We start from the raw sequence: 100,646 nt of genomic DNA on the forward strand, positions 1-100,646 counted from the left end.
CGGTCGGCCACCAGCGCGGCGAGCCGCGTATCGTCGCTGACGCGGATATAATGACCGTTGAGATGTTCCAGCTTCTTCAGGTCGAACCGGCTTGGCGACTTGCCCACCGCGTCGAGGTCGAACCAGCGGATCGCGTCGTCGCGGCTGATGATCTCGTCGTCGCCATGCCCCCAGCCGAGGCGCAGCAGATAATTATCGAGTGCCTCGGGGAGGATGCCGAGCTCGTCGCGATACGCCTCGATCCCGACCGCGCCGTGGCGCTTGGAGAGCTTGGCGCCGTCGCTGCCGTGGATCAGCGGGATGTGCGCGTAGACCGGATCGGGCCAGCCGCCCTCCACCGCGTCCATCGCGCGATAGATCGGCAGCTGGCGGAAGGCGTTGTTGAGATGGTCGTCGCCGCGGATCACATGGGTGACGCCCATGTCGTGATCGTCGACTACCACCGCGAGCATATAGGTCGGCGTGCCGTCCGAGCGCAGCAGGACGAGATCGTCGAGTATGGCGTTCTGGACCGTCACTTCGCCTTGGACGCGATCGTGGATGGTCGTCGCCCCCTCGGTCGGCGCGCGCAGACGGACGACATAGCTCTGGTCCGCGGGCCAGTCGGTGCGGTCACGCCACGGCGAGCGGATCCGCAGCGGCTGTTTGGCCGCCTGCGCGGCGGCGCGCATCGCCTCCAGCTCGGCATTGGTGAGATAGCAGCGATAAGCGTGTCCCGCCTCGACCATCCGGTGCGCCACCGCGGCGTGGCGATCGGCGCGCGCGAACTGATAGACTTCCTCGCCGTCCCAATCGAGCCCGAGCCAGCGCATCCCGCTCAGGATCGCGTCGATCGCTGGCTGGGTCGAGCGCGCGCGGTCGGTATCCTCGATGCGCAGCCGGAAGGTGCCGCCATGGTGGCGCGCGTAAAGGAGATTGAACAGCGCGGTGCGCGCGCCGCCCAGGTGAAGGAACCCCGTCGGTGACGGAGCGAAACGAGTGACGACCTCGCCCTTGTTGATGTCGGTTGCGCTCAAGCGCGCGTGCTCCCAGGCTGGATGTTCGGATGGCTCGATCGGCCGCGTTCGCCCCTAGCAAAGCCTCTCTTCCGCATCAAATCGCGTGCCGCCTCGGCAACGCTTTGGAACGCTGGCTGGAAGCGGAGCGCGATCAATTATTTCTATGGTTGCCGGTGGCGCTCGGAGGCGGCGCGGCGCTGTGGTTCGTTCTGCCCGAGCGGCGCGAGTGGCTCGCGCTCCTGCTGGTGACGCTCGGGCTGGCGGCGCTGGCGATGGCGGCGTGGCGCGGTGGGCGTGCGGCGCCGTTCGTGGCGACGCTTGCGCTGGCGGTCGCGGCGGGGGATGCGCTGGCGTGGTCGCGGGCGCTGCGGGTGGCGGCGCCGACGCTCGACCGACCAGCGGTGGTGCGGCTGACCGGCACGATCGATAAGATCGAGCCGCTCCCCGCGCGCGGGCTGGTCCGCGTGACGCTGCGCGAACTGCGCTGGGCGCGGCCGCCGCGGCGTGCGCCAGTGCGCGTGCGGGTCAGCCTGCCGCAGACCGCGCTGCCGACGACACTGGGCCCGGGCGCGGTGCTGACGCTGCGGGCACGGTTGATGCCGCCCGCTCCCCCGGCGGTGCCGGGTGCCTATGACGCGGCGCGCGCGGCGTGGTTCGACCAGGTCGGCGCGAGCGGGCGCGGCTTCGTGCCGGTCGCGCTCCATGCTGGCGCCGCTGGCACACCGGGGGTGCGCGATCGCCTTACCACGCATATCACGACCGCGCTGCCGGGCAGCGGGGGCGGGATCGCGGCGGCGCTGGTCACCGGTGACATGGGCGCGATCGACGACGCCGATTCGCTGGCGATGCGTCGTGCCGGACTGGCCCATCTGCTCTCGGTCAGCGGCCTCCATATCACCGCCACGGTCGGGATCGTGATGACCGCGGTCCTGCGGCTGCTGGCCTTGTCGCGTCGGCTCGCGCTCACCGGCCGGCTGCCGCTCGTCGCCGCGGGGGCGGGGGCGATCGCCGCGATCGGCTATACCTGGCTGACCGGCTCGCAGGTGCCGACGATCCGGAGCTGCGTCGCCGCGCTGATGGTTCTCGCCGCCCTCGCGCTGGGGCGCGAGGCGCTGACGCTGCGGCTGGTCGCGATGGGTGCGCTGGTGGTGCTCGCCGCCTGGCCCGAGGCCGTGGTGGGACCGAGCTTCCAGCTGTCGTTCGCGGCGGTGGCGTCGATCGTCGCGCTGCACGAGCACCCGCGCATTCGCACATTGCTGATGGCGCGCGACGAGCCATGGCCGCGCAAGCTGGCGCGCGAGGGCACCTCGCTGCTGCTGACCGGCGCGGTGGTGGAACTGGCGCTGATGCCGATCGCGATCTTTTACTTTCACCAGGCCGGTGCCTATGGCGCGGTCGCCAATATCGTCGCGATCCCGCTGACCACCTTCGCGATCATGCCAGCGGTCGCGCTCGCGCTGCTGCTTGATGCCGTAGCGCTGGGTGCACCGGCCTGGTGGCTGGCCGGTCGCGCGATCGCGGCGCTGCTGTGGATCGCGCACACGGTCGCCGCGCTGCCGGGCGCGGTTCGCGCGGTCCCGGCGATGCCGTTGGGCGCGTTCGCGATGATGGTGACAGGAGGCATATGGCTCGCCTTATGGCGAACGCGGTGGCGCTATCTCGGCGTGGCACCATGGCTGCTCGGCGCCGCCTGGACGCTCGCGACCCCGCCGCCCGACCTGCTCGTCACCGGCGACGGGCGCCATCTCGCGCTACGCCAGGCAGACGGCGGCCTGGCGCTGCTGCGCGATCGCAGCGGCGGCTATGTTCGCGACGTGCTGGCACAGAACGGCGGCCTCGACGGCGTGCCGGGATTGCTCAGCGAGTCCCGGGAGGCCCGCTGCAATCGCGATCTGTGCTGGTGGCAGCGCCGGGTCGGCCCTCGCTGGCGCCGCGTGCTGGCGACCCGCAGCGGCTATTACGTATCCACCGCGCGCCTCGCGCCCCTCTGCGCCAGCGCCGACGTGGTTGTAAGCGAGCGCCGCGTGCCGCGGGCGTGTCGCGCGCGCTGGCTGACGCTCGACCGCGACGCGCTCGCACGGACCGGCGGCGTGGCTGTCACCTTCGCGAACGATCGGGTGGTGACGGTCCGCACCCCCGGCGACACGCACCCTTGGATCACCGCACCCGTCCCGCCACGGTAGCAAGACGTATGACGTTCAGGCGGGGCAGGTCGACGCCACCTCCTGACGCGCCCTGTTCCGGCGATCGCGCGGTCAACTTCTCCAGACGCGCCGAGCGCCGCGCGGAAGCCGTTCGAAGGCGTTACACGAGGCCCGCCGACGAGAACTCCGTCAATCGTAGCGGCGAAGGATCCCCGCCAATTTTCCCTGCACCCGCACCTGGGTTGGCGAATAACGCTGCGGATCGTAGGAGCGGTTCGCCGGATCGAGCCGGATCATTGCCCCCTCGCGCCGGAAATATTTCAGCGTCGCCTCGCTCTCGTCGATCAGCGCGACGACGATCTCGCCGTCGCGGGCCACCTCCTGGCGGCGGATCAGCGCATAGTCGCCGTCCAGGATGGCGGCGTCCACCATCGAGTCACCGGCGACCTCGAGCGCAAAATGCTCGCCGCTGCCGAGCAGCGCAGCGGGAACGGGGAGGGTGGTCGCACCCTCGAATGCCTCGATCGGAACACCCGCCGCGATCCGGCCGTGCAGTGGGATCTCGACGATATCGTTGGCAGGCGCCACCGGCTCGGCAGGGGCACGCCGCGACGGCGTTGCCGCGCGCTTCGGCTCTCCACGCTCGGGCGCCTTGAGCACCTCCAGCGCGCGGGCGCGATTGGGCAGGCGACGCAGGTAGCCGCGCTCTTCCAGCGCGCTGATCAGCCGGTGGACACCCGACTTGCTCTTCAGCTCGAGCGCGTCCTTCATCTCCTCGAACGAGGGCGACACGCCGCTCTCGGCGAGCCGATCCTCGATGAAGCAGATCAGCTCGTGCTGTTTGCGCGTCAGCATGTCCACATTCCTCCATCGCGAACGGATAAGGAACCTTTATGGAACATGTGCAGGTGCGTCAAGCGATCGTGAGGATTTCCGCCGAGTCGCCGGCGTGCGCCGCGGGAGCCTGTGGCGCACGCACAATCAGGCAGGTCGAACGTGCCAACGTGCGCAGCATCGAACTATCCTGGATGGTCGAGGCATAGACGCGGCCGTCGCGCAGCTCGGCGCGCAAATAGTCCGTGCGCTCGCCGTTGACCGGAAGGTCCTCGCCGAGCAGTGCGCTGGTGGCGACGGGGAAGGGCTGCGCCGCGCCGGCGAGGTGGGCGACGAGCGGGCGCACGAACAAGAGCGCGGTGACGAACGCGGACACGGGGTTGCCGGGCAGACCCACAATCGCGAGCCGACCGCGGCGCCCCGCCAGCATCGGCTTGCCCGGCCGCAGCGCGATACGCCAGAAGTCGAGCGTCACCCCTGCCGCGGCAAGCGCGGGGCGGACGAGATCATGGTCGCCGACCGACGCGCCGCCCGTCGTGACGAGCACGTCGGCGTCGACCGCGGTGAAGGCGGCGGTGAGCCGGTCGAGCCGGTCGGGCAGGATACCCAGATCGACGATCTCGACCCCCATGTCGGCGAGCAGGGCGCGCAGCAGCAGGCGGTTGGACTCGGGAAGGGCGTCGCCCGGCGTGCCCGGCTCCACCAGTTCGTCGCCCGTCGCCGCGAGCGCGACGCGCACCGCCCGCGCGACCGTCACGCGACCGACGCCGCCGGTCGCCGCCACCGCGAGCCGCGCCGCGGTGAAGCGTTCGCCGCGCGCGACCAGCTCGTCGCCTTCGGCGAAGTCGAGCCCGCGCGGGCGCACGTTGCGGCCGCGATGTGCCGGGCCCTCACCATGGAGCGTCACGCGCTCGCCGTCGCGGTGCGCCTCTTCCTGGACCAGCACCGTGTCGCTGCCCACCGGCATCACCGCGCCGGTGAAGATCCGCACCGCTTCGCCCTCAGCAAGCGTCCCCGCGAACGGCGCTCCCGCCGCGCTCTCGCCGATCACGTGCAGCGACCCGCCTAGATCGGCGAAGCGCAATGCATAGCCGTCCATCGCCGAGACGTCGTGCGCGGGCTGGGTGCGGCGCGCGCGCACGGGCTCGGCGGCCCAACGGCCGAGCGCCTCGCCGATCGGCACCTCCACCTTTTCGACCGGCGTGCCCAAAGCAAGCACGCGCGCCTGCGCTTCCTCGACCGGCAGCAACCCGGCCATCAGGCGCGCCAATCGCCCGAGCGGCCGCCGCGCTTCTCGATCAGCCGGACGCCGTCGATCATCATCCGTTTGTCGAGCGCCTTGGCCATGTCGTAAACGGTCAGCAGCGCCACCGACACCGCGGTGAGAGCCTCCATTTCCACCCCGGTCTTGCCATCCGTCGCCACGGTGGCGGTGGCGATCACCCCAGTCGCGTCGAGGTCGAGGTCGAGCGCGACGCGGCTGAGCGGGAGCGGGTGGCAAAGCGGCACGAGGTCGCTGGTGCGCTTCGCCGCCATGATCCCCGCCACGCGTGCAACCGCCAGTACGTCGCCTTTGGCGACCGCCCCGGCACGGATCGCGGTGACCGCGGCGTCGCTCATCGTGATCCGGCCGGTCGCCACCGCCTCCCGACGGGTCGGCTGCTTGGCGCTGACGTCGACCATATGCGCGGCGCCGGCGTCGTCGAGGTGAGTCAGCCCGCTCACGTCAGCCGACCAGCAGGCGCGTCGCCGCGGCGACGTCGTGCTGCCGCATCAGCGCCTCACCGATCAGGAAGCAATGCACATCGTGCGCTGCAAGCGAGTCCAGGTCGGCGCGGGTGGTGAGCCCGCTCTCCGCCACCAGCAGCGTCCCCGCTGGCGCGAGGGCGGCGAGTTGCTCGGTTCGGCGGACATCGACCTCGAAGGTGCGCAGGTCGCGGTTGTTGACGCCGATCAGCCGCGAGCGCAGCCGTGCCGCACGCTCGAGCTCGGCGGCGTCATGCACCTCGACCAGCACGTCGAGCCCCTGTTCGAGCGCCGCGGCCTCGCACTCGGCGAGCAGTGAGTCGTCCAGCACGGCGACGATCAGCAGGATCGCGTCGGCGCCGATGCTGCGCGCCTCGAGCGCCTGCCACGGATCGACGGTGAAGTCCTTGCGCAACACCGGGAGATCGCAGGCCGCGCGCGCGGCGATCAGATAGTCTTCGCTCCCTTGGAAATAGGGCGCGTCGGTCAGCACCGAAAGGCAGGCGGCGCCCGCCTCAGCATAAGCGCGTGCATGCGCCGGCGGATCGAAGTCCGGCCGGATCAACCCTTTGGACGGGCTCGCTTTCTTGATCTCGGTGATGAGCGCGTGGCGCCCCGCCATGACGGTCCGCTCAAGCGCGGCGACGAACCCGCGCGGCGCCGACTGAGCCGCGGCGCGCTCGCGAAGCTGGGCATCGCTCACGGCGGCGCGGCGGGCACGCACCTCATCGCGTTTGGTGGCGCAGATGTCGGCGAGGATGGTCATGCGTAGGCGATCCAGCGGTCTAGAAGCGCGTTGGCGTCGCCACGGTCGAGCGCCTCAGCGGCACGCGCGGCACCGTCGGCGAGCGTGGCGGTGCGACCGGCGAGCATCAGCGCAGCGGCCGCGTTGAGCAGCACCGCGTCGCGATAGGGGCCGTGCTCGCCGCCAAGCAGGCGGCGCAGCGCGAGCGCATTATACGCCGGGTCGCCGCCGCGGATCGCGCTGGTCGGATGGCGCGTGACGCCCGCGTCCTCGGGAACGACCCGCGCGGGCAGCGACACCGCGCCGATCGACACGACAGCGGTCGGTCCGGCGCCCGACATCTCGTCCAGCCCTTCCTCGCCGGCGACGACCAGCGCCGCCTCGCTGCCCAGCTCGGTCAGCGCGGCGGCGTAGATCGGGGCGTAATCGGGGCGCGCGATGCCGATGAGCTGGCGCGTGACATGCGCAGGATTGGCGAGTGGCCCCATCAGGTTGAAGATGGTGCGACGGCCGATGCGACGCCGGATCGGGGTGATGCGGCGCATCGCCGGATGATGGTTCCCCGCGAACAGGAAGCCGATGCCGAGCTCCGCAAGCGTCGCCTCGGCCTGTGCACCGGCGCGTTCCATGTCGAGGCCGAGCGCCTCCAGCGTATCGGCCGCACCTGCCTTGGACGAGGCCGCGCGATTGCCATGCTTGGCGACCGGCACGCCGCAGGCGGCGACCACCAGACTTACCGCCGTCGACACGTTGAGCGTGTGCTGCCCATCGCCGCCGGTGCCGCACACGTCGATCGCACCTGCGGGTGCGGTGATCGGGATCAGCCGGTCACGCAGCGCGCGCGCGGCGGCGGCGATTTCGATGCTGGTCTCGCCGCGCAGCGAGAGTTCGAGCAGGAAGTCGGCGATCGCATCCTCGCTCGCTCGCGCGTCGAGGATGTCTGCGAATGCCTGTGCCGCGCTCTCGCGCGACAGCGGCGTGGCCGGATCGGGTAACGCGGCCACGACGGTCATGCCGCCGCCCGGGCAACGTGATCTATCCCCGCCAACCGCAGGAAGTTGGCGATCAGCGCATGACCATGCTCCGTGGCGATGCTCTCCGGGTGGAACTGGACGCCATGGATCGGCAGCTCGCGATGTCGCAGTCCCATCACCGAGGCGTCTGCCGCGGTCGCGTTGACCGCGAGCATATCGGGTACGTCGGTGACGATCAGCGAATGGTAGCGCGTGGCGGTGAAGGGAGAGGGCAGGTTCTCGAAGACGCCGGAGCCGTCATGCTCCACCGGGCAGGTTTTGCCGTGCATCAACCCGCCGCGTACCACCCGTCCGCCGAAATACTGGCCGATCGCCTGGTGCCCGAGGCAGACGCCAAACAGCGGACGCCGCGCCGCAGCGCAAGCGGCGACCAGGTCGAGGCTGATCCCCGCCTCGTTGGGCGTACACGGCCCCGGCGAGATCAGGATCGCCTGCGCGCCGCTCGCCAGCGCTTCCGCCGCGGTCAGCTCGTCGTTGCGCACCACGCGCACCTCGGCCCCCAGCTCCATGACATAATGGACCAGGTTCCAGGTGAAGCTGTCGTAATTGTCGACCACCAGGATCATGCCACCGCCATAGCCGATGCGGGCCGCATCGCAACACGCGGCGTGGTCGCCGCGGCGAAAGGAATCTTGCACGCCGGCAAACATTCGACATAGCGGAGCCATGCCGCACGCGGAGCCAGCGGACGGGGCGTGCGTTGGTCACGCGAGGAGAAGGTCGATGCTGCGTTCGTTGGTCGTGGTTGCCGCCAGTGTCGTGCTGCCGCTCGCGGCGGCGGCTCAGACCCAGGCCGTCGGAGACACCGGACGGACACCGCAGCGCGTCCGCAGCGTCACCCTGTCCGGCAACGAGACCTGCCCGCCCGCGCAGGGCGACGAGGTGGTGGTATGCAGCCACATCAACCCGGGCGACCAGTTCCGCATTCCCAAGGAGCTGCGCAACACCGCCGAACCCGCCGCGAAGAACCAGGCGTGGACGAACCGGGTCGCGGTGGCGGACCGCGCCAGCCGGGTGAACGGTGGTGTGCCGGACAGTTGTTCGCCGGTCGGCAGCGCGGGTCAGTCGGGTTGCGCGCTCTCGATCAACAACGCGTTCGCCGCGGAAAAACGTGCCGCGGAGAAGAACGACTCGATGATCCCCGGCGGACGCTGAGGCCAGCCGACGCTACGTCCGCAATCAAGCAGGTGGGCCGCGTGGTGATCGTGCCCGCACGCGCCTGAACATGTCTCCGCCGCCGGTTTGCCGCACTCGATTGCCGCGTGACAGGCTTCAGTCCCGTTTGCGGGCTGAGCGTAAATCAAGGGACTGAGCGACCGCCCGCGGCGAAACGCCCTGTCTTATTGCCCGAAGCCCGGCTCGCTCGCGTTCCGAAGCGCCTCCCGCGCGGCGGCGAACAACGCGCCCGCCTTCGCCTCGCACTCGCGCTGCTCCGCCGCCGCGTCGCTGTCGGCGACGATCCCGGCGCCCGCCTGGACATGGATCGCGCCGTCCTTCACCACCGCGGTGCGCAGCACGATGCACGAGTCCATCGATCCGTCCGGCGAGAAATAGCCGACCCCGCCGGCATACGCGCCGCGCTTCTCGGACTCGAGCTCGGCGATGATCTGGCAGGCGCGCACCTTCGGCGCGCCGCTCACCGTCCCGGCCGGGAAACCCGCGAACAGCGCGTCGATGGCGTCGTGACTCGGGTCGAGCCGGCCCACGACGTTCGAAACGATGTGCATGACATGGCTGTAGAACTCGATGCCATAGCTGTCGGTCACCTGGACCGTGCCGGGCGCCGCCACGCGGCCGACGTCGTTGCGCCCGAGATCGAGCAGCATCAGATGCTCCGCCCGCTCCTTGGGATCCGCGAGCAGGCTGTCGCGGTTGGCGGCATCCTCCGCTGCGGTGCGGCCGCGCGGCCGCGTGCCCGCAATCGGGCGGATCGTCACCTCACCATCGCGCGCGCGCACGAGGATCTCGGGGCTCGATCCGGTCAGCGCGAAACCGGGCAGGTCGAGATGGTAGAGGAAGGGCGAGGGGTTGATCCGCCGCAGCGCGCGATAGAGTTCGAAGGCGGGGAGCGGGAAGGGGGCGGTGAAGCGCTGCGCCAGCACCACCTGGAAGATGTCGCCCGCCGCGATATAGTCCTTCGCCGCCGCCACCATCGCGCGATAGCGCTCGGCGGGCATAACGGGCGTGAGCGCGAGCTCGGCCGCGTCGCTGCGGATCGGCGGGGGCAGCGACGCGTGCGCCAGCCGCGCCTCGACCACGTCGAGCCGTTCGACCGCGCGCGCCACCGCCGCCTCGGTCGCGCCAGCGTCCGGCCACACCGGGGCGACCAGGAACAAGGCGTCGGTGAGCCGGTCGAACACCAGCATGACGGTGGGGCGAACGAACATCAGGTCGGGAAGTCCGAGCGCATCGCGCGGCGGTGCGGGCAGCTTCTCGACCAGCCCGACCGTCTCGTAACCGAAATAGCCGACCAGGCAGGCGAGTGCGCCGGGCAGCTCGGGCGCGACCTCCATGCGGATGCTGGCCACCAACGTGCGCAGTGCCGCCAGCGTGGTCTCCGCGCACGGAGTGAAGGCGTCGCGGTCGTCGAGCCAGTCGCGGTTGATCTCGGCCACTTCGCCGCGCGCCCGCAGCACGAGGTCGGGCGCGAGCCCGAGCAAGCTATAGCGCCCTCGCACCGCGCCGCCCTCGACCGACTCGAGCAGGAAGTCGCCGCGGCCCGGCTCGATCAGCTTCAGCGCGGCGGCGACCGGCGTCTCGGTGTCGGCGATGCGACGGCGCCACACGAGTGCGGGACGTCCCGCCGCGAGCGCGGCGCGCGCCGCTTCGTCCGTGCTATTGCGCCCCGCCACCGACCAGATCCTTCTTCAGCTGCGCGATCGCGTCGTCGTGACGCTTCGCCCCCTGCAGCTTGGCAACCGCATTGGCGAACTGCTGCGCATATTCCGGCCCGATCGCGCGACCCAGATCCGCCCGCGTCGCCTGGATCAGCGGCGGCTGCTTGCTCGCGTCACCCGGGACGACCTGGTCGAGCTTGAGTACCAGCCAGCCCTTGCCGTCCGGCGACGGCACCGCCCGCGCGGTGCCCGGCGCCATGCTGAACAGCGCGGCGAGGACCGGATTGACCTGGCCGCGCGCGGTGATCTGGCTGCGCGAAGCGGTGATCGGCTGCACCGGGGGCGCCGTGACCCCCGTCGCCGACAGCGCCGCGGGCAGCGTCGCGCCCGACTTTACCTTCGCCACCAGCGTGTTCGCCGCCTGCTGCGCGGCCTTGGCGGCACGATCCGCGGTAAGGTCGGCGACAACGCGCGCGCGCGCGGCGGCAAGCGGCAGCGGGGTGGGTTTTACCACGCGGTCAAGCGCCACCACGGCGAAGCTGCCGTCCTCGCCCAGGTTCACCGTCGTCGGCGTATCGCCCTCCTCGGCGGCGAAGGCCGCGGCGACGACGGGTGCCAGTGCCGGATCCGCAGGGGTTCCCGGCTGATCCGGATTGGTCCCGTTCTGCAGCAGTGCGGGGGTGGTCTGCGCGGTCAGCTTCTGGTCAGCCACGACCTCGTTGATGTTGGCATTGTCGCCAAGCGAGTCGTCAACCTTGTCGCGGATCGCGGTGATCGCGTCCTTGGTCTTGCTCGCGCGGAGCTGCCTGACAAGTTCGTCGCGCGCCTGCGCCAGCGTCTTGCCCGGGTCGTTGGTGATCTTGTCGACGCGCGCGACGATGAAGCCGATCGCGCCGCGCACCGGCCCTACCACCGCACCCCCGGCAGCGCCGGCGATCGCCTGCGCCACCGCGGGTGAAGTCTGCGCGGCCAGCGCGCCTTGATCGACCGCGGTGATCGTGCGCGGCTCGAGTCCCGCGGCGCGCGCCGCGGCGCCCAGCGGCGTTCCCGCCTTCACCTTGGCGGCGAGCGCGGCGGCGGCCTTCTCGTCGAGCACGGTCACCAGCGTGACGTCGCGCAGCTGCTTGGGCGCATAGGTCGCCTTGGCGGCGTTATAGGCCTGCTGCACCTCGGCGTCGGTCGGCGTGACCTGCGTGGCCACCTGCGCGGGGCTCACCGTGGCGTAGCGGATCACGCGCCGCTCGGGCGTGGTGTAGCGCGCGATGTTGCGCTGATACCATTGCTGCACGTCGGCATCGCTCGGGGCCGGGCCGCTCGCGCTCGCCGGGACGAACGCGACCTGGCCGCTGCGCCGCTCGAGCAGCAGCGAGGCATAGTGCAGCGCGAGCTGCTGCGGGACCTGATGCGCCCCGATCGTCGGCTGGGTGAGGAACTGGGCCATGATCTGGCGCGCGAACTGCGCCTGCACCTGCGCGTCGGTGAAGCCGCGCTGCGCGATCAGCCGCTCATAGGCCTGCTGATCGAACTGGCCCGTCGCGCCCGCGAAAGCGGGGATCGCCTTAAGCTCGCTGCCGATCAGCGCCCGGCTGACGCGCATTCCCTGGTCGCGCCCGAACGTCTCGAGCGCGAGCGCGCTGACGTTGCGGTTGATCACCGCGTCGACACCGCCGAGCTGGACAAACTGCGCCATGTCGAGCGTCGGCTGTTCCTGCCGTGCCTGGGTCAGCTCGTCGCGCGCCTGCTGGCGGATGTCCGCCGCGGTGACGCTCTCCCCGCCAACCTCGGCGACCGGATGCCCGACCAGTCCGGTGCTGCTGGCGAGGCCGGTCACGTCACCCGCGGCGAAGGCGAGCGCGATCACGATCAGGATGCCGAAGGTGACGATGACGCCGACCTTGGAATGAATGATGCCGCGGAAGAAGGTGAGCATGAGCGAGCAGGGACCGGACAAAGTGAAGGCCGCGTCCTAGGGGCAAGCCGAGGTGGCATCAAGCCGCGAGGCTGGCTACCACGGTGCCGTAACGAGAGGGGGAGCGGGATGACGCGTCGCAAGCTGGTCGCGGGCAATTGGAAGATGAACGGCAGCCGCGCCGCGCTGGGCGAGCTGGAGGCGATTGCCGCAGCGGCGGCTGGCACGCCCGCCGTCGACGTGATGGTGGCGGTGCCGTTCACGCTGATCGCGCCGGCGGCGGAGCGCGTGCCGGGGTTGATGATCGGCGCCGAGGACGTGCACGAGGCGGACAGCGGTGCGCACACCGGCTGCGTCTCGGCGGCGATGGTACGCGAGGCGGGGGCGCGCTTCTCCATCGTGGGCCATTCCGAGCGCCGGCACGACCAGCACGAAACCAGTCAGGACGCATGGGCCAAGGCGTCCGCCGCGCATCGCCACGGGCTGCAGGTGATCCTGTGCTGTGGCGAGACGGGCGCCGAACGTGACGCCGGACGCGCCGAACGCGTCGTCCAGGCGCAGATCGAGAAATCGCTGCCCGAGAATGCGTCGGGCGACTGGCTGACGCTGGCCTACGAGCCACGCTGGGCGATCGGCACCGGGCGGACGCCGACGCTGGACGATATCGCCGCCATCCACGCCATCGCGCGCGCCAAGATGCGCAAGCTGATCGGCGACGCGGCGAGCGGCGTGCGCATCCTCTACGGCGGTTCGGTAACGGGCGACAATGCGCAGGCGATACTGGCGACACCCGACGTCGATGGCGCGCTGGTCGGCGGCGCGAGCCTCACTGCGGCGAAGTTCGTACCGATCATCGCCGCGGCTGCGGCGGTTTAGCGCGCGACGCGGGAGGAGCGCCGACTCTAGGCCTCAAGGGCGGTGGAACGACGTGGACGAAGCGTCACTGCACGAGGGCGGAGAGCCGCACATATTTACCTCAGCCGAACCGCGCCTTCAGCAGCGCGTAGGCAGCGCGAAGGCCATAAGCTTCGCCGCCGCGGGGGCGAGCCGGCTTGGCGGTCGGGCGCCAGGCGAAGGTGTCAAGATGTGCCCAGGGCAACGTCGCCGGCACGAAGCGGCGCAGGAACAGCGCTGCGGTGATCGCCCCCGCGAAACCGCCCTCGGGCGCGTTCACCAGGTCCGCGACGTCCGACTTGAGCATCTCGTCGTAGCCGCCCCACAGCGGCAGTCGCCATAGCGGGTCGCGCACCGTCTCCGCCGCGGCGAGCAGCTCGGCGGCGAGCGCCTCGTCCTGCACGAAGGTGGCGGGCAGATCGGGACCGAGCGCCACGCGTGCCGCGCCCGTCAGCGTGGCGAAGTCGATCAGCAGCTCGGGCGCGTCCTCCACCGCGCGCGCGATCGCGTCGCCCAGGATCAGCCGGCCCTCGGCGTCGGTGTTGGTGTTCTCCACCGTGAGCCCGAGGCGGGTCGCGAGCACGTCGCCGGGGCGGAAAGCGCTCGCCGAGATCGCATTCTCCACCGCCGGGATCAGCACGTGCAGCCGCACCCTAAGCCGCGCCTGCATCACCAGTCCGGACAGCGCGAGCGCGTGCGCCGCGCCGCCCATGTCCTTCTTCATCAACCGCATGCCCGCGGACGGCTTGATGTCGAGCCCGCCCGAGTCGAAGCACACGCCCTTGCCGACCAGCGCCACCCGTGGATGCGCGGGATCGCCCCACAACAGCTCGATCAGGCGCGGTGCGCGCTCGCGCGACGCCGCCTGACCAACCGCATGGATCATCGGATAACCCGTCGCGAGCGCGTCGCCGCGGGTCACGGTGATGCTCGCGCCGTGCGCGCGGGCGAGCGCCTCCGCCGCCGCCTCGAGCTCGGCGGGGCCGAGATCGCTCGCGCCGGTATCGACCCAGTCGCGGACCTGCGCGGTGGCAGTGGCAAGTCGGACCGTCTCGTCGATCGCGCCGACATCGCTGGTCAGCAGCACGCGCGGCCGCGCCGGCTCGGGCTTGCGGTAGCGCGTGAAACGATGCTGCGCGAGCAGCCAGCCCAGCCCCGCCGCGCCGACGCCTGCATCGCCGGCGAGCCGGTACGTGCCGTCCGGAAGGGTCTCGCCGAGCGAGGCGATCCGCCACGGCGACGACGGCTCCTCATCGCAGACCAGCAGCGCCGCCCAGTCCTCCGCACCGTCGCCCGGCAGGATCGCGCGATCGCCGGCCTTGCCCGTCACCCGGGCGGCCGCCGCGCCGGCGCGCGCGCGCGCCGGCTGGGTGGCAAGCCAGCTCTCGAAGGCGCCGGGGTGGACGACATGGAGCAGCCGGGCGGGCTGGTTGCGGTCGGGCTGGAGGAGCGCGGAGAAGTCAGTCATCGCACGACCAAAGCAGGACTTCGCGCGTCAGGCAACGCGCGGTTCCCTTCGCGTCACCGGCACCTTACATCGCCGCGATGACCACGCACACGACTCGCATGCTGATCCTCGGTTCGGGCCCGGCCGGGCTCTCGGCGGCCATCTACGGCGCGCGCGCCGGCATGGCGCCGATCGTCGTCCAGGGCATCCAGCCCGGCGGCCAGCTCACCACCACCACCGACGTGGAGAATTATCCCGGCTTCCGCGAGGTGATCCAGGGTCCGTGGCTGATGGAGCAGATGCAGGCGCAGGCCGAGCATGTCGGCACGCGGCTGATGTGGGACACGATCGTCGAGGTCGATCTCACGCGTCGCCCGTTCCGGCTGATCGGCGACGGCGGCGACGTCTATGAGGGCGAGGTGCTGGTGATCGCCACCGGCGCGCAGGCCAAGTGGCTCGGGCTCGACAGTGAGGACGCGATGAAGGGCAAGGGCGTGAGCGCCTGCGCCACCTGCGACGGCTTCTTCTACCGCGGCAAGAAGGTGGCGGTGATCGGCGGCGGCAACACTGCCGTCGAGGAGGCGCTGTACCTCACCAACCATTCCGACGACGTGACGCTGATCCATCGCCGCGACTCGCTGCGCGCCGAGCGCATCCTGCAGCAGCGGTTGTTCTCGCACCCGAACATCACGGTGCTGTGGAACAAGGAAGTCCGCGAGTTTGTCGACGGCGGCGGGAATGCCGGGCTGGTGGCGCTCGAACTTGAGGATACGCGCAGCGGCGAGCGCTCGCGGCTGGACGTCGACGGCGGCTTCGTGGCGATCGGCCACCATCCCGCGACCGAGCTGTTCCGCGGCCATCTTGCGCTCGACGAGGACGGCTATATCGCGGTCGAGACCGGCTCCACCCGCACCAGCGTGCCCGGCGTGTTCGCCTGCGGGGACGTCATGGACAAAGTGTATCGCCAGGCGGTCACCGCGGCGGGCACCGGCTGCATGGCCGCGCTCGACGCCGAGCGGTTCCTCGCCGCGGTCGAATTCGAGGCGCTCAGCGAGGCGGCGGAATAATCGGTCAGCTCAATGCCTTGCTTGCGGCAAAGCGGGTCAGCGCGCCGAACGTCTCGAGCATCTCTCCGTCGACCTCATCGTCCTCGATGACGATGCCGAGCCGGTCTTCCAGCTCGGTGAGCACGCCCGCGACCGCCATCGAGTCAAGCTCGGGCAGGGCGCCGAACAGCGGCGTGTCGGCGCGGAACGAGTCGACGCGCTCGGGCGGCAAGGCCAGCGCTTGGGCGAGCACCGCGCGCACCGTCGTCTCCACCTCGCTCATGCCTTCGGGGATCACGTCGCCTCCTCGTTCCTGCCGCGCGACACCGGCGGCAATGCGCGCGGCGTTAGGCGGCGTCGCGGCAGAGCGCAACCGGGCGCCGTGGGTCGCGCCGAGCGGCCGGGAGCTCTGAGCATGTCGGTGGGGGCTGGAAGAATGTCGCAACGATCCATCAAGGGCTGATCCATGGTCCCGCTCGATCCCGTGCCGCTACCGGTCGATCATCTGCTGCGAGGCGAGCCCGACACGCCCGCGCTGGTCGATCGCGCCGGCGCCGTGACCTTCGCGGCGGCCGAGGCGGCGGTCGCTCGGCTCGCCGGCTGGCTCGCGGCACAGCGGCTCGCTCCCGGAGAGCGTGTCGCGTCGTGGCTGCCCAAGACCCGCGAGGCGTGCTGGCTCCCGCTCGCCGCGGCGCGCGCCGGGCTGGTGCACGTGCCGATCAACCCGTCGCTCAAGCGCGTGCAGGTCGCGCACATCCTCGCCGACAGCGGCGCGGCGCTGCTGCTGACGCAAGAGGCCCGCGCCGCGACGCTGGCCGCAGGCGACGTGCCCGCCGGCTGCGCGCTCCACGTCGTTGCCGGCGAGGGCGACGCGCTACCGCCCTCCGCCGCCGCTCCGGACGCGCTCGCCGCGCTGCTCTACACCTCGGGCTCGACCGGACGCCCCAAGGGCGTGATGCTGAGCCACGCCAACCTGTGGCTCGGCGCAATCAGCGTCGCGCATTACCTCGGCCTCGCGCCCGATGATCGCGTCCTCGCCGTGCTGCCGCTGAGCTTCGACTACGGGCAGAACCAGCTGTTCTCGACCTGGGCGGCGGGGGCGAGCGTCGCGCCGCTCGACTATCTCGCGGCGCGCGACATGGTGAAGGCGGTCGAGCGCGTCGGGGCGACCACGCTGGCGGGCGTCCCGCCGCTATGGGTGCAACTGCTCGAGACCGACTGGCCCGACACGGTCGCGCTGCGGTTGCGGCGGCTGACCAATTCGGGCGGGGCGCTGACGCCGACGCTGGTGCGCGGCCTGCGCAAGCGTTTTCCGGCGGCGCGGCTATTTGCCATGTACGGGCTGACCGAGGCGTTCCGCGCGACCTATCTCGATCCTGCGTTGATCGACGACTATCCCGAGTCGATCGGGCGCGCGATCCCCTTCGCTGAGGTCTCGGTGGTGCGACCTGATGGCACGGCGGCCGCGGCGGAGGAGCCGGGCGAGCTGGTGCAGGCGGGACCGCTCGTGGCGCAGGGCTATTGGCGTGACCCGGAGCGTACCGCGGCGCGCTTCCGCCCGGCACCCGCTGGCGCGCGGGGGCGGGCGGTGTGGTCCGGCGACACGGTAGTGCGCGGCGCGGACGGGTTGCTCCGCTTCGTCGGGCGCGACGACGAGATGATCAAGACCGCGGGTAACCGCGTCAGCCCGCAGGAAGTGGAGGAAGCGGTCACCGCCGGCGGCGAGACGAACGAGGCGGTCGCCTTCGGCGTACCCGACGGGCGGCTGGGCCAGGTGATCGTGGTGGTGGCGCGCGGCGACGGAGCCGCGGATGCGGCGCTACGCGAGCGGCTCCGCCGCGACCTGCCAACGTACATGCAGCCGACGCGGGTCGAGTGGCGCGCCGAGCTGCCGCGCAACGCCAACGGCAAGCTCGACCGCGCCGCGCTGAGAGGGGCCATATCGTGAAGCCGATCGGTCCGCTGCCTGCGCGCTTCGCCGCGCAGCAAGGCCCGCTGACGATCGGCGGGCGCGACGCCGCTGCTCTGCTGGCCGAGCACGGCTCGCCGCTGTTCGTCTACGACATGGCGGCGGTCGCGGCGCAGGTGGCCCGGTTTCGCGCGACGATGCCGGATGGGGTGGCGCTGCATTATGCGATCAAGGCCAACCCGTTCGCGCCGCTGGTGGCGGCGATGGCGCCGCTGGTTGACGGGCTCGATGTCGCTTCCGGCGGCGAGCTGGCGCGCGCGCTGGCGGTGAAGCCTGCCGCCGCCGTCAGCTTCGCAGGGCCAGGCAAGCGCGACGACGAACTGGCGGCAGCCATTGCGGCGGGCGCGTCGCTCAACGTCGAATCGACGGGCGAGGCACGGCGCGCGTTGGCGATCGGCGAGCGGCTCGGGATCGCGCCGCGCGCCGCGGTGCGGGTCAATCCCGATGTGGAGCTGCGCGGGTCGGGGATGAAGATGGGCGGCCGCGCCTCGCCTTTCGGGGTGGATGCCGAACATGCTGCGGCGGTGGTCCGGTTGCTGATCGAGGGCGGCGCGGCTTGGCAGGGTTTCCACATCTTCGCGGGCAGTCAGGCGCTCGACGCGGATGCATTGATCGAGACCCAGACGGCGACGCTCGCGCTCGCGGCGCGACTCGCGCGCGAGGTCGGCATGACACCGCCGCTGGTCAATCTCGGCGGCGGGTTCGGCGTGCCCTACTTCGCGGGTGACCAGCCGCTCGACGTCGAGCGGGTCGGCGCCGCACTCGGTGAGGCGCTGGTGCGGCGGCCCGACGTGCTCGCCGGCAGCGAGTTTGCGCTCGAGCTCGGGCGTTGGCTGGTGGCAGAGGCGGGCGTATACCTCACCCGCATCGTCGACCGGAAGGTGAGCCGTGGCGAGACCTTCCTCGTCGTCGATGGCGGGCTGCACCACCAACTCGCCGCCTCGGGCAATTTCGGCACGGTGGTGCGACGCAATTATCCGCTCGCGGTGGCGGGGCAGATGAACGCGGCCCGGGAAGAGGAGGTGAGCGTGGTCGGCTGCCTGTGCACGCCGCTCGACCGGCTGGGCGACCGCGTGTTCCTGCCACGCGCCGAAGAAGGTGACGTAATCGCCGTGTTCCTCGCCGGCGCCTACGGGCTTACTGCCAGTCCTACGGCCTTCCTTGGCCATCCGGCGCCGGTGGAGCTGCTGATCGGTGGCTAGCCGCGCGTTCGCGGCGTGGGCGGGGTAATAGCGTCAGCAGAGCCGGCGGCCGTGCCTCGCCGGGACGCGTCACGCTCACCGGACGTCCGTCACCCTCATCAACGAACCCCCGCCGGATCGCTCCGACGGGGGTTCGTCCGTTCAACGCCGTTCGGCGGCTCAGGCGAACAGCTTTGCCCAGGCGCGCGTCTCACGGTCCTTCCACAGGCCGCGGTGGTAGGCGTCCGAGGCGAGGAGCGGCATCACCGAGCCGGCCTCGGCGAACACCATCTGCTCGATGCCGGTATTGACCTTGCCCCAGCTCGCCGCCTCCTGCAGCGTCGAGGACGAGCAGGCACCGTCGCGCACGTCCGCCACGGTGATCTGCACCGCGTATTTGTGCACCGCGACATCGTCGTGGCCGAGGATCTCGGCGCACACCACCGTGTCCTGGATAAAGTTCTTCGGGACGCCGCCGCCGATCATCAGCAGGCCCGTGGTGCCCGCCTTGATCTTGATCTCGGTGAGCTCGCGGAAGTCCGCCACCGCGTCGATCATCAGATAGGGCTTGCCGGCCTTGGCCGAATCGACCTGGTGCTTGACCAGCCCGAAGCCCGCCGAGGAGTCGACGAACGCCGGGCAGAAGATCGGCACGTCATGCTCATAGGCGAGCTTGACCAGGCTGTTCTCCTTCTTGCCGTGCTCGACGAGATACTTGCCCATCTCGCGGATGAAGGCACGGCTTGAATAGGCCTTGGGCTCCAGCGACTCGGCGATCTCGAAGATCGTGTGGTCGACGTTCTGGAGCGCCTCCTCGTCGATGTACGTGTCGTAGATGCGGTCGATGTAGAGCGAGCGCAGCGTGTCGTCGTCGGGGATCTCGAGCGCCTGATAGTGCTTGTGGCCGAGGCCCTCGAAGAAATCCATGTCGACGATGGTCGCGCCGGTGGCGACGATCACGTCGACCATGTTGTTGCGCACCAGCTCGGCGTACAGGTCCATGCAGCCGCCGGCCGAGGTCGAGCCCGCGATCACCAAACACACCGTGCAGTCCTTGTCGGCCAGCATCTGGTTGTAGATCTTGGTGGCGCGGCCGAGGTCGCGGCTGGTGAAGCTCATGTCGCTCATCGCGTCGACGATCGGGCGCGCGTCGAAGCTCTTGATGTCGACGTGCTTGACCTGCTTTGACAGCAGCTCCGCCTTGCGCGTGTCGTTGATGGCCGCCTTGGTGTCCGAAAGGGCGAGGGTGTCGGTCATGGGGTGCTCCCATTGGGGTACACGTCGTTCACGGGGACGCGGAAACCCATCTGACGGCGGCACGCCTCCGCGCGCCGCCGCCAATTCCTTGAAGTCGTAAGGTTACAGCTTGACGACGTTGTTGGCGACCGCGGGCTCCACCACGGTGTAGAGCGATTCCATCGGCTCGTCGGTCGCGATCACCGTCTCGTCCGAGCCGAAGCCGTTGAACGCGGTGCGCATCGCGGAACCGTAAGCGCCCAGCATGCCGATCTCGACATAATCGCCCACCACGATGTCCGCAGGAAGCGGAAAGGGGCCGGGCATATGGTCGAGGTCGTCGCAGGTCGGACCCCAAAAGCTGAACGGATGGTCGCGGACGGTCGACTCCGGCTCGCGCAGCAGCGCCACCGGGTAGCGCCAGCCGATGTGCGCCGCGTCGAACAGCGCGCCATAGGCGCCGTCGTTGATGTACAGCTCCTCGCCGCGGCGGCGCTCGACGCGCACCACCACCGAGCTGTACTCGGCGCAGAGCGCACGGCCCGGCTCGGCCCAGAGCTCCGCCGAATAGCTGATCGGCAGGCTCTCGAACGCGCGGTGGATCGTCTCGAAATAGCGCTCCAGCGGCGGCGGGGTCATCCCCGGGTAGGCCGAGGGAAAACCGCCGCCGACGTCGATGACGTCGACCGTCACCGCCGCGCCGACGATCGCCTGGCGCACGCGCTCCATCGCATTGCCATAAGCGTCCGGCGTCATCGCCTGCGAGCCGACGTGGAAACAGATGCCGAGCGCGTCCGCCACCTGGCGGGTCGCCAGCAGCAGCTCGCGAGCCTCGTCCGGCGCCACGCCGAACTTCGACGCGAGGCTAAGCTTGGAATGCTCCGACGATACGCGCAGCCGCACGCACAGCGTGAGGTCCGCGGCGCCGCGGGTGGCACGCACGATCTTCGCCAGCTCTTCCATGCTGTCGAGCGAGAAGGTGCGGACGCCGTGCGTGAAATACGCCTCGGCGATGGCCTCCTCGGCCTTCACCGGGTGCATGAAGCACAGCGTCGCCTGCGGCAGCGTCCGCGCGACCAGACGCACCTCGGCGATCGACGCGACGTCGTACGACGTCACGCCGTTGTCATAGAGCGTGCGTAGCAGCTCCGGGCTCGGGTTCGCCTTGACCGCATACATGGTCCGGCCCGGAAACTTCTCCGTAAAGAAGCGGGCGGCCCGTGCCGCGGCGTGCGGACGAACGATCGTCACCGGCTGAACCGGCTGACGGGCGGCAATGTCGATGGCCCCGACGACAGAATCGGCGGGAACGGTCGAAAGGGGCGCTAGCCCCAGCGCGCGATGATGCTGGTGCAATTCAAGGGACCTCCAATTGCCTTGCGGCATACGGTGACAAAAAGCTGCCTTGCGGTTGGAAGTCCCATGGGGCAGCGGAGGCGCGAATTAGGATCGCCGGACCGCCTTGTAAAGTGGTTCGGTGGACGAAAGGTTCAAATGTGACGTTTGTGCGACAACCGACCCGCGCGGGGGTGCGAGACGCCGCCGACAAGATCGCGGCCGTGCTCCCGGCGACACCGGTTTTCGTCAAACAAATCAACGGTGTAGACGTTGCGCTTAAGGCCGAGTCGCTGCAGCCGATCGGCGCCTTCAAGGTGCGCGGCGCGTGGCATCGGCTGACCGCATTGGACGACGAAGCGAGGCGCAGGGGCGTCGTGGCGTTCTCGTCGGGCAATCACGCGCAGGGTATCGCCTGGGCGGCGCGTCGGCTTGGTATCGCCGCGACGATCGTAATGCCGGCGGACGCGCCACGGGCCAAGCGCGAGTCGACGCTCGCGCTCGGCGCCGAGGTGGTCGACTATGACCGCACGACGCAGAGCCGCGAGTCGATCGCCGCCCGGCTTGCGGAGGCGCGCGGCGCCACGCTGGTGCCCAGCTTCGACGATCCCTGGGTGATCGAAGGGCAGGGCAGCGCCGGGCTCGAGGCGGCGCGGCAGGTTGAGGCGCTCGGGCTGGGCGCGGTGCGGCGTGTCGTGGTGCCGTGCGGCGGCGGCGGGCTGGCGGCGGGGCTCGCGCTGGCCTTGCCCGACGCGCGGATCACGGTGGTCGAACCCGCCGGTTGGGACGACATGTGCCGCAGCCTCGAGGCGAGCTGGATCGAGCCGGTCGGCCCCAACCCGCCGCCGACGGCGTGCGACTCGCTCCAGACCCGGCAGGTGTCAACGCTGACCTTCGACGTGCTGTCGCGTCGCGACGCGACCGGCGTGGCGGTGAGCGAGCGCGAGGTGCGCGACGCGCAGCGCTGGGCGGCGGCGCAGCTGCGGTTGGTGATCGAGCCCGGCGGCGCGGTGGCATTGGCGGCGTTGCTGACGGGCCGGGTCGCGCCGGAGCCGGGGACGCTGGCGATCCTGTCGGGCGGCAACGTCGATCTCGATGCTTATGCCGCGGTGCTCGCGGGCGAGCGCGTCGCGGACGGCGCGGTGCGCGAGTCGGTAGAGCCGGTATGACGCCGGCCTTCGGCAGCATCGCCGCGGCAGCGCCGGCGCTGGCCATGCTGGGCGCGGTCGCATGCCTGCTCGGCGGAGGCTACCTGATCGCGACGCGGCGCGATCGCACCAAAGGCGTGCTGATGCTGGTGATGGCCGCGGTACTGGTCGGCAACGTGTTGATCTGGGTGGCGTGAACGCGCGGGCGCTGCGAATGTTGAGAAAGTTGAGGCGCCACGCGTTGGAGCGCGGCGCGAACGTTGGGACGTCGGCGCGTGCGGCGTGCAGGGGGTAGGATCGCCATATCTGGCGATTACGCGCAAGCGCTCCGCGTAGGACACCTCTTTCCGCCTGAAGGGATCGTGGCGACACCGCCCGACTGGCGCGTGTCGTTGCCGTGTTCCGGCGAAAGCCGGAACCCAGGGTCAAGCAGAACAACGCCTTATGGTTCGTGCGCCCCCAGGCTCCTGCCTCCGCAGGAGCACAGGAGAACCTTGCAACCATCAAGGCGAGGCGAGGGGCAGGCCGGAGTGACCTCCGCAAGCCGCATTGTGTGAGGCGAACCCACCCCCGACCTCTCCCGTGCAGGGAGGGGCACCGCTCAAGCGAGGGGTGGCTCGCTCACTTGATCGGCGAGTTCGGGTCCAGCCGCATGTCGAGATAGGTGTCGACCGAGCGCATCAGGTCGGGCATCTCATGCTCGAAGAAGTGGTTGGCGCGCGGGATCACGTCGTGATGGATCGTGATGTGCTTCTGCGTGCGGAGCTTGTCGACCAGCTTCTGCGAGGCGAGCGGGGTCACCACCTCGTCCTCCGCGCCCTGGATGATGATCCCGGACGAGGGGCAGGGCGCGAGGAAGCTGAAGTCGAACATGTTCGCGGGCGGCGCGATGGAGATGAAACCGCGGATTTCGGGCCGGCGCATCAACAATTGCATCCCGATCCAGGCGCCGAAGCCAAAGCCCGCCACCCAGGTGGTCTGCGCCTCGGGATGGAAGCTCTGCACCCAGTCGAGCGCCGAGGCCGCGTCGGACAGCTCGCCGACGCCGTTGTCGAACACGCCCTGGCTCTTGCCGACGCCGCGAAAGTTGAAGCGCAGCGTGGCAAAGCCGCGGCGCTGAAACGTCTTGTAGAGCTCCTGCACGATGCGGTTGTTCATCGTGCCGCCCGCATTGGGATGCGGGTGGAGGATCATGGCGACGGGCGCGCGCGGGCGCGGCGCCGGGGCGAAGCGGCCCTCGATACGGCCATCGGGTCCGGGAAAGATGACTTCGGGCATGGTCACTCGTCTGGAGGCCGGGCGTTGGGCGCGGCGAGAAGCGCGCTATATAGGCGTCGCGCCCGATAATGGAACGATTGGTTGACCGACTCGCTGTCCCTGCCCGACGCGACCGGCCCGAAGGGGCCGGTCTATCTCGATCATGCCGCCACCACGCCGCTGACCGGTCGGGCCCGCGCCGCGATCGTTGAGGGGCTGACGCGCTGGGCCAATCCGTCGTCGCCGCACGCCGCCGGCCGCGCCGCGCGTGCCGCGCTGGAAGACGCGCGCGCGGCGATCGCGAACAGCTATGGCTGGCGCCACGAGCTGTTGTTCACCAGCGGCGCGAGCGAGTCGCTCGCGATCGCGCTGGGACGCTCGACCGCGGCACGGCGCGTCGTGAGCGCGGTGGAACATGACGCCGCGCTGCGCGCCGCGGGCGCGGCCGAGATACTGCCCGTCGACTCGCTCGGCCGCGTCGATCCGGCGCGGATCGGCGACGTCGCGGGTGCGGTGGTCGCGGTGCAATGGTGCAACAGCGAAACCGGGGTGCGCCAGCCGATCGCCGCCATCGCCGACGCGGTACACGCGCGCGGCGGCGTGCTGCTGGTCGACGCCGCGCAGATGCCCGCGTCGGACGAAGTCGCCGCGCATGCTGATCTGGTCGCGCTCTCCGCGCACAAGCGCGGCGGGCCACCGGGTATCGGCGCGCTGCTGGTGCGCGATCTCGCCTTGCTCCACCCGAGCGGCGGGCAGGAGCGCGGCTATCGGCCTGGCACCGAGAATCTGCCCGGCGCGCTCGGCTATGCCGCCGCGCTGGCCGAGCCCGAGCCCGACCGTGCCGAGCTGCGCGCGCACCTCGACGACCTGATCCGCCGCTCGGGCGGCGAGGTGGTCGGCGGCGGCGCCGAGCGCCACCCCGCGATCGGCGCGTATCGCATGCCCGGCGTCGCCGCGGCGGCGCAGCTGATCCGCTTCGATCTCGATCGTATCGCGGTTTCCGCCGGCAGCGCCTGCGCGAGCGGCAGCCTGAAACCGAGCCATGTGCTGCGCGCGATGGGCTGGAGCGAGGATGCCGCGCGCGAGGTGGTGCGGGTGAGCTTCGGCCGCAGCACCACTGCCGCCGAGGTGGAGCGCTTCGCCGCCGCCTGGCGCGCGGTGGCGCGGACGCGGCGCTTCGCGGCATGACCTATCTCGACTATCAGGCGACGACGCCGCTCGCGCCGGAGGCGCTCGACGCGATGCTGCCGTGGCTGCGCGACCAGCACGCCAATCCGCATTCGCCGCATCGCCCCGGCCGTGCCGCGCGCGCCGCGGTGGAGGTGGCGCGCGCGCGCGTCGCCGCGCTGCTGCCGGCGGGTGGGCGGGTCGCGTTCACCGGAGGGGCGACCGAGGCGCTCAACTGGGCGATCAAGGGCGCGCCCGCGGGCCGGGTCGTCACGATCGCCACCGAACATGCCGCGGTGCTCGACAGCGTCGCGGCGCGCGGTGACTCGATCGTGCTGCCGGTCGGCGCGGACGGGCTGGTCGATCTCGCCGCGGCCGAGCGCGCGATCGTGCCCGGCGTCGCGCTGGTCGCGGCGATGCTGGTCAACAACGAGATTGGCGTGATCCAGCCGCTAGAGGCGCTCGCCGCGCTGGCGCAGCGCGCGGGCGCGCTGCTGTTGTGCGACGCAGTGCAGGGCTATGGCCGCGTGCCGATACCCCACGGGATCGATCTGGTCGCGGTGTCGGCGCACAAGGTGTACGGCCCGAAGGGCATCGGCGCGCTGTGGATCCGGGACGGCGTGACGCTCGCGCCGCTGCTGCACGGCGGCGATCAGGAAGGCGGACGATCGGGCACGCTGTCGCCTGCGCTCTGCGCCGGCTTCGGTGCGGCGACGACGCTGCTGACGGCGCGGCGCGAGACGGATGCGGCGCATGTCGAGCGGCTGTGGCACGTGGCGCGCGAGCGGTTGCCGGCCTGGGCGATCAACGGCGCGATCGACGCGCGCTATTACGGCAATCTCAGCCTGCGGCGTGACGGCGTCGACGTGGCGCGGCTGATGAGCGACGTGCGCGACGTGGCGTTCTCCGCCGGCTCGGCCTGCGCGAGCGGCTCGGGGCGGAGCAGCCACGTGCTGCGCGCACTCGGGCTGAGCGAGGCCGAGGCGCGGAGCACGATCCGCGTCGGCTTCGGCCGCTACACGAGCGAGACGGAACTGGGCGACGCGCTCGACCGGCTCGACGCCGCGGCACGCGCGCAGAAGGTGGCGGCGTGAAGGTGCGCTTCACGGATGGCGCCGCGGTGCGCGAGGTCGAGGCGATGCCAGGCGAGCGGCTGCTCGATGTGGCGCGGCGCGACGGCCAGCCGCTCGAGGGGACGTGCAACGGCGAACTCGCCTGCGCCACGTGCCACGTCATCGTCGCCGCCGAAGACTTCCCCCGGCTGCCGCTTGCGAGCGAAGAGGAGGAGGACATGCTCGACCTCGCGCCGGGCGCCCGCCGCACCAGCCGGCTGGCGTGCCAGATCGTGCTGACTCCCGAGCTCGACAAGCTTTCCGTACGCTTACCAGAGGGTTCAGCATAAGTGCAGCGCGACTCCGCGATGGTCCTTGAACAGGGACATGTGAGGAGTGTTGCACATGAGATGGATGACCTTGGGCCTCGCCGGCGTACTCGCGGCGACCTCGCTGGTGCCGGCGGCCGAGGCGCAGCGCTGGCGCGACGACGACCGCGGCTGGCATGACAACGGCCGGCACCGCGGCTGGGATCGCGACGATCGCCGTCGCTGGGAGCGCGAGCGCCGCTGGCGCGACGAACGTCGTTATCGCCGTGATGACCGGCGTTATGGCTGGAACGGCTATGGCCGCGACCGCGGCTGGGGTGGGCGCACCGTCTGTCGCTGGCAGGACGGTTACTATGGTCCGGTGAAGCGCTGTTTCCGCGTCCGCGGCTGACGCGGGGTTGATCGCGCCGCCCGGCTCCGCCATATGGCGCGCGGGAGTCGGGCGGACGTGGTCGTCGCCAACCTGGTCAGGTCCTGACGGAAGCAGCCACAACGATTTCGCCGCGGGTCGTTCCGGCTCCCACCGCGCTTCGCTTTTCGGCAAGACGTGCCAACGCCGTCGGAAGCGGCATCGACGATGCGGCAGCGCCACAGCGTTTCGATCGCGGAGCAACTCTCCTTCAAACGTCACCCTGAACTTGTTTCAGGACGCGCCGCGCGGCAGGAGTCGCCGCGTTGAAGTCCGCGGCGCCGTAGCTCCTGAAACGCGGGCAGGATCACGCCAGTTGGTGAGGCGACCGCGCATCCTTCGACAAGCGCGAGCCCAGGCCCTATATCCGGCGGCGATGGCCGAATCCCTCGATCTCGAGATCCCGCCGCCGCCAGCGGGCGCACAGCCGTATCGCGTGCTCGCGCGCAAATACCGGCCGCAGTCGTTCAAGGCACTGATCGGCCAGGACGCGATGGTGCAGACGCTGGCCAATGCGATCAAGCGTGACCGCATCGCCCACGCTTTCCTGCTCACCGGTGTCCGCGGCGTCGGCAAGACCTCGACGGCGCGGCTGATTGCCAAGGCGCTCAATTGCGTCGGCGCGGACGGGCAGGGTGGCCCGACGATCGATCCGTGCGGCGTGTGCGAGCCGTGCCGCGCGATCGCGGAAGGGCGCCATATCGACGTGATCGAGATGGACGCCGCCAGCCACACCGGCATCGACGACGTGCGCGAGATCATCGAGGCGTCGCGCTACGCCGCGGTCTCGGCGCGCTACAAGATCTATATCGTGGACGAGGTCCACATGCTGTCGAAGGCGGCTTTCAACGGCCTGCTCAAGACGCTCGAGGAGCCGCCGGCGCACGTCAAATTCCTGTTCGCCACCACCGAGGTGAACAAGGTGCCCGTCACCGTGCTGTCGCGCTGCCAGCGCTTCGACCTGCGGCGCATCCCCGCGACCCTCCTGGCCGACCATTTCGCGCGCGTGGTCGAGGCCGAGGGCGCGCGGGCCGAGCCTGAGGCGCTGGCGCTGATCGCGCGCGCCGCGGAAGGCTCCGCGCGCGACGGGCTGTCGATCCTGGACCAGGCGATCGCGCACGCCGACCTGGCCGGCGGCGGCGTCAGCGCCGACGCGGTGCGCGAGATGCTCGGCTTGTCCGATCGCAGCGCGGTGCGCGACCTGCTCGGGCTGGTGCTGGCGGGCGACGCGCCGGGCGCGCTCGCCGCGCTGCGCCGCCAGTATGACCTCGGCGTCGATCCGCTGGGCGTGATCCGCGCGCTGCTCGAGGCGGTGCATGGCGTCACCCAGGTGAAGGTCGGTGCCGCCGACGATGCGGCGCAGCCCGCCGAGGAGCGCGCCGCATATCGCGACTGGGCCGACAAACTGTCATTCCCGCTGCTCCATCGTTTGTGGCAGCTGTTCCTCAAGGGACATGAGGAGGTGCAGCGCGCCGCGCTGCCGATCGAAACCGCGGAGATGGCGCTGCTCCGCGCGATCCACGCCTCGACGCTGCCCGACCCCGGCGAGCTGGCGCGTCGGCTCGCGGGCGGGGCGATGCCCGCGCCTGCCGCCGTAGCAGCGGCGCCGCCGCCCGCGCCGCCGTCCCCGGCTGACCGTGTGCCGAGCGAGTTCGCGGGCGTGCTCGCGCTGCTCGACGAGCTCAACAAGCTCGAGCTGCTGGTCCGGCTCAAGCGCGGCGCCAGCCTGGTCCGCTACGCGCCGCCCGAGATCGTGCTGAGCGGCGCGCGCCCGCTTTCCACCGACACGCTCACCGAGCTCGGCGCGGTGCTGCGCGAAGCGACCGGCATGCCGTGGAAGATCGCGGTGGCCGACGCGCCGGGCGCGCCGACGATGTTCGAGGCGGAACAGGACGCGGTACAGGCGCGCCACGACGCCGCGCGTGCGCATCCGATCGTCGCGGCCGCGTTCGAAGCCTTCCCCGACGCCGAACTGATCGACCCCAAACCAGCCAAGCGGAGTATCACGTGAAGGATCTCAACGACATCCTGGCGATGGCCCAGAACGTCCAGAACGAGCTGCAGAAGGCGCAGGAGAGCCTCGACACGATCGAGGTGGAGGGCGTCGCCGGCGGCGGTCTGGTCAAGGTGCGCGCCTCCGCCAAGGGGCGGATCATCGGCGTCGCGATCGACGATTCGCTGATCGTGCCCTCCGAGAAGCAGATGCTCGAGGACCTCGTCGCCGCCGCGTTCAACGACGCGCGCACCAAGGCCGACGCGGTTTCCTCGACCGAAATGTCCAAGATGACCAGCGGCCTGCCGCTGCCGCCGGGGTTCAAGCTGCCGTTCTGAGGCGGGACAGTCGGACCGTTGCGGGGCGGGAACACGCGCCCGTCGCTCGCATTTCCCCGCTCCCTTCAGTGAGAGGGGGATGCCAGGAGCCGCGACCGCGTGATGCAGGCCCCGCATAGCGTGGTGATCGAGCGCCGCGCCGGCGGTGGTGTGCTGATCGGGCCGGCGATGCTGCTGGCGGTGATCGTCGGCGCTTATCCTCTGCTCGTCGGCAACAACAGCGACGTCGCCAGGAACGACGCGATCACCTCGGCGACGAAAAGCGTGGGCGACACTGCGGACAAGGCGGGCGCCGCAGCGGATCGCCTGCGAAGTAAACGGGTAGGTAAGTTCTAAGGAACTGACCGGCCCCACTTACTGGCGTCATCCTGGACTTGATTCAGGATCCACCGTGCCGCCCAAGCCTTGGACGTCTCAGCGTGCGGCGCGGTGGATCCCGGACCGGGTCCGCGTCGACGGCAGTGACGTGGGGAGATATTGCGCCTGAACCGCCACGCACCGGCTCACCGCAGGCACGCGTCCAGTCCGTTGCGCCTGACCACCCCGACGTAGCGCGCGAGCCGGTCGCCATGGCGCCGGACGAAACCGCGCGGATCGATGGCGGCGCGTTTTTTCGGCAGCGGCAGCACCGCGGCGATCCGCCCCGCCTCGGTGGGGGTAAGAGGGTCGGCATCGTGGTGGAAGTAGCGGATCGATCCGGCCTCGACGCCATAGGTGCCGATCCCCGTCTCGGCGACGTTGAGATAGACCTCCATGATCCGGCGCTTGCCCCAGATCGTCTCGATCAGCAGCGTGAACCACGCCTCCAGCGCCTTGCGGGCATAGCCGCCGCCCTGAAAGAGAAAGACGTTCTTGGCGGTCTGCTGGCTGATCGTCGAGCCGCCGCGCACACGCCCGCCGGCCGCATTGTGCGTCGCGGCGCCCGCGATCGCGCCCCAGTCAAAGCCATGGTGCGAGCAGAACTTGCTGTCCTCTCCCGCGATCGCGGCGCGCGGCATGTCAGGATCGATCGCGGAGAGCGGGCGCCACGCCTTGGTGACGCCTCGCCCGGCGACGAGGTCCCCCGCCATCGTCAGCGTGAACGGCACCGGGACGACGACATAGAGCAGCACCCAGGCGACCGAGATCAGGACGAAGCCGAGCGCAAGCTTGAGCAGGAGCCGGAACAGGCGGAACATGCGTCACGTGGTAGCGGGCGTCAGCGGCGGTGAGAAGCGGGAACGGGGTCACATTCGCGCCCGCGGTTTCCCTAACCTGTTCCGGCGCCTTCCGCGCGCCTCTAAGCTGGTGGAGGGGCCGAGCGGTGGACGGTGGACCTCGAAACCGCCGTTGAGCGGCGCCCTTCAGCGTACCGGAGCGGTCACACCGCGCCCAGGATCGCCCTCGCCGCTGCCATTCCCGTCGCATATGCGCCGTGCGCGGTGGAGAAATCCTGTGTCGAGCAAGCCTCGCCGGCGAAATATAGCCGCGCGTCGACCGGCGTCGCCAGTGCAGCGCGCGCTCCGGCATGGCCGATCGCGGCGTGCGAGTAGCTGCCGCCGATCCACGGCTCGTGGCGCCAGCGCGTCGCCACCACCGGGTGAAGCCGCCGGCGCCAGTCACTACCCAGCAGCGCGACCAGTTCGTCGACGACAAAGGCGGAAGCGGCCTTCGAATCTTCCAGCGCGTCCGCGGTCGGGCCGCCGAGAAAGCTCTCGATCACGGGATAGCCGAACGGCGACAGGCGGTGGCTCGCGGTGTCCGCGGCATAAGGGTTGCCGATCAGGTGCGAGTCCGCCGGCCAATCGGGTCGGTCGACGCGCAGCATCACCTTGTCCGCGACGCCGAGCGGCAGCGCCGCGGCGACATCCACCTTCCCGGGCAGCGGCGGGTCGAATGCAATTTGCCCGCGCGCCAGGACGGGCGTCGGTACCGCGATGATGATCGCGGCGGTGTCGATCGCGCCGGCGGCCGTCTCCACCCGAAGCCGCGCGCCGCGATGGTCGACCCGCGTCACCGCGCAGCCGAGCCGCACCGGCAGCCCGCGCGCGTGCTCTGCGATCAGCGTGCCATAGCCCTCGCGCACCGCCCAATTGTCGTCGCTAGCGGCATCCTCATAGGCGAGCCAGTCGTGCAGCGACACGTCGTCGATCGCGGCGCCATTGGCGAAGCGTGAGATCGCGTCGAGCAGAGGCCGCCATGGCGCGTCGTGCGGCACCACCTCGCCCAGCGCGCGATCGGCCGAGGTCGCCAGTGCGTGCGCCGCCGCGGTCATCCGCTCGCGTGCGGCGTCTGCGGCACGATGCAGATCGCTCGGGAAGCCGAGGTCGCGCCATTGTTCGCCCCAACGCGCGGTGTCGGTCGCCACCGTGAACCCTCGCGCCTGGGCGATCCCGGTCCAGGAATTGCGCTTGGCGGAGTGCAGCCAGCCGCAGCCGAGATCGACCGTTACCCCGTCGAGCGCGACACTGCGCGCGCGCCCACCGAGCCGGTCGCCCGCCTCAAGCAGCAGCACGTCGCGACCGGCGTCATGGAGGTGGCGCGCCGCGGCGATCCCCGCGGCACCGCCGCCGACGACCACCGCGTCCGCGCCGCGCGCCATGTCAGGCGGTCAGCAGACGCTTCTCGCCGGCCAGCCGCATCATCGCGCGCTGCAGCTTCTCGAACGCGCGCACCTCGATCTGACGGACACGCTCGCGGCTGACGCCATAGACCTGGCTCAGCTCCTCCAGCGTCTTGGGATCATCGGTGAGACGCCGCTCGGTGAGGATATGCTTCTCGCGGTCGTTGAGATCGCCCATCGCATTGACCAGCATGTCGTGGCGGACGTCCGCCTCCTGCTGGTCGGCGACGACCTTGTCCTGCAGCGGCGCGTCGTCCTGCAGCCAGTCCTGCCACTGGCCCTCACCATCCTCGCGCATCGAGACGTTCAGCGAGGTGTCGCCGCCCATTGCCATGCGCCGGTTCATGCTGACCACGTCCGCCTCGGTGACGCCGAGATCAGTGGCGATCTTCTGCACGTCCTCCGGGCGCAGGTCGCCATCCTCAAAGGCGTCGAGCCGCGCCTTCATGCGGCGCAGGTTGAAGAAAAGCTTCTTCTGCGCCGCGGTGGTGCCCATCTTGACCAGGCTCCACGAGCGCAGGATGAATTCCTGGATCGAGGCACGGATCCACCACATCGCGTAGGTAGCGAGGCGGAAGCCGCGATCGGGCTCGAACTTCTTCACGCCCTGCATTAGCCCGATGTTGCCCTCGGAGATGAGCTCGCTGACGGGCAGGCCATAGCCGCGATAGCCCATCGCGATCTTGGCGACGAGGCGCAGGTGGCTGGTGACCAGCTGCGCCGCCGCCTCGGTGTCGCCATGCTCCTGGAAGCGCTTGGCCAGCATATATTCCTGCTCGGGCGCCAGGATCGGAAATTTCTTGATCTCGGCGAGATAGCGGTTGAGGCTCTGCTCGCCGCCGAGCGCAGGGATCGTCGCCGGGACGTTGCTGCGTGCTGCCATGATCCTTGATCTCCCTTCCTGGCGGGAAACGCCGCGATGCCCGGACAGGTGCCGGACGGTGTGCGCTTCAAGCCTATACGACGAGGTGACTGAACAGTTCCTGCATGTCCCGCGGCATCGCGCTGTCGAACGACAATGCGTCGCCGGTGATCGGGTGGATGAACCCGAGCCGGGCAGCGTGCAAGGCCTGACGGCGGAAACCGAGCGTTTCGATCACGCCGCGATGTGCATGTTTCGTTCTACCATAGACCGGGTCGCCCAGCAAGGCGTGGCCGAGCGAGGCCATATGGACGCGGACCTGGTGGGTCCGCCCGGTTTCGAGCCGGCATTCGACCAGCGCGGCGTCGCGCAACGGCTGGAGGAGCGTGTAATGGGTCACCGCGCGCTTGCCGCCCGCGACGATCGCGACCTTCTTGCGGTTGGCGGCCGATCGCGCGAGCGGCGCGTCGACACTGCCCGCAGCGGGCATCGGCCGGCCGTTGACGATCGCGCGGTAGCGCCGCTCGATCGTGTGCGCCGCGAACTGCTTGGCCAGCCCCTCGTGCGCGCGATCGGTCTTGGCCGCGACCATCAATCCCGACGTGTCCTTGTCGATGCGGTGGACGATCCCGGGCCGCGCCACGCCGCCGATCCCGGACAGCGAGCCGCCGCAATGATGCAGCAGCGCGTTGACGAGCGTGCCGTCGAGATTGCCCGCGGCCGGATGGACGACCAGCCCGGCGGGCTTGTCCACCACGATCAGATGGTCATCCTCATAGGCGACCACCAGCGGAATGTCCTGCGCCTCGTTGTGCGCCGGGGCGGGGGCGGGGACCGCCACCGCGAACGCCTCGCCGGCGCGCGACTTGCGCGACGGATCGCGCACCGCGGTGCCCGCCTGCGTCACCTGGCCCGCGTTGATCAGCACCTTGAGCCGCTCGCGCGACAGCGTCGGCACCGCCTCGGCGAGGGCGCGATCGAGCCGCCACCCGTCCGAGGATGGCGCGATCGTCGCTGCGATGATGGAAACCCCCCGGTCCATTGCTTCGTGCTAGATAGGAAGGATGATCGAGATTTCAATGCGCCTGCGTGACGGCCTCCGTGCCGCCGCGGCGGCGAGCGACGACGAGGTGTGCGGCCTGCTGCTCGGTCGCGACAGGCGAGTCGAGCGCGCGCTGGCGTGTCGCAACGTCGCCGCCACCCCCGCGACGCGCTTCGAGCTCGACCCCGCCGCGCTGCTCGCCGCGCATCGTGCCTCGCGCGGAGGCGGGTTGGCGGTGCTTGGCCATTATCACTCGCACCCGAGCGGCGACGCGACACCGTCGCCGCGCGATGCCGCCGATGCGGCGCCCGATAACAGCCTCTGGCTCATTGTGGCGGGCGACGCGGTGACCGCGTGGCGCGCGGTGGCGAACGGCGCGCTCCACGGCCGCTTCGAGCCGGTCGAAATGCGGGAGAGCGGTTGCGGAGCGGACGACGACCGGCCACAAGGCAGGATACCCTCCGCGGAGTAGTTCCCCGACATGTCGATCAGCCCGGTGGATTTCGCTTCCCTGCTGTGCTCGCGCCTGTGCCACGACCTGCTGTCGCCGGTCGGTGCGCTCAACAACGGGCTCGAGCTGCTCAACGACGAGACCGATCCCGAGATGCGTGCGCGCTGCCTCGAGCTGCTCAACGAGAGCGCGCGGGTCTCCGCCAACAAGCTCAAGTTCTTTCGCCTGGCGTTCGGCGCGGCGGGTGGCTTCGGCGAGCGCGTCGACGTGCGCGAGGCACGCCAGGCGGTGGAAGGATTGCTCGGCGACAACAAGCGGCTCCAGCTGCAATGGCTGATCGAAGAGCCCGAGCTGCCCAAGGCGGCGGTAAAGGTGCTGCTCAACCTCGCGCTGATCGCGGGCGACACGTTGGTGCGCGGCGGCACAGTGACGATCGGGGTGGAGGAGAATAGCGAGACCACCGAGATCGTGCTGCGCGCCGAGGGCCCTCGGCTGGTGCTCGATCCCGAGCTGCGCGCGACGCTGACCGACGGCGCCGCGGGCGGGGCGATCACCCCGCGCGCTGCGGCGGCGTTCCTGGTCAACACGATCGCGGCGGAGGTCGGCGGCTCGGTGATGGTGAGCGACGCGGTCGACGGCACACTGCTGTTCGGGGCGGCGCTGCCGAACCGGTGAGGCGTGTGGGCTGCCTCATGGTGGCGGCTCTGATCGTCAAATGACTGCGAGGCCGCATTAAGTCTCGTGGCCCGATGTGCCGATCACACGATCGGAACGAACCGAAAACGCCTTAGAATGATCGTGCATCCAATTGCAGGATGTACGACTTTCTACGGGGCTATTCGATGATGCGACGGACGATGACCGCGGTGGCGCTGACGCTGATGCTCAGCGCGTGCGGCGATGACGGCAAGGGGAACAAGACGTCTGCCACTGCTAACAGCAAGACCGCCGCGCCGGCACCGACCCCCTCGCCATCGCCGTCGCCGGCGCGGACCTACACCTACGACAAGATCGACTTCAAAGCCGACCGTAGCTTCATCGGTTATGACCGGTTGAGCGGCACCAAGCAAGGTGACGAGTATAAGAGTTTCGAGTTTTCGTCGTCTGACACCGGGGTGGTATCGTATGCGACGGCGAACGGTAAGGTGACACTCCCCGACAGCGCTGATCTTGCGCACGGTGGCGTGATCGATACGGCGTCGGGTGCGACGGTCTCAGTCGGGACTGGAGTTTACGTCGAGAAGGAAGGTTTCAAGCTAAAATTTGGCAAGCCGGATCATCTGGACGGCTATGACTATTTCGCGACCGCGTTCTACGACGATTCTACGCAGGGTCGTGGATTTCTCTTCGGTTATCCGACGAACCCGGCGGAACTCGGCGGGGCCGACGTACGCACCTACTTGGCGCTGATTGACGAGAGCGAAAACGACCAGCACGGCGTGGAGTTGGCGCCGCTGACGGTCGATTTCTCGAAGAGCACGATCACCGGTACCATCCCGAGGGTCGATGGGAACAAGGCCGTAGGGGTGTATCAGCTATCCGGCGCCATCGATGCGAACAAGCATCTCACCGGCTCCCTGAATAGCCAGAACGGGAAGATCTCGGGCGAGTTCCGCGGTCGTCTTTTCGGCCCAGGTGGTAAGGAGATCGCTCTCGTCGCTTACTTCAAGTCCAGCGACGGTACGACTGAGGTGGGGCTGCTCACCGGTAAGCTCAAGTAATTTCTTCCGCGGCGCCGCTCCTCGAAGCGGCGCCGCGCCTTCCTCAGTAAACACCCTTTTAACCGCCGCCATGCCATTGCTGCGCTCGCCGACAGGAGGCGACGGGGCCGCATGGACGATCTGCTGCAGGAATTCATCGCCGAGACGCGCGAGACGCTGGAGGCGCTCTCGGGTGAGATCGTCGGCTGGGAGGCCGATCCGAGCGATCGCGCGCGGCTCGATTCGATCTTTCGCTTCGTCCACACCATCAAGGGCAGCTGCGGCTTTCTCGACCTGCCGCGGCTCGCCCGGCTGAGCCACGCCGCGGAGGACGCGCTCGCCGCGGTCCGTGGCGGCGACCGCCATCCCGACAGCGCGCTGGTCAGCGCCATCCTCGCGATCATCGACCGGATCGGCGACCTGGTCGAGGCGATCGACGCGGGCGATTCGCTCGACGATGACGGCGAGGCGCTGCTGATCGCCGCACTGGACGCCGCGCCCGCGCCTTCCGCCGCGAGCGTGGCCCCAAGCACCCCCGCGCTGCCCGACTCCGCGACGCTGGCCGCGACGGCGCCGCGCGGCGGGCACAAACGCTCGGTGCGCCTCTCGGTCGACCTGCTCGACCGCATGATGAGCGGCGTGTCGGACATGGTGCTCGCGCGCAACCAGCTCGCGCGCCATCTCCGCCAGATCGAGGATCCGAGGCTCGAGGCGATGCTCGAGCGGCTCAGCCTGTCGGTGGACGAGCTGCGCGACACCGTCACGCGCACGCGCATGCAGCGCGTCGAGGCGCTGTTCTCCGCGCTGCCGCGGCTGGCGCGCGACTCCGCCGCCTCGCTCGGCAAGTCGGTCTCGCTGATGATCGAGGGCGGCGACGTCGAGCTCGATCGCGAGATGATCGAGCTGCTGCGTGACCCGCTCGTCCATATCGTCCGCAACGCGGTCGATCACGGGCTGGAAGATCGCGCCGATCGCATCCTCGCCGGCAAGGCGGGCACCGGCGAGTTGCGCGTCGTCGCACGCCAGGCGGGTAACCTCATCATCATCGACATCATCGACGACGGTCGTGGCGTCGATACCGACCGGCTCGTCGCCAAGATCCTGCGCGACCAGCCGGGCCGCGCCGCCGAACTGCGCGCGCTGGACGAGGATGCGCGGCTGCGGCTGATCTTCGAGCCCGGCCTGTCGTCGCGCGACGAGGTCACCGCGCTGTCGGGGCGCGGCGTCGGAATGGACGTGGTGAAGGCCAACGTCGAGCAGGCCGGCGGGCGCATCTCGCTGCTCAACCGGCCGGGGCAGGGGCTGACGGTGTCGCTCGAGGTGCCGCTGACGCTCGCGATCCTTAACGCGGTGCTGGTCGACGCGGCGGGGACGCGCTTCGCGGTGCCGCGCCAGTCGGTCGACGAGATCGTCGCGGTCGATGGCGGCGCGGTGCGGGTCGACCGGGTCGGCGCCGGCGCAGTGGTGCTGCTGCGCGGGCAGCGGCTGCCGATGGTCGAGCTCGGCGACCTGCTCGATCGCGCACCCGCCGCGCCGCCGCGCTATCTCGCCATCGTGTCTCTGCGTGAGGGTCGCTTTGCGCTTGCGCTCGACGGCGTGCGCGACACGCAGGAGCTGGTGGTGAAGCCTGCGGCGCCCGCGGTGATGCGCGCCGGCATCTACGCGGGTCAGATGCTGCCCGACGACGGCCTGCCCATCCTTCTGCTCGATTGTTCGGGGATCGCCACCAAGGCAGGGCTCACATTCGAGCAGGTCGCCGCGCAAACCACGGCGGTTGCGGAGGTCGAGCCGGTGCGCGCGCTGCTCTTCCTCGACATGGACGGTGAACAGCGTTTGATCGTGTCCGACGCGGTCGACCGGATCGAGAAGGTTGCCCCCGGTGCGGTACGGGCGCTGGCAGGCGGGACGTGGCTGACCGCCGATGACCGCTCGGTCGCAGTCTTCGCCGGCCACCGGCTGGTGGCGGACGAGGTCCCAACCGTGCTGCGGCTCCAAGCCGATGGCCTCGAGATTGCCTATCCGGTACGCGAGGCGATCGAGATCGTGCCGCTGCCTGCCGCGCTCGCGCCATCGGCCGACCCGCACGGCGTGATCGCCGGGCTGGCGGTGATCGGCGGCGAGCCGATCGAGCTGGTCGATCCGCTCGCTCTTTTCGCGACGCTGGCCATTTCCGCCGAGCGCCCGCTGTGTCTGTTGCACGGCAGCGAGGGCGCCTGGATGGAGGCGTTTCTCAAGCCCACGATCGAGCAGGCCGGCTACAAGGTGGTGCGCAGCGTCGCGCCAGGCGAGCGGGTCGGGGTCGCGCTGGCGATCGACGATGAGGCGGACAGCGCACCGATCCCGGCGCTGCGACTCAGCCGCACGCGCGGCCAACCCCTTTATCGCTATGACCGCGGTGCGTTGATCGCCGCGCTGAAGGAGCATCGCGCATGATCGGGTCGCTGCAACTCGTGGCACGGATCGGCGGCTGCGGCGTGCTGTTCGATGCCGAGCGCGTCGATTCGGTCGTCGAGGTCGGCACGGTGGTCGCCGCGCCCGGCGCCGCCCCGGCGGTGATCGGACTGGCGGCGATGCGCAGCCGGGTCGCCACCGTGCTGGACGTCCGTCACCTGCTCGGCGTCGCGGACGCCACCGCCATGCGCCATGATGGCGGGCGGGCGGTAGCGACGATCGTCGACGGGCATCTCTACGCAATCGCGGTCGATTCGCTCGAGGATGTCGCCACCTTCCGGCTTGGCGCCGCGCCCGCCGGGCTCGACACCGCAGGAGAGTGGGATTTCGTCACCGGCATCGCGGAGGGCCAGCAGGAGACGCTGCTCGCGCTCGATGTCGACCGGCTCGTCGCGCGCGCCGGCGCGCTCGCCTGAGCCATCGAGGGACGAACCCGGCGCGTCATCGCGGATCCCATGAAGACCTTGGCTCGGCGCCGTTAACGTCAAACTTACCCACAGCGCGGCACAAGCATGTCACGCTCGCTATTGCAGGATCGCTCCATGAAGACTTGCCTGATCGTCGACGACTCCAAGGTGATCCGCAAGGTCGCCCGGCACATCCTGGAGACGCTCGACTTCACCGTCAGCGAGGCCGGTGACGGACGCGAGGCGCTCACCGCCTGCCGCGCGTCCTGCCCCGACGTCATCCTGCTCGACTGGAACATGCCGGTGATGAGCGGGATGGAATTCCTCCGCGCGCTCGGCGACGAGACGTTGCCGGCGCGTCCCAAGGTGGTGTTTTGCACCACCGAGAACGGCATGGCGCACATCCGCGCGGCGATCGAAGCCGGCGCCGACGAATATGTCATGAAGCCGTTCGATCGCGAGACGTTGCAAAGCAAGCTCCAGATCGTCGGCGTCGCCTGACCGCCGCCGCGCCGGACCGATGACCGCGATGCCGCAGTTCGCGTCCTCTGTCGCCGCGTCGCCGGTGGTGCGCCCGCGCGTGCTGATCGTCGATGATTCGGCGGTCGCTCGCGCGGCGCTTGGCCGCTATGTCGAGGGCAGCGGCCGCTTCGCGCTGGCCGGCGCGGTAAGCGACGCATCGCGCGCGCTGGCGTTCCTCGCCACCACGCGGGTAGAGCTCATTCTGCTTGATCTCGAGATGCCGCGACAGAGCGGGATTGACGCGCTGCCGCAGCTGCTCGTCGCCGGGGCGGGGGCACGCGTGCTGATCGTGTCGAGCGCCGCGGCGGAGGGCGCCGAGGTGACGATGCGCGCGCTCGCGCTGGGCGCCGCTGACACGCTGGTGAAGCCGGTGGCGGGCGCGTTCGCGAGCCGCTTCGGTGAGACGCTGCTCGCGCGCCTCGACGTGCTCGCCGGAGGTGCCGCACCCGTCGACGCGCCGCGCCGTGTCGCCACGCCGATGCCCGCGCCTGCGCCCGCGCCCACGTTCGACGCGATCGCGATCGGCGCGTCGACCGGCGGCATTCACGCGCTCGCCTCACTGCTGGCGGAGGTGCCGCTCGCGGTGACCCAGCCGATCTTCGTCACCCAGCATCTGCCGCCGTCCTTCTCGCCCTATTTCGCGGCGCAGGTCGGCGTCTCGGCGCGGCGACCGAGCCTGATCGCGCGCGATCATGGCCGCGTCCGCGCGGGCGAGGTGGTGATCGCCCCAGGCGATGCGCACCTTCTCGCCTACCCGCTGCCGGACGGCGGCGCGGGGACGCGGCTGTCGCAGGCACCTGCGCCGACCGGCAACCTGCCGTCGGTCGATCCGATGTTCGCCAGCCTGGCGTCGATCCACGGGCCGCGGCTGCTCGCCATCGTGCTTAGCGGCATGGGGCGCGACGGACTGGAGGGCGCGCGCGCGGTGCGCGATGCCGGTGGCACGGTGCTGGTGCAGGATCGCACCACGTCGGTGGTGTGGGGCATGCCCGGCGCGGTGGCGAAGGCGGGTCTGGCATCGGGCGTGATGTCGCCCGCGGAACTCGGCGCCGCGATCACCGCGGGCAACGCGCGATGACCGCGGCGCCGCATGGCCCGGCGATGATCGATGCCGGTTCCGCACACGTGTTCGCCGCGCTGTTGGAGGCGCGCACCGGGCAGCGCATCACGGCCGGGCGGAGCTGGCGCTTCGACGCGGCGCTCAAACCGCTGCTCCAGTCGCTCGGGCTCGACCGGGTCGAGCAACTCACGGCGAGGCTGATGGAACGACACGATCCCGCACTCGCCGATCGAATCGTCGATTCGCTGCTCAATCAGGAGACCTCCTTCTTCCGCGATGCGGGCGTGATCGAGACTGCGGCCAGGCTGGTGCAGGAACAGCCCGCGCCGACGCGCATCTGGTGCGCCGCCTGCGCCACCGGACAGGAGCCGCTGTCGCTCGCGATGCTGTTCGCCGAACAGGGCGGGGCGATGCCCGAGATCATCGCCACCGACGTCTCCGCTGCGGCGATCACGCGCGCGCGTGCGGGCACCTATACGCAGTTCGAGATCCAGCGCGGGCTGCCGATCCGCCGCATGATGCAATGGTTCGAGAGCGCGCCGGATCAGCAATGGAGTGCGCAGCCCAAGCTGTTGTCGACGATCAGCTACCGCCGCCACAATCTCGTCGTCGATCCCGCGCCGGCGGGGACGTTCGACCTGATCCTGTGTCGTAACGTGCTGTTCTATCTCGCGCCGCACCTGCGCGAACAGGTGCTGGAGCGGCTCGCCGCGGCGCTGAAGCCCGGCGGTGTGCTGCTGCTCGGGGCGGGCGAGACGGTGATCGGCCAGTCCGAGAGCCTGCGCCCGTGCCAGCGCGCGCGCGGGTTCTACGAGCGCAGCGTGTCGCCGAACGATCCGGAGCGGGTTTACACCGCGCGCTAAGTCCGCGATCCCGCGACGGGTGAGCACCGCCGCCCCCACCGCCCGCTTCGGCGCGCGCGATCTCGCCGTGGTGGTGGCGATGAACCTGCTGTGGGGGCTCAACATCGTCGCGGTGAAGGAAGCGGTGGCGTTGGTGCCTCCGGTCACCGCCGGCATGCTGCGCCAGCTGATCGTCCTGCTGGTCTGCGCCAGCGCGCTGCGCGTGGTGCCAGGCCGCATGGTCGCGCTGGTGGCGCTGGGCGTGCTCTCGGGCGGCCTGTTTTACGTCTTCATCAATCTGAGCCTCGCGGTGTCGAGCAACATCGGCGCGCTCGCGATCGCGGGGCAGCTCGGCGTGCCCTTTTCGCTGCTGCTCGCGATCGTGGTGCTGCGCGAGCGGATCCATGCGCCGCGCGTGATCGGCATCCTGCTCGCCTTCGCGGGCGTCGGCCTGCTCGTGTTCGATCCCGCCGCGGCGAACGAGTCGCTCGGGCTCGCACTGACCGCGGCGAGCAGCCTGGTTTGGGCGATCTGCTCGCTGATCCAGCGGCAGCTGATCGGCGTGCCGGTGCTGACGATCTACGCGTGGATCGGGCTGCTCGGCACGGTGACGCTAGGCGCGGCGGCCTGGTGGTTCGAGCCCGGCGCGCTCGCCGCGCTGCCCGCCACGCCGATGGCGGCGCTGCTCCCGATCGCCTTCTCGGGGATCGGCTCGACCGTGCTCGGGCACGGCTCGATGATGTGGCTGCTTCAGCGTCACCCGGTGTCGACGGTCACGCCGCTGACGCTTGCCGCGCCGGTGGTCAGCGTCGCCGCCGCATCCTATTGGTTTGGCAATCCACTGACGTGGCCGATGGTGGCCGGGGGCGCGGTGGCGATGCTGGGGGTGGCGATCGTGACGATCCGGACGGCAGCGAAAGGCGAGCGGCAGCGATGAAATGTGTCGAAGCGCCATCGCCCAATTTCAACGCGCGCAAACTGCCGGTCTCGATGATCGTGCTCCATTATACCGGGATGGCGAGCGCCGCCGCGGCGATCGAGCGGTTGCGCGACCCCGCCGCCGAAGTGTCGAGCCACTACGTCGTCGACGAGGACGGCACGGTGCTGCGGCTGGTCGACGACGATCAGCGCGCCTGGCACGCGGGCCGGTCGCATTGGCGCACCATCGACGACGTCAACTCGGCGTCGATCGGGATCGAGATCGTTAATCCCGGGCATGAGTTCGGTTACCGAGCCTTTCCGGAGCCGCAGGTCGACGCGGTGATCCGGCTCGTCGCGCACCTGAAGGACAAGTACGAGATCACGCGCGGCAACATCGTCGGCCATTCCGATATCGCGCCCGCGCGCAAGCGCGACCCGGGCGAGCTGTTCCCGTGGCACCGGCTCGCGCGGTTGCGGCTGGCGCTGCCCCGGCCGACCAAGAATCTCGTCGATCCGTTCTGGAGCGAGGCGGCCTTCTGCCTTGCGCTCGAGCGCTTCGGCTATGACGTGAGCGATCGCATGGCGGCGATCATGGCGTTCCAGCGCCGTTTCCGTCCCGAGCTGATCGACGGCGAAATCGACGCGGAATGCCGCATGATCCTGCTCGCGCTGCTGCTGCCGCGGCCGCAGGGGGATGACTGACGCTTCCCACGCGTCGTCGGAGCCGCTAGGGCGGCGGCGCCAGAGGGCCGGGCGGCCGCGTCACGCGTGAGCGTGCCGAGGAAAGTCCGGGCTCCACGGAACGACGGTGGCGGGTAACGCCCGCCGGCCAAGGGCGTGAGCCCGCGGTCAGGGACAGTGCAACAGAGAGCAGACGGCCACGGCTTCGGCCGGGCCAAGGTGAAAGGGTGCGGTAAGAGCGCACCGCGCGGCCGGCAACGGACGTGGCACGGTAAACCCCACCGGGAGCAAGACCGAATAGGGGCGGCAGGGGCGCGTTCGCGCGTCCGGGGCGTGTTCCCGCTCGCCGCCCGGGTTGGTTGCTGGAGCGCGTCGGCAACGGCGCGCCGAGAGGAATGGTCGCCCAGTTCCGCGCAGCGATGCGGGGGATGGACAGAACCCGGCTTATAGGCCCTCTGGCATTTTCATCGCCGTCGCGTGCTTGGCGTGCGCGGCGGCGCCTCCTATGTGCCGAGGCGCATGGCACGTATTCCCACCCGATCGAACGACTGGGGTTTCCCGCGCTGGCGCGGCTATGGCGCCGGGCGCGAGGCGGCGAACGTGCGACTGTGCGATCGCCACGGCTGCGAGGAGCCGGGCGACTGTCCCGCGCCCAAGTCACCCAACAGCACCGATCGCTGGTATTTCTGCCAGACCCACGCGGCCGAGTACAATCGCGGCTGGAATTATTTCGAGGGCCTGTCTGCGGAGGAAGCGGCGCAGCGCGAGGCGAACGAGCGCCGCGACGCCGGCGGCTATCAGCAGTCGCGCCACCAGGCCTGGGCGGGGCCGGGGGACGGCACGCGCTCGCGCGACGAGATGCGCGCGCTCGAGCTGCTCGAGCTGGAGGTGGACGCCTCGTTCGACGACGTGCGGCTGGCGTGGCGGCGCCTGGCCAAGTCCAACCATCCCGACGTCCGCCCCGGCGACGCCGAGGCGGCCAAGCGGTTCCAGGCGATCCAGGCGGCCTATGAGGTGCTTCGTGCCGCCGAGGACGCGCGGACCTGGAAGCCGCGGGCGGAGGCGTGAGGGACCACGTCCGTGCGCATTGGGCCGGCGCCCTGCTGGTGTGCGGCAAATGTTCAAAGAAGCTCAGCGGCGGGTTCGGCCGGAAGGGGAAGCAGTCGCTCGCCAAGGCCCTGCGCGACGAACCCGGGATGGGGAAGGGGCGCAAGGCGGAGGTCGGGGTAGTGGAAACGCGCTGCCTCGGGGTGTGCCCGCGCGGCGCGGTGGTGCTGGTCGACACAAGGAAGCCGCACAGCTGGCGGATCGTCGCGCCGGGCGCCGACGTGGAGGCGCTCGCGGCGGGGTTGCGCGAGGTGGGGTGATGCGGCTTCGCGCCTTGGTGGGTTCGCGCGATCGTCACAAAAGCAGTCGGGTCGCCGTCGCAACGTCCAGCGGCACGACACTAGGCCGAAAGGAATGGCGGTCGGGCAACATCTTCATCCGTGCGCGGGTCACCGCCGCGTTTCGCGCCGATAGACGTTCAGCCCGACCGGATCACGCGCCCGCGTAGCGCCGCGCGGTCTCGCGGATCAGCGCGATCATGTTCGGGATGCCCTGCGTCCGGTTCGAGCTGAGCTGCGCCTTGAGCTCGAACGGCGCCAACGCGCCTTCGATATCGGTCGCCAGGATGTCCCCGGGTGCGCGGTCCTGCACCGTCAGCAGCACCAGCGCGATGATCCCCTTGGTGATGGCGGCGTTGCTGTCGGCGAGGAAATGCAGCGTGCCGTCGTTCGCCACCGTGGGATAGACCCACACCGAGGCGGAACAGCCGCGCACCAGAGTCGCCTCGGTCTTGAGCGCTGCCGGCATCGGTTCGAGCCCACGCCCCAGTTCCACCAGCAGACGATAGCGATCGTCGCCCTCGACGAACTCATATTCCTCGCGGATCGCGGCGAGCGTGGGCACATTGTCGGTCATCGCGTGCGGGCTAGCCGCACCGCCGACGTGCCGCAACCGCTCAGAGGTCCACCCCCGCGGCGATCGCCTCGAGCTTGCGGATCCGCTCCTTGAGATCCGCGATCTCGATTCGCGCGCTGGCGCTCGGCGGGGCAGGCGCCTGGCCCTGGCGATCGAGCCCGAGCTGCTCGTGCTTGAACTGGAGCCAGCCGCGCCAGCCGTTGAGTGCGGCGTAAATCAGCATCGCCAGCCCGGCGAGCCCCGCCGCGGCCATGCTCAGATAGAAGGTAGGATCGGACATGGATGCCGTCTCCATGGCGAGAGGGATCAGCGGTCGCGCAGCTGCTCGATCTGGCGTTCCAGATCGGCGCGGCCGTGATTGTCGGTGATCAGTCGTTCGAGCACGGCGACGCGCTCCTTGAGCTGGCGCACCTCGTCGTGCGCGCGCCCCGCATCGACATTCGGGTAGCCGGCGGCATCGCCGTCGCGCACCCGGCCGATCGCGCGATAGCGTTCCTGCAACACGCGGCCGATCATCAGGATGAAGACGATGGCGACGACCATCGAGAACGGGCCCATTATACTCTCTCCTCGTGGCGCGCGCCGGTCAGTTGAGCCGGTCGTCCCGCAATTGGTCGATCTGCGCGGCAACGTCGGCGCCGCGATCGGTCGCGATCCGCTCCAGGACGCGGACGCGTGCCTCGAGCCGCTCGGTATGGGCGGCATATTGCGCCGCCTTCTCGGCGGTGGCCGCGGTCAGCACCTGCGCCATCCGTTCCTTGTGGATCAGCCAGCGGCGGAACATCTCGCTACCCACGCCGAGAATGACGGGGAGGCCAATCACCACGAAGGCGAGCATGAAAAGCGTGAACCCGTTGAGCTGTTCGAACGACATGACGCGTCTCCTTCAGTGTCGGTCAGCGATCGCGCAGCGCCTCGATCTCGCGCGCGGTGCGCACCGCGGGATCGGTGGCGATGCGCTCCAGCACCGCGATCCGCCCCTCCAGCCGGCCGACCTGGCCGGTGAGCCGCTCGTTCTCGGCGCCGAGCAGCGCGACGGTGCGGTCGGTGTCGACGCCGCCGTCGGTCATCGCGCGCATCGCGTGGCGACGACGGCGCTCGCGGCGATCATCGTCGAGCGGATAGCCGTGGCGCGCGCGTACCCAGGTGCGGAAGGCGTGCGACGCGCTCACCGCGGTCACGATCCCGACCGGCACCATCCATCCCATGTCCATGTGCGGGCTCCCTCTCGGCCTGGCTCAGCGCAGGCTGTCGATCTCGCGCGCGAGCGCGCTGTTGCGGCTGGTGTAGTGCAGCTCAATGTCGGCAAGGCGCCGGTCGAGTTCGCGGAACTTGGCGCGGACCTCGGCGGTCGATCGCGTCGGATTGGAGCGCACGCCCTGCCAGAACTTCTGATCCTCGCGGTCTTGGTACAGGCCGGCGGGCTTGTTCTCCGCCATCCAGGCGATCAGCCCATAAGCGATCAGCGTCCAGGGAAAGCCGCCCGCGAGCGTGAGCAGCACCATCGCGACACGGACCCAGATGACCTCGATGCCGGTGTAATCCGCGATGCCGGCACAGACGCCCTTCCACTGGCGATGCTGCGGGTCGAGATAGAATTTGGTGCGACTGTCGGACATCAGTTCCTCCGATCGATCGAGCGCGCCGTCGGCTGGTCGAGGCGATAGTCGGGCTGGCTGCGATAATCGGCCATGCCCGGGCGGAAATCGGGATTGTCGGCGGCGACGATCCGCTCGACCGTGGTGACGCGATCCTCGAGCCGCCGCGCGAGATTGTACATCTCGTCGAGCAGCCGCTCGTCCTCGTCGGTCATCCGCGGCGCCGTCTTCCACCGGGTGACATAGTGGAGAATCAGCCAGGGCAGCCCGATGAAGAGCGAGGTGATCGCGATTATCGGGAGAAACACGTCTTCCACCTCAATTCTCCCTGTTCAGCTTGGCCTTGAGCGCGGCCAGCTCGGCATCGATCTTGTCGCTCGAGCGCAGTGCGTTGAACTCGTCGTCGAGCGTGCGCGGGGTGAGCCCCATCGCCTCGGCGCGGCCCTCGGCCTCGTCAGCCCGGCGTTCCAGCACCTCGAAGCGGCTGAAGGCGTCGTGCGTCTTGGGGCCGTTCCACATCTCGCGCAGCTTGGCCTTGGTGTTGGCGCTCTCCAGCCGCGTCGCGATCGCGTTCTGCTTCGCACGCGCTTCGCGCAGCTTGCTCTGCAGCTTGGCGATGTCCTCCTCGGACGAGTGCAGCGCCTCCTCGAGCACGACCACCTCATCGCGCAGCTGCGCGCCCATCTCGGCGGCCTTGCCGCGCTCGACCAGCGCAGCCTTGGCGAGATCCTCGCGGTCCTTCGACAGCGCCAGCTCGGCCTTCTCGGTCCAGCTCGCCTCGATCTCCGCCAATTTTTGAATGTGGCGCCGCATCTCCTTCTGATCGGCGATGGTGCGGGCGGCGGACGCGCGCACCTCCACCAGCGTCTCCTCCATCTCGAGGATGATCATGCGAACCATCTTCGCCGGGTCGTCTGCTCGCTCGAGCAGCTCGGCCATATTGGCGGCGACGATGTCGCGGGTGCGGGAGAAAATGCCCATCTCGATAAGGACTCCTGCGTCAGTCGGTCCCTTGTAGCGGATCGCGCGGGCGGCGGGGAAGGTGCCGTGCCGCGCGGCGTGTCACGCCACCCGTTGGATCGGTGCGTTGCCGAGCGAGGTCGCCGGGCCGACGGCGCCGAGCACCATGGTGGCGCTGACGACGAGGGTGAGGGCGAGCGCGGCGAGCTTGCTGGTGCGATCGGTGCGAGTCATGGTGTGTCTCCTTCTGCCTGAGTTGCCGAAAGCTTTGCAGGAGGCGTGCCAATTCCGTTCGGATGCTCGTTAGCCCAGCTTTTCCGCCAGCTATGGGTACAGAAGGAGGTCCCGAGGTCACTAGGAAGATTTCGAAGGTTGCCAGCGCTTGGCGTTCTGCGCCAGAAGTTGGCGCATGGAGCGAACCACTCAGGTCATCGGTCAGTCAGGCGTTTTCCTCGACGCGCTCGAGCGCGCCAGCCGCGCGGCGGGACTCGACCGTCCGGTGCTGGTGATCGGGGAACGCGGTACCGGCAAGGAACTGGTGGCGGAGCGTCTCCACCATCTCAGCCAGCGCTGGGACCAGCCGTTGGTGACGATGAACTGCGCCGCGCTCCCCGAGACGCTGATCGAGGCCGAGCTGTTCGGGCATGAGGCGGGCTCGTTCACCGGCGCGACCAAGGCGCGCGTCGGTCGCTTCGAGGAGGCGGACGGGGGCACGCTCTTCCTCGACGAACTTGGTACCCTGTCGATGGGCGCGCAGGAGCGGCTGCTGCGCGCGGTCGAATATGGCGAGGTGACCCGCATCGGCGCCTCGCGGCCGCGCCGAGTCGATGTCCGGATCGTCGCCGCCACCAACGAGCACCTGCCCGATCGAGTCGACGCGGGCACCTTCCGCGCCGACCTGCTCGACCGGCTCTCGTTCGAGGTGGTGACGCTGCCGCCGCTGCGCGCGCGGCGTAGCGACATTGCGGTGCTCGCTGATTTCTTCGGCCGCCGCATGGCCGCGGAGCTCGGTCGCGACGAATGGGAGGGGTTCACCGACGAGGCGATGGAGCTGATGCGCGGTTATCGCTGGCCTGGCAACGTGCGCGAGTTGCGCAACGTCGTCGAGCGCGCGGTCTATCGCTGGGAGCGCGGCGGCGCGATCGGCGAGATCGAGTTCGATCCGTTCGCCTCGCCCTATCGCCCCGGGGCCGTCCGCCCGGCGCCGGCGCCGGTCGCAGCGGCCCCGCCACCCGAGACGGGCGCGGCGCCCGACCGGACCGCGCCTGACGACGAGGAGGTCGCCGCCTGCGAGGTGGGGCCGTCCGACTTCAAAAGCCGCGTCGCGCGCTTCGAGCGCGAGCTGCTCGCCAAGGCGCTCGCCGACAATCGCTTCAACCAGCGTGCTACCGCGGACGCGCTGGGGCTGAGCTACGACCAGCTGCGCCACGCGCTCCGCCGCCACGACCTGATCGGGGCGGTTGCGTAACGATCGCGCGGGAGCCATTTGGGCGAGCGTCGCGTTGCGCACGCGAACCCACAGGAGGATCCCATGGCTTTCGAACTCCCGCCGCTGCCGTACGATTATGACGCGCTGGAGCCGGTCATCTCCAAGGAGACGATGACCTTCCACCACGACAAGCACCACAAGGCCTATACGGACAAGCTCAACGAGGGTGTTGCGGCGGACCCGAAGCTGGAAGGCCAGTCGATCGAGCAGATCCTGGGCCAGATTTCGTCGCTGCCGCCGCTGCTGCGGAACAATGGCGGGGGCTATTGGAACCACGATTTCTTCTGGAAGATCATGGGCAAGCCCGGCAGCACGAGCGGGCCGAGCGGCAAGCTGGCCGAGGCGATCGACGCTTATGGCGGACTCGACAAGCTCAAGGAGGATTTCAACACCAAGGGCGCGGGCCAGTTCGGCTCGGGCTGGGCGTGGGTGATCGTCGACCAGGGCGGTCAGCTCAAGGTGACGTCGACGCCGAACCAGGACAATCCGCTGATGGACGTGGTGAGCGACCGCGGTACGCCGATCCTGGGGAACGACGTGTGGGAGCACGCTTATTACCTCACCTACAAGAACGATCGCCCGGGCTATCTCAAGGCCTGGTGGGACGTGGTGAACTGGGATGAGGTGAGCCGTCGCTTCGACGCAGCGACCGGCGCCTGATCGAAGGTGGAAGGGCGCCGCGCCGGAGGAATCTCCTCCGGCGCGGCGATCGGACTGTTTTGCGACACGGGCGGGTGGATCGTCGCTGGCGTCCTCATGGCCAAGCGGGAGCTCCGGGCCACACTTGGCAGAGCTTGGTGGTGCCGCGCTCCGGCAGCCCGAAGTCTGACTGCTAGACGGTTCGACGCCGCATCCAGCGCGACCTTACCGTCGTGGCGTCTCCGGCGCCCGCCGCGCGAGCACCACGACCATGCCGAGCGTGGCGACCGCTCCAATACCGCCTACCGCAACCACCAGCGCGCTGGGAACGTCCATCGAAACCTCTCCTCGCCGTCGTGCGGCTTGTCGTTGTGCGAGGAGAGTGACCTGAGTCGGACTGCGGTGCAACTGTCTTGACGCACCGCCACGCCGCAGAAACTTCCAAGTTATTCCAAGTCGTTCTCGCTGACGATCACCAGTCCGGTGCCATTGCCGCGCGACAGTGCCGCAAGCGCTGCCTCGCTGATCGCGTCGGTGAAGCGATTGAACATGTCGATCGCGTCGCCCTCGGGGGCGTCGCCGCTGAGCGCCTCGAGCACGTCATATTGAACCGCGAACTCATATTCGTCGCCGTCTACCTCGCCCGTGAACTCAACCTGACGCTCGTCGATGTTATCGAGCAGCGAGTTATTGTCGATCTCCAGCTCGGTGGCGGCCATGGCGTGTCCCTTTCGTGCGACGGAAAACAAGTGGAGCGGTAAAACCGTAGCCGGCGTGCGTGTTCCGTGCGTCTCGCACGAACGGGTCAGCGCGCGAACCAGATGACGTGCGTCGCGCCCTTGCCGTTCGAGCGCGCGCGCACCTTCACCTCGTCGACTGCGAAGCCGGCGCGCGCCAGTCGTCGGGCGAACACCGGATCGGCCGCGGCGGACCAGATCGCGAGCACGCCGCCGGGCGCGAGCGCCGCGCGCGCCTCGGCCAGCCCACGCGCCTGATAGAGCGAGTCGTTGCCCTCGCGGGTGAGTCCGTCAGGCCCGTTGTCGACGTCGAGCAGGATCGCGTCGTAGCGACGCTGCGCGCGCCGTATCACGGCGCCGACGTCGCCGATCTCGAGCGTCACGCGCGGATCGTCGAGGCAGCCGGCAGTGAGCGCTGCCATCGGCCCGCGCGCCCAATCGATGATTCCGGGAACCAGCTCGGCGACCACCACCGCGGCGTCGCGCCCGAGCCGTGCCAGGAGCGCCCGCAGCGTAAACCCCATGCCATAGCCGCCGACCAGCAGACGCGGCGCGGGGCGATCGGCCAGCCGGTCGCACGTCATCGTGCCCAGCGCCTCTTCCGAGCCGCTCATCCGCGTGCTCATCAGCTCGTTGCGCTCGAGCACGATCATATAATCGGCACCACGGCGGAAGAGGCGCAGCGGCGGGCCGCCGGGAACCTCGGCGACCCCGACCAGCTCGCGCGCGATCACTTGCGCTGGCGGGCCTTGCGAGCGGCGTAACGCGCGTCGCGCGCGGCCTTGAGCTCCGCGGCGGTGGGCAGCGACACCGCGCGCTTGGCGGCGGCCTCCGCAGCTGCCTGAGCGGCCGCGGCGGCGTCGGCCTCGGCACGCGCGCGCGCCTCTTCCTTGGCCGCCTTCTTGGCCTCGACCGCGGCGCGGTGGGCGGCGCGCTTCTCTTCTTCGGCGGCCTCCTTCGCCGCGCGCGCGGCGGCGCGCGCCGCCTGCTGCTCGGGATCCGGCGCCGGGCGGTTCTTCAACAGCTCGAGCGCCTTCTGTTTGGCCTCGCGCGCTGCCGTGGCGCGATCGTTGAAGTCGGGAGCCTTGAAGCCTGCCATGCCTGATTGTTCTCCGTTCACGTAGCGCGCCGATGTGTCTGCCGGCGCATAGCACAACGGCCCCGCATCGCTGCGGAGCCGTTGCGGTGGCACAGCCTTATTATGATTTTCGATCACGAAATCGGTTCGAGCTGCAATGGGGACGCCCCTACTCGATCAGCCGACGAAGGGCAAGGTACCGCCCCATGAGACTGGCGACGCGCGCCCGCTTTAGGGTCAGGACTCATTGATGTGAGCGTTGCGATCTGATTCAGGCTCCGCAAGGAGACCGGGATGAGCGACCTGTTTTGGCTGACGGATGAGCAGATCGAGCGACTGCGGCCGTTCTTTCCCAAGAGCCACGGCAAGCCGAGGGTGGACGACCGGCGGGTGCTGAGCGGCATCGTATTCGTCAACCGCAATGGGCTGCGCTGGCGAGATGCACCCAGCGAGTACGGCCCGCACAAGACGCTGTACAATCGGTGGAAGCGTTGGGGCGAGGCCGGTGTGTTTACGCGAATGATGGAAGGTCTGGGCTGCAGCTGGCGCCGAGCCGCAGACGGTCATGATCGACGCAACCTACCTGAAGGCGCACCGCACGGCAGCCAGCCTACGGGTTAAAAAGGGGATCTTGGCCGCCTGATCGGCCGCACCAAAGGCGGTATGAACACCAAGCTCCATGCTGTCGCCGATGCGAACGGGCGCCCCTTGAGCTTCTTCATGACCGCGGACCAGGTCAGCGACTACACCGGCGCGGCAGCGCTGCTCGATGACATGCCCAAGGCGCAGTGGCTGCTCGGCGACCGCGGCTACGACGCCGACTGGTTCAGGAACGCCCTCCAGGCCAAAGGCATCCAGCCCTGCATCCCCGGCCGCAGGTCGCGCAACGAGCCGGTCCGGTACGACAAGCACCGTCACCGGCGTCGCAGCCGCATCGTGATCATGTTCGGCCGCCTGAAGGACTGGCGCCGCGTCGCCACCCGCTACGACCGCTGCCCGACCACCTTCTTCTCTGCCGTCGCCCTCGCTGCCACCGTCATCTTCTGGCTGTGATCAACGAGTCCTGACCCTAAGGGCGTGCACGTCGTCTGCTGACAAAGGCGATCAGCGGGTTCGTGAGAGGGGAGGGCGCAGCATACGCCCAAACCCTGTCCGTTGGCATGTCGTCCAGAGTCTCGTCGATAACCACGTCTCGCAATCGCTGCCGTGGAACGCGTACCATCGTCGCGCGCTCGGCATCCGCTTCGTTCCCTTTGAGGCGTAGCGCGGCGCGACCTGGATCAATCGCTGCGGCGCGCCAACCACTTGGGCGGCGTGTGAGCGTCAGCTGAGCTCTTGCGCGCGCGCCATGCACCTGTTTTCGTGCAAAAAAGACGTTGTGCGAGGGGGATTAAGGATGGGTGGTCACGACCGCGTACTGGTGGCGATGTCGGTACTCATCGCTATGTTCGCGTCGTACACGGCGCTTGATCTGGGTGGGCGCGTACGCGCGGCGAACGGTGCCGCTCGCCGGGCCTGGCTTCTCACCGCCGCAATCGCGATGGGGGGGGGCATCTGGTCGATGCACTTCCTGGCCATGCTCGCGTACAGTATGCCCGGTCTGGAGGTCGCCTTTGATCTGACGCTCACCGGGGCGTCACTCCTGATCGCGATCGTGGTCACCGGGCTGGCGTTCGCACTGATGGACCGCGCCGATCCCTCATGGGCGCGACTTGCGATCGCCGGCGTCCTGATGGGCCTTGGCGTGGTCACCATGCATTACATGGGCATGGCCGCCATGCGTATGGCCGCCGACGTCCAATACGATCGCGTCTGGGTTGCTTTCTCGGTGTTGATCGCGATCGGTGCTGCGGCCACGGCGCTATGGCTCGCCTCGCGCGACAGCAGTCAGGTCAAGCGCATCAGCGCCGCGGTCGTGATGGGTGTCGCAATCTCGGGTATGCACTTCGCCGGTATGCGCGCGGCCAGCTTCGCGGCGCATCGAGGCGTGATCGATCCGCGCACCAGCGTCGGCCAGACCGGCTTGGCGGCGGCGGTATTCGCGGCGACGTTCGTGATCCTGTTCCTGTCGCTCGTCGCTGCGATGTTCGACCGTCGCTTCGCTCAGCTCGCTGAGCGGGAGGCCGCGGCGCTGCGCTCCAGCGAGGAGCGCTTCCGGAAGCTGTATCGCGGCACGCCGCTGCCGCTCCACTCACTCGACCCGCATGGTCGCGTAGAACAGGTAAGCGACGCGTGGCTGACGCTGCTCGGCTACGAGCGCACCGAGGTACTAGGACGTACGCTCGTCAGCTTTATGGAGGTGGAGTCGGCGCGTCGCTTTGAGGAGGCGGATTGGATAGGGCTGCTCGCTCATGATGCCCTGGACACGAGAGAATATCAGATGGTCGCCAAAGACGGCGCCGTTCTGGACATCCTGTCCGACGCCAGGGTCGAGCGCGACGGCGCGGGCGCGATCGTTCGTGTGCTGGGCGGCTTGACGGACGTCACGGATCGCAAGCGCGCCGAGGCCGCACTGCGTCAGGCGCAGAAGAACGAGGCAATTGGGCACCTCACTGGCGGAGTGGCGCACGACTTCAACAACCTCCTGGCCGTCATCATCGGCAACCTCGACATGCTCTCGCGGCGCATGCCCGAGCATCCCCGGACCTCTCACCTCGTGCAGAACGCGCTAGAAGCGGCGGAACGTGGGGCCGCGCTCACGCAGCGGCTCCTCGCTTTCGCAAGGCGGCAGAACCTGCGTCCGCAGGCGACTGATGTGCCAGGGCTTGTACTCGGAATGACCAACCTGTTGCAGCGTTCGCTCGGGCCGCGGGTACTAATCGAGACGAACTTCCCGCCAGATCTGCCCGCGGTGCTCGTGGACGCGCATCAGCTCGAGCTCGCGCTTCTCAACGTGGCCGTCAACGCGCGGGACGCCATGCCGGAGGGGGGAGCGATCAACATCGCCGCGGCAACGGCCGATGTCGCGCCCGCCCACGCCTTGGGGCTGCCAGCGGGCCGCTACGTTCGGCTCTCGATCAGTGACGAGGGAACGGGCATGGACCAGGCGACGCTGGCGCGTGCGACCGATCCGTTCTTCACCACGAAGGAGGTCGGCAAGGGCACCGGCCTCGGCCTCTCGATGGTTCATGGTCTCGCTGCGCAGTCCGGCGGCCAGCTTGTCATCAGCAGTCGACCAAATGCTGGCACGACGGTTAACCTGTACCTGCCCGCGGCGATGACGGCGGTGATCCCAACGCCGGCGAACGATGTGCAGCCATGCGCTGAGCCAACATCCTCGATGACGATCCTCGTCGTCGATGACGAGCCGCTGGTGCTCGAGAATACGGCTGCGCTTTTGGAAGAGCTGGGCCACACGGTCCGGCTCGCGGCATCGGGACCAACGGCGTTGGCGCAGATTGAGGCCGGCCCATCGATCGACGTTCTCGTAACCGATCAGATGATGCCCGGCATGACCGGTACGCAGTTGGCGCAGCGCGCGCAGCTCGCCCAAAACGGGATAAAGGTCCTAATCGTGAGCGGCTATGCAGAGATCGGCGATGCAGCGAAGCTCCTTTTTCCGATGTTGCAGAAACCGTTTGATAGAAGTCGGTTAGCACGAGCGTTGCGTCTTCTCGAGGAAAGCAAAGATGCAAACTAGATTGGCCCCGAGTGCTGTCCCACTCGCGTGAGCCAGCTCCGCGGAGCCGACGCGTTGCTCCCGCCGAAGTTTACAGCCGTGCGAAGTATTCGCAGCTCCCGACTGTCAGGATCGCCGCCGGATGAATGCCAGAGACTCACCCTCAGCTTGGATGAGCAACCGCGGCCCCTTAAGCTCGGTAGCCAGATCAACGGCACTGTATCCGGATTAGGACAGGCTTTCTTTCTTGTATCGATGTCGATTTAGGCAGGAGAGGTAAGTCACTCATTTTGCATCGGCACCACTTTGCCCAATCCGCTTTTGCTGATCGTTGTCGAGGACGAGCCCATCGTCCTGATGGACACTGAACAGGTCCTCCAAAATGCCGGCTTTGACGTCATTGTGGCGAGCGAAGGAGAGGCCGCCCTGGCGGCGCTCGACGACGAGGACAACGTCCCGGTCGGGATCGTCACCGACATTCGCCTTGGTAAGGACATCAATGGCTGGGAGGTCGCGCGCCACGCGCGCGAGAAGCACCCGGCGATCGGCTTGATCTATATGACGGCGGATAGTGCCGTCGACTGGACCGCCTACGGGGTGCCTAAGAGCGCGTTGGTGCCGAAGCCGATTGCCGGCGCTCAACTGGTCACCGCAGTCGCCAATCTGCTAGACGACAAAGCCGGCGCAGTAGAAATGGGCTGATCGCATCGATGAAACACCTATTTCCCACCATTCATTTCTCCGGGTTCTTGTTCGACATGGATGGCACCCTTCTTACCTCGATCGAAGCGTCGCGGAGGGTCTGGGGATGGTGGGCGGCGCAGTTCGACCTGAATGCAGACACGTTCCTGCCCAGCGCTCACGACATGCGTGTTAGGGACGTAATCGCCAGGCTGTCACTTCAGGGCATCGATGCCGACCGCGAGGCCGCGTACATCCTTGCTGCCGGGATGGCCGATACAGATGGAGTTTCGGAGATACCAGGCCCGGCCAACTTCCTGGCCACGCTGCCAGCTGACCGTTGGGCGGTTGTCACCTCCGCTCCTCGCGAGTTAGCCGATCGGCGCTTGCGGGCGGCCCGCCTTTCGCTGCCGAAGGTGTTGATATCCGCTGACGACGTTCAACGCGGAAAGCCTGATCCCTCCTGCTTTATTGCTGCCGCACAGCGGCTGGGCGTAGCACCCGAGCGCTGTCTGGTGTTTGAGGACGCAACCGCCGGCGTCGCCGCCGCGGCAGCGGTCGGCGCTCACGTGGTCACGATCACTGCAGCACGCCGCTACGCCGACATGTTCAGGCATGTCGAAGCGGCAGACTAAAGAGATCTTGGGATTATGCCTGCCTGCGAACCCGTCTCGAGGTCACTGATGCGAAACGTTACCTAAACTGGAAATAACGCTACGATCGGAGAGAGGCTGCGTCGAACCTTATGGCTAGGCTGGTGAAGCACCTAGCCCACCGGGCGGTCGCCATTGCGGGGCCCGTTCTAATGGAGCGCTCCACTCCGGTCAACTACATGCATATCATGTCCGCGCTGCTTCCCTAGCATGCGTCGCGGGCCCCCGTGGACGCCGAGAGCACGGCGTCGAGGAGCCTCTCGATCAGCGTCGAACAATCGCTCACCATGAGGTCGAACGCGACAGCACCCGAGGGCAGCTCGATGTCCACGAGGATCTTGCCGGCCTGGGTAGCCGCGTCGATATTGCCGGCGTCAGTCATCGCCATCCACGTTCATCAAGTGGAGCTTCTCGCCGGGCTCCGGCTGCGTCACGGGGGCACAGACGACGACCACGCCGGCTGGATGAGCCGCATGGTAGCAGCGGCCCTGCGGGTCGACGATGACGAGCATCTCGCCATCCTCGTAGGCATCCCTAATCAGTAGCGGCACCGATGAGCCCGGCAGGGACGCGCGGACCATTCGGCCAGCATCGATCTCCTTTCGGCATAGCGAGGCCAAGCTGGCGCTCCAAGTCGTCCCGGAGGGGACTTCTGGGCGGACGTGTGGTCTGTTGGTGGTCATGATCGTTTAACTTCCGCCGAAGGTGTTCGGGCACAGATCGTCGTGATGCGCCTCCACAGGCGTCCAGCACCGCGATTTCAGTCGGGGTGCTGAGCCGTGGCGGCGAGTGCAACCAAGCCAAGGCGAGACCACGCATTATCGCCGGCCGGCACCCGAACCACACAATGAGGACGCTTGGAGGCTCTACCTGGTCGACGAGGGCCGATGGCTTTTGGTGACCTCAGAACCGAGGTGGCCCCCAGACGGCTCTGTGCGGACCTGACGGCCGTGCGGGAGTCGAGCCGGCCCTAGTCGTTGGTGCGAGAGCACTTCAGGCCTGCGACCATCTCGCCTGAGCCATTCCCATCTTCGTCGAACCACACGCCTTCGACACGAAGTACGAAGCGGTAGCCCTCAGGGTCCATGACATTCACGTGGTCGCCCTCTCTCGGCAGGAATAGGAAGCGCCCGCGGTGCCGCTGTCCCTCGCCGTAGTACATCGTTACCCAGTTACCGAGCGCCTGCGGATCCGTCATCCCCGACCACCTTCACCGAGTAGAGCTTCTCGCCGACACTGTAGAAGACACGGTATTCCAAAGAACCACGGCGCCGGCAGATGCTCGCGTGTTCTCAACGTTTTGACGGCTATAAAGGTCGCATGCTCCGCAACCCAACCATCATCGTCAAGCTCCAATCCGCTCACCCGAAGATGACGTGGGGGCTGTTTCTGCCCAACGAGAACCGTTGGCTCGCTCTTCTCTTCGACCGCGAGCGCGACGCGCGACGGTTTGCGAAAGACCACATGCAGGCGTCGAGCACGGCATGGGTGAGCTTCTCGACTTAGACAGCAACCGACGCCGCGAGTATGGCACCGTAGCGGCGTGCAATTTCGCGTTCCTTGAACCTGAGGATCGACGTCGCATTGCAGGAACGCGGCAGCGTCCAACAAGCGCCTGCTTCGCCTCCCACGCGCGATACGCCCAGTCGGGAGAGGGCCCTCACCCCGCTTGGTTCCCAAGGGGAGGACCGCAGCTGGTGGGGTGGCCATGCGGGCGTCGCCGACCAGCGGCTTGACGTGCCTCCCAAACGGGCTTCAGTCTAGCTACAGGGCAGAGGAGGTCGGCAGATGAGCTTGAGGTATCTTGGTGCGCCGGTAATCCTGCTGCTAACGGTTTCTGTGGCGCCTGCCCAGACGGGGCCCGCACAGACCTTGCCCGCGTCGAGGCTGGTTGAAAATGTGGGATTTTCCGGGTCGGAATGCGCGCGCTATGATGATCGAGCGGACGATTACCTGGTAGCGAATATGGGGCCGGCTCAAGGGCAGGGTTTCATCTCGCGCGTGTCCCCCGACGGCCAAGTGACCGATCTCAAATGGATAGAGGGAGGGCGCAATGGTGCCGTGCTGGCCCGCCCTTTGGGACTCTTCATCAAGGGTGACATCGTCTATGTCGCCGATCCTACGGCGGTGCACATGTTCGACCGGCGTACGGGCGTGCCACGGGGGACAATCGCGGTCTCCGGCGGGGAGCGACTGAACGACCTGACCGTGGACGATGACGGCACCATCTATATCACCGATTCCGGCAGTGATGCGGTGAGCGGCGCGCTTTGGGTGATCCGCGGCGGCCGTACAGCGCCGTGGGTCGCTCGTGACGATGCGCTCGAGCGTCCCAACGGGATCGCCCTGACGCATGCCGGTGAGATCGTTCACGGAGGCCGGGGTGTGAACCTGGTGTTCCGCGACAAGAACGGCAGGATCCTGCGCGAACGATCGCTGCCGGTTGGACGGATCGACGGCATCGTGCCGTTGGCCGACGGCAGCTTGCTTGTTGCAAGCCAAGACGGCCACGCCGTCTACCATGTTCCACCCACTGGACCGGCCAGGGCCGTCGCGAGCGACATCGCCGTACCAGCGGCGATCGGTCATGATCCGAAGCGCCATCGTCTGCTGGTGCCGCAGATCCGGCTCGCCTCGCTCGCCTTCTACGATCTGCCCCGCTGAGAGGCAGATCCAACCTGGGATTCACTACGGGCGGGTCACGGGCGGATCGGAGACGATCCCCGTGAGATTTCGCCCCCCTCAAGAGCAGGCCCGATCCGGCGCCGATCTCACGACCTCGCTCCGCATGGCGGCCGTTGTGTGCGCCGACCTCGCCGTCCTGTCGGGGTTGGCGGCCATGACGACACTGCCGAGCGGTAGGCGGAGTAGTGGACGGGGATGCAAGAGTCTTGTTCCGACGGGGTGTCGTGTCTCAGACGGCACGTCATCAGCCAAGCGGAATGCACTTTGAACTGGAAGTGCCACGCCTGCTGGTAGGTCAAGGAAGACAGCAGTGGCACTTAACCCGGGCAAAGTGCCGCGAGCGGTCAAACGGCGCCTTAGCGAAGAAGCGGGATTCACTCGCGAGTCCGCCTGTGCTTGTAATGTTCCATGTTCCAACACGACCTCTTCCAGCACTTACGGCGCGACGAGCCGGCAGGGCGTAGCGCTTCCCGCCGGCTGCCTGACCTTCCCGCGGTCCTCGAGCGATGGACCACGTCCTGCGAGCGGCCGCGTTACAGCTTCATGGTCCTGAACCTCATCGCTCAGGCCGGCGCGCGCAGCGGCTCGGCAGGACCATACATCCGCGAAGGTGACAAGCTTATCCCAATCCGCGACTGGCTCTGCGACGCGCTACTGTCCGTGGCGCAGCGCGATCCCCGCCGGCTCGCCGTCTCAGAGAAGGTGCGGCGAGAGCTCGAAACGGAGCGGCCGCTGCCGGCCGACCCCGAGCTTGCACAACGCCTTGTAGACGAGAAGGTCGGCGAACGTCTCCGCCGGTCGGGCCGCACCAACGTGAGCCGTGCCGTGTCGGAGCTCGTTCGCGCCGGCCTGGTCACGCGGCACTACCAGGGACACCGTGTCAGCCATCGGAACCGCGGCGCTCAGCGGCAGGCGGTCTACACGATCGTTCCGGAGGCCCGGGGCGCGCTCGGATCTGGCAGGAAAAGGGGCAGCGGTCGGTTGACCGACGCCCTCCGATTGATCATGAAAGTCTGCGGGCTCTGACGGGCGGGCACGAAGTTTGCCCGTTGCGGCCGACGCCGGCATCCGCACAGCCCTTCCTTCTCGATCCGCTCAGCATTGGCGGCGTTGATGTGCTTGGCAATCCCTTCGGCACCGACCTGTCTGAGCACCGTCATGACGACTGGCAATCCGCAAGCTCCAATGCGTCCTCAAGCCTTAACGACAGTCCCTCGCATGGCACGATAGCGGCTCATGGAGCAGCATCGGAAGCGAACATGATCCCTTGCGCGACTGGCCTCATGACAGCGGCCGACCGGGCGCTCGCCGCATGGGACGTAGGCCACTCAGCGGCGAGCCTCGGGCCATGCGGCCTGCCACCTAGCACGTCCCAGCTCATGAAGTCGACGCCGCGCTGGCACACCTTCTCCCGGATGACGTAGGCTCGACCCTTGGCCTCAGCTCGGCCTGGTCGTTTCGGTTGTCGCGCGGCTTTTTAGTCAGCCAATCGCTAGAACCGAGGAGCGTGTCTCGTTCGTGCTGCTGGCGGGCTCAGTCGTAAAACGCCCGAGGGTTTGGCGGTGGGCGTGCAATTGGCAAGGCTCAGAAGCGGAACTTAAGGCGCTACGCCAGGTAGGCAGATCCAAAACAGCGTTCAAATAATCTTTAAAATCAGCGGCTTCTTTGGCGTTCTGCCGGCATCTATTCCTCACGCCCTGCGTATCTTGCCTAGCCGCTTGCCAGAGCAGGCGCCCGGCGCCTCGCGGATATCATCGGGGCAGGAGAGATGGTATGCCCGGGAGTGAGCATCTGATCCATGCTCTGGACGCGCGCGTCGAACGCCGAAGCCAGAGGCGGCGATTCTTTAAAACCGCCATCGCCGGAGTAGCAATGGGCACCGCCGGGCTTGCGCTTGCCGGTCGCGCTGAGGCGCAGACAGCGCCGAGTGACACGGACATTCTCAATTTCGCACTCAACCTCGAGTACCTCGAAGCGCAGTTCTACAGCTACGCTTATAGTGGCGAGGGCCTGCCGGCGGCGCAGCTCACCGGCACGCAGACGCAGGGTGCGGTGAGTGGCGCGCGGAGGGCCAATCTGACCGATCGCGGCGTGGTCCAGTACGCCCGCGAGATCGCCGCCGACGAGATCGCGCACGTTGCCTCGTTGCGGCAGGCGTTGACCGTTGCCGCGGTGGCGCAGCCGGCGATCGATCTCTCGCCGACGGTCTTCACCGCCGCCGCAGTCGCTGCAGGGGTCGATCTGAGCGCCACCGCTGGCGTGTTCGACCCCTATGCGAACGACGACAACTTCCTGATCGCGGCCTACATATTCGAGGACGTTGGGGTGACCGCCTACAAAGGCGGTTCGCCACTGCTCAGCAATCCCGACGTCATCGACGCGGCGGCCGGCATCCTCGCTGCCGAGGCGTTCCACGCTGGGATTATTCGTGGCGCGCTGTATCGTCGGGGCGTCGATGTGCCGGCGATCTGGAGGATCACCGATCAAATCTCCGACGCACGCGACCTGCTCGACGGCTCTGTCGTCTCCGCTGGTCCGCCGCAGCGGGTAGCCGACGACGACCAGGGTGTCACGGCGGTGACAAACCAGTTCGGCCTCGCCGCCAACATCGTGCCGACCGATCAGAATGGGATCGTGTTCAGCCGCACCGCCGAGCAGGTACACAACATCGCCTATCTCACCCGCCAGGCCGCCACCGCAGGCGGCTTCTTCCCCAACGGCACCAATAATCCCAACGCGGCGCTGCGCCGCTCCGGCGCGAACTGAGGAGGCGGCGATGACTGATCAGACCGAGTTTCTCGATCTCATGGAGCGCGCTGAGCATCAGCGCAGCGCGCGCCGTAATTTCATTCGTCTATGCGGCGGCGCCGCAGCGATGACTGGCGGCCTCGCGCTGCTGTCGGGCTGCGACGACGACGACGACTCCGAGCCGGCGCCCACCGTAACCCCGACCCCAGCACCGACGGTCAGCGACGCGGACGTGCTCAACTTCGCGCTTCAGCTTGAGTACCTCGAAGGAAACTACTATTCCTACGCGGTATCCGGCCAAGGGATCGCGGCGAGCTTGCAGACCGGCGCGGGTACGCAAGGTGCTGTTGTAACCGGCAGCGGCGACGGTGCCGCCCGTGCGGTTACCTTCACCGATTCGGTGGTGGAGCAATATGCGCGCGAGATCGCGTTCGACGAGCTCGGCCATATCGGCTTTCTACGCACCAACCTCGGCAGCTCCGCGGTGGCGCAGCCGGCCATCAACCTGTCGGGAAGCGCTAGCGTGACGATCGGTGGTGCTACCGTCGTGGGCGCCTTCACCGCTGCAGCGCGAGCGGCAGGAGTGATCGGGTCGAACGAGATCTTCGATCCGTTCCTTAACGACGAGAACTTCTTGATCGGCTCGTATTTGCTAACTGACGTTGGGGTCACGGCCTATCGCGGCTCCGCACGGCTGATCACCAACAAGACTTTCCTGGAGGCTTCAGCCGGCATCCTTGCGACGGAATGCTATCACGACGGCGTGATCCGTTCTGAGCTGTGGCGTCGTGGCCTGACGGTACCAAGCATCTACACTCGTATCACGCAGATCTCCAACGCACGCGACGGTCTCGATGGCGACACCGAGAACGATCAAGATATCGGCGATGCGAATACAGCGAACCTCGTCCCTACCAACAACGGTGGCCTGGTGCTGGGTCGAACTGCGGCTCAAGTGCTCAACGTGGTTTACCAGAGCAGGGCCGCGGTCTCGTCGGGAGGCTTCTTCCCGGCTGGTTTGAATGGGACGATCAAGACGAGCCAAGCGAACGCTTAGGTCATCGGTTCGAGGGGCGGGCGGAAAAGCAATCTGCTCGCACGCTCCTCGAACTTGTGAAGCGCTCCGGCATTTCGAGCAAACCGCGTTTGCCAGTTAAGCGATACGAACTGAAGTCAAGGTGCACTGTAAGGATGAAGTCGCGCGAGAGAGACAGTAGCGCGCGAATGGCGCTCCGCCTTAGAACGGCACGCTGCTCCTGCTGGGGTCATTCCGCGGATCGCATCCGAGCCGCGATAGCCCGCGGGCATACTGTCCCGATACGAAACAGACCGCTGGTTAAGTGATTGAGTCTGACACAAGCGCGTGGACTACGACCCCCAACTAATCGGGCGGTGAAAGAGGGGCGCACTACGACAGCGGGACACCATTGTCCGCCGCGATCGTGTCCGTGCTGATTCCGATCCGCTTCAGAAACGCGATCAATGCTGTCGCTCTCGGCTCGATTGCGTAGAGCATTGGTAATCCTTGGTGCCGCCACTCAGCCCGTGGCAACGAGCACCATGACGCCGGCTTGAGGGAGAGCCCGATGATCCTCGACAAAATGGCCCTCGCGGCGCTCGCTTTCTCCTCGATCGCGGCGCCCGCGGCGGCGCAGTTGCTTGATCCGCCCGGGCGTGCCGTGCGCTACGACGGCGCGAGCGCGATCTCGCCATCAAGTGCCACCGCTACCGTGTCCGCTGCCACCGTGCCTCAGGCGATGGATCGGCTCGACCGCGACGACGCCGCGCTCGAGGTTTCGCTCGGCGGCATCTACGGCGAGGGCGATTTCGGCACGGGCTCGACGACGACAATCTGGAGCTCCGCCCTTGGCGCGCGGTTGCGATTGAGCAATCTCACACTCTCGGCCTCGCTACCGTGGATGCGGATACGCAGCCGCTCGACTGTCTTCACCGGCATCGACGCCACGCCGGTGCTGGTTGCACCTAATACGTCCGCGGTGAAGCGCACCGCCGAGGGCATCGGCGATCTCACGATCGGCGCCGCCTATACGATTGCGCCAGCGGGTAGCCCGGTAGAGGTCGAGCTTTCGGCGCGGGCCAAGATCAACACCGCGACCGAGCGCAGTCATCTGTCCAGCGGAGCGAACGACTATGCCGTCGGCGCCGATGCGTCGCTCCCGCTCGGGGCGGTGACGCCGTTCGTCTCGGTAACCTATCGCTCCCTCGGCGACAACGCGTTGTACGAGCTACGCGACGGCCCGGCGGCCTCGTTAGGAGCCTCGTTCGCGATTGGGCATGACGCCTATTTGCTGACCTCCTACCATTATGCGCGTGCGGCGACGCGGCTGGTTGACGACGCGCACGAGCTGTTCGCCGGCGCCTCTACGCGGTTTGCGGGAACACCGCTGCGGCTGACCGGGTTCACTACGGCGGGCCTGTCGCGCGGTGCGGCGAGCTTCTCGGCTGGCCTTGCCGTCTCGGTGGGGCTGTCGAAGGTCCACGAGTGAGCGCGCCAGCGCGGGGGTAGTGAGCGAGTGACCGGCGGTGACAACGCGAACGAGCCGGAGCGGGTCTATGCGATCGGCGACCTGCACGGCCGCTTCGATCTGTTCCGGGCGATGATGTTGGCGATCGAGCGCGACCATGCCGCGCGCGTGCCGGCAGTGACGCGGATTGTTCTCCTAGGCGACATCATCGATCGTGGGGCCGAGAGTGCGCGGCTGGTGCGCGGCTGCATGCGGCTCAGCCAGCGCAATCCGCGGTTCACAGTGCTCAAGGGCAACCACGAGGAGATGATGGTGCACGCGCTGCGAGGTGACCTCTGGGCGTATCGAGCGTGGCTAGACTTCGGCGGGCGCGAGACGCTGATCAGCTGGGGCGCATCATCTGCGCTGACCGACAACATGCCAGGATTTCAAGAGCTGCGCGCGGCGGCGCTGCTGGTCGGTCGGGACGTGATCGACTGGCTCGCGCGGCTGCCGCTGACGCTTCGCCACAACGGTCACCTATTCGTCCACGCGGGTATCCGGCCCGACGTTGCGCTCGAGCGTCAGGTGCCACGCGACCTGCTGTGGATCGGGGAGGAGTTCCTCGGCGCCGAGGAGGATTACGGCGTCACGGTCGTGCACGGGCACACCATCGCCGAGGAAGGTCCGGAGGTGCGCGGCAACCGGGTGGGGCTCGATACCGGCGCGTATCGCACCGGCCGCCTCACTGCCATGGGTCTGGAGCGGAGCGAGCGCTGGTTCCTGCAGGTAGCAGACGAGAGGATAGCGCCGGCCGAGCCGGTGACCCAGTGCGCGACCGATCACCAGGGAGCGGTGGCAGCATGGTGACTCGCACGCGCGCCGCCTTCGAGGACGAGCAGCTCGATGCCGCGCTTCTGTCGATACTCGGTGACTCCGACGTTACAGTCGGTGACGCAATCGGGCTTGGCAAGTTTGCCCGCTCGCTCGCGGGATCGCGCCGCGCATCCGCGACGCTCGGTATCGCCGCGGCGGGAGCGATCGCCAGTCTGGCTTTCCTGACCCTCGCGCATGAGGAGGCTCGGGACGCTCCGCGCGTCCGACCGCCGGCGCCGAGCCAGCGTGCGCTCGCGACGAGCGTCGACGGCGCGCTCGCCACCATCGTGCCTGCGCCCGTCGCTCCGGCCCCCGCCGTCGCACTGACCGGCTCGTCGCCACGCTCGACCAGACGACCGGCGGCGTCTTCTGCCGCTTTGGCTAGCGTGGTGCGCGCTCCTGAACGGTCAGCGGCATCGGATGAGGTGACGCATCCACCCGATGTCGCTCTGACGGACCACATAGTCACCGCGATCGAACCTGCGGCAATCGCGATCTCTGTGCCTGCGGCTCCCTCACCGGAGCCGGCCACCAGCTTACTGGTCGATACTGGTCCACCGCCGACATCGATCGCCGTCGGCACGCAACGCGCCCGGCGCGATTCTGTGGCGGCAATGCGCAGCTTCCGTCGGCAGTGGTAAGCGCTTTCCGCGACGTTACAGGCGATGTATCCACTAGGCATGCTGCCGGGCCGGGGTGGAGTGGAACAGGGCCGACGGCTCTGTCAGAGCTGATGCACCCGCGGCGCTCGCTAGAGTAGGGGAGGGGGCATGCCCCGCCGGCGCAAGCCAACCTCGCCGTTCCGCTACTGTCGCCTGAGGTGATCCGGCTGGTGGTGCTGGTGTACGTGCGGTTCCCTCTCTCGCTGCGGAACGTAGAGGACCTGCTTTTGGAGCGCGGGATCGAGCCGCGGCCCTCGAAGGTCGGAGTGAACCATGTAGAGACGAGTTCGCGTTAAACTGACAGCAACCCCCGAACAGATCGGGCTTGAAGGCTGACGGCAGGGGAGGCCGTCTTGACAGCGACTTGGCAAGCCCTGCGCCTCAAGTGCGCAGCGCGCGCGTGCCGTCCGCCAGTTCCTCGAACCGGAACGTTGTCGCATCCAGCTCGTCCGCGAAGGTGCCTAGTGTCCGGGCGATGAGCGCGCGGTCGTGATCGGCCTGGTCCCCTGGCACAAGGTCGGGAGCGCCTTCGTGCGCGCTAGACGCGCTGCTGTCCGCAGGTCGTCGGGAAGTATCTCTATGCGACGGTCTGCTGGTCCGCCTAGCACTGGGCACCCCGATCCACGTTCCTTCCCCGTACAGGCTGTCACACGTTCGGCTGGCTCTCTCCAACGTGAGTTAGGACGCAGGAGGGCGACTCGGCCGCCGTACCGCAGGCGCTCGTTCACGTAGTTCTGTCGCAGAACAGGTGAGACCGACGCCCCACCTGTCTTTGCCATAGGAGCCCGCGATGACCGACCAGAAGAAGAGGTGAGTTATGAATCGCCCCAGCCAAGCCGCCGCAAGAAAAAAGAGGAACATCAGGCTACAGCCGAGCGGCGCGGCGTCAGTGTTTCTGCGAACGAGACGATGGCCTTATGATACGTATCGGCTTGCTCGACAGGTCCCATATGGTTCACGCCTTCAATGATCTGGAGGCGGCCGATACCGGCCGTGTCGGCTATGTGGCCTGAAGCCTCAGGCTTGGTGACGATGTCCCTGCTGCCGCCAACGACAAGAACCGGCACCGGACAAGAGCGAAGGACGCTATCGGCATCCCATCGGAACATGGCCAGATCGCCGTGCGCCGAGACAGCAGGCTTCTGTTTTGTCATCAGCAATGTCGTGCGATCGAGTTGGCTGCGGGTGACGGATAGCCCAAAGCCGAGGCGGGTCGACATATGCGAAGAGCCGCTAAGGTAGCTCTGCCACGAGCTGAGCCAAACGAACGGCTGTAGTAGTATGGTGAGCCTCATAAGGGGCTCGATTACCGGCCAGCGGAGCGCCCGGGCTAAGCCACCCAGGATCATGGTCCTGAGCGGATTGGTGTACGTAGTGTCGAGCAGGGCGATGCCGCTTACTTCCCGTCCGAATAGCTCAGGTCGATCGCGGTAGAGGGTCTGTATAACCATGCCGCCGATGCTATGACCTGCGAGAACGGCTGGACGGCCACCGGCCAGCTTTAGCACGGACGCGAGGTCTTCAGCGAAGCCGCTGAGGTCGACCTTTGCGTGGGCCCGGTGAGACCGGCCCAGCCCTGGCAGGTCCCACACGATCAAACGGAAACGTCCGGCGAGGTCGCGCTTTGCGTAATGCCAGATGCGGCTGTCCAGCGACCATCCATGGGTCAGCACGAGCGGCTGAGCGCTTTCCGGGCCATAGGTTTCTACCCAAATCTTGGCCCCGGTGGAGCTGTCGACCAGCCAGCCCTCTCCGTGCTCTAGCCGCATCGGGTCAGTATCGCGTCGCGCCAGTAGCGGAAGCACAAGCGATCGTCCGAGAAAGGACCACAGAAGCAGGGCCGCCCCCGTCCAGAGTCGCCACCCATCCCGATCGCGCCGGAAAACGCCATCCGCGCCCCGCATCGAGTCGCCATCGTACCAGGTCCAAAGCAGGTAAGCGGATAACGCCAGGATGATCACCGACAAGAGCGTGAACAGCGCCCGAAAAATTGACAATGCGCCCATGACCGGCTCCCGGTGAACTTGCCCGCTAAGTGTCTGGCGCAGCGCAATGTTCCGCTGAGATTACAACACCTGTGTTAGCGCGGAGCGACGTGCCTGCCGCTTGGGCACCCTCCTACGTCGCATCCGAAAGGTTTTGCTACGGGGATGATTGTTTCAGAACTCCTAGCCCAAGCTAGCCGGTATTTAGTGGAATCATGATGCGTTTGCCGAGGATCAAGCCTGTGAGGCACGACGGCAACGGTCGGCGAGTGCCTCTGTCCCAAGCGCCCGCCGCGGGCGGTGCACTTCCATCGCAGTCCGTTCAACGTCAGTGCCTCTCCACGACGGCCGCACGGAGCGTCCTGGTTGGCCGGCAGCGGTGCTAGAATCTGACCGCCTTAGAGCAGCCGATCGACGGTATATTCATGACGGCAGCGCTCACGACCGGGGCAAGTATGGTATGAGGGGATGGCCATCGCTCCGCGGTCAAGAGACGCTGCGCTGAAGCAAGCGGCTAGACATTAGAACCTTCACATAGCGGCCGGCCCTATCCCCGCGACGGCTCAGTTTTACGAGAACCTGGGCGGGCTGCGGGATGAGATCCATCGCGAGTTCAACGCGAACGCTGGCCGGGCGGTGAACCGAGGCGATTGACGGCAGGTCTTGAATTTCGGACCGCGCTAACTAAATAGATAAGATCTTGCGGTTCCATCCGAGCTTCGCACGGCTGAGAGACCCTACGCTCCCGCTCTGGTGGGAGACGACCGTGGATCTCAACTACATCCTCGTCCGCGAGCAGGTGTCACTTTACAATGCGAGCATAGCCGCGATTGTTGCCCGGACACTAGGCACCTTGGCGGACGAGCGGACGCCACGGCATTCCGGCTCGAGGAACTGTCGACGGCACTCTGGCCTTGCTCCGCTAGGTCTCGGACGGGAGAAAATAGCGGAGCCGATGCGCTCTAACTAGGAGTCCGACGACCGCTGCGAGACCGAGTCTTGCTTGCCCGCGTTCCCCTTCTTGCCACGTCGCGTCGGCTTAGTCTCTTCACCCCGACGTAGTAGCGGCAGGGCGACCGCCGCCGCAGCAGAGGCGAGGATGGCTCCACCGATCGCGAACCAAGTGCCAGTCCCAAGGCCAAGAGGCGGTGCTTTGACCCCCTTCTCGGATTTGGCCGGCGCCTCCTCGTGGTGGTCCACAGGACCTTCCTCGTCGTGGTGCACAGGGCCCGCGTGCTTCATGGCGGAGTTCGGGATGTGGGACATGTATAATCCTTTTAGAGTTCTCTGAACCCCATCCTAGCCGCGTTGTTCCGCCGCCGAAATGCTCGTGGTGGCACCCACCGGGCATCCGGCACCTACCGGACACAATCAGGACCCATCCTCCGCTGGGAAGACGATAAGTTCTGGATGCACAGCAAGTCGCTACGGAGATGGCGACCAGCGGCTTCAAACCCGGCTAGGTTTGCTGCCCCTTCCCAAGTCCCCGAAAGGCGAAGGTCGGCGTGAACACGATGCCCGCCAACCCGGAGCGGCGAGGTCGTCGTGTGTGGCCGAGCCGATCAGAAGCAATTCCCTCTACAGCCTTTGCCCGTTCTCCATGAGCCGAGGTGCGTCCTGAGTACACCGCTTCGTCTCCCCTCGCACCTGGAGTGACCTCGGGTGCCTTCGAGGGCGGCGGCGTGGGCGCTCGGATGCAGTTCAGAACGGGCCAGAAGAGCGGCAGCGACTAGCGGCCTTTTCGAGTTTTGGGCAACCGTCGAGCGATCGGCGCACAAAGACGGTGGCCTGCCCTTGCCGCTAGTTGTAACCACGCACGCAGGGGGCAAGGGCGCCGTCGACCACCTCACCCTCCCGTCGGAGCCGAGCGTCTCTAAAGCCTTCCTCCCGCGCGAGCCGCTGTTCCACCTCGCTGTGGCCGTATGGGCATACGGAGTCTTCCCGGAGCCGTGACGCGCCTGCCGTCTCGCCCCTGAGCGCGCCAGCATCAAATCGATACCATCCGCCATGACATTCCCGTTCCAGAGCCTCACGCCCTTGCAGCCGGACAATACGCCGAGTGGGTAGAGCCGTCACCTAAAGAGAGGCACTTACGCGCCGGCCCTTCGGCGGTAGCGCCTTGCTTCTGCTGCTCGTTTCTAACGGGGGCGTGTTGCGCGCCCGCGAGGCCTTCGCATGCGTCTGCAAGATGCTCGCCCGCTGACTAGCCGAACCCTCCGTCCACTCACTCGAACGTGTGAGAGACGAGCACCGCCACACGCACGATCCGGGTGACGTTCGTCGCTGCCTCACGGATCGCCACGCTAGCGGCGAGCGGCCCATCGAACGTTTTCGCGTCCATGAGGATACCGACCGTCGACCGCACAGCCGATCGGTGAGCCGCCTCGATGTCCCGGTGGCTCTCTACGCCCCCACAGGGCTCTGTGGCGCCGTCTCGCACGACGATGTGATAGCTTGGCATCTCACCGAGGATCGCAGCTCGTTCGGCGGCGTGCCATCACAACCGTCACCGACCTCGATCAGGACTTTCCTACATCGTTCCCGGTGTTCTCACGGACCCCGTGTCCGCAAAGTCTCGTCGCGTCGTCGTAGAGCTATGCCTCGCCATCCTGCGGGAGGCGTGCGAGCAGCCCGGGAGGCCGGACCGAGAGGACGCGGGGCTGCGGCTGGCCCTCAGGTGCCTCATGAACCTGGGCGCCGACAAGGCGGTCCTGAGGGCCTCCTGAGAGCATTGAGCGCCGAGGTGGGCATCGGGCAACGGCATGGTGTTCAGAGAGCCTACGAGGCCGTGAGCGCCGCTGTAAGGGGCCGACGGAGCTAAGCGGCGTCCTCCGCCTTGACCGGCCGCTCGCAGGTGCGTCGAGGCCGTGGATCATCAAGGCCAACAGGATTTTGCCGTGCTCGTCCATGAGGTCCAGCTTCCAGTCACTTTCCCGCCAGACTCGCCATCAACTGCCGAGAGGTGCTGGGTCGCAAGCTCAACCGCATGGGCCTTCGCCGCATCCAAGCTCGATTGCTCGACGCCCCCGCTCTCTGCGAATGCGTCGCCGGTGGTCATCGCGCATCGATAGAACGACATTGGTCGTCTCCCGCTGTCGAGAGCGTAACGCATTGACATGGCAGCGGGCCCTGCCGACTCTAGTTCGGGAACTCCGCGAGCGAGCTTGCTCAATAGTGAAAGATCTAAGTCGCGAGATGCCGCAAGCTCCCCGCATGGTCGCAAAGCTGCGACCGGATTGCCCGCGGGACATCTGGGGCCTCTACCTGCCCGTCGGTGACAGGTGGCTATCGGCCACCTTCAAGAACGAGCGCGAGGCTAAGCGCTTCTGCGAGGACCTGACGGCCGCACGGCAGCCGAGCTGGCGCTAGTCGTCGCGTACCTCGGCGATCCGGCGCCCCTACGTGCGGTGGTGCGAGAGGGGTAACCGCCTCTCCTTATGCACAGGTGAGCGGATCAATGCTGTGGGCTACACATCGAAGCGGCCTCGACCCCTGAGCGAGAGGCTGTCCCGAGACCCGGCTGGCCTTTGAGGCTGGCCGGGTCGACCGGGTGGACGGGGCTAGCGGCCGTGCCTGGTCGCGTCTAATGCCAGGCTCGTGTTGCAGCCTAAAGCCAGCGGGCGAAGGTGGGGGCGTTCGCCTATTCTCAATACCTCTTTGGTAGGCAGCTCACATGCCGCATAGCCCGACCATCGTCGCCAAGCTCCGGTCCGCTCACCCAAAGATGACCTGGGGCTTCTACCTGCCCAATGAGGACCGCTGGCTGGACCTCCTCTTCAACCAGGAGCTTGAGGCTCGGCGGTTCGCGAAGAACCTTGTGCGGGCTTAATCGTCTCGCTGACCGCCCCGGCCTCTCAGGATGGTCCAGCCCAGCATCCAGCTCTCAATGAGCACGAGGGACAAGGTACTGAGCCAAAAGAGGGCGCGCTCATCTGCCCGCGTTGCCTCAGGTCCGCTCTGAAGAGCCGCATCGCCTTGAATCGCGTTCACCGCCGCTAGGAGCAGCATGAAGGCGCCGAACGAGGCAGCGAGGATCCCACTCTCCTTCACGCGCAGGACTTCGCGCTCTTCTAGCGGTCATTGCCTGCCGCGTCCCTGCTGAAGTCCCGCGTCGCCGTGACGAGCGCGGCTACCAGAAGGCTCGCCTCTTCTCGCGTAAGCGTGAGATTACACGTCCCGCTCGGCGCCTTGATGTCGACGATGATTGACTCGCCCTCATGGGACACATTGAACACGTTCGATCGACGAATGGACCATCCTCCCTCCCGGCGGCCATGATTCGATGGCATATTCATGTCCACCTCAGCCACCGCGAGTGGCTACTCTCGCACGGCGGGACGAGCGCTGTTGCCGGGTGATCGATGCGGCGAAAGGCCTTTCGGCCCCTGACGGCGCTCAGTCCCGAATGACGTATGCGAGCGCCTCACGAGCCACCCGCTCTACGCGGCGGATCAGGTACCGGGTGCCATCCAAAGGCGCCATGCACGCGAACGATGTTGCGAACCGGGCCAGTGGGCGGGCTGCGCGACAGCAGCGACCGATATGGCAAACAGCGAAGCGGCAAGCGAGAGGCGGCAAATGTTGATCATGGCGAGGATTTCATTTTCCGATCATGAAAGAAACTGCCAGGCTTCCGATTAGTGATCGTCAGCGGCGACGTAGATTATCGTGAGCGCCAGCCTTATCTCAGCGATGAAGCAGGCAAGGGCGCCCATCAGCAGCAGCATGGCCGTGATGAACATGAGGGCGGCCGCAACGCCGATGTGAAGATCGACGAGGCTCGCGACGAAGAGCAGGACGATTACGAGACACAAGGCGAGGGCGGACATGGCAGCGAGCAGGATTGCTCGCCGAATCAGCCTGATCCGTGCCGGCAGTATGCGTCGTTCGGACTGCTGATCGGTGGGCAGCTCCTTGACGGGCCTGTCACCCAGTAGCCTTGCCCGGTCGATGATGCGCGCCAATCTGCCGGTCATCACGCCGAGCAGGGCCGCGAGCCCAGTCAGAAGAAAGACCGGGGCGACTGCGACCCGGATCGTCTCCACCACGTTCGTCAAGGATGCGGGGCTCGTCATGGTCATGGTCGTGCTCTCTCTCGCGGCTGAATTGATGAGGCGAAGGCGGTCACAAGCAGTCCTGATGGTAGGCCACGTGGAAGGATCAGTGACCATCCCGCAGGAAAGAGAGTGTTGGCAACCCGAAGCACCATGCCTGCACAGTAGGCCAGCATTAGGATCTCGTCGGCGTAGAATGGCTGTGCCAGCGGCCCAGCGCCGATCCAATGCGTCAGGTTACGCATGATGGTCGCCTCAGCTCGCGGAGACGGGCTTGAGGACGAAGGCAGGTTCGTTCGGCGAAATCGCCGATCGCGGCAAGGTAGGCCTGAAAATGCGGGGCGCACGGTGCACGGAGACTGCGTCGCTGTAGACGTGAAGCTCGTCGAGGTAGAAGCGACACACCTCCATCGCCACCACCCACCACGGCAAGCTCGAGGAGAAAGGCATCACCTGATCCCGTCGTATCTTCTTGGTACACGACCCGCCGCTCGCATCCGCGCCGTGGACCTGAAAAACCGACTTCGCCAGATGGATGCCGACTGTGCTAACTCACTCACGGACGCCTGCAGTGGTGTTCCAGCACCTCCACTTTTGGAACAACGATGCCGTCAGGGAGCGTCCACCCCAAGGCTTCTGCGTCCTCCAGCGCTGGCTTCCAAATGTGGCTTCGTTGATACGGCGCAAAGCTAAGCGACCCGGCGCTGCTGCTCGGATGCCCCGCGGAGGAACGATGACTATCTCGCTCGAAGAACGGCCCCGTTTTCCCTTGGTTGAGGCGCCGACGCCGGTCCAGCGCTTGACGCGGCTTGAGGAGGCTCTGGGACGTCGCGATTGCCCGCCAATCTACGTCAAACGCGACGACCTGATGGGCCTTGGCGGGGGCGGCAACAAGCTCCGGAAGCTCGAGTTCCTGATCGGCGAGGCGCTGGAACAGGACTGCGACACCTTCATTACCACGGGCGCACGGCAGTCGAACCACGCGCGGCTGAGCGCGGCGGCCGCAGCGCGCGCGGGTTTGGCGTGCGAGCTGGTGCTGACCGATACCGTCGCGCGGGATGACGAGGCCTACCAGCGCAACGGCAATGTGCTGCTCGACGACCTGTTCGGCGCGATCATCCATCGAAGGCCAGGCGGTGTCGGCGCCCTTGAGATCGCCCGAGAGCGCGCCGCACAGCTCGCGGCGGCCGGGCGCCGCGCCTATGTCGTGGGAGCAGGCGGGTCGTCGCCGCTCGGCTGCCTCGGCTACGCGGTCTGCGCGCAGGAGATCATCGCGCAGGAACAGGCGCTCGGGCTCCGTTTCTCTCGCATCGTGGTGCCGAACGGCAGCTCCGGCACCCACGCTGGGCTTGCTGCCGGACTCAAGGCCACCGGTGACGAGCCATCGCGAGTACAGTCCTTCACCGTCCTCGCTCCAATCCGAGAGGCAAGGGAGACCACTGCCCGGCTGGCGACCGGGACGTTCGCCTTGCTCGATCCGGCAGGCGTCTTTGCCGAAGGCGAGATCGCCGTCGCAGACGGCCAGCTTGGCGACGGCTATGGCGTGCCCACTGATGGCATGTTCGAAGCCGTACGACTCGTCGCACGCACGGAAGGGCTTCTGCTCGACCCAGTCTATGGCGGAAAGGCGTTCGCAGGCCTGATTGCCGCCACACGTGACGGTGCGTGGACTGACGGCGGCCCCGTACTCTTCATCATGACGGGCGGCCTACCAGGCCTGTTCGCCTATGAGACGGCCTTCAGAACTGCTGATGTCCGACCTGCCTGACCTGTTACCCAGCGTACAAGAACGCGTGACTCGTGCCTGAGAGGCGTAAGACGAGCGGAACTGCCGCAACTGGGTCGCCTCTCGGGGAACCGCGCAGTCTAGCCAGGAACAGCCTGCGTGATAGCCATGCCGGCGAGGCGGGCGGTTGCCAGCAGTTGATCTAATCCGTGCCCCGAACGGGCTTTGGCGGAGAGCCCGGACATGGTCGTGCTGACGAAATCGGTCAACTGCTCGGCTTTGTCAGGACAGCGAGCCGCAACATAGGCTCGGATCACTCCTTCGGCAGCTAGATTGTACGCTAGCGCCGCCTCGCGGGCTTGCTGGTCATCGCAGCGCACGCCTTCGAGAACGAGGCACCCGGCCGCATCCGGATCAGCGGCATAGTTCCTTGCGGCTTCCTCCAGAACGGCGGCAAGGCAGTCCTTAACCGGGCGATCGTCGCGCAGCAAGGCGGCCAGCGGGACGGCACTGCCGCTGTTATAACGTGTGAGCACGCGGGCATAGAGGCCGGCCTTGCTACCGAAAGCGGCGTAGAAGCTCGGCGGATTGATTCCGAGCGCAGCGGTCACGTCAGCGACGCTGACCGCATTGTAGCCGCGGGGCTGGTGCTCGGGCACGCGATTTCGCCCTTGCTGCTCGGCTGGCTGATCGCGGTCGGGATCCGCCTGGCGGCCGGGTCCGCGACCGTGGCGACGGTCACCGCGGTTGGCGTGATGTTGGAAGTGGTGGCGGCCTCCGGCGTGTAGCCGGAGCTGGCGGTGCTGGCGATCGGCGCGGGATCGGTGTTCTTCAGCCACGTCAACGATCCGGGCTTCTGGCTGGTGAAGGGCTATCTCGGCACCAACACACCCGACACGTTCAAGACCTGGTCCCTTCTCGAGACGACCATATCGGTGGTCGGGCTCGCGCTGGTCATGGCCGCGAGCTACGTTCGGGGGTCGGCTCGCCGACCGGGCCTATACGGGCATCGTCCATCGACGAGGACTGGTTCCTGCACCGCGCCATCGCGGAAGCGACCGCCAACACCGCCTTCCTGTCGATCTTCGATCATCTGCGCGAGGACGTGGAGCGCATCCTGAAGACAGGGGTCGACATCTCCCGCTCCCGCCCGCCCGAGGTCATCGCTGCGATGATGGGGGAGCATATTGCGATCGTGGAAGCAATCCGCGCTCAGGATGGGGACGGCGCGGCGCTGGCGATGCGCTGGCACCTGAGCCAGGGGCGCAAGCGGCTGATGCCCTGACGCCCCCCTCGCGGCCCCCCTTCAGCTCGCGAGAAGCGTGTCGTGGGCCCAGCGCTGCGCGGCTTCGGCCAGGTGTTCGGGCGGGAGGCGGAAATCGAACTGCAACGCGCGCTCGCCCGGGCCCGGCCGTTCCAGCGCGGCGAGCTGGCTGCCGAGCAGGCTGGCGGGCATGTAGTGACCCGGCCGGCAGGTCAGGCGGTGCTGCAATTCGTCCCGGTCGGCTTCTAGGAGGATGAACAGCACGGGGACGCCCGCCGCCTGTGCCAGCCTTTCGCGATACACCCGCTTCAGCGCGGAACAGGCAACCACCGCAAGCCCGCTTTCCCGGACCGCCACGCCTGCAGCGGCACCCAGATCGTTCGAGCCAGGGCCAGCGATCATTGTCGTCCAGCGGCTGACCGGAGCGCATCTTGGCGACGTTGTCAGAGGCGTGGAAAAGGTCGCCGTCCAGAAAGGTGCGCAGAGCTGGTCGGCCAAGAAAGTGCCCAGCGTCGACTTGCCGCTGCCGCTGACGCCCATGATCGCCAGGGCGCACGGGGGCAGGTCCGTCCTTGTTCGCTGCTGCTGCACCCGTCCTCGCCTCCGCCCGGTTGCGGCGGAAACGACGTTCCGCTGCCTGATTGTTCTAACGGCTGCGCGGGCGATGATGCCATTAGGACTATGGTCGCGGTCGTGGACGCGACAGGCGCCCTCTTTCCCTTCCACGCATCGATCAGGCAAGCTGCGCGCAGCGGCCGCTTCCCGGCCAAGGGTGGATGACATGTTGAACGCAATGAAGCTCGCCAGGCTTTCGATAGTGGCGGTTTTGCTGGGAAGTACGGCGGTGCCGGTGCTTGCCGCGTCGCGATCCAGCCTGCTTGCCGCGCCAAAGGATGCACGGGCGGTGACGGTGCAGGCGCGCGGCGATGGCGTGGCGGACGACACCGCCGCGATCCAGGCGGCGATCGACGCGGCCGAGGGCAAGGCTGGCGGCAACATCGTCTTCCTGCCATCGGGCCGGTACCGGATCAGCCGCACCCTGTATATCTGGCCCGGCGTCCGGGTGTTCGGCGTCGGCAAGGCGCGGCCCGTGATCTTCCTGAGCGCCAACACCCCCGGCTTCCAGCATCGGGTCGGCAACATGGTGTTCTTCACTGGCAATCGGCCAGGTGCGAGCGTTGCCGGGCCGGGTGGCCTTCCCATGCCGCAGCGCGTGCCGGTGCCGCCGCCCACCAGCGTTCCATTCGATCCCAAGATCGCTGACGCCAATTCGGGAACCTTTTATTCCGCACTGTCCAACGTCGATTTCGAGATCGCGGACGGCAACCCGGCCGCGGCCGCGGTGCGATCGCACGTCGCGCAGCACGCGTTTCTGAGCCATATCGACTTCCGCCTGGGGTCCGCGCTGGCGGGCATCTATCAGGTCGGCAACCTTGGGCAGGACCTTGCCTTTCACGGCGGCCGCTATGGCATCCTGACTGAGAAGACCTCACCCGCGTGGCAGTACACATTGCTTGATGCAACGTTTGACGGGCAGCGCGACGCCGCGATCCGTGAGCATGAGGCGGGGCTGACCCTCAGCAACGTTCAGTTCCGCAACGTGCCGGTCGGGATCGAGATCGACCAGGGCTATGGCGACTGGCTGTGGGGGAAGAACGTCCGACTCGAGAACGTGTCGCGCGCGGGCGTGATCATCAGCAACGAGAACAATAGCTATACCCAGGTCGGCTTCGAGAACGTTGTGGCGACCGGCACGCCCGTGTTCGCGCGCTTCCGCGACTCCGGGAAGACGGTGGCGAGCCCAGCGCCGCGTTATCGCGTCAAGGAGTTCACCTATGGCCTGACCGTCCCGGCGCTGGGGCAGCTTGGCAAGTTCGAGACGCGGATGGACGCAAGCGCGATCGGCAGCGTGCCGCGTGTCGGCAATCCCGCGATCCGGGCGTTCCCGGCCACGTCGACTTGGGCCAATGTCCGCGACCTGGGCGCCAAGGGCGACAACGCAACGGATGATACCGCCGCGATCCAGCGGGCGATCGACACGCGCAAGGTCGTGTACTTCCCGAGCGGCTTCTATCGCGTCACCGATACCCTGAAGCTCAGGCCCGACAGCGTGCTGATCGGCCTGCACCCCGGCATGACGCAGATCGTGCTGGCGGAGGACACGCCTGCTTATGGCGGCGTCGGCGCGCCCAAGGCGCTGATGGAAAGCGCGCGCGGTGGCGATGCGATCGTGACGGGGCTGGGGCTGCACACCGGCGGCAGCAACCCGCGCGCGACCGGGCTGTTGTGGCGTGCGGGCGAGCAGTCGCTGGTGGACGACGTCAAGTTCCAGGGCGGCCACGGCACCATCCTGCCCGATGGCAGCAAGTTCGACCCATACAACGCCAACCACACCGCAGACGCCGATCCCAAGAAGCGCTGGGACGGCCAATATGCCAGCCTGTGGGTGACGGACGGAGGGGGTGGCACCTTTAACGGCCTGTGGACGCCGAATACCTATGCACAGGCCGGGCTGTACGTCACCAACACCAGCACGCCCGGCCATGTGTACGAGATGTCGGCGGAGCATCACCTGCGCGCCGAGATCGTGCTGGATGGGGTACGCAACTGGGAGTTCCTGGCGCCGCAGACCGAAGAGGAAGCGGGCGAGAGCCGCAACACGGTGTCGCTGGAAGTGCGCAACTCGCGCGACATCCTGTTCGCCAACTATCATGGCTATCGCGTTACCCGCTCGCTCCAGCCGGCGCCCGCGGCGGTGAAGCTGTACGGGTCGAGCAACATCCGCTTTCGCAACGTCCATGTGAATGCGGAGAGCGGCTTTTCGACCTGTGACGCGAATGGCTGCGGGACGTATCTGCGCGCGAGCAAGTTCCCGTACGAGAATGCAATCCAAGACGTGACGCGCGGGCTGGAGGTGCGCGAGCGCGAGTTCGCAGTATTGGACGTCACGGACGCAACGCCCGCGGCCACGCCGCCAGCTTCGTTGGCGCAGGTACGCAAGCTGGCGGACGGGTTCTATTCCATCGGCGGCGGCGCAGTGGACGCGAAGGGCAAGCTGTTCTTCGCCGACCGTTTCTTCCAGCGCATCCATGGCTGGTCCGCGGGTGAGGGGCTGTCGGTTGCGGCCGACGCGCCGCTCGACGCGGTGAACCTGGCAGTCGACAAGTCGGGCGGGCTGCTGGTGCTGTCATCGGACGGGCCGGCGGCGACGGTGTATTCAATCAAGCCGGGCGATCCCGGGTCGATCCGGGTGATCCCGCCCACTCCGGTTGCGGCGCGCGCCGGCACGCGGGTCGCGCTACCATCGAGCTTCTGGAACAATGGCGAGTTCCGCGATCAATACAATCCGGCGGCCGACCGCTTCACGACGCTTGCCGAGATGTTCGCGCGTGACGCGGGAGCTGCCAAGGCGACCGAGTACCGTTCACCCGACGGCAGCCTGGCACTGCCCGCGTTCCGGGTGTGGCAGCAGGGACCGGGCAATTTTCTTGGCTGGCGCTTCTCCGATACGCTCGATACCTATGGCCTGGTGACGAGCGCGGTTGGCGAGCGGGTCTATGTCGCCAATGAGTCGGAGAACCGGACCTATTCGGCGCTGGTCGGGCCGGGCGGCGCGCTGGCGGACCTAAAGCCCTTTGCGGGCCGCGGTGGCGAGAGCGTCGCCAAGGGGCCGGATGGCCGTGTCTTTGTCGCGAACGGGCAGGTGTTCGTCTTCAATCCGGACGGCACGGAGGCAGGCCGGATCGAGGTGCCTGATCGTCCGCTGCAGTTGCTGTTCGGCGGTGATGATGGGCGGACGCTGTTCATCCTGACGCACCACGCCCTGTACGCAGCGCAGCCCTGAGGGGCGCTGCGCCGGGCGGACGCTACTTTGGTCGTAGATGAAGCGGCCGCTTCGAACTGGTAATAATCAAGAGTGATGATCAAGAATGGTCGCCGGCGAACCGTTGGGGCGATCGCGCGACACGGGGAGATGCAGAATGAACATTTTCGAGGGAACGGCGAGCAGGCGCTCATTTGCAGCACAACCGCCAGCCTGATTGCGCTCGCCGCTGCGCTTGCAATTACTCCCGCCGCCGCCCAGACAGCCACAGCCACAGCCACAGCCACAGCCACAGCCACAGCCACAGCCACAGCCACAGCCCCGGCCGCTCAGGCCGATAATGCTGCGCCTCAGGCCCGGCAGACCGCGCGAGGCGAGGCGGGCGTGCCCGAGTCCACTCAAAGCGCCGATCCCGCCGCGCCGACTTGCAGCTGATGGGCCCTAATTAGTCGGCGGACGGCACGGCCGATCAGCAGGGCGCGTCGACCGTGCAACCCGACGTGGTCGTCACCGGCTCGCGGATCACGTCCAGCGGCTTCTCCGCGCCGACGCCGACCACCGTGATCTGCGAGGACCAAATCCTCAACAACGCACAGCTCAAACTCTTCAACACGATCGTGCGGCTGTCATCGCTGCAGGGATCGACCGGCGCGGCCACCGGAAGGCGCTCCTGCTTATCAAGTGATTTGTTAATGCCGCAGCGTTATCCCGAATGCCCGGGCATGCACAAAGGGCGTTGGCGTGGAGAAGCTGCTGGATCACGTGGTGAACGAGGAAGCGCGCCTGAACGCCTTGCGCAACCTTAGCCTGCTCGACAGCGCACCCAGCGACAGCTTCGATCGCTTGACCCGCCTCGCAAGCCAGTTGCTCGCCGCGCCGGTCTCGACGATCTCGCTCACCGATCGCGATCGCCAATGGTTCAAATCGAAGGTCGGCGTTGATTTGAGCGAGATACCTCGAGAGCAAGCGCCATGCGCCTATGCGATTGAGGGGAGGGGCGTGTTCGTCGTGCCCGACCTTACCGCCGACCCGCGTTTCGTTGGCTCACCCCTCGCCGAATCCGGCATTCGCTTCTACGCGGGTGCTCCGCTGTTTACCCGGGAGGGGCACGGCCTTGGAACGCTGTGCGTCGTTGATGACAAGGTTCGCACCTTGCGCGATGGCGAGGAACAGGTGCTGCTCGATCTTGCAGGCATGGTGATGAGCCAGATCGAACTGCAAAACCTCGTTGGCCGGGTCGATGCCACGACGGGGCAAGCGAACCAGTTTCAGCTATTTGAAGATCTCGACGATCTCGCCCGCCGCGGGCCAGGCGCATTAGCAGCGCTTCTATCGGTCGACATCTTCTCGCCCACACGCGTCACCAATGCCGCACGAACTCTAGGCAGCGACAGCATCCGACTGCTGATGCAACAGGCGATCTGCACCCTGCGTCATACGGCAGGTAACAGCGCGCGCCTCTACCATGTCGATCAAACGCGCTGCGCCGTTTTGATTGAGGATGATCTGCTTAAGAGCTACGCGCTTGCTGATCGGATCGTGGCAGCACTGAGCGAGCCGATTGCGTGCGGGGGAGTGCCGGTCGCTGCCGACCCGACGATCGGCATCTTCGACTTCACCGTTGGCGCGGTTGAGCCACGAGAAGCGTTCAAGCGCATGTCGAACGCGGGAGACGACGCGCCTAATGCCGCCGGCCGCCATGCCCGCTATGATCCCGCCAGCGCGCAGCGCAACGCCCGCCGGTTCGCCCTGCTGAACGACTTCGGCGCCGCGCTCGAGGCACCAAGCCAATTGTCGCTCGTCTACCAACCTCGCATTCAGCTCGTTTCGGGCAACCGGTGCGGCGTGGAAGCCCTGATCCGCTGGGATCATCCTGAACTTGGCGCGGTGTCCCCTTCTGAATTCGTCCCTTTGGTGGAGCCGACCGCGCTTGTTCGATCGATGACGGAGTGGGTGGTTCGCGCGGCCATCGCGCAGGCACGGACGTGGTCGAAAGCGGGTACGCCGCTTCCCGTCTCCATCAATGCGTCGGCGATGAACCTTGATGACGAGGACTTCGCCGTCCGTCTCCTCCGCGCCACCCGCGACGCCGGGATTGCACCCGACCTGCTGGAACTGGAGTTCACAGAAAGTACCATCGCGCATGATCCTACGCGGGTAATAGGTCAGCTGCGGGAGCTACGTTCGGAAGGTATCGAGATCGCCATCGACGATTTCGGGACCGGGTACAGCAATCTCTCGTACTTGCAGCAGCTGCCCGTTTCCGTGCTCAAGATCGACCAGGCTTTCGTGCGCGACATGGTCACGTCCGGCAAGGACCGTTTGCTGGTCAAGACGATGATCGCGATGGGGCACGATCTCGGCTACCGAGTGGTCGCCGAAGGGATTGAAACGCAAGCCGCTTACGACATGCTCTGTGAATGGGGGTGCGACGAAGGGCAAGGTTACCTGATGTCCAAGCCAGTGGCTGCGGAGCGCATCTTTCCGCCGAAACGCGAGATGGAAAGACCGCGCGGACTAGCTAGCTGAGCGGCTGGGGCGAGGTAGTCCGTTCTGCATGCTACTGTTCCCTCGTTGCAGCGTCCACGCTAGGCCGCATCGTTGGATGGCCTACCGCAAGCTGTAGATCGCCGTACACCAAGTCTTACGAGAGGGGGGTATGGACAACGAAGCGGATAAGGACAAGTCGATGCTGGACAGGGAAGCTGGATGATGGCTGCGCCTTTGTGAGCACCGCTTAGTTCGAGAAAGCTACGATCTCCGGGTCACCAGAATCGCTTCGCATCCATAAGCGCCTGATGCGCCTCTGCCGCGTGGGCCAACAACGCCTCGCGGCGGCCCGCAGGCATCGCGACATTGGTGTCCAGTCCAAAGCGAGCTAGTAAGTTGGGCGCCGTGGCGAGATCGTTAAGCTCGCCGAGGCGATCCTGCAAAGCCTCCATTGATTTCAAAAACGCTTTGAAGCGCAGGCGCGCCTTTTTGCCGGTGTACAGCATCTCAAAAAAGCCAGCTGCATAGCGCAGCTTCTTGGCCAAGATCCGCACGCGGTGGCGGTCCTCGTCGTCGAGCTCGGCTAGCTCGCGGCCGCGCCGCTTAATCCGTCGGCGCAGCTTGCAAAGTGTGTGGGCGGCGAAGAGGTCTGCACGGCGATTGACGATCTCTTGATTATCGGGGCGCGTTCGCCAGTCGCCGAGCACCGACCACTCGACCAGGTCCACCATCAGGTCTCTCGCGCGTTGAGAGTCCAGCGCGCCGAGCGCGGCTGCGTAAGCGTCTCCGCGGGCAGCAACCAGCCCTCCTGCAGTTTCGTGACCGAGGCGCTCAAGCAGAACGTCCAGATCCCGCGCATCGCCCAGGGACCCAGCCAGCCAGCGCAGCTCACCTGCCAAGTGTTCGAGACGATCATCGGTATTGATTGGTTTGAAAATCGACAAAGCCGATCGCAGTCGTCGCAACGCCACGCGGGCTTGGTGGAGAGCGCCGGGGTTCGGGTCGCGTCGCAGGATATCCTCATTCAGTCGGAACTGCCTCAGGCAAACTCCGACAATGCCGGCAAAGGCCGCTGCCGCAGTTGCGCCCGGCTTCAAAGCTAGGCGCTCGGCTTTGACGGCATCAGTGCCGGCGGCTTCGATCAGGCGGTAACCACGTTCCGCCTTGGTTAGCACGCCCACCCGTATTGGCACGTCGCGCGCGAGTTCACGAGCCAGTCGAAAAACGGCGTTGGCGGGTCCTCTTTTCAGTTCCAGCTCAATCTCCGACACGGACGTGCTGCGATCCGCCGCTGTCACAATGCCTTTGTCCGCCACAAGCTCGATAACAGCGCCATCCTGCTCGATCAGCCATTGGCGCCGCGTGACTGCTACCGTGAACGCGGGCGCCACCTGCCCCAGCACCTCGTCTGTCATCAGTGTGCGTAGAGGCGAGGCTATGCCTAATTCCGGTTCCGGTGCAACGACGTCCTGTTCCCATTCTGAGCGCGCGAACATGCCGGCTGCGGCGCTCGCGTTGGTCTTGATCGTCTGAACGTGTCGCCGGCCGGTGCGGCGCACCCGAAGCGAAAAGCCTTCCGCACGCAGGTTCTGGTTTGGTGTGTCAAAATAGGTGGAAAACTGTTCACGGTCTTGGGCGGGTACCCCCGCCAGCGCGTGACTTGCGCTGAGAGCATTGAGATGTTCGGCATCGAGCTCGAGCTTCAATTCGACCTCGATGTCGCTGCATAGCGTGAGGGCACCTGTCTGCGTTGTGTTCATGAACGAACAATCGCCGACCGGGTGGATCGATCCAGCGGCTCTGATTGCGATCAGATCGCGTCGGCGTTATAGTTGCGCCTAGCAGTAGCGACGAACGACATGAGCAACTGCCTATCGATCGCGTCGCGATGATCCCGAGCTCCGCCCAGAGCGTACCAGCGGCACGCTATACGGAAATCGCTTCGGAAGGGGGTATGTGCTCGTTCAGCTAGGGGCCGTTTGATCCAACCCGGGTCGCTCAAGGCCGATGGTCGTGGTTTCGACCGTTATCGTCACTTGGTTCGGGTTCGTGCTCATCGCTTGATCCAGGGCGGAGGGTGTCGCAGCGAACGCGCCTGCGGAAGGCCACGCATGCACGCCAGCGCGATCATCGCGGCAGCCGCCAATCCCCAACCGAGGTGATACCAGCCTACGTCATGCGCCCCGCTCAAGGCCGGCGGCAGTGGCGCACCGGGATAGCCGCCGTAGCGATAGTGCGGGTCTTGCCAGCCCAGCTTGTTCAGCGCGAGCGAGCCGATCAGGTAGAAGACCATATATCCCCAACCCGCCAGCTTGTTCGGCGCGAGCGACTGGAGAAATATCGCCAGCGCCGCCAGTAGCAGCCAGTCATATGTTTGAGGAAGAACGTACCACATCAGGTAGGCGCGTGGTGCGGGCGAGCGCCCCATGGCGATTTCGGTCGCCGCGCCCGCTCCGGCGCTGGCCGACGCCAGCGAAAGCAGCACCAGCGCCAACGCGAGGAATTTGGCCAGGACCAGCACCGCTCCAGCAACAGGGGTCGCCGTGATGATCGGCTCGACCTTGTGCTCGCGCTCGGCCCAGAACAGCTCGCCCGCGAAGAACAGGGCGACCACCACCGGCACGAGGCGGAACGAGGTAGCCAGCGCGGCGATCGTGGCCGGTGTTCCATCGACTCGCGACACCCCAACCGCTGCGGCCGCTGCGGCCGCTGCGGTCGCCAGGCTCATAGTAAGCAGCGCAGCAAACGCGGGGGTCAGGAAGATCCGGCGCGTTTCAAGCCCGCTTCGCGACGCGATCTGCGTCACGATGATCGTCGCTTTATAGGCCGTTCGCGGCGAGGCGGGTGACGATCGCTCTCGGGTGGATCGTCCAGCACCGCGGCTCGAGCTGGTAGCGCCTCGGCGCGACCGATCGTCACGAGCGGCGCGCCGGGTCTGCAGCCATGTCCCCAGCCCGACCAAAGCTGCGGCGACCCCCAACCACACCGTGCGATTGGCAAGTAGCTCACCCGCTAGCGAGGGCCAGTCAGCGTCCCGCTGCGTGACGCTCCAGCTCAGGGTTGCATTGGTTACAGCGGCGAAGCCGAACGGTTCGATCACGCTAGAACTCCCGCTCCCGCTCTCGCCCACAATGCCATATAGGGTCAGCAGCCCTGCCGCGCCGAGCAAGCACCCCGTCATTGATCGCGTCACCCCCGCCAGCGCATAGAACAACGCGGAGGCAAGGAGGAGATTGGGAACCGCCAACGCGAAAAAGGCAAACAGGTGACCCCCAGGGGGACCGCTGCCCAGGCCGAGCGCCACCCCGCCAGCGATCATCGCGGTGGGAACCGAGACGAAGCACAGCAGCACGGCCCCGGTCGCGCCCATGAAACGGCCAAGAGCATGTTTGCTCGGAGCGACAGGCGTCGCGCGAACAAGGTCTGCGAATCCGGTCAACTGGTCGCGCAGCACTGCCTCGCCGACCAACGCGGCGGCGGTGAACAGAAAAAACAAGCTCCAGACGAGGTGCGTCCGCACGATCGCCGCCGCCCCGACCCGCGCACCCTCCTCGGCCAAGCCGACCCGTAGCTCATCGATGCCCATACCGCCCACTACCATCAGCACCGACACGGCAAAGACGATCCAGAAGACCCGTCCGCCGACCTGCTGGCGCAATTCGAGCCATGCGAGCCGCGCTATCATTCTGCGACCGTCTCCGCGCGCGCAAGCGCCGCGAAGTACGCGTCTTCCAGCGTCGCGGGAACGGGTTCGAATGCCGATCCCGGGCGCTCGTCGGCCAGCACGCGCGCGACGCGCCGCCCCTCCGACAACCGCCGCGACAGCAGTGCGGCGTTACCGCCGTACGCCTCCACCGGCCCGCGCCACACGCGCCCCGCTAGCGCCGAGGCGAGGGCGACAGGCGCGCCTTCAGCCAGCACCCGTCCGCCCGCGAGCACGGCCACCTCGGCACATAGATCGGCCACGTCCTCGACGATGTGAGTCGAGACAATCACCGTCGCGCTCTCGCCAAGTCCGAACAGCAGTTCGTGGAAGCGATTGCGCTCCGCCGGGTCGAGGCCAGCTGTCGGTTCGTCGAGGATCAGCAGGTCCGGGTCGCCGATCAGGGCCTGCGCGACACCCCAGCGCTGGCGCATGCCACCAGAGAAGCTGGACACCGCCCGGCCGCGCGCATCCCACAGATTGACCAGCCGCAGCAGCCGCTCGGCGATTTCGCGCCGCTCGCCTCGACCCGTCACTCCTTTTAGGACAGCGATCTGATCAAGCAGGGCTTCGGCCGAGACGCCGGGATAAACACCGAAATCTTGCGGCAGGTAGCCCAATCGTCGTCGCACCGACTGAGGCTCCGCCACCGCATTGAGGCCGTCGAACCGAACCTGTCCCGCCGAGGGCGGCTGCAGCGTCGCTGCGACCCGCATCAGCGAGGACTTGCCGGCGCCGTTCGGCCCCAACAGGCCGAACAGCCCGCGGCTGATCGACAGCGTCACGCGGTCCAGCGCCCGGGTACCATCGGGGTAGGTCTGCGATACAGCGTCGATTTCTAGCATGCGCCTCAGCTCGCCATGTGAGCACCGAACGAACGAGGTCACCGGTAGAGCCCAAGTTGGTCGCTCCACCCCTGACCAGATGTCTGATACTGGGCTGCGCGGGGGGTGCCGAGAAGGACTGTTTTTGGGTCCTCGCCACGGACGGGAAGGAGCCGCGTTTACGCCATTCGAACCACTACCTGCAGTCCGCTTACGCCCATGAGCCACATCGTGCGGAAAACCCTCTGCTTTGTTCGATGATCCTGCCTCGTCAGGTCGCGTTGCGCGCGAGCTCCCGGGTGTATCGTACGAGCGACGACGAGGACGCCTGCGCGGAGGGCACGATGCGGAGATCTAAATAATCTGTCGCATTAACAAACGCAGATAGCTCGGCGTGGCGGTGTGCTGCAGTGATAGTGACCACGTGAGCACCGGCCGCTTTTGCGGCGGCTACCCCGGCAGGTGCGTCTTCAAACACCAGGCACTGCTCTGTGCCGCACCTAGCTGCTGTGCGGCAGTGAGAAAGCAGGATGGGTCAGGCTTTCCACGTTGGACGTCCTCAGCCGTCACCAGGACCTTCGGCAGCGGAACGCCGGCCGCCCGCAGGCGGCGTTCGGCCAATTTCCGAGGAGCGGAGGTAACAATCGCCCAACGGTCGGCTGGCAGCGCCGATAGGAAGTGGGTCGCCCCTGGTATCTCCGAAACTCCACCCACGTCGGCGCAACTTCGCCTGCATTTCCGGCCGTACCGGCGGTTGCTACCCGATAGCGGACTGGCCGGTCTAACTGGAATTGGCGATCACGGCGGAGGAGCCCTCCGCCGCGATGCCACCTGCGCTCTCGGCAGAAGCCGCCGATCATGCCTGAGGTACCCGCGCGGTATTCGGCATCATTGTCTGAATCCTAGTGAACCAGGCCAAATATCGGATCTTCGTGGAACGCTGAGAAGGCGCGAGCACCGAGATGAATGAGCGTCCAAAGTTGGACGGTGGGCAGGAGCCCCTGACTGACCGGTTACGGGTCCTCGGAACGAGAGGGGCCGTAAGCGCGAGCAAAGCCAGCTTCTCACAGGTTGCGCGGCGCTCGATGCATACGGCTGCTCCGTAACCGCCGCGTCATGACGCGCCCTTCTCCCTTGCAAGCGAAGATGGGTCTGCCACAATGGCGGCCGACAGAGAGGGACGGGGGTCCGAATGAGGGTACGTGCTGCGTTGCTGCTTGCGGCGTCAATGATCGTTGCGGGTCCCACCTTGGCGCAGAGCGAGCAGGTCCGCCGAGGTCCCGTCCCAACCTGGGCCACGCCGTCCACGCTCCTGCCTCTGCCAGCTACCACAACTGGCCCAGTGTTCTTTCGGCGACAGGACGTCGAAGTGCACCTCAGTGAGAAGGGGCAAGCTCAGTACCTCGGCTATCGCATCAAACTCCTCGACTCTGCGGCCTTGCAGTTCGGTAACATCTCGATCGCCTGGAACCCTGGCGCGGGAGCTCCGATTGTCCACGAAATCAAGGTTCTCCGGGACGGTCAGGTTGTCGACGTGCTGAAGAATGCAACGTTCGAGATCCTCCGGCGCGAAGATCAGCTGGAGGCGGCGAAGCTTGATGGGACGCTTACGGCGGTACTCAAAGTGCCCGACCTTCGGGTCGGCGACGAGCTAGAGGTCGACATAACCGTCTTCTCCAGTGATCCAGGGCTTGGTCACAATGAGGCGGGTATTCTCTTGCTGGGATCGAGCCCGGCACCCGGCCGCTACCATTTGGGGCTGAGTTGGGATCAGGGTCGTGCACCCACCATCAAGCCCACCGCTGACATGACGGCCGCGATGGTGAAGGGCGAGCAGGTAGTCGACTTCCGGTTTGACAATCCGGCTCTTCTTTCACCGCCCAAGGACGCGCCGCTGCGCTACCAGTGGCAGCGCGCCGTGGAGTACAGCCAGTTCGCCGATTGGCCGACGGTTTCGCGTCATTTTGCTCCGATGTTCGCCAAGGCCGCGACACTAGCTGCTAATTCCGCCGTGAAGCGCGAAGCCGTCCGCATCGCGGCTGCGCAGTCGCGTCCACTGGACCGTGCCGCCGAGGCGTTGAAGCTTGTGCAGCAGGACGTGCGGTACATCTATGTCGGTCTGAACGGTGGCAACCTCATCCCGGCCACGGCCGACGAGACTTGGCAGCGCCGGTATGGTGACTGCAAGGGCAAGACCGTCCTGCTCTTGGCGCTCCTGGCGGAGATGAGCATCGACGCAGAGCCGGTGCTGGTCAACTCGGGCGGCAATGACGACGGCTTCGACCAGCGACTAGCGCTACCGCAGCTGTTCGATCACGTTCTCGTCCGCGCGCGCATCGATGGCAAGACCTACTGGCTGGACGGAACTCTCCCTTCGGTGGCGTTGCCCAGTTCTCAGCTAGTCTACCCTGTGAGTTGGGTCTTGCCGCTTACTCCTATGGGCAACACCCTCGAAAAGCTGCAGTGGCAGCCAGCGACCACGCCAGACGAGATCAACCTGTTTGAGATCGATGCGCGTGCCGGCTTCGACAAGCCGGCCAGGATCGTATCGACCGAGATCCTGCGTGGCCTTAAAGGCCTACAGAAGCAGATGCAGTTCGCCCCAGTCACCGCCGCACAGCTGCTCGACGTTTTCCGCCAGAACGCGATTGGCGACACGTTCCAGACGATCGACGACGTCCAATGGCGCTACGATCAGGCGGCGGGGACCAGCGTTCTGGCGATTAGCGGCACGGGCACCTTCGACTGGTCCGACGACGGTGCGGGCGGGAAATCACTGGCCCTGCCGGGCGGTGGGTTTAGCCCGCCGGAGCGGCGGGTTCGTGCGTCCGACCAGAACCGGGACGCACCGTTCTACACCAAGCCGGACTATACCTGCTTCGTGACCACCGTGCGGGTGCCGACCTCTACGCAGGCGAAACAGTGGTCGTCGAAGAGCAGCTTCGACACTCGCATGTTCGGGCGCGCCTATCACCGCGCCTGGGAAATGCGCGACGGAGCGATCCGCATGATCCGTGCATCGCGCATCGAACAGCCCGAAATCGATATGGCGGCGGCACAGCGCGACAACGGCCGCATTGCCTCCTTCGACAACAGCATGGGCTGGATTTCCTACGATCCTGCCGGGAAGAAGACGTCGATCGGCAACGGCGAGACCGTGCCGACGACGTACGACTTCGATTGGACTGGAACTGATGTTCCATGCAGAGCTGCTGACCCCCGGCAGATCGCTGATGCACGATAATCCGAGCGAACGACGAGGCCCAATACCCGACATTCAGCACGCCTGTAGCGATGCGACCGGCACATAGCCGCACCCAGCCGCTCGAAAGCGAACATGCGGCTTTTCTCCCAAACGAGGCCAAGCCGAGCGCTCTGCGGAACGCCGGGACGACTCGGGTACCGGGATGAACGAGCGGCCAGAGTTGAGTGGCGAGCAGAAGCCGTCGAGTGACCGGTTCTGGGTCCGCTTGCCGCCCTTTTGAGCGCTGGTGAGCGAGCCAGAAAACGGCTGATCACGCGCCTTTTGCCATGGAGGCTGGGGTAAGCGCAGCGCGTAGGTGGAAGACGTTGTTGTCAGTCTCATCGAAGCCGAACGGGACCGCCATGCGATAGCCCGAGTTCGCAAGCGTCGTCGCGAGCCCGCCAAGCAGCATCGCCTGGCGCTCGTCCAACGCGGCCTTTCCGTGCGCCGGACGCACCGTCGCGTCGAGCGTGCAGGTGTCCGCCGAACACGCGATGGCGACGTCGGTGAGCAGCGGGTGCGCGCGCGTGACGCGCGCCGCGACCACCGCGGGCGGCACCGCGGCCATGGCGACGCGCGGTGCTGGCGCAGGGCGCTCGCGCAACGGAGCCGGGATGCGGCGCCCGAGGGCCAGGGCCGGCGGTGCGACGGTCGCGGGCGCGACGACGGTGACTGTATCGTTCCGCGAGCTCGTTCGCTGCACAGGTACGATCGCCCATATTGCGAGTCCGGCCGACGCGAGCACGAGCAGTGCCACGCCGAGGCGGCGCGGACGTGATGGGCGAGTCAGGTGGCCGATGGTCATCACCCGCTTCTCCGTCGGTGGGGAGGCCATGTGCCGTCATCCCGCCGGTCGGCGGGATGACGGCACATGACGCAATCGGTCGGGGAGGCGACGCCTCCCGACGGCTCAGCAGATCGTCGCGCCGCTCGGGCACCCGGGCGAGTCGCTGCCCGCGTCGAGGTTGGGGTCGAAGCCGGGCGCGATGTTGCTCTTGTTGGCGTTCGCCAGGGTCGTGGCGAAGCGTGCGTCCTTGATCTCGAAATTGCCGCTGCCGAAGTCGTAGCCGGATACGCGGTCGCGCACGCTGCGCGAGGGATAGCCGTTCCAGCTCACCAGCGGCTGGATTACCCACTGGCCGGTGCCATTCTCGGGCGGCTCGTCGCCGCCGTCGGTCTTGCTGAAGCGGAACAGGTGCGAGAAGCCCCAGGTCTCGTAGTGGAACACCAGTTTCGCGTGCTCGCCGGTCGAGTCGCTGACGAAGCGCAGCTGGCCGCCGCTCACCGCGCGCGTGTTCCAGTCACCGTGGTCGCCGCGGGTGACGCCGACGACGCGGCTGCCGCTGCCGGCGTCGGTGGTCCAGACAATGATCGTTTCCCAATCATAGGCATGGCTGAAGTCCGACTGCCAGAAGTAGGCGTAGACCCGACCACAATAGCCGTTGTTGCAGCGGCTGCGTGAGTAGACGTTGCTGCTGCGCAGGTAGCTGGCGCTACGGCACAAGGCTGGCGGGCGGGTAGCGTAGGTCGAGGCGGCCGCGCTGACGTTGCCGTTCGAGTCGATCGCGGCGACGTTGAAACAGACGTCGGTGTCGAAGTCGATCGCGGGCTGGAACCGCTTGTCGAGCGCGGTGGCGCGCTCGGGCAGCGGGTTGACCGGGGCGGGCCAGCCCTGCGCGGAGGCAACGGCAGGCGCGAGCAGCGCCGCCGCGGCACCCAGCACAGCGAGGAAGGATCGTGTCGTCATCATGGTCTCCCGGTGTCGTTGGTGACAGGCTACGCACACGCACTCTCGCCCGCGGCCGAGGCCGCGGACGTCGAGATCAGAAGGTGGTGGTGACGCCGAGCGTGAAGATCCGCCCGCTCGTGGTGTACACCAGGGTACGGTCGGCGGTTCGATCGGTGAACTGCTCGATGGCCTGGTTGGTGACGTTGATGCCCTCGGCGACGAAGCGCAGGTTGGGCGTCGGGCTGTAGCGGATCTGGAAATCGATGTTGTTGGTGGGGCGGATGCCCTCGCCGACGTTGGCGTTGCCGCCCGCGCCGGTGAGATAGCGGCTGCGATAGGCGGTGGAGACGCGCGCGCCGAACCGCTCGGTCTCGAAGTAGAGCGTCGCATTGGCCGCCCAGCGCGACAGGTTGTAGAGCGGGATGCGCTCGCTCACGCCGTTGTACACCGCATTCTGGTCGCCGCTGATCCAGGTGCCGTTGGCGACCGCGCCGAGACGGTCGAACGGCGCCGGCAGGAAGGTGAAGTCGTGCTGGAACGCCACCTCCACGCCGCGGATGCTGGCGCCCTCGCCGTTGATCGGGCGCGTATAATTGTACGGCGTGGTGCCGTCCTGGCCGGGCAGCAGCAGCGACACGGGGAAGCCGGTGGCGCTGTAGGAAACCTGCGACGTCTCCGAGGTGATGAAGCTGTCGAGGTCCTTCCAGAAGAAGCCGAGCGAGGCGAAGCCGTTGCGGTCCATGTAATATTCCAGCCCGCCCTCGGCCGAGGTCGAGCGGAAGGGGGCGAGATAGGGGTTGCCCACCGAGACGGTGCCGCCGAACGGCGCCACCGTCAGCGTCCCGGCCGCGGCGAGCTGCGCCAGCCCGGGCCGGTTGACGTTGCGCGCCACCGAGCCGCGCGCGACCAGCCGCTGGGTGACGTCGAGCGCGACGTTGAGCGCGGGGAGCCAGTCCTCGCTGCTGGTGCGCGCGGTCACCGGCTCCAATGTGGTGACGCCGTTGGTGGCGGTGGCGAGCGACCCGCGCGAGGTCAGGTCGGTGTGATAATAGCGAACGCCCGCGTTGCCGCGCAGCCGCATCGCGCCGAGATAGGTGTCGAGGTCGAGCTGCGCGAAGCCCGCCCAGGTCTCCTCGACGATGCCGAAGTCGCTGCCCGCGGTGAGGTTGGCGCGCGTGAGGTTCCGGTTGTTGCCGAGCAGCGCGTAGATGCCGTCCACGTCGCCGCCGACGTAGGGCAGCAGGCTGTCGCGGTTGATCTCAAACTTGAGCGAGTCGGGCACGGTGCGATCGGCGGTCGCCTGCGTGCCGTAGAAGATGTTGGTGAGATACTGATAGCCGCCGTTGGTGAAGCGCTTGTACTCGCCGCCGAGCTCCAGCTTGAGGATGTCGCTGGCATCGTAGACCGCCTGGATCTGCGCGTTGGTATAGTCGCTGCGGATCGTGTTCTCCTGCGTCACCAGCCGCTGCACGTTCCATAGCGACGGGTCGGTCAGGTCGAAGCCGTAGCTGTTGCGCGGTACGGTCGGGCGCATGTCGAAGCCGAAGGCGGTGTTGCGCGCCTGCAGGAACACCTTGTCGAACACCGGCTGCGCGAAGTCGGACTTCTGGTAGCCCGCCAGCGCGGTCAGCTTGAGCCGGTCGCTCGCCTGCCAGCCGAGATTGGCCACCGCCTGGTAGAAGTCGGTGGAGTTGACCACGCGGTGGTGCTCGGTGCGCTGGTCGATCCCGGTGTAGCTCGCCGCCACCAGCGAGTTGCCCTCGATCGTCGCCGAGCGGATCACCTGCGTGCCGCTGACGTTGCCGGTCAGCGCGTTATAGCCGCCGGCCGCGATCGCCCAGTCGTCACGGTCGTCCGACAGCCGGCCGTAGAGCAGGTCGACGTCGAGCGTGAACCGCTCGCCCGGGTGGTATTGCAGCGCCGTCGTGACGCCGATCCGCTCGCGCTCCGTGTACCAGGTCGACGGCGACTGCGCCTGGGGTGCGAAGATCGTGCCGCCGCGCAGCAGCGCGCGCGTGGCATCGTCGATCTCGGGACTGATGTTGCGCGTGCCATAGGTGACCTTGCCCCAGTTCCAGTTGCGGTAGCCATATTCGTTGTTGCGGATCTTGGAGTAAGCGACCGAGACCAGCGCGCCGACATTGCCCTGCCGCTGTGAGAAGAGCGCGACGAGCCGCGGCGTCACGCCATCCGTGTTGGTGTTGGTCTGGCCCTTGGCGGAGAGCACGACGCGCGGGCCGTCATAGTCGAACGGTCGCGCGGTATAGAGCTGCACGGTGCCCGCGATGCCGCCCTCGTCCTGGTTCGCGGCATAGCTCTTCTGCACGCTGACGCGGTTGAACAGTTCGGACGCGAACAGGCTGAAGTCGAAGCCGCGCGTGCGGCTGACGTTGCCGCGATTGTCCATGCCCGAGGCGGTGTTGCCGAGCACCTCCATGCCGTTGAGCTGGGTGCGCGTGAAATCGGCGCCGAGCCCGCGCAGGGTGATCTGGCGGCCCTCGCCGGTGTCGCGGTTGATCGCCACGCCGGGAACGCGCTGCAGCGCCTCGGCCAGGTTGAGATCGGGGAAGGCGGCGATGTCGGAGGCGAGGATATTGTCCTCGGTGCCGACCGCGCGGCGCTTGAGCTGCTGCGCCGCCAGCAGGCTGCCGCGGAAGCCGGTGACGACGATATCGCCGGGCGCGGCGTCGGCGATCGCGTCCGCTGCGCCTTCGCTGACCGGTACGGGCTCGGCTGCGACCGCCGCGGTGGCGCGCGTGGGGCGAGTTCGCGCGGGCTCTTCGCTCAGCAGCAGCACGCCGTCGCGCGCCATCGGGCGCAGCCCCGAGCCGCGCAGCAGCAGCGCGAGTGCGTCGCGCGGCGTGTAGGTGCCGCTCACTCCCGCGGTGCGCCGGCCCGCCACCAGCGCGGGCGCGGCGATCACCTGCATACCGGTGACATTCGAGTAGCGCGACAGCGCCGCGCCGAGGTCGCCCGCCGGGATCGCGAAGGCGACCACTGGTGCCGGCGCCTGTCCCTGCGCGGGCGCGGCGAGCGCGACAGTGAGAGCCGAGGTACCAACCAGAAGCTTCATATTATCCCCCACGTACGACGCGTCGTCGCGCCGCCCGGGAGGAAGACGTCAGCAGTGCCGCGATCCGGACAAACTAATCGGCGGTCTGCGGCTCCGCCCTGCGTGTGCGGGTTTGCCGCGATCGCCGGCGCGGGCGGGTGAGCCCCCGACGAGCTCAGGTGATACGCTTGGACGCGTCGACGTTGAGCGGAGACCGCCTCAATGCTGCTCCAGGACCAGCTCGCCGTCGCGCTCCACCACCGCGAAGCCGAACCCCGCGCCGATCGCGCCGAGCAGCGCGCGCGGCCGATCGGTGCGGAAGCGACCGAACACGCGGGTCGAGGCGAGCGGCTCGCGCGGTGCAGCGACGTTCGCGCCGGCGCGGTCGAGCACCTCGACCAGATCGTCCAGCCGCATGCCGTCGGTGTCGACCCAGCCCGCGCGCCAGTCGGGCAGATTGGCGTCGAAGCGCGCCGGCGCGCTCGCCGTCCCCGCGGCGATGCTGCTGCGGTAGCCCGCTCGCACCACCACGCCGCGCGCGCCCGCCGGGTCGAAGCCGACGGCCCCGCGATAGACCGATAGCGCCACCTGGCGCCGAGTCAGGTTGAGATCGAACGCGGTGCCGAGCACGCGCGCACTGGTCCGCCCCGCCACGACGGTGAAGGGGCGCGCCGAATCGTGGCGCACGTCGAAGAAGGCTTGGCCGCCGAGCAGCTCGGCGCGACGTTCGTCGGCGCGATACGTCACGCGTATCCGCGTCGCACCGTTGAGCCGCACCGTTGACCCGTCCGTGAGCGTCAGCGTACCGCGCCCGCCCGCGGGGGTCGCGAGCGTGCGCGACCAGGCCGCCGGGACGGGCGCTCCTGCGCCCCGCCATGCCGGGGCGGCAAGCCACAGCGCGCCAGCCGCCGCCAAGACCCCGCCCGCCGCGCGCACGACGGTGCGGCGACGCCGGCGCAGCGCGCGCAGCTGCTCGTCCGATAGTCGCCCGCAGCGCGCCGCGGCCTCGCGCAGCGCGTCGGCGAGCCCCTGCTCGTCGAGGGCGAGCGCGTCGCGGGGGGAGGCGCTCACGCTCCGTCCGCCAGCGTGACGCCGCGCCGCGCGAGCGCCGCGCGCAGGTCGGCGAAGGCACGGACGACGTGCTTCTCGACCGCGGCGAGGCTCATCTCCAGCGCGCCCGCGATGTCGGCCGTGGTGAGGCCGTCGACCCGCTTTCGCAGGAAGATCTCGCGCCGCAGCGGGGGCATGCGCTCGAGCGCGTCGGCGAGCACCGCGACCGCGCGGCGGAACGCGACGATCCGCTCGGCGCTGGGCAGCGGGCAGACCAGCTCCTCGTCCAGTTCGACCGACGTCCCGCGTCGCATCGAACGATGGTGATCGAGCAGCAGGTTGCGCGCGATCGCGAAGCACAGCGCCTTGACGTCGCCGACCTCCCGCATCGTTTGATAGCCGAACAGCCGCGCATAGGTCTCCTGCACGATGTCGTCGCGATCGGCCGGCTGACGCACGCGTCCGGCCACGAACGCGCGCAGCGCGCGTTCCAGCGCTGCGTCGGGCAGCTCCAGCCCGATCGGCGGCTCGATCGGTGTGAGAGTAGCGGCACTGTCGCGCCATCCTGCCATTGCTGCACACCGCGCGTTGTCGGGGACGATGAGGCGCGGCCTATGCCGTGTTCGTGAAGCCGCCGTGACAGTCGCACGACGGAAGTCACGGCGCCCGCGAGTGCCGGCGACGACGCCATATGTCTGTCATACTGACCTTCTACGTCGATCTAAACCTTGCAGAACCTCTCCAGCGCGAGTGCCGGCAATGCCCGACGTCTTCATCAACGAGATCCACTATGACAATGTCGGCACCGACGCCGGCGAGGCGATCGAGATCGCCGGCACCGCGGGCACCGACCTGAGCGGCTACCGCCTGGTCTTCTACAACGGCTCGAACAATCCCGCCGCCTCGCCGGTGTATGACACGCTGGCATTGACGGGCACGCTCGACGACGAGGGCGCCGGCTACGGCGCGCTATCGTTCGCGCGCGCGGGCATCCAGAACGGCGGGGCCGACGGCGTCGCGCTGATCGCGCCCGACGGCAGCGTCTTCCAGCTGCTCTCCTATGAGGGGACCTTCACCGCCGCCGCGGGCACGCCGGCGGCGGGCGTCACCAGCACCGACATCGGCGTGTCCGAGGATCCCGCCCCCGCCACCGGCCTCTCGCTCCAGCTCACCGGCGCGGGTGCCACCGCGGCCGACTTCACCTGGGCGGCGGGGCAGGCGAGCAGCTTCGGCAGCGTCAACGCTGGGCAGAGCTTCCTCTCCGCCACCGGCACTGGGCGGATCAGCGTCGCCGACGCGCAGGTGGCCGAGGGCGACGACGGCGTCACCCAGCTGGTCTTCACCGTGCGCCGCGCCGGCGGCACCGCGCTGGCCGCGAGCGTCGACTATGCCATCCACCTCGACGGCACCGCCGGCGCCGACGACCTGGCCCCCGGCGCGGCGCTCGGAGGCACGGTCCGCTTCGCCGCGGGCGAGGCGAGCAGGACGATCGTCGTGCCGGTGCACGGCGATAGCGTCGGCGAGCTCAACGAGACGCTGTCGCTGACGCTCGGCGCGACCACGGGCGACGTGGTGGTCGACATCGCGCACGCCACCGGCACGATCGTCAACGACGACCCGATCGCGCTCAGCATCGGCGCGATCCAGGGCGAGGCGCACCGCTCCGCCTATGTCGGCCAGAGCGTCGCTACCACCGGCATCGTCACCGCGGTGGATACCAACGGCTTCTATCTCCAGTCGGCGCACGGCGACGGCACCGACGCCACGTCCGACGGCATCTTCGTCTTCACCAGCAGCGCACCCAAGGTCACGGTGGGGGACGGCGTGTCAGTCGCGGCGACGGTGACCGAATATGCCGGCGACGCGCAGGCATTGACACTGACCGAGCTGACCCGCCCGACCGTGACTGTGGGGAGCAGCGGCAACGCGCTGCCCGCCGCGGTGGTGATCGGCCAAGGCGGCGTGCTGCCGCCGAGCGAGGTGCTCGACGACGACAGGCTCAGCCAGTTCGATCCGCGGCACGACGGGCTCGACTTCTGGGAGTCGCTCGAGGGCATGCGCGTGACGATCGACGCGCCCCAGGCGGTGTCGAACACCAACGATTTCGGCGAGACCGACGTGGTCGCCTCGCACGGCCGGGGCGCGACGGGCGTCAACGACCGCGGCGGCATCACGATCTCGCCCGGCGACTATAATCCCGAGAAGATCCAGATCGACGACGACAGCGGCGTCTTCGCCGGCTTCCACCCGGGCTACACGATCGGCGACCAGCTCAGCAGCGTCACCGGCGTGGTCAATTACTCGTTCGACCAATATGAGGTGATTGCCACGGAGGGGGTGAGCGCCACACGCGACGTGACGCTGGCGCGCGAGGTCACTTCGCTGGCGGGCAACAGCAACCATCTCTCGATCGCCACCTACAATCTCGAGAACCTCGACACGTCGGACCAGAAGTTCGATGTGCTGGCGGGTGACATCGTTTACAATCTCAAGGCGCCCGACGTGATCGCGGTGCAGGAGATCCAGGACGCCGACGGCGCGGGCAGCGGCGCCGACCTGTCCGGCACTGTCACCGCGCAGGGGCTTATCGACGCTATCTACGCGCAGACGGGGTTGCTTTATTCCTATGTCGAGGTGGCGCCCACCGTCGCCGGCTCGACCGGGGGCGAGCCCGGCGGCAACATCCGCAACGGCTATCTCTACAACACCCACCGCGTCGGCTACGTCGACGGCAGCGCCGAGCTGATCACCGGCGCGGCCTATCAGGGCACGCGCAACCCGCTGGTGGCGCAGTTCACCTTCGCCGGCGAGACGGTGACCGCGATCAACGTCCACCTCACCTCGCGGCTCGGCAGCGAGCCGCTGCAGGGCGCCGACCAGCCAGCGGTCAACGCCGGCGACGCCGCCCGCACCGCCCAGGCGGCGGGGGTGAAGGCCTATATCACCGAGCATCTCGCCGACGATCCGGCGCTCAACATCGCGGTGCTGGGCGACTGGAACGGCTTCTACTTCGAGGACGCGCAGACCCAGCTGACCGATCCGGCTAAGGGCGGCGTGCTGACCAACCTCAACACGCTGCTGCCCAGCGAGGAGCGCTACTCCTATCTGTTCGAGGGCAACGCGCAGCAGATCGACAACGTGCTCGTCACCCAGGGTCTGGTCGGCGGCGCGGGCTACGACTCGGTCCATCTCAACTCGCAGGCGGGCGAGCGCCCGACCGACCATGACCCGCAGGTGGCGCTGCTTTTCGTCGGCGCCGCGCCGAGCGACCTGACGCTCAGCCACGCCAGCGTCGACGAGAACCTGCCCGCGGGCACGATCGTCGGCACGCTGTCGGCGACCGACACGCCCAATGACACGCTGCACTACGCGCTGATCGACGACGCCGAGGGCCGGTTCGCGGTCGACGCCCGGACCGGCGTGATCACCACCACGTCCTCGCTTGACCATGAGGCGGCGAGCCACGCGATCGTCGCGCGCGCGACCGACAGTGCGGGCGCGACGACCGAGCACGGCTTCGCCATCGCGGTGAGCGACGTCAACGAGGCGCCCGTCGCGGCAGCGGACGCGGTGCGGGTCGACGAGGATGCCACCAGCGCCAACCTGTGGGCGATGCTGCTCGGCAACGACCGCGACCCCGACGCGGGCGACACGCTGACGATCGCCGCGGTCGACACCGCCGGCACGCTCGGCCATGTCGCGTTCGATGCGGCGAGCCAGACGCTGCGCTACGTCGCCGACGATGATTCGTTCGACGCGCTCGCTGCCGGCGCGACCGCGACCGACCGGTTCAGCTACACCGTCACCGACGCCGCCGGGCAGACCAGCAGCGCGACGGTGGCGGTGACCGTCACCGGCATCGCCGACGGAGTCACCCGCACCGGCACGATCTTCGCCGACCGGCTCACCGGCACCGCGGGCGAGGACCGTCTGTCGGGTGGGCTCGGCAACGATACGCTCTCGGGCATGGGCGGGCACGACTGGCTGAGCGGCGGGCTGGGCAATGACACGCTCGACGGCGGCGAGGGTAACGACCTGCTGTTCGGCGGCCTCGGCAACGATGTCCTGCGCGGCGGGGCGGGATGCGACGCGCTGTTCGGCGGGCTCGGCAACGATCAGCTGTGGGGCGGGACGGGCGCCGATCGCTTCCACTTCGGGCGCGCCGAGGGCAGCGACACGATCAGCGACTTCGACGTGGCCGAGGACCGCATCGTGCTCGACGACGGGCTGCGCGTGCTGCGTACCCAGGTGAGCGACGTCAATCGCGACGGCGTGAAGGATCTCAGCGTGGGCTTCAGCAGCGGCACTTCCGTGACGCTGCTGGGGGTGAGCAACGCGTCCAAGCTGGTCTACGCCGGCCCTGACGCGGACTCGGACCATCTGCCGGGGCTCGACGGGCTGCTCGACGAGGTCGGCGATTTTCTTGTCGGCCTCGCCGGACCGTCCCGCGCCGAGATGCTGCACCCCTGGTTCTGACCTCGGATCGGGCGTGGCATCCCGGCCGCGCCGGTCCTGACGCGCCGTGCCCACGCGCCGGTCGCGGTGCCCCAACACGAACGCGCTCGTCGCGATCCCGCCCATCCAACAATATCCGTGAGCGCGGCGGCGAGCGCGTCGACGTCGGACGCCCGGGTGAACAGCGCGGGCGTGACGCGGACGCAGGCGCCCTTCGCCGCACCGTCGCGATGGACCGTGAAGATGCGGTGACGATCGAGCAGTCTGGCCGCCACCGCCCTGTTGCCCTGCGTGTCGACAACGCCGCGCAGCCGGAATGAGGTGATGCCGCCGTGCAGCGCCGGATCGTCGGGCGTCAGCACGTCGACGCCGTCGATCCGGCGCGCCGCCCCGACCCAGCGATCGCGCAACCAGCGCAGCCGCGCGGCGCGGCGCGGGCGGCCGATCGCGCGCTGGAACGCGAGCGCCGCGGGCACGGTCAGCTGCGCCGCATAGTCGAGCGTGCCGGTGTGGACCCGACAGCGAAGCGAGTCCGCGCCGCCGGGCTCCTCGGCCGGGTCGCGATCGATTTTCGCGAGCGCAGCGCTGCGGACATGGATCATCCCCACGCCCAACGGCGCGCCCAGCCATTTGTGGCCGGTCAGGCCGACGAAGTCGCAGTCGAGGTCTGGCAGCGTGAAATCGAGCTGCTGCCAGCTATGCGCGGCATCGACGATCACGTCGATGCCGCGCGACCTGGCCAAGGCGGCGATCTCGCGAACCGGGAGCACCAGACCGGTGCGATGGCTGAGGTGCGTCAGCAGGAT

The 100,646-nt window shown here is 67.8% G+C and carries 94 protein-coding genes, 2 other RNA genes and 6 pseudogenes (1 of these 102 only partly in view); 51 read left to right on the plus strand and 51 right to left on the minus strand.

Annotation, left to right across the window (positions count from 1 at the left end; translation table 11 throughout):
• A protein-coding gene (gene gltX / locus ACMGDM_RS11010) for a glutamate--tRNA ligase (RefSeq protein WP_436804158.1) crosses the window boundary here: on the minus strand, positions 1-1,016 show its 5' portion. The gene continues 409 nt to the left of window position 1, outside the view; 1,016 of the gene's 1,425 nt are visible here — the first part of the coding sequence; its start codon is at positions 1,014-1,016; its stop codon lies off the left edge, out of view.
• Between the two features lie 155 nt (positions 1,017-1,171).
• On the opposite strand from gltX, the gene ACMGDM_RS11015 reads away from it, so the two are divergent.
• Positions 1,172-3,181, plus strand: a complete 2,010-nt coding sequence (locus tag ACMGDM_RS11015) for a ComEC/Rec2 family competence protein (RefSeq protein WP_436804159.1) — start codon at positions 1,172-1,174, stop codon at positions 3,179-3,181.
• A 150-nt stretch (positions 3,182-3,331) separates the two neighbouring features.
• On the opposite strand, the gene lexA is transcribed toward ACMGDM_RS11015, so the two are convergent.
• The 6 genes from lexA to ACMGDM_RS11045 are packed head-to-tail and all read right to left on the minus strand — an operon-like array spanning position 3,332 to position 8,067.
• Positions 3,332-3,997, minus strand: a complete 666-nt coding sequence (gene lexA / locus ACMGDM_RS11020) for a transcriptional repressor LexA (protein ID WP_436804160.1) — start codon at positions 3,995-3,997, stop codon at positions 3,332-3,334.
• Between the two features lie 58 nt (positions 3,998-4,055).
• Positions 4,056-5,234: a molybdopterin molybdotransferase MoeA gene (locus ACMGDM_RS11025; protein ID WP_436804161.1), complete on the minus strand. Its 1,179-nt coding sequence runs from the start codon at positions 5,232-5,234 to the stop codon at positions 4,056-4,058.
• Complete coding sequence (gene moaC / locus ACMGDM_RS11030; protein ID WP_436804162.1) at positions 5,234-5,701, minus strand: cyclic pyranopterin monophosphate synthase MoaC; 468 nt, start codon at positions 5,699-5,701, stop codon at positions 5,234-5,236. Before moaC ends, ACMGDM_RS11025 begins: the two co-directional genes overlap by 1 nt.
• 1 nt (position 5,702) lies before the next feature.
• Positions 5,703-6,488, minus strand: a complete 786-nt coding sequence (gene trpC / locus ACMGDM_RS11035) for an indole-3-glycerol phosphate synthase TrpC (RefSeq protein WP_436804163.1) — start codon at positions 6,486-6,488, stop codon at positions 5,703-5,705.
• Positions 6,485-7,480, minus strand: coding sequence for an anthranilate phosphoribosyltransferase (gene trpD, locus ACMGDM_RS11040; RefSeq protein ID WP_436804164.1), 996 nt, complete (start codon positions 7,478-7,480; stop codon positions 6,485-6,487). The genes trpC and trpD overlap by 4 nt, the downstream gene beginning before the upstream one ends.
• Positions 7,477-8,067, minus strand: coding sequence for an anthranilate synthase component II (locus ACMGDM_RS11045; protein WP_436804165.1), 591 nt, complete (start codon positions 8,065-8,067; stop codon positions 7,477-7,479). Before ACMGDM_RS11045 ends, trpD begins: the two co-directional genes overlap by 4 nt.
• A 157-nt stretch (positions 8,068-8,224) precedes the next feature.
• Here ACMGDM_RS11045 and ACMGDM_RS11050 point away from each other — a divergent pair, with 157 nt between their 5' ends.
• Complete coding sequence (locus ACMGDM_RS11050; protein ID WP_436804166.1) at positions 8,225-8,656, plus strand: hypothetical protein; 432 nt, start codon at positions 8,225-8,227, stop codon at positions 8,654-8,656.
• Between the two features lie 185 nt (positions 8,657-8,841).
• On the opposite strand, the gene trpE is transcribed toward ACMGDM_RS11050, so the two are convergent.
• Together trpE and ACMGDM_RS11060 are read right to left on the minus strand one after the other, a co-directional pair.
• A complete protein-coding gene (trpE, locus tag ACMGDM_RS11055) occupies positions 8,842-10,353 on the minus strand; it encodes an anthranilate synthase component I (protein ID WP_436804167.1) in 1,512 nt (503 codons plus the stop codon).
• Entirely contained in the window at positions 10,337-12,268 is a 1,932-nt protein-coding gene (locus ACMGDM_RS11060; RefSeq protein WP_436804168.1) for a peptidylprolyl isomerase, read from the minus strand. Before ACMGDM_RS11060 ends, trpE begins: the two co-directional genes overlap by 17 nt.
• Before the next feature lie 108 nt (positions 12,269-12,376).
• Between ACMGDM_RS11060 and tpiA the strand changes: the two genes are divergently transcribed.
• Positions 12,377-13,123: a triose-phosphate isomerase gene (gene tpiA, locus ACMGDM_RS11065; protein WP_436804169.1), complete on the plus strand. Its 747-nt coding sequence runs from the start codon at positions 12,377-12,379 to the stop codon at positions 13,121-13,123.
• Between the two features lie 100 nt (positions 13,124-13,223).
• On the opposite strand, the gene ACMGDM_RS11070 is transcribed toward tpiA, so the two are convergent.
• Positions 13,224-14,609 (minus strand): leucyl aminopeptidase family protein, encoded by a 1,386-nt coding sequence (locus tag ACMGDM_RS11070; protein ID WP_436804170.1) that lies wholly within the window; start codon positions 14,607-14,609, stop codon positions 13,224-13,226.
• 77 nt (positions 14,610-14,686) lie between these two features.
• Here ACMGDM_RS11070 and trxB point away from each other — a divergent pair, with 77 nt between their 5' ends.
• On the plus strand, positions 14,687-15,655 hold the full coding sequence (trxB, locus tag ACMGDM_RS11075) for a thioredoxin-disulfide reductase (protein WP_436804171.1): 969 nt from the start codon (positions 14,687-14,689) through the stop codon (positions 15,653-15,655).
• Between the two features lie 4 nt (positions 15,656-15,659).
• Here trxB and ACMGDM_RS11080 read toward each other — a convergent pair whose 3' ends face one another.
• On the minus strand, positions 15,660-15,932 hold the full coding sequence (locus ACMGDM_RS11080) for an acyl carrier protein (RefSeq protein WP_436804172.1): 273 nt from the start codon (positions 15,930-15,932) through the stop codon (positions 15,660-15,662).
• Positions 15,933-16,100: 168 nt separating this feature from the next.
• Between ACMGDM_RS11080 and ACMGDM_RS11085 the strand changes: the two genes are divergently transcribed.
• Positions 16,101-17,582 carry an AMP-binding protein gene (locus ACMGDM_RS11085; RefSeq protein ID WP_436804173.1) on the plus strand — a complete coding sequence of 494 codons (1,482 nt, stop codon included), beginning with the start codon at positions 16,101-16,103 and terminating at the stop codon, positions 17,580-17,582.
• A complete protein-coding gene (locus tag ACMGDM_RS11090) occupies positions 17,579-18,805 on the plus strand; it encodes a pyridoxal-dependent decarboxylase, exosortase A system-associated (RefSeq protein ID WP_436804174.1) in 1,227 nt (408 codons plus the stop codon). Before ACMGDM_RS11085 ends, ACMGDM_RS11090 begins: the two co-directional genes overlap by 4 nt.
• Before the next feature lie 159 nt (positions 18,806-18,964).
• On the opposite strand, the gene ACMGDM_RS11095 is transcribed toward ACMGDM_RS11090, so the two are convergent.
• Both ACMGDM_RS11095 and ACMGDM_RS11100 read right to left on the minus strand, forming a co-directional pair.
• A complete protein-coding gene (locus ACMGDM_RS11095; RefSeq protein WP_436804175.1) occupies positions 18,965-20,041 on the minus strand; it encodes a 1,9-bis(guanidino)-5-aza-nonane synthase in 1,077 nt (358 codons plus the stop codon).
• A 102-nt stretch (positions 20,042-20,143) separates the two neighbouring features.
• Positions 20,144-21,376, minus strand: a complete 1,233-nt coding sequence (locus ACMGDM_RS11100; RefSeq protein WP_436804176.1) for a type III PLP-dependent enzyme — start codon at positions 21,374-21,376, stop codon at positions 20,144-20,146.
• A gap of 140 nt (positions 21,377-21,516) precedes the next feature.
• On the opposite strand from ACMGDM_RS11100, the gene ACMGDM_RS11105 reads away from it, so the two are divergent.
• A complete protein-coding gene (locus ACMGDM_RS11105; protein WP_436804177.1) occupies positions 21,517-22,524 on the plus strand; it encodes a threonine ammonia-lyase in 1,008 nt (335 codons plus the stop codon).
• Entirely contained in the window at positions 22,521-22,700 is a 180-nt protein-coding gene (locus ACMGDM_RS11110; protein WP_436804178.1) for a hypothetical protein, read from the plus strand. Before ACMGDM_RS11105 ends, ACMGDM_RS11110 begins: the two co-directional genes overlap by 4 nt.
• 424 nt (positions 22,701-23,124) lie before the next feature.
• On the opposite strand, the gene ACMGDM_RS11115 is transcribed toward ACMGDM_RS11110, so the two are convergent.
• Complete coding sequence (locus ACMGDM_RS11115) at positions 23,125-23,781, minus strand: alpha/beta hydrolase (protein ID WP_436804179.1); 657 nt, start codon at positions 23,779-23,781, stop codon at positions 23,125-23,127.
• An 81-nt stretch (positions 23,782-23,862) separates the two neighbouring features.
• Between ACMGDM_RS11115 and ACMGDM_RS11120 the strand changes: the two genes are divergently transcribed.
• From ACMGDM_RS11120 to ACMGDM_RS11155, 8 genes are all read left to right on the plus strand, one after another.
• Positions 23,863-24,948 (plus strand): cysteine desulfurase family protein, encoded by a 1,086-nt coding sequence (locus ACMGDM_RS11120; RefSeq protein WP_436804180.1) that lies wholly within the window; start codon positions 23,863-23,865, stop codon positions 24,946-24,948.
• Positions 24,945-26,021, plus strand: a complete 1,077-nt coding sequence (locus ACMGDM_RS11125; protein WP_436804181.1) for a cysteine desulfurase family protein — start codon at positions 24,945-24,947, stop codon at positions 26,019-26,021. The genes ACMGDM_RS11120 and ACMGDM_RS11125 overlap by 4 nt, the downstream gene beginning before the upstream one ends.
• Entirely contained in the window at positions 26,018-26,329 is a 312-nt protein-coding gene (locus ACMGDM_RS11130) for a 2Fe-2S iron-sulfur cluster-binding protein (RefSeq protein ID WP_436804182.1), read from the plus strand. Before ACMGDM_RS11125 ends, ACMGDM_RS11130 begins: the two co-directional genes overlap by 4 nt.
• Positions 26,330-26,384: 55 nt before the next feature.
• Positions 26,385-26,699, plus strand: coding sequence for a hypothetical protein (locus ACMGDM_RS11135; protein WP_436804183.1), 315 nt, complete (start codon positions 26,385-26,387; stop codon positions 26,697-26,699).
• Between the two features lie 39 nt (positions 26,700-26,738).
• An RNA gene (ffs, locus tag ACMGDM_RS11140) (signal recognition particle sRNA small type) lies at positions 26,739-26,836 on the plus strand.
• A 257-nt stretch (positions 26,837-27,093) separates the two neighbouring features.
• Entirely contained in the window at positions 27,094-28,728 is a 1,635-nt protein-coding gene (locus tag ACMGDM_RS11145; protein WP_436804184.1) for a DNA polymerase III subunit gamma/tau, read from the plus strand.
• Positions 28,725-29,048 (plus strand): YbaB/EbfC family nucleoid-associated protein, encoded by a 324-nt coding sequence (locus tag ACMGDM_RS11150; RefSeq protein WP_132907833.1) that lies wholly within the window; start codon positions 28,725-28,727, stop codon positions 29,046-29,048. The genes ACMGDM_RS11145 and ACMGDM_RS11150 overlap by 4 nt, the downstream gene beginning before the upstream one ends.
• 123 nt (positions 29,049-29,171) lie before the next feature.
• A complete protein-coding gene (locus tag ACMGDM_RS11155; protein WP_436804185.1) occupies positions 29,172-29,384 on the plus strand; it encodes a hypothetical protein in 213 nt (70 codons plus the stop codon).
• Positions 29,385-29,551: 167 nt separating this feature from the next.
• Here ACMGDM_RS11155 and mtgA read toward each other — a convergent pair whose 3' ends face one another.
• From mtgA to ACMGDM_RS11175, 4 genes are all read right to left on the minus strand, one after another.
• Entirely contained in the window at positions 29,552-30,226 is a 675-nt protein-coding gene (gene mtgA, locus ACMGDM_RS11160) for a monofunctional biosynthetic peptidoglycan transglycosylase (protein ID WP_436804186.1), read from the minus strand.
• Between the two features lie 182 nt (positions 30,227-30,408).
• A complete protein-coding gene (locus tag ACMGDM_RS11165; RefSeq protein ID WP_436804187.1) occupies positions 30,409-31,629 on the minus strand; it encodes a flavin monoamine oxidase family protein in 1,221 nt (406 codons plus the stop codon).
• A 1-nt stretch (position 31,630) separates the two neighbouring features.
• Positions 31,631-32,533, minus strand: coding sequence for an RNA polymerase sigma factor RpoH (rpoH, locus tag ACMGDM_RS11170; RefSeq protein WP_219746784.1), 903 nt, complete (start codon positions 32,531-32,533; stop codon positions 31,631-31,633).
• 73 nt (positions 32,534-32,606) lie between these two features.
• Positions 32,607-33,554, minus strand: a complete 948-nt coding sequence (locus ACMGDM_RS11175; RefSeq protein WP_436804188.1) for an RluA family pseudouridine synthase — start codon at positions 33,552-33,554, stop codon at positions 32,607-32,609.
• 22 nt (positions 33,555-33,576) lie between these two features.
• Here ACMGDM_RS11175 and ACMGDM_RS11180 point away from each other — a divergent pair, with 22 nt between their 5' ends.
• From ACMGDM_RS11180 to ACMGDM_RS11240, 13 genes are all read left to right on the plus strand, one after another.
• Positions 33,577-34,026, plus strand: coding sequence for a M67 family metallopeptidase (locus ACMGDM_RS11180; RefSeq protein WP_436804189.1), 450 nt, complete (start codon positions 33,577-33,579; stop codon positions 34,024-34,026).
• Positions 34,027-34,035: 9 nt separating this feature from the next.
• A complete protein-coding gene (locus ACMGDM_RS11185) occupies positions 34,036-34,680 on the plus strand; it encodes a histidine phosphotransferase family protein (protein WP_436804190.1) in 645 nt (214 codons plus the stop codon).
• 182 nt (positions 34,681-34,862) lie between these two features.
• Positions 34,863-35,726, plus strand: coding sequence for a transferrin-binding protein-like solute binding protein (locus ACMGDM_RS11190; RefSeq protein WP_436804191.1), 864 nt, complete (start codon positions 34,863-34,865; stop codon positions 35,724-35,726).
• Positions 35,727-35,837: 111 nt separating this feature from the next.
• The gene (locus ACMGDM_RS11195; RefSeq protein WP_436804192.1) at positions 35,838-38,138 is read left to right on the plus strand and encodes a chemotaxis protein CheA; all 2,301 of its coding nucleotides are present in this window, start codon (positions 35,838-35,840) and stop codon (positions 38,136-38,138) included.
• Positions 38,135-38,572 (plus strand): chemotaxis protein CheW, encoded by a 438-nt coding sequence (locus tag ACMGDM_RS11200; RefSeq protein ID WP_436804193.1) that lies wholly within the window; start codon positions 38,135-38,137, stop codon positions 38,570-38,572. Before ACMGDM_RS11195 ends, ACMGDM_RS11200 begins: the two co-directional genes overlap by 4 nt.
• A 126-nt stretch (positions 38,573-38,698) precedes the next feature.
• The gene (locus ACMGDM_RS11205) at positions 38,699-39,064 is read left to right on the plus strand and encodes a response regulator (RefSeq protein ID WP_436804194.1); all 366 of its coding nucleotides are present in this window, start codon (positions 38,699-38,701) and stop codon (positions 39,062-39,064) included.
• Positions 39,065-39,083: 19 nt separating this feature from the next.
• The gene (locus ACMGDM_RS11210; RefSeq protein ID WP_436804195.1) at positions 39,084-40,163 is read left to right on the plus strand and encodes a chemotaxis protein CheB; all 1,080 of its coding nucleotides are present in this window, start codon (positions 39,084-39,086) and stop codon (positions 40,161-40,163) included.
• Positions 40,164-40,186: 23 nt separating this feature from the next.
• Positions 40,187-41,008 (plus strand): CheR family methyltransferase, encoded by an 822-nt coding sequence (locus ACMGDM_RS11215; protein WP_436804196.1) that lies wholly within the window; start codon positions 40,187-40,189, stop codon positions 41,006-41,008.
• Positions 41,009-41,027: 19 nt separating this feature from the next.
• Positions 41,028-41,924, plus strand: a complete 897-nt coding sequence (locus ACMGDM_RS11220) for a DMT family transporter (protein ID WP_436804197.1) — start codon at positions 41,028-41,030, stop codon at positions 41,922-41,924.
• Positions 41,921-42,610: an N-acetylmuramoyl-L-alanine amidase gene (locus ACMGDM_RS11225; RefSeq protein ID WP_436804198.1), complete on the plus strand. Its 690-nt coding sequence runs from the start codon at positions 41,921-41,923 to the stop codon at positions 42,608-42,610. Before ACMGDM_RS11220 ends, ACMGDM_RS11225 begins: the two co-directional genes overlap by 4 nt.
• A 39-nt stretch (positions 42,611-42,649) precedes the next feature.
• An RNA gene (rnpB, locus tag ACMGDM_RS11230) (RNase P RNA component class A) lies at positions 42,650-43,052 on the plus strand.
• Between the two features lie 56 nt (positions 43,053-43,108).
• Positions 43,109-43,657: a J domain-containing protein gene (locus ACMGDM_RS11235; RefSeq protein WP_436804199.1), complete on the plus strand. Its 549-nt coding sequence runs from the start codon at positions 43,109-43,111 to the stop codon at positions 43,655-43,657.
• A complete protein-coding gene (locus tag ACMGDM_RS11240; RefSeq protein WP_436804200.1) occupies positions 43,654-43,956 on the plus strand; it encodes a (2Fe-2S) ferredoxin domain-containing protein in 303 nt (100 codons plus the stop codon). Before ACMGDM_RS11235 ends, ACMGDM_RS11240 begins: the two co-directional genes overlap by 4 nt.
• A gap of 172 nt (positions 43,957-44,128) precedes the next feature.
• Here ACMGDM_RS11240 and ACMGDM_RS11245 read toward each other — a convergent pair whose 3' ends face one another.
• The 9 genes from ACMGDM_RS11245 to ACMGDM_RS11285 form a co-directional block, all read right to left on the minus strand.
• Positions 44,129-44,551, minus strand: a complete 423-nt coding sequence (locus tag ACMGDM_RS11245) for a SufE family protein (RefSeq protein ID WP_436804201.1) — start codon at positions 44,549-44,551, stop codon at positions 44,129-44,131.
• Positions 44,552-44,591: 40 nt separating this feature from the next.
• Positions 44,592-44,831, minus strand: a complete 240-nt coding sequence (locus ACMGDM_RS11250) for a hypothetical protein (protein WP_436804202.1) — start codon at positions 44,829-44,831, stop codon at positions 44,592-44,594.
• A 26-nt stretch (positions 44,832-44,857) separates the two neighbouring features.
• A complete protein-coding gene (locus ACMGDM_RS11255) occupies positions 44,858-45,109 on the minus strand; it encodes a hypothetical protein (RefSeq protein ID WP_436804203.1) in 252 nt (83 codons plus the stop codon).
• A 28-nt stretch (positions 45,110-45,137) separates the two neighbouring features.
• Positions 45,138-45,425 carry a hypothetical protein gene (locus ACMGDM_RS11260; RefSeq protein ID WP_436804204.1) on the minus strand — a complete coding sequence of 96 codons (288 nt, stop codon included), beginning with the start codon at positions 45,423-45,425 and terminating at the stop codon, positions 45,138-45,140.
• A 22-nt stretch (positions 45,426-45,447) separates the two neighbouring features.
• Positions 45,448-45,759 (minus strand): hypothetical protein, encoded by a 312-nt coding sequence (locus ACMGDM_RS11265; protein ID WP_436804274.1) that lies wholly within the window; start codon positions 45,757-45,759, stop codon positions 45,448-45,450.
• 30 nt (positions 45,760-45,789) lie between these two features.
• On the minus strand, positions 45,790-46,170 hold the full coding sequence (gene pspC / locus ACMGDM_RS11270; RefSeq protein ID WP_436804205.1) for an envelope stress response membrane protein PspC: 381 nt from the start codon (positions 46,168-46,170) through the stop codon (positions 45,790-45,792).
• Positions 46,170-46,466 carry an envelope stress response membrane protein PspB gene (pspB, locus tag ACMGDM_RS11275; protein WP_436804206.1) on the minus strand — a complete coding sequence of 99 codons (297 nt, stop codon included), beginning with the start codon at positions 46,464-46,466 and terminating at the stop codon, positions 46,170-46,172. The genes pspC and pspB overlap by 1 nt, the downstream gene beginning before the upstream one ends.
• A 1-nt stretch (position 46,467) precedes the next feature.
• Complete coding sequence (gene pspA / locus ACMGDM_RS11280; RefSeq protein ID WP_436804207.1) at positions 46,468-47,130, minus strand: phage shock protein PspA; 663 nt, start codon at positions 47,128-47,130, stop codon at positions 46,468-46,470.
• Positions 47,131-47,211: 81 nt separating this feature from the next.
• A complete protein-coding gene (locus ACMGDM_RS11285; RefSeq protein ID WP_436804208.1) occupies positions 47,212-47,343 on the minus strand; it encodes a hypothetical protein in 132 nt (43 codons plus the stop codon).
• Between the two features lie 175 nt (positions 47,344-47,518).
• On the opposite strand from ACMGDM_RS11285, the gene pspF reads away from it, so the two are divergent.
• Together pspF and ACMGDM_RS11295 are read left to right on the plus strand one after the other, a co-directional pair.
• On the plus strand, positions 47,519-48,577 hold the full coding sequence (gene pspF / locus ACMGDM_RS11290) for a phage shock protein operon transcriptional activator (RefSeq protein WP_436804209.1): 1,059 nt from the start codon (positions 47,519-47,521) through the stop codon (positions 48,575-48,577).
• Positions 48,578-48,640: 63 nt separating this feature from the next.
• Positions 48,641-49,258 (plus strand): superoxide dismutase, encoded by a 618-nt coding sequence (locus ACMGDM_RS11295; protein WP_436804210.1) that lies wholly within the window; start codon positions 48,641-48,643, stop codon positions 49,256-49,258.
• Positions 49,259-49,683: 425 nt separating this feature from the next.
• Here ACMGDM_RS11295 and ACMGDM_RS11300 read toward each other — a convergent pair whose 3' ends face one another.
• The 3 genes from ACMGDM_RS11300 to ACMGDM_RS11310 all read right to left on the minus strand — a co-directional run bounded on the left by ACMGDM_RS11300 (position 49,684) and on the right by ACMGDM_RS11310 (position 51,073).
• Positions 49,684-49,956 (minus strand): DUF1488 family protein, encoded by a 273-nt coding sequence (locus ACMGDM_RS11300; RefSeq protein WP_436804211.1) that lies wholly within the window; start codon positions 49,954-49,956, stop codon positions 49,684-49,686.
• Positions 49,957-50,042: 86 nt separating this feature from the next.
• Positions 50,043-50,708: a spermidine synthase gene (locus ACMGDM_RS11305; protein ID WP_436804212.1), complete on the minus strand. Its 666-nt coding sequence runs from the start codon at positions 50,706-50,708 to the stop codon at positions 50,043-50,045.
• Entirely contained in the window at positions 50,705-51,073 is a 369-nt protein-coding gene (locus ACMGDM_RS11310; RefSeq protein WP_436804213.1) for a DUF6481 family protein, read from the minus strand. The genes ACMGDM_RS11305 and ACMGDM_RS11310 overlap by 4 nt, the downstream gene beginning before the upstream one ends.
• Before the next feature lie 273 nt (positions 51,074-51,346).
• Between ACMGDM_RS11310 and ACMGDM_RS11315 the strand changes: the two are divergent.
• The 4 genes and pseudogenes from ACMGDM_RS11315 (at position 51,347) to ACMGDM_RS11330 (ending at position 55,987) form a co-directional block, all read left to right on the plus strand.
• Positions 51,347-52,105, plus strand: a pseudogene (locus ACMGDM_RS11315) (IS5 family transposase).
• 343 nt (positions 52,106-52,448) lie between these two features.
• Complete coding sequence (locus ACMGDM_RS11320) at positions 52,449-54,692, plus strand: MHYT domain-containing protein (RefSeq protein WP_436804214.1); 2,244 nt, start codon at positions 52,449-52,451, stop codon at positions 54,690-54,692.
• A 285-nt stretch (positions 54,693-54,977) separates the two neighbouring features.
• Complete coding sequence (locus ACMGDM_RS11325; protein ID WP_436804215.1) at positions 54,978-55,373, plus strand: response regulator; 396 nt, start codon at positions 54,978-54,980, stop codon at positions 55,371-55,373.
• Between the two features lie 8 nt (positions 55,374-55,381).
• Positions 55,382-55,987 (plus strand): HAD-IA family hydrolase, encoded by a 606-nt coding sequence (locus ACMGDM_RS11330; protein ID WP_436804216.1) that lies wholly within the window; start codon positions 55,382-55,384, stop codon positions 55,985-55,987.
• 223 nt (positions 55,988-56,210) lie between these two features.
• On the opposite strand, the gene ACMGDM_RS11335 is transcribed toward ACMGDM_RS11330, so the two are convergent.
• From ACMGDM_RS11335 to ACMGDM_RS11345, 3 genes are all read right to left on the minus strand, one after another.
• A complete protein-coding gene (locus tag ACMGDM_RS11335; RefSeq protein ID WP_436804217.1) occupies positions 56,211-56,393 on the minus strand; it encodes a hypothetical protein in 183 nt (60 codons plus the stop codon).
• Positions 56,380-56,517 carry a hypothetical protein gene (locus ACMGDM_RS11340; RefSeq protein WP_436804218.1) on the minus strand — a complete coding sequence of 46 codons (138 nt, stop codon included), beginning with the start codon at positions 56,515-56,517 and terminating at the stop codon, positions 56,380-56,382. Before ACMGDM_RS11340 ends, ACMGDM_RS11335 begins: the two co-directional genes overlap by 14 nt.
• Positions 56,518-56,975: 458 nt before the next feature.
• The gene (locus tag ACMGDM_RS11345; RefSeq protein WP_436804219.1) at positions 56,976-57,203 is read right to left on the minus strand and encodes a hypothetical protein; all 228 of its coding nucleotides are present in this window, start codon (positions 57,201-57,203) and stop codon (positions 56,976-56,978) included.
• Between the two features lie 122 nt (positions 57,204-57,325).
• Between ACMGDM_RS11345 and ACMGDM_RS11350 the strand changes: the two genes are divergently transcribed.
• The 9 genes and pseudogenes from ACMGDM_RS11350 to ACMGDM_RS11390 all read left to right on the plus strand — a co-directional run.
• On the plus strand, positions 57,326-57,511 hold the full coding sequence (locus ACMGDM_RS11350) for a hypothetical protein (RefSeq protein ID WP_436804220.1): 186 nt from the start codon (positions 57,326-57,328) through the stop codon (positions 57,509-57,511).
• A 282-nt stretch (positions 57,512-57,793) separates the two neighbouring features.
• Positions 57,794-58,669 carry an SMP-30/gluconolactonase/LRE family protein gene (locus ACMGDM_RS11355; protein ID WP_436804221.1) on the plus strand — a complete coding sequence of 292 codons (876 nt, stop codon included), beginning with the start codon at positions 57,794-57,796 and terminating at the stop codon, positions 58,667-58,669.
• A 564-nt stretch (positions 58,670-59,233) separates the two neighbouring features.
• Complete coding sequence (locus ACMGDM_RS11360; protein WP_436804222.1) at positions 59,234-59,716, plus strand: hypothetical protein; 483 nt, start codon at positions 59,234-59,236, stop codon at positions 59,714-59,716.
• A gap of 747 nt (positions 59,717-60,463) precedes the next feature.
• Positions 60,464-61,456 (plus strand): ferritin-like domain-containing protein, encoded by a 993-nt coding sequence (locus ACMGDM_RS11365; protein WP_436804275.1) that lies wholly within the window; start codon positions 60,464-60,466, stop codon positions 61,454-61,456.
• 10 nt (positions 61,457-61,466) lie between these two features.
• Complete coding sequence (locus tag ACMGDM_RS11370) at positions 61,467-62,495, plus strand: ferritin-like domain-containing protein (RefSeq protein ID WP_436804223.1); 1,029 nt, start codon at positions 61,467-61,469, stop codon at positions 62,493-62,495.
• A gap of 529 nt (positions 62,496-63,024) precedes the next feature.
• Entirely contained in the window at positions 63,025-63,945 is a 921-nt protein-coding gene (locus ACMGDM_RS11375) for a hypothetical protein (protein WP_436804224.1), read from the plus strand.
• Positions 63,946-63,972: 27 nt separating this feature from the next.
• Positions 63,973-64,773 (plus strand): metallophosphoesterase family protein, encoded by an 801-nt coding sequence (locus ACMGDM_RS11380; protein ID WP_436804225.1) that lies wholly within the window; start codon positions 63,973-63,975, stop codon positions 64,771-64,773.
• On the plus strand, positions 64,767-65,420 hold the full coding sequence (locus ACMGDM_RS11385) for a hypothetical protein (RefSeq protein WP_436804226.1): 654 nt from the start codon (positions 64,767-64,769) through the stop codon (positions 65,418-65,420). The genes ACMGDM_RS11380 and ACMGDM_RS11385 overlap by 7 nt, the downstream gene beginning before the upstream one ends.
• 129 nt (positions 65,421-65,549) lie before the next feature.
• Positions 65,550-65,686, plus strand: a pseudogene (locus ACMGDM_RS11390) (IS6 family transposase); the annotation flags it as partial.
• A gap of 136 nt (positions 65,687-65,822) precedes the next feature.
• Here the strand turns inward: ACMGDM_RS11390 and ACMGDM_RS11395 are convergent.
• The 5 genes and pseudogenes from ACMGDM_RS11395 to ACMGDM_RS11415 form a co-directional block, all read right to left on the minus strand.
• A complete protein-coding gene (locus ACMGDM_RS11395; protein WP_436804227.1) occupies positions 65,823-65,954 on the minus strand; it encodes a hypothetical protein in 132 nt (43 codons plus the stop codon).
• Between the two features lie 347 nt (positions 65,955-66,301).
• Positions 66,302-67,447, minus strand: coding sequence for an alpha/beta fold hydrolase (locus tag ACMGDM_RS11400; protein WP_436804228.1), 1,146 nt, complete (start codon positions 67,445-67,447; stop codon positions 66,302-66,304).
• Between the two features lie 2,203 nt (positions 67,448-69,650).
• Entirely contained in the window at positions 69,651-69,887 is a 237-nt protein-coding gene (locus ACMGDM_RS11405) for a hypothetical protein (RefSeq protein ID WP_436804229.1), read from the minus strand.
• 2,176 nt (positions 69,888-72,063) lie between these two features.
• A complete protein-coding gene (locus tag ACMGDM_RS11410; RefSeq protein WP_436804230.1) occupies positions 72,064-72,507 on the minus strand; it encodes a DUF2721 domain-containing protein in 444 nt (147 codons plus the stop codon).
• A 372-nt stretch (positions 72,508-72,879) separates the two neighbouring features.
• Positions 72,880-73,017 (minus strand): annotated as a pseudogene (locus ACMGDM_RS11415) (IS110 family transposase); the annotation flags it as partial.
• Positions 73,018-73,213: 196 nt separating this feature from the next.
• Between ACMGDM_RS11415 and ACMGDM_RS11420 the strand changes: the two are divergent.
• Positions 73,214-74,248 carry a D-cysteine desulfhydrase family protein gene (locus ACMGDM_RS11420; RefSeq protein ID WP_436804231.1) on the plus strand — a complete coding sequence of 345 codons (1,035 nt, stop codon included), beginning with the start codon at positions 73,214-73,216 and terminating at the stop codon, positions 74,246-74,248.
• Between the two features lie 98 nt (positions 74,249-74,346).
• Here the strand turns inward: ACMGDM_RS11420 and ACMGDM_RS11425 are convergent, their stop codons facing one another.
• The gene (locus ACMGDM_RS11425; protein ID WP_436804276.1) at positions 74,347-74,817 is read right to left on the minus strand and encodes a TetR/AcrR family transcriptional regulator; all 471 of its coding nucleotides are present in this window, start codon (positions 74,815-74,817) and stop codon (positions 74,347-74,349) included.
• 18 nt (positions 74,818-74,835) lie between these two features.
• On the opposite strand from ACMGDM_RS11425, the pseudogene ACMGDM_RS11430 reads away from it, so the two are divergent.
• Both ACMGDM_RS11430 and ACMGDM_RS11435 read left to right on the plus strand, forming a co-directional pair.
• Positions 74,836-75,180 (plus strand): annotated as a pseudogene (locus ACMGDM_RS11430) (GntT/GntP/DsdX family permease); the annotation flags it as partial.
• Positions 75,181-75,224: 44 nt separating this feature from the next.
• Positions 75,225-75,491, plus strand: a pseudogene (locus ACMGDM_RS11435) (FadR/GntR family transcriptional regulator); the annotation flags it as partial.
• Positions 75,492-75,512: 21 nt separating this feature from the next.
• Here the strand turns inward: ACMGDM_RS11435 and ACMGDM_RS11440 are convergent.
• Positions 75,513-76,415 (minus strand): gluconokinase, encoded by a 903-nt coding sequence (locus tag ACMGDM_RS11440; protein WP_436804232.1) that lies wholly within the window; start codon positions 76,413-76,415, stop codon positions 75,513-75,515.
• On the opposite strand from ACMGDM_RS11440, the gene ACMGDM_RS11445 reads away from it, so the two are divergent.
• Positions 76,375-79,314, plus strand: coding sequence for a glycosyl hydrolase family 28-related protein (locus ACMGDM_RS11445; RefSeq protein WP_436804233.1), 2,940 nt, complete (start codon positions 76,375-76,377; stop codon positions 79,312-79,314). The genes ACMGDM_RS11440 and ACMGDM_RS11445 overlap by 41 nt on opposite strands.
• Positions 79,315-79,762: 448 nt before the next feature.
• On the opposite strand, the gene ACMGDM_RS11450 is transcribed toward ACMGDM_RS11445, so the two are convergent.
• Complete coding sequence (locus tag ACMGDM_RS11450) at positions 79,763-79,951, minus strand: hypothetical protein (protein ID WP_436804234.1); 189 nt, start codon at positions 79,949-79,951, stop codon at positions 79,763-79,765.
• 83 nt (positions 79,952-80,034) lie between these two features.
• Here ACMGDM_RS11450 and ACMGDM_RS11455 point away from each other — a divergent pair, with 83 nt between their 5' ends.
• Positions 80,035-81,822 (plus strand): bifunctional diguanylate cyclase/phosphodiesterase, encoded by a 1,788-nt coding sequence (locus ACMGDM_RS11455; protein ID WP_436804235.1) that lies wholly within the window; start codon positions 80,035-80,037, stop codon positions 81,820-81,822.
• A gap of 236 nt (positions 81,823-82,058) precedes the next feature.
• Here ACMGDM_RS11455 and ACMGDM_RS11460 read toward each other — a convergent pair whose 3' ends face one another.
• From ACMGDM_RS11460 to ACMGDM_RS11475, 4 genes are all read right to left on the minus strand, one after another.
• Positions 82,059-83,543 (minus strand): CYTH and CHAD domain-containing protein, encoded by a 1,485-nt coding sequence (locus ACMGDM_RS11460; RefSeq protein WP_436804236.1) that lies wholly within the window; start codon positions 83,541-83,543, stop codon positions 82,059-82,061.
• Between the two features lie 293 nt (positions 83,544-83,836).
• On the minus strand, positions 83,837-85,468 hold the full coding sequence (locus ACMGDM_RS11465; RefSeq protein ID WP_436804237.1) for an ABC transporter permease: 1,632 nt from the start codon (positions 85,466-85,468) through the stop codon (positions 83,837-83,839).
• The gene (locus ACMGDM_RS11470; RefSeq protein WP_436804238.1) at positions 85,465-86,331 is read right to left on the minus strand and encodes an ABC transporter ATP-binding protein; all 867 of its coding nucleotides are present in this window, start codon (positions 86,329-86,331) and stop codon (positions 85,465-85,467) included. Before ACMGDM_RS11470 ends, ACMGDM_RS11465 begins: the two co-directional genes overlap by 4 nt.
• A gap of 429 nt (positions 86,332-86,760) precedes the next feature.
• Positions 86,761-87,102, minus strand: a complete 342-nt coding sequence (locus tag ACMGDM_RS11475) for an HAD family hydrolase (RefSeq protein ID WP_436804277.1) — start codon at positions 87,100-87,102, stop codon at positions 86,761-86,763.
• Positions 87,103-87,679: 577 nt separating this feature from the next.
• Here ACMGDM_RS11475 and ACMGDM_RS11480 point away from each other — a divergent pair.
• Positions 87,680-89,554 carry a DUF3857 domain-containing transglutaminase family protein gene (locus ACMGDM_RS11480; protein ID WP_436804239.1) on the plus strand — a complete coding sequence of 625 codons (1,875 nt, stop codon included), beginning with the start codon at positions 87,680-87,682 and terminating at the stop codon, positions 89,552-89,554.
• Between the two features lie 271 nt (positions 89,555-89,825).
• Here the strand turns inward: ACMGDM_RS11480 and ACMGDM_RS11485 are convergent, their stop codons facing one another.
• The 5 genes from ACMGDM_RS11485 to ACMGDM_RS11505 form a co-directional block, all read right to left on the minus strand.
• Positions 89,826-90,359, minus strand: a complete 534-nt coding sequence (locus ACMGDM_RS11485; RefSeq protein WP_436804240.1) for a hypothetical protein — start codon at positions 90,357-90,359, stop codon at positions 89,826-89,828.
• A gap of 105 nt (positions 90,360-90,464) precedes the next feature.
• A complete protein-coding gene (locus ACMGDM_RS11490) occupies positions 90,465-91,301 on the minus strand; it encodes an NPP1 family protein (RefSeq protein WP_436804241.1) in 837 nt (278 codons plus the stop codon).
• 76 nt (positions 91,302-91,377) lie between these two features.
• Entirely contained in the window at positions 91,378-94,356 is a 2,979-nt protein-coding gene (locus ACMGDM_RS11495; RefSeq protein WP_436804242.1) for a TonB-dependent receptor, read from the minus strand.
• Between the two features lie 198 nt (positions 94,357-94,554).
• Entirely contained in the window at positions 94,555-95,406 is an 852-nt protein-coding gene (locus ACMGDM_RS11500; RefSeq protein WP_436804243.1) for a FecR family protein, read from the minus strand.
• On the minus strand, positions 95,403-95,957 hold the full coding sequence (locus ACMGDM_RS11505) for an RNA polymerase sigma factor (protein WP_436804244.1): 555 nt from the start codon (positions 95,955-95,957) through the stop codon (positions 95,403-95,405). The genes ACMGDM_RS11500 and ACMGDM_RS11505 overlap by 4 nt, the downstream gene beginning before the upstream one ends.
• A 187-nt stretch (positions 95,958-96,144) precedes the next feature.
• Here ACMGDM_RS11505 and ACMGDM_RS20670 point away from each other — a divergent pair.
• Positions 96,145-99,531: pseudogene (locus ACMGDM_RS20670) on the plus strand (DUF8508 domain-containing protein); the annotation flags it as partial.
• 203 nt (positions 99,532-99,734) lie between these two features.
• Here the strand turns inward: ACMGDM_RS20670 and ACMGDM_RS11515 are convergent.
• Positions 99,735-100,646, minus strand: a 912-nt coding sequence (locus tag ACMGDM_RS11515; RefSeq protein ID WP_436804245.1) for an aminotransferase class V-fold PLP-dependent enzyme, incomplete at its 5' end; no start/stop codon positions are given.

The sequence above is a fragment of the Sphingomonas larreae genome (assembly GCF_051400595.1).
GTDB lineage: Bacteria > Pseudomonadota > Alphaproteobacteria > Sphingomonadales > Sphingomonadaceae > Sphingomonas.

What these genes read in the sequence shown, in the direction of transcription:
- ACMGDM_RS11370 (WP_436804223.1), top strand. Translation starts at nt 61,467, where the DNA reads ATGACTGATCAGACCGAGTTTCTCGATCTCATGGAGCGCGCTGAGCAT.
- ACMGDM_RS11125 (WP_436804181.1), top strand. Translation starts at nt 24,945, where the DNA reads ATGACCTATCTCGACTATCAGGCGACGACGCCGCTCGCGCCGGAGGCG.
- ACMGDM_RS11175 (WP_436804188.1), bottom strand. Translation starts at nt 33,554, where the DNA reads ATGGACCGGGGGGTTTCCATCATCGCAGCGACGATCGCGCCATCCTCG.
- ACMGDM_RS11320 (WP_436804214.1), top strand. Translation starts at nt 52,449, where the DNA reads ATGGGTGGTCACGACCGCGTACTGGTGGCGATGTCGGTACTCATCGCT.
- ACMGDM_RS11190 (WP_436804191.1), top strand. Translation starts at nt 34,863, where the DNA reads ATGACCGCGGTGGCGCTGACGCTGATGCTCAGCGCGTGCGGCGATGAC.
- ACMGDM_RS11300 (WP_436804211.1), bottom strand. Translation starts at nt 49,956, where the DNA reads ATGGCCGCCACCGAGCTGGAGATCGACAATAACTCGCTGCTCGATAAC.
- ACMGDM_RS11115 (WP_436804179.1), bottom strand. Translation starts at nt 23,781, where the DNA reads ATGCCCGAAGTCATCTTTCCCGGACCCGATGGCCGTATCGAGGGCCGC.
- ACMGDM_RS11420 (WP_436804231.1), top strand. Translation starts at nt 73,214, where the DNA reads ATGACTATCTCGCTCGAAGAACGGCCCCGTTTTCCCTTGGTTGAGGCG.
- ACMGDM_RS11235 (WP_436804199.1), top strand. Translation starts at nt 43,109, where the DNA reads ATGGCACGTATTCCCACCCGATCGAACGACTGGGGTTTCCCGCGCTGG.
- ACMGDM_RS11045 (WP_436804165.1), bottom strand. Translation starts at nt 8,067, where the DNA reads ATGATCCTGGTGGTCGACAATTACGACAGCTTCACCTGGAACCTGGTC.
- ACMGDM_RS11330 (WP_436804216.1), top strand. Translation starts at nt 55,382, where the DNA reads ATGAAACACCTATTTCCCACCATTCATTTCTCCGGGTTCTTGTTCGAC.
- ACMGDM_RS11400 (WP_436804228.1), bottom strand. Translation starts at nt 67,447, where the DNA reads ATGGGCGCATTGTCAATTTTTCGGGCGCTGTTCACGCTCTTGTCGGTG.
- ACMGDM_RS11490 (WP_436804241.1), bottom strand. Translation starts at nt 91,301, where the DNA reads ATGACGACACGATCCTTCCTCGCTGTGCTGGGTGCCGCGGCGGCGCTG.
- ACMGDM_RS11265 (WP_436804274.1), bottom strand. Translation starts at nt 45,759, where the DNA reads ATGGGATGGATGGTGCCGGTCGGGATCGTGACCGCGGTGAGCGCGTCG.
- ACMGDM_RS11215 (WP_436804196.1), top strand. Translation starts at nt 40,187, where the DNA reads ATGATCGATGCCGGTTCCGCACACGTGTTCGCCGCGCTGTTGGAGGCG.
- ACMGDM_RS11210 (WP_436804195.1), top strand. Translation starts at nt 39,084, where the DNA reads ATGACCGCGATGCCGCAGTTCGCGTCCTCTGTCGCCGCGTCGCCGGTG.
- ACMGDM_RS11025 (WP_436804161.1), bottom strand. Translation starts at nt 5,234, where the DNA reads ATGGCCGGGTTGCTGCCGGTCGAGGAAGCGCAGGCGCGCGTGCTTGCT.
- ACMGDM_RS11470 (WP_436804238.1), bottom strand. Translation starts at nt 86,331, where the DNA reads ATGCTAGAAATCGACGCTGTATCGCAGACCTACCCCGATGGTACCCGG.
- ACMGDM_RS11340 (WP_436804218.1), bottom strand. Translation starts at nt 56,517, where the DNA reads ATGCTCGTCATCGTCGACCCGCAGGGCCGCTGCTACCATGCGGCTCAT.
- ACMGDM_RS11360 (WP_436804222.1), top strand. Translation starts at nt 59,234, where the DNA reads ATGGTCCTGAACCTCATCGCTCAGGCCGGCGCGCGCAGCGGCTCGGCA.
- ACMGDM_RS11110 (WP_436804178.1), top strand. Translation starts at nt 22,521, where the DNA reads ATGACGCCGGCCTTCGGCAGCATCGCCGCGGCAGCGCCGGCGCTGGCC.
- ACMGDM_RS11345 (WP_436804219.1), bottom strand. Translation starts at nt 57,203, where the DNA reads ATGACGGATCCGCAGGCGCTCGGTAACTGGGTAACGATGTACTACGGC.
- ACMGDM_RS11050 (WP_436804166.1), top strand. Translation starts at nt 8,225, where the DNA reads ATGCTGCGTTCGTTGGTCGTGGTTGCCGCCAGTGTCGTGCTGCCGCTC.
- ACMGDM_RS11385 (WP_436804226.1), top strand. Translation starts at nt 64,767, where the DNA reads ATGGTGACTCGCACGCGCGCCGCCTTCGAGGACGAGCAGCTCGATGCC.
- ACMGDM_RS11460 (WP_436804236.1), bottom strand. Translation starts at nt 83,543, where the DNA reads ATGAACACAACGCAGACAGGTGCCCTCACGCTATGCAGCGACATCGAG.
- trpD (WP_436804164.1), bottom strand. Translation starts at nt 7,480, where the DNA reads ATGACCGTCGTGGCCGCGTTACCCGATCCGGCCACGCCGCTGTCGCGC.
- mtgA (WP_436804186.1), bottom strand. Translation starts at nt 30,226, where the DNA reads ATGTTCCGCCTGTTCCGGCTCCTGCTCAAGCTTGCGCTCGGCTTCGTC.
- ACMGDM_RS11185 (WP_436804190.1), top strand. Translation starts at nt 34,036, where the DNA reads ATGTCGATCAGCCCGGTGGATTTCGCTTCCCTGCTGTGCTCGCGCCTG.
- pspC (WP_436804205.1), bottom strand. Translation starts at nt 46,170, where the DNA reads ATGTCCGACAGTCGCACCAAATTCTATCTCGACCCGCAGCATCGCCAG.
- lexA (WP_436804160.1), bottom strand. Translation starts at nt 3,997, where the DNA reads ATGCTGACGCGCAAACAGCACGAGCTGATCTGCTTCATCGAGGATCGG.
- ACMGDM_RS11255 (WP_436804203.1), bottom strand. Translation starts at nt 45,109, where the DNA reads ATGGGCCCGTTCTCGATGGTCGTCGCCATCGTCTTCATCCTGATGATC.
- ACMGDM_RS11495 (WP_436804242.1), bottom strand. Translation starts at nt 94,356, where the DNA reads ATGAAGCTTCTGGTTGGTACCTCGGCTCTCACTGTCGCGCTCGCCGCG.
- ACMGDM_RS11405 (WP_436804229.1), bottom strand. Translation starts at nt 69,887, where the DNA reads ATGCCAAGCTATCACATCGTCGTGCGAGACGGCGCCACAGAGCCCTGT.
- ACMGDM_RS11465 (WP_436804237.1), bottom strand. Translation starts at nt 85,468, where the DNA reads ATGATAGCGCGGCTCGCATGGCTCGAATTGCGCCAGCAGGTCGGCGGA.
- ACMGDM_RS11205 (WP_436804194.1), top strand. Translation starts at nt 38,699, where the DNA reads ATGAAGACTTGCCTGATCGTCGACGACTCCAAGGTGATCCGCAAGGTC.
- ACMGDM_RS11195 (WP_436804192.1), top strand. Translation starts at nt 35,838, where the DNA reads ATGGACGATCTGCTGCAGGAATTCATCGCCGAGACGCGCGAGACGCTG.
- trpC (WP_436804163.1), bottom strand. Translation starts at nt 6,488, where the DNA reads ATGACCATCCTCGCCGACATCTGCGCCACCAAACGCGATGAGGTGCGT.
- ACMGDM_RS11335 (WP_436804217.1), bottom strand. Translation starts at nt 56,393, where the DNA reads ATGGCGATGACTGACGCCGGCAATATCGACGCGGCTACCCAGGCCGGC.
- pspF (WP_436804209.1), top strand. Translation starts at nt 47,519, where the DNA reads ATGGAGCGAACCACTCAGGTCATCGGTCAGTCAGGCGTTTTCCTCGAC.
- ACMGDM_RS11070 (WP_436804170.1), bottom strand. Translation starts at nt 14,609, where the DNA reads ATGACTGACTTCTCCGCGCTCCTCCAGCCCGACCGCAACCAGCCCGCC.
- ACMGDM_RS11410 (WP_436804230.1), bottom strand. Translation starts at nt 72,507, where the DNA reads ATGACCATGACGAGCCCCGCATCCTTGACGAACGTGGTGGAGACGATC.
- ACMGDM_RS11060 (WP_436804168.1), bottom strand. Translation starts at nt 12,268, where the DNA reads ATGCTCACCTTCTTCCGCGGCATCATTCATTCCAAGGTCGGCGTCATC.
- pspA (WP_436804207.1), bottom strand. Translation starts at nt 47,130, where the DNA reads ATGGGCATTTTCTCCCGCACCCGCGACATCGTCGCCGCCAATATGGCC.
- ACMGDM_RS11200 (WP_436804193.1), top strand. Translation starts at nt 38,135, where the DNA reads ATGATCGGGTCGCTGCAACTCGTGGCACGGATCGGCGGCTGCGGCGTG.
- ACMGDM_RS11145 (WP_436804184.1), top strand. Translation starts at nt 27,094, where the DNA reads ATGGCCGAATCCCTCGATCTCGAGATCCCGCCGCCGCCAGCGGGCGCA.
- ACMGDM_RS11295 (WP_436804210.1), top strand. Translation starts at nt 48,641, where the DNA reads ATGGCTTTCGAACTCCCGCCGCTGCCGTACGATTATGACGCGCTGGAG.
- ACMGDM_RS11355 (WP_436804221.1), top strand. Translation starts at nt 57,794, where the DNA reads ATGAGCTTGAGGTATCTTGGTGCGCCGGTAATCCTGCTGCTAACGGTT.
- ACMGDM_RS11135 (WP_436804183.1), top strand. Translation starts at nt 26,385, where the DNA reads ATGAGATGGATGACCTTGGGCCTCGCCGGCGTACTCGCGGCGACCTCG.
- ACMGDM_RS11095 (WP_436804175.1), bottom strand. Translation starts at nt 20,041, where the DNA reads ATGACCGACACCCTCGCCCTTTCGGACACCAAGGCGGCCATCAACGAC.
- ACMGDM_RS11350 (WP_436804220.1), top strand. Translation starts at nt 57,326, where the DNA reads ATGCTCCGCAACCCAACCATCATCGTCAAGCTCCAATCCGCTCACCCG.
- rpoH (WP_219746784.1), bottom strand. Translation starts at nt 32,533, where the DNA reads ATGGCAGCACGCAGCAACGTCCCGGCGACGATCCCTGCGCTCGGCGGC.
- ACMGDM_RS11505 (WP_436804244.1), bottom strand. Translation starts at nt 95,957, where the DNA reads ATGGCAGGATGGCGCGACAGTGCCGCTACTCTCACACCGATCGAGCCG.
- ACMGDM_RS11365 (WP_436804275.1), top strand. Translation starts at nt 60,464, where the DNA reads ATGCCCGGGAGTGAGCATCTGATCCATGCTCTGGACGCGCGCGTCGAA.
- tpiA (WP_436804169.1), top strand. Translation starts at nt 12,377, where the DNA reads ATGACGCGTCGCAAGCTGGTCGCGGGCAATTGGAAGATGAACGGCAGC.
- trxB (WP_436804171.1), top strand. Translation starts at nt 14,687, where the DNA reads ATGACCACGCACACGACTCGCATGCTGATCCTCGGTTCGGGCCCGGCC.
- ACMGDM_RS11180 (WP_436804189.1), top strand. Translation starts at nt 33,577, where the DNA reads ATGATCGAGATTTCAATGCGCCTGCGTGACGGCCTCCGTGCCGCCGCG.
- ACMGDM_RS11285 (WP_436804208.1), bottom strand. Translation starts at nt 47,343, where the DNA reads ATGACTCGCACCGATCGCACCAGCAAGCTCGCCGCGCTCGCCCTCACC.
- ACMGDM_RS11260 (WP_436804204.1), bottom strand. Translation starts at nt 45,425, where the DNA reads ATGTCGTTCGAACAGCTCAACGGGTTCACGCTTTTCATGCTCGCCTTC.
- ACMGDM_RS11250 (WP_436804202.1), bottom strand. Translation starts at nt 44,831, where the DNA reads ATGTCCGATCCTACCTTCTATCTGAGCATGGCCGCGGCGGGGCTCGCC.
- ACMGDM_RS11375 (WP_436804224.1), top strand. Translation starts at nt 63,025, where the DNA reads ATGATCCTCGACAAAATGGCCCTCGCGGCGCTCGCTTTCTCCTCGATC.
- ACMGDM_RS11310 (WP_436804213.1), bottom strand. Translation starts at nt 51,073, where the DNA reads ATGGCAGGCTTCAAGGCTCCCGACTTCAACGATCGCGCCACGGCAGCG.
- ACMGDM_RS11245 (WP_436804201.1), bottom strand. Translation starts at nt 44,551, where the DNA reads ATGACCGACAATGTGCCCACGCTCGCCGCGATCCGCGAGGAATATGAG.
- ACMGDM_RS11485 (WP_436804240.1), bottom strand. Translation starts at nt 90,359, where the DNA reads ATGACCATCGGCCACCTGACTCGCCCATCACGTCCGCGCCGCCTCGGC.
- ACMGDM_RS11225 (WP_436804198.1), top strand. Translation starts at nt 41,921, where the DNA reads ATGAAATGTGTCGAAGCGCCATCGCCCAATTTCAACGCGCGCAAACTG.
- ACMGDM_RS11165 (WP_436804187.1), bottom strand. Translation starts at nt 31,629, where the DNA reads ATGGCGCGCGGCGCGGACGCGGTGGTCGTCGGCGGCGGTGCCGCGGGG.
- ACMGDM_RS11085 (WP_436804173.1), top strand. Translation starts at nt 16,101, where the DNA reads ATGGTCCCGCTCGATCCCGTGCCGCTACCGGTCGATCATCTGCTGCGA.